Below are 115343 nucleotides of genomic sequence, written 5' to 3' on the forward strand. Positions count from 1 at the left end.
TCCTTTAGCAAATTACACAAATCAATTTAAAACAGTGCAAGATTATACTGGGGTTTCTGTTAATAGTTTTAAAGGATTTCAGGATGTATTAAAAGGTTTCGGTCAAGTGTTAGATGAAGGGAATAAATCTAACAATACTTACTTAGAAGGGTTTAATAACTTCCAAAAAATGCAATCTGATAATAATCTGTTAGCGAATAATTTTACGAGTCAATTTAATCAATACATGAGTGAAATGAATACAGGCGATGTTTTAAAGCAGTTAAGTGCTTTGGAATCTGCCAATAAAGTGATTACAAATCAATTTACGCTTTCAGAGAAAGAACCTAATATTTTAGCTGATGCTTCAGCAATTCAAAAACATTTAACAGATGTAAAAAAACAAGTGTCAGAATATGATACAGAACTTGCAGGAAAGCTAGAAAGTGATATTCAAGAGACGGTAATTAAAAAGTTAAAGCAATCTATGTCGAACGATGGAAAAAAAGAAATCTTTATAAATACGTTAATGAAACAACCAGACGATCGAATAAAGAAACAAATCGAAAATTTAATTGTGAAATTACCTAGTTTAAACATGGAAGAAATCGTTCAAAGTGATTTGCCAGATGCAACGAAATTACAAATGCAAAATGTAATTCAATTTACAAAAAAATATAATAAAGAAAATAATTTTTATTATGATCCTGTAAATAAAATATCTTTAGGAAACGCCATTAAAGAAGTGAAGGATAGTCTTTATAAGGATGGAACTACATTTAGTGATACTGCTAAAGGAATTAAAATGGAATCTCCGCAAATTTTGAAGATAAAGATTCCAGAAGAATTTGAACTAGATGGAAGTACAGGATTCTTACATATTGATGGTGAGGATCGTACAAGTGATTTTCTTCAAAGCGAAGCAGGAGAAATTACAATAGCTCCTCGTAATGAAGGGGATATAAAGATTAGCTTGCATGTGAAGTTAAAAGATCCAAACATCAATATAGATGTTTTCTCTCCTGTAATGTGGCAGTGGGAATTGAGTGGGACTCATAAAAAAGAAACTAGTCCTGAAAAAGAAGATAAAGGAACACAAACTGAAAACAGCAAGGTGGAAAATGTGGTTCATAAATCACAGTATGGCATAATGCCGTTAGTACACAATGCTAAAAAGCCTATTATCAAAAAAATGGAAAACACAACAGGGAATAATGGAGGAAACCCAGGAGGCGGAACAGGGAAAGATAACGGAACAGGGAAAGATAACGGAACCGGGAAAGATAACGGAACCGGAGGAAGCCCAGGAGACGGAACGGGAACAGGTAACGGAACTGGAGGAAACCCAGGAGGCGGAACGGGAACAGATAACGGAACTGGAGGAAACCCAGGAGGCGGAACGGGAACAGACAACGGAACCGGAGGAAACCCAGGAGGCGGAACGGGAACAGATAACGGAACTGGAGGAAACCCAGGAGGCGGAACGGGAACAGATAACGGAACTGGAGGAAACCCAGGAGGCGGAACGGGGACAGACAACGGAACCGGAGGAAACCCAGGAGGCGGAACGGGGACAGATAACGGAACCGGAGGAAATCCAGGAGGCGAACCGGGAACAGATAACGGAACCGGAGGAAACCCAGGAGGCGGAACGGGGACAGATAACGGAACCGGAGGAAATCCAGGAGGCGAACCGGGAACAGATAACGGTAAAGTTATTGAAAGTACAACGAATCAAGTTGTACATCAAAAATCAGAAGAATTAACAAAAAATATATCTAGTGTATTAATAAAAGAAGCAGTAGATACAGTTGAAAGTTATCAAAGTTTAATTAGTTTATACGAAATGTATTATGGGATTGATTTAAGAACGCAAGATGTAGGTCCTAAGCTAGAAGAGGGAAGTTTAGATGCAATTGCAACTGAACAATCTTTGTACTACGTATTAAATAAACAAAGCTTAATTGATTTAATTTCAAACCTAGTTTCATCAGGTATTACGGCAGAAGTTAAGCAAGATATGACAGGTTTAAAGCAAAAAATAGACTCTTATCAACAATTCATTACTAGTGCGGATCAAAATTCAATGTTACTAGCAGAGAAATTAAATGTAACGACGCAACAAGCAACTAGTATGAATGAAAATTTAGGGGAATATTTAAAAGGTTTAGCGAAATGGCGTGAGAGTAGCTTAAAGCTAGTTGAAGAACAGCAAGTGCTAACAACAAATAATACTGGTGAGCAAACAGCCGTTTTATCGTTAGATTCTGGTATTAAATCATTAATGTCACAAAGTCAGTCATTGGTCGAGAGTTCGAAGCATAGTTTAGCAACTTCAGACGATGTTTATAAAACATTTGATCAAATTAATGGACAAGCAAAAGAAATTCAAGACAGCGGAACGACAATTGTTTCAAAAGCTGATTCATTATTAAATGACTTTACAAAGAAAATGGAAGATGATAAAACATTCTCCAAAAACTTTACTAAAATTTTGGCGAATAGCCGAATTGGTGATCGCCAAAATGAAATGTTATATCAATTTTTATCTAGCCCAGTTCAAAAACAAAATGATGGAGTCATTGTAGCTGGTAATGCTTTTACACCATATTTAATCGTATTAACTTGTTTTATTGTTGCGTTATTTACAGCATACGCAATTGCGAATCAAGAAAAGAAACGAACGCAATCAGATCATTTTGAAGAGAAATTCTCATTAATTGATATGAATGTACCAACTACAGTAGTAGCATTCGGTATATCAATTGTGGAAGGAATTAGTATAGGTATCATTTCTGGACGTCTTTTACAGTTTGGTCAGGATCAAAGTTTACTATGGATTGCGTTTATCACAATCATTATGATGGCGTTTGTATTGGTTTCAACATACTTATTGCGACAAATAAAAATGGTAGGGATGTTTATCCTATTAGTATTTTTAAGTATGTACCTATTTTTAACTGAAGCAGTTGGAAGTAAAGTAGATCAAATGTCGTCAGTTGGAAAGGTACGTCAATTTTCACCGCTTCAGTATATAGAAAGTTTTCTAAATGATTTTATTAGCGGTAAAGATACGGGGAAAGTTATTTTTATCGTATTGTTTGTAATTGCCATTATAGGGTTAGTTAGTAATCTATTTGTATGGCATAAGAAATGGGAGGAAAAAGAAGTAAATGATCAAACAATGGAGCATAGTGGCTAAGTTATCATTTCTCTCTATCCTTTTACTGTTTGTCGCGCTACCGATAAGGAGCGCGGCGGACAGTTATCTTGGTGATGATGGGAAGATTAAGTTTAAAGTGGATCGAATTGAAGAAAGCGACCAAGAAAAAAATAAAGAAGAACATAAGGAAACAGAATTAGATAAAGCATCAATTGAGTTATTTAGCAAAGACATAGAAGAAGAAATTCAGAAAAAGAAAAAGAAAGAACAAAAAGATATGGAAGCTTTACGAGATTCTCTTTTTATAAAACAAAAAGAAAATAATAGTGTGAAAGATATGAAAAATAGTTTGTTTAGCAGTGAATACGTTGTGAGAAAAAGTGCAGATGAAGTAGCGAGTAATGAAACAATGAACGAAAAGCCAATTGGTACAACAATCATATTATTATTTGGTGGTGGCATTGTACTTATTTGCATCGGTATTTATACGGTTCTTCGCAAAAGTTGGAGGTAAAGTAATGGCGATACAAACACATATTAATGTAACGGTAGATTTTAGTAAATGGAATGGAAATACATATGATTTACGTATTCCGAATCATCAATCTATTAAATATTTATTGAAAAATTTATTAGATACGCTAAATGTGGATAATCATGAAGGTTCACATTTTGTAATGAAAGTGAAAAATAAGTCAATTGTTTTAACAGATAATGATCGTTTAATCGATCACCAAATAACAAATGGAGATATTTTACAAGTTTTATAAAGAATACTTTTTGCTTATAGTTATTTGAAAATAAGTTATTACGGGTTATAAAGAAAAGGAGAAGAGGATAAAAATGACGGAAAAAACAATTCAAATTGATGCAATGAACTATCAATTTCAAATAGAAAAGGAAAATTGGAAATTGGAGATGACAAAATCTCAAACACGTATAAAAGACTTCCGTCAATTCGATATAATTACGGGCGCATCATCTGAGTTTGTACCATTAACGATAGAAGAAACGGATGATATGTTTACTTTTATATTTCAAGTGGATAAAAAGTTATATAAGTGGGACGATCTTAGCCGTTTGGGAAGAAATGAGAAATTAAGACTGCTTCGAAATGTTGCGCAGTTTCGTAAATATTTAAATAAAAGAATCACGTTCTTTTTACATCCAGACAATATAGTTTTTAATGCTAATTTAATGCCAAGTATTATACATAGAGGAATTCGAGATATTGTTCCACCAACCCCGTTGTTAGAAGAGCAATTTTTAACACAATATAAGTGTCTAATTATCGCTTTATTCTCCCAAAAGCACAATTTTGATGATTTGTATGCTGGGTTACTAAAAGATGCAAAAGAAACAACATTTGAACAGACAGTTTCTCAAATGGAAAGCATAGATGCATTACTGCAATTTCTTGATGACAGCTTTGAGAAGGAACAAACAAAAACAGAAAACAATATGCAGTTAGTACATAAAAAGAGCTACAAATCATTTAAATATTTAGCTTTTTCCTTCATAGCGGCGACAGTTGTTTTAGCTGCTCCTTTAATATATTTCACTTTTATAAAATTTCCTTATCAAAATAAATTATTAGAAGCAAATGCGAATTTCATAGCAACTGATTATGACAAAGTAATTACGCAATTAAATGAAGAAGAATTTGAATCATTACCAATTGCATCTAAATATGAGTTAGCATTTGCATACATTACAGCTGAAAAAATGCCTGAAAATCAAAAGAAGGCGGTTATGAAAAACATTAGTTTGAAAAGTGATGAAAAGTATTTGCTTTATTGGATGTATAACGGAAAAGGTGATTTTGATAAATCATTAGATTTAGCTAAAACCCTTGATGATCCGCAGCTTATTATGTACGGCCTTCTTCAACAAATGGATGCGTTGAAAAATAATCCGGACTTGTCAGGAGAAGAGCGTGATCAAAAGAAAAAAACATATGAACAACAATTAGATGAATATAAAAAGAAATATGGCAATACATCTAGCGATAAAAATTTGTCGGACACAGAGAAAAAAGAGTAAGAAAGCACTTGATGAGACAGTTAAAAAGGAGCAGTGAACACGCATGGAGCAACTATTAGTATTGACTTATGGAGACAAAATATATAAGTGCACATTACATCCAACTGAGCAATCAATAGTGTCGATTGGAAAAGAGTGGACAAATGATATTACGAATCCAAGTTTAGAACAAGAAGTAGAGTTAAAGTGGAATAATGAAGTAAACGCTTGGATGATACAGGATCAATTAATAGAATTCAATAAGGAATTTGAGATTGGAAAAACGAAAGATGTGAGCTTGAAAATCTTTATATCTATTATTGGCACAACTAAAGTGTTTGATATCGGAACAAAGCATTCTCTTACATTCAGTCAAAACAGTTATGATGATATTTCTATTACCGGTAGTAGTGTAGATATAATGCTATCTCGTGAAACGCTGTACGATTCATTTAAAGTGAACGTATACGACGGGGAAGTATTTCATAATTATACAAGGCTAAAAGATAGCGCTATGTTAGAAGCAGGAGACCAATTATATTTTGATGGCGTTTTAGTGGAGATAGGCAGTGAAGATATTCAAGTATTGTCTTCAGAAGATAAAGTGAAATCTACGTTACCTATTTTAGTAGAATCAGAAACGAATTATCAAAGTGGTTATCCAGACTATCATCGTTCACCACGTATTATTTACCGTGAACCAGAAGAGAAAATGACAATTGCAAAACCTTCAAGCATGCCGTCAAAACCGACTGAGCATTTGGCGAGAATTATTGCACCTGCTCTTGTCATGATTGTCGTAACAGTATTACTTGCTATCTTTATGAAATATGGAATGTTTATTATCGCATCCATTGCAATGACATTAGTAACGATCATTGTTTCTGTCACATCTTATATAAAAAATTTAAAGCAATATAAAATTGACATTGTTGAACGTGATAAAAGTTATAGAGCGTATATAAAACAAAAAACGAAAGATTTACATGCAGAAAGTGAAAAACAGCGTCATGCATTACATTATCATAATCCAAATGTTGAGGTTATACGTAATATGGCTGTTCAAGTAAATCCACGTATTTATGAAAAAACAATGCAACATCATGATTTCTTAACATTTAGCGTTGGTACAGGGCAAGCTAATACGAGTTTTGAAATTCAGTTTAATGAAGAAGAATTTAGTCAAACGAAAGATGAATTAATTGATATAGCACGTGAACTAAGACAACGTTATCTTTCATTGGAAGATGTACCAGTTGTAACAGATTTAATGAATGGACCAGTCGGTTATATTGGCCAACGCTCTTTAGTGTTAGAGCAATTACAATTATTAGTTGCACAAACGGCGCTATTCCATAGTTATTATGACTTGCAGTTTATTACTATTTTTCCTGAAGAAGAAAAAGAAAAATGGGATTGGATGCGCTGGTTACCTCATGGAAGTGTTCGCGATATAAATGTACGTGGATTTGTATATCATGATCGTAGTCGTGATCAAGTGTTAAATAGTTTATATCAAATATTGAAAGAACGAAAATTAAAACTAGACGAAAAGAGTTCAACTAATGAAAAAATGTATTTTGCACCGCACTATGTCGTTCTCATTACAGATGAAAAACTAATACTAGACCATGTTGTTATGGAATTCTTTAATGATGATCCGAGTCAATTAGGTGTATCACTTGTTTTCGTACAAGATGTTATGCAAAGTTTACCGGAACACGTGAAAACGGTAATAGATATAAGAGATGCAAAGCAAGGAAACATCATATTAGAACAAGGAGAGCTTGTTAACCGTCAATTTAAACTAAATCACGTACCGAAAGGTTTCAATTTAGAAGATGTTTCACGAGCATTAGCACCGTTAAATCATTTGCAAAACTTAAAAAATAGTATTCCAGAAAGCGTAACATTTTTAGAAATGTACGGCGTTGAAAAAGTAAAAGAACTGAATATCACAAGTCGTTGGGAGAAAAATGCAGCGCATAAATCTTTAGCTGTACCACTTGGATTACGTGGTAAAGAAGATATCGTAAACTTAAACTTACACGAAAAAGCACACGGACCACACGGATTAATAGCAGGTACAACAGGTTCAGGTAAATCGGAAATTATACAATCGTATATTTTATCTCTAGCAGTCAATTTCCACCCGTACGAAGTAGCCTTTTTACTAATTGACTATAAAGGCGGCGGAATGGCGAATTTATTCAAAAACTTACCGCATTTATTAGGAACAATTACGAACTTAGATGGAGCACAAAGTATGAGAGCGCTCGCATCAATTAAAGCTGAATTGCAAAAAAGACAACGCTTATTTGGGGAAAATGATGTAAACCATATTAATCAGTATCAAAAACTGTATAAAGAAGGCTTAGTAAGTGAACCGATGCCGCATCTATTTTTAATTAGTGATGAATTCGCGGAACTGAAGTCAGAACAACCAGAATTTATGAAAGAGTTAGTTTCAACAGCGCGTATCGGTCGTTCACTCGGAATCCATTTAATATTAGCTACGCAAAAACCGAGTGGTGTTGTAGATGATCAAATTTGGAGTAACTCGAAATTCAAACTAGCACTAAAAGTTCAAAATACGTCAGATAGTAATGAAATTTTAAAAACGCCGGATGCTGCTGAAATTACATTACCAGGGCGTGCTTACTTACAAGTTGGGAATAATGAAATTTATGAACTATTCCAATCAGCTTGGAGTGGGGCAGACTATGTAGAAAATAAAGAGGATAAAGAGCATTTAGACGCAACAATATATGCAATAAATGATCTAGGACAATATGAAATATTAAGTGAAGACTTAAGTGGACTTGGTAGTAGTAAAGAAGTAATAAGCGTACCATCTGAACTTGATGCTGTTATTGGCTACATTCACGATTACGCAGAAATAAATGAAATTGAAGCGTTAGCTAGACCGTGGTTACCACCACTTCCAGAAAGCGTATATTTACAAGACTTACACGCTATTCAGTTCAAAGAAGCATGGACGAAAGAAAAGAAACCATTAAAAGCAACAGTTGGTCTACTAGATCAGCCTGAATTACAATCACAAACACCATTAACACTAGATATTAGTAAAGACGGACACGTAGCGTTCTTTTCAAGCCCAGGCTACGGAAAATCAACATTCTTACAATCAGTCATTATGGATGTAGCTCGTCAGCATAGTCCGGAGCATTTGCATGTGTATTTATTAGACTTCGGAACAAATGGCTTAATGCCATTAAAATCTTTACCGCATGTGGCGGACATCATTACATTAGACCAAGTTGAAAAATGCGAGAAGTTTCTTCGCCGCATAGAAGATCTATTAAAAGATAGAAAGCAATTGCTAAGTAAATATGGCGTTGCGAGTCTTGAAATGTATGAGAGAGCTAGTAAGGAAGTATTACCAACAGTATTAATTACGTTAGATAACTATGATGCTGTTAGAGAAGCTGGATTTGTCGAAGACTTTGAACGCATTGTTGCACAAATTGTACGTGAAGGGGCAGCAGTAGGAATTCATTTAATGCTTACGGCTACACGTCAAAATGCATTGAGAGTACAAGTAAATACAAATATTAAACTACAAATTGCTCTATATATGATAGATGAGGCAGAATCTAGAGCTATTGTAGGAAGAACAGAGTTAAAAATTGAAGAATTAGCAGGCCGTGGTTTAGTTAAAATTGACGAACCAACAATCTTCCAAACAGCTTTACCGACAAATGGAGAAGATGTCCTTACTCGAATTGAAAATATACAAGCTGAAGGAAAAGAGATGGATTCCTTCTGGGATGGAGAAAGACCGAAAGCAATTCCTATGGTACCTGAAGTTCTGGAATACAAAGAATTCATTGCATGGCCAGAAACAAGAAAAATTATTGAAGCAGGCAAACTAACATTTGGTGTAGAAACAGAAAGCGTTACGCCTCTCGAATTAGATTTAACGGAAGCGGCTAATATTGTTGTAGGGGGAATCAAGAAAGATGAAGTTGAAAATGTAGTTCATCAATTCCTTCAACAGTTAGCAGACAGTGGTCACTTTGACCTAGGTTTAATTGATACAAGAACACGCAATTTCTCAAACTATAGAGAGAGCTCTGCTTTATATGTAGCTGAAAAAACAGGAATTGAGAAAACGATTAAACAAGTTACAAATGCTTATAAATCGAGAGAAGCGGCGTTTAAAGAGGAGCAGGAAGCATCAAGTGAAACAGTGAACCCGGCAGAATTTATTAAGAAATTTAAGCCGATTGTAATCGTAATCGCAGATGTAAATGATATTTTAAGTAATTTAGAAGATAGCGATATATATAGTTTGGCGGAATTAATAACAAATGGTGCATTTATGGGCATCCACTTCGTAATTGGCTGTGATGTTGATTCAATTGACAGTCGATACGACTTAGTTTCAAAAACAATAAAAACGCAATCTCATGTTATTTTACTTAGAAAATCATCAGGCCAAATGGTCTTCGATGTATCTAATAAAGATTTAAGTAGTACAAAATTAAATCCATTTGAAGGGTATTTTGTTGAAAATCGTTTTGCTACTAGAATTAAAGTGCCAACTATTTAAGGGGGGATTTGCATGGGGATAGAGGAATTAAATAGTCAAAAATCTGGTTTATTAAGTAGTATAAGTCATCAACAAGGGCAATTGGCTGAATTACAAATGAAATTACGAAGGCTAATAACTGCTAAGGGGAAATTTGTAAATAATCTTGAAGCAATTAAACAAAATCAAGAGCAGTTTAAGTCTTTAGAAATAAACGAGAGTAGTTGGAAAGGGCAAAGAGCAACTACTTTTAAAGAAACGTATGAACAACAAGTCATTTCTAATTTAGGGAAGTTTATCGGAGAACTAGGGAGAGTGCAAGAAGACATCGATCAAGCCATACGGCGGCTTGAAAGAGAAATCGCTACATGTGAGTCTAGTATTCTTTCTTTAAGTAGAAGTGTTTCAATGGTTGATGCTAGTATTCAAGTAGAAGTACAGAAGGCGGGGAAATGATAAATGGGGGAAATTAAATTAAATAAAGGGGTATTTGATGCGAAAGTAAGTGAATTGAAAAGTGGTGCGAGTGATTTAGGTAAGACTAAATTTAATGGTATGCAGTTACATCGTACGAATTTAAGTAAACTGAAAAAATATTGTGAAGCGATTGAAAAACTTTCACAGAAAGTTCAGCGATATGAGAAATTGTTAGAAAATGATATAAGTAGAGTACAAGAAATTGGAGCAAAAATGGTAGAGAAAGATGCAAAACTTGGGCAAGAACTAAAAGTTGGTATACAGCAGCACTAGAAAAACATTCTACGTAAAAATGAAATAAGGGGAGAGAAACGTGGATAAAAATATTGAATTACAAGAAGTAAACGAATTACAAAAAAGATTTCAAACAAGTGCTGACGAACTAAATCAATATTTTGAAACTTTATTAGGGAAAATAGATGATTTGAACCAACTTAATTCTTTTCAAGGGAAAGCAGCAGATGAAATAAAGAGGTATTTTTCTAGAGTACATGGTACTACGATTGCTGGATTTCAAATTGCAGCGGAAGAGCTGAAAAATGAATTTCAAAAAGCAATAGAGATTTTTAATAGTACAGTTGATAGTGATAGTGACACAAAGATTTATGGGAACTATTTAGATAATGTAAAGAAAAAAATTAATGGATACAGCAATGAATTTGATCGATCTAATGAAGAAGCAAAACAAACTATATCGACTATAGCAGACATTGTCCCAACTCAGTATCCATCATCTTCAGGCATATCTGAAGGAATCCAAAAAAGTCAAAAGGAAGTTAGTGAGACGTTAGAAAAATTAGAAACGTATAATAGTCAGCAAAATGAACTTCAACATTTTAATGAAATGTTAAGTTCATTAGACAAGGGAATGAAAGAAATACAAGCAGCCAATGGAGATTTTTCTAGTAAGATAGTCGAAAAAATTATGGCTGGTGGATGGAATGGAAACTTAATAAATGGTATTTCTGAGAGCATGACGACGTTTGATATTCGACAAAAGGGTGGTAAATTTTTGGTGGCCGCTTTTGCTCGTATGTATTATGCCAAAAAGAACTATGATTTAAGTGTTTTATTTGATTCTAATGGTCGAAAAGGAAAAGGAAAGTTTACACTATCAACACGTCAAAAAGAAGATTTAGTGGAAGTGTATAAATTACTTAAGATGGATAGCAGTGATGATAGTATATTTCGTTATATAAAAAATGGACTTAAATTGGATGGTGTAGAAAATTCGAGAATTACGAATGAACAAGTAAGAAAAGCAAGAAAAGGAATTTATAAATTACCGGAATTTCAAGATTTTCAAAAGTTCCAACAGGATTGGAGTAAAAAAGGGCTACCTACAGCAATTAAAGAAAGAGGATGGAGTTCGTTTAAAACTGAGTATGTAAAAGGATTAAAAGATTTACATCCTGGGAAATGGAAAGAAGCATTTAAAGAACTTGGAAATACCGGGAAGTTTTTGAAAGGGACGGCTATATTTGGTGCAGTTGTGTCAGTTGGAAATAACATTGCTGAAGCTCAAAAAGATGGATGGCAATTACATGATGTAGCAGATATAGCAACAGATTCAGCAGTAGATGTTGGAGCGACTGCCGGGGCGGCTGCAGCTGGTGCTGTAGCGGGATCGTTTTTCCTTCCGCCTATTGGAACTGTTGTAGGAGCTGGCGTTGGGGTAGTTATTACGGTAGGATTAAATACGAAAACGAGTATATTTGGGGGAGACAGTGCAATTGATGCTACTAAAAAAGGAGTAAAAAAAATAACAACAAAACTTAGGGATCTATTTTGGTAATTCGGCTACAAGAAAGGTGCAGATAGAGTATGTGGAACATAAAAGAAGAAGAGTTAGAGGAATTTAGAAAAACATGCAGAAGGCGTTTAAGTCCTGAAGGTGCGACGGGATTTATGCTAGGAACAATAATTATCGATTCATTAATGATGCTATTTATTATAGGGGCATTGGTGAAGTTTGGTTGGGGTTTTTATACTACTATGTTTGAAAAAACACTGGTTAGTATTGAACTTGTGTTGTATGGCTTGCAGATAATTTTTCTAATACTATATTCCTTTCCAAAAGCACGTTATAAATTTCAAAAGTTACAAACGCTCGTTGTAATATTATATGCATTTCAATTAGGAACAATTACATTTACAATGTTAGTTCTTCCTGGAATGACTGACTATTCAATTGATAGAATGACTTTGAATTGTGTAGGGTTATTATTTATAGGAGCAGTGATATTTCATATTGTGACAACAATTGATACGTTTAAACAAGCAAGTGAAGGTGCGTTTAGCATGGATGAGAGGTCTCGTTCATTTTTTAGTGAAACAAAAGGAAGAATGATAAAAGGTAGCATGATATATATATCAGTTCTTCTTATAATCATTTATTTTCATAATGATTATAACTTTAATACATTAATTTTATATGTAGTAGGGACAATTTTAATGTATGCGGTGGCCATAGGTGCAGCTGAATTCCAACTTCTAGTGTACTGTAGATTTAAATTTAAATCATTTAATATGACATGGGAAGAGAATGAGAGAGAACGACAGAAATTTAGAAAATATAATAAAAAAAACAAGTCGAAAAGTAGATAATAAAAGAAATGAATTTTTGCTATAGCATAAGTTGTTAATTTATGTGTATGAAATGAGAAATTGCACGTTTCTATTCGAATTAGAAAGAAATAAAGATAAGGGGAGTAGATGTTGTGAAAGTTCAATATAAAGCATTATCACTATTAAATTTAATTAGTATTACTCAAGTCGTCAAAAAAGAAGATTGGTTACTACCTGCTATTGCGCTGAGAAATCAAGTTATCCGTAATGGGATTTATGCAGTAGGACCGGTTCTTTTTAAATATAAACCACTTGAAAATGAACCAGCATATGGTGAATATACATATTGTGTTCCGGTAAATGAACGTGTGGAACTGGGGGGAGATTCTGCATATGAATACATTGATGGTTTAATAATTGAAGATGCTTTAAGTGTGCGTTTTACGGATGAAGATGGTGATATTGAAGATGTGTATAATTTAATACACGAGGTGGCAAATCAAAACCATATTAAATTAGATAGTAGTTTTTATCATGTATGTTTAGATGTATACGGTGATACTTGGTTAGATATTTACGCCCCTATTATAGAAGTAGGTGAAACCGTAAAATGATTATAGAAGGTCAAAGTATTGCATATACAAATGTTGTTTCAAAAGAATACTATATTCATTATACCTATATGAAAGATTCGATTGACGATTTTATGATAGAAATAGAAAAAGCGAACTTAACAGCAAAAGGTCCACTATTTTATGCATTGAAAAATGTTCCTTCAGATGAAAATATGTATATTGAATTATTTATGCCGATATATGAGGATAAAGTTCCACCATTAGAAACAATGAAATTTAGAAGCTATTACTATGTAGATGACATGCTTGTGAAACGATTGACAGGAGATTATGAAACATTAACCGAGTATGCATATGCTGAGATGCTTCAGTATATGGAAGATAATGAACTTGATATGATTTCACCTATTTATCATATTTTTAGCGGTGATGAAGAGCTACAGTATGTTGAAATAAAAATTGCAGTGGATACACAATAATAATTTAGTGTACTTTTAGTTCTGGAAATATGAAAAGTAAAAACCAGATTTTAGTTTCGTTTTATAGAAGAATAATATAAAGGTATTCTTGAATTAAGAGTTCTAATTGTTGTTTTTAGTAGGAAGGAGTCTACATATGTGGCTATTTTCAAAAGAAAAAACTGTGTATTTTCAACAAGAGTGTGAGGATAAAACTGGGGAATTAATTAAGCAGCAAATATTGGAGAAAGTATCAGTAGATGATTGCATAATAGCTGCTGAAATGATTGATGTATTGTTTATATATCCTGAACTTGCAGAAGAACTTGCAAGGGTTTTATATATGAGTAATAAAGAATTATTCCGAACGGTTGCTATGTTTGTTGGCACATTTGAAATTTTTGTACAAGTCTCAAACACAACGAAAGTTATTATCCAATGTATTCCGGTAGATGAAGAAATGGAAGAAGAAGTGTTTTCGGATATGAAAGTGATTGGTTTTAAATATAAGAAAAAGTCCACTGATGAAGAGATAGAAGAAATAGCAGAGTGGATGCTGGAATATAAAAAGATGTGTAAAAAAATAGCAGAGCACTATGAAATAGCTCAAAAAGAATCATTATTATAATGTAAGAATATCTGAGATTAATAAAACCTTCTCTTCTGGTTAGAATGAGGAGGTTTTTTATTCTAAGATCTATATGTAATTGATTGAATAATTCGACATGAGATTTTTCAGTTGGATCAATCTGAATGGGTAGTAGTTACGTTCTGCAGTTCGCTCTGTTCTTATTTTGAAAGGGAAAATTTATTCGAAAGTCAATTTGTAAAGAGGGGAAGGTGTTATTTTGAATAAGGATCGAAATGTTTTGGAAACAGAGAAAAGTTTTTTTGAAAGGACAATGGTATCTATCTATAAAGCGTTAGAATTTATAATGAAATATACAATGATTCTAATAATAATAATGTCCATATTTGTAATAATCGCTGCTATTTACTTTAAAATATATGAGGGTATAGGAGCGGGTATATTTCTCTTAATCTCGTCATTATTTGCATATTTGGTGTTTTTTAAGAAAAGTAAAAATGCCTAAATTAATAGTGAAAATAAAACTTAAAAGATTAACTATAATACGTTATTTCAAGAGGGAAAGTTTTGAATATAGCATGAATGTATAACAGCAAGAAAACCTTCTCTTTTCGTTAAAATGAGAAGGTTTTTATATTTAATCTACATGATTAAGTGAATGTAGTTAAAGGTGGAACAATTGGATGTGGAATATAAAAGAAGAGGATTTAGATCAATTTAGGGTGACATGTAAACGTCGATTAAGTCCAGAAGGTGCTTTAGGTTTTATGATAGGAACAATAGTGTATGTTTCAGTTATGATGTTTTTTCTTATTGGTACTTTAGTAACGTTTGGTTGGGATTACTATACTACTTTATTCGAAAAAACAATTGTTAAAATTGAACTTGTGCTATATAGCTTACAAATAATTTTTTTAATTCTATATTCATTTCCAAAAGCTCGATTTAAATTTCAAAAATTACAAACGATTGTCGTGTTATTATATGCATTTCAATTAGGTACAATATTATTCACAGCTCTGATTCTTCCTGGAATGTCTGATTATACAATCGACGGAATTACATTAGTATATGTAGGCTTCTTATTTATAGGAGCAGTGATTGTTCATATTGTGACAACGATTGATACGTTTAAACAGGCAAGTGAAGGTGCATTTAGTATGAATGAAAGATCCGCTTCCTTTTTTAGTAAAACAAAAGGAACTATGATGAAAGTAACTTCAATATACGCATTAATCCTACTTATTTTGATTTATTTTCATAATGATTATGCGATTGATACTTTTATTGGATATGTAATAGGTACTGTTTTACTGTACACAGTAGCCGTTGGTGCAGTGGAATTCCAGTTATTGGTGTACTGTAGATTCAAATTTAAATCATTTAATATTACCTGGGAAGAGAATGAGAGAATGCGTGGGAGAATTCGAAAGCAAAATACAAAATCCAAAACGAAAAGTAAATAAGGGTGAAATGTATTACTTTTCAAAAAGGAACATAATGAACTTAAAAAAATGCTTAGGGAAATCAACGGGGTGTCAGTATGAAGTTAAAGAAGAAATCTAAGATGATGATAGTTCTGTCAATAGTAGCAAGTTTATTAAGTGGATGTGGTTTTGGGGAGACGAAGATAGAGTATGAGAGATTAGTAAAGGCATTGGATGAAGGGGATATGAAAACGGTTATGTCTGCGAGTGATGATGGATATGCATATGTGAAAGAAGAGACTAGCGAAAGTACTTATGAAGAAAAAGAAGATGGTGAACATAGCAGGATAATATATCAAACAACCCATGGAATATATAATGTGAAAGAAAACGACTTATATGGGAAAACAACTCAAAAGATTGCTACTGATATAAAAAATGATAAAAACGTTGGTAGTAATCAAAATTACAAAAAAGAAACTGTCTATAGTACAAATTTGAAAAATGAAAAATCTCGTTCAATAGCCCAGAATCAAGGCATAGATGTTTCATATGTAAAAATAATGTTTAGAGGATTAAATGAACTTAGTAAATTGAAACCGAGTGAAGATACAAAAAGATTTAGTGAACCGAGCATAATAAGCTATGATTTAACTGAATTACAGTTTAAAAGCATAATAAATGACAAGTTAAATTTAAAATATGATAAATTTGATTCTGCAATATTGATGATTGAATTTAATACGCCTAATGATACAAAAGAAAATCAAATGAGAATAATACAAATAACAATATCGGTAAATTATGAAGAAAGAAAAGAAGATAAGCTTATAAAACGCAATCAAGAAATTTTAACATATTATCATACCAGAGAAGATAATAATCAAAGTGCCAAAAAAGAATATGTAAATTATGAAAAAGAGTATATAAATTAAAAATAATATATTTTGATTGAATTTTGAGAATGATAAATGTTGTGAGGATATGAGTAAAGGGGTAGTGAAAAATAGTTACTGTGATAACAGTTATGTTTTGCTGAGAGCGTGTAGTTTTAGGAAATCAAAATAAAGTATGAGAGCCTAATAAAAGCAATGGATGAAGGTGACAAGAAGACGGTTATACTTAAGTGAAAGAGAGAAGAGTATTTGGAACTTTTGAGGAGAAAGGATACTATTTGAACTATCAAAAAGCAATCTGATTATATGATTAGCGTAATTAATGTGGTAATGGTATACCTAAAAAATTATCTAAATTTAGTTGTACAAAGATCTATGTACTTAAAAATATTAAGAATGTAATAGAATTTTAGTGCATGAGAATTATTTAAACTGTATAGAAGGTGGAATGTCAGGGTGTGGAATATAAAAGAAGAAGATTTAGATAAGTTTCGAATGACATGTCAAGGGCGTTTAAGTCCTGAAGGTGCTGCGGGTTTTATGCTCGGAACGATATTTTATACTTCATTATTTATGGTTATTATTTTTGTGGGAGGAATGGATTATTATACTACCTTGTTTGATAAGGTAATTGTTAGGATTGAATTAGTGTTATATGGTTTGCAAGTAATGTTTTTAATACTATATTTATTCCCTAAAGCTCGTTATAAATTTCAAAAATTACAAACGCTCGTGATATTATTATATGCATTTCAATTAGGGACTATAGGGTTCACTGTTTTTATTGTTTTTGAAATAGCTAATTCTTCAATTGACCAGATTGCATTAATATATGCAGGGTTATTATTTATAGGAGCAGTTATTGTCCATATTATGGCAACAATCGATACATTTAAACAAGCGAGTAAAGGTGCATTTAGTACGGATGAGAGATCCACTTCATTTTTTAGTAATACAAAAGGAACTATGATGAAGGTGGCCACAATATACGTACTAATTCTACTTATTTTGAGTTATTTTCGTAATGATTTTGCCTTAGACGATTTTATAATGGGGGGGTAGTAGGGAATATTTTAATGTATGCAGTGGCTATTGGTGCAGCGGAATTTCAATTATTAGCTTATTGTAGATTTAAATTTCCGTCACTTAACATATCATGGGAGCAACATAAAAGAGAAACTCCAAGATATCAAAAGAAAAATAAAAAAGGTAAATCAAAACGTAAGGCATATAGAAAGTGAGTATTGTAAGCTTTGATGATAGAAAAGTAATAATTTACAGGAGAGTATTTTAACTTCTAAAATAAAATTTAATTATGTAAGTTGATTAAATTGATTAGTGGGTTATCTGATCGAAAATGTAGAGTGGGTAGTGTGATGATGAAATGAACAAAAAAAGGGTTTCTAAAATGATTACTACCATAATAGCGACATAAGTGTGGTGACTGTCTCATAAATATTTCTATTTGTAGTGGAAAGAATTTTAGAATAAACGCCTAATTGCTGGAGTAGATGTAACAATTGGGCGTTTATCTGTCTAAATTTAGCTTGAATACATAACATGTTTTAGATAGGGGCATGGCTTTACAAGTAGTTTCTCCATCTTCATAATAACGGTGTGAATTTTTTTGTAATTTGCTTGTATTGCTAAGTTACAACTAATTCAGCTTATAAAGTACCCCTTATTATCGATACATTGTCCACATTCCAATATCTTTAAACCCTAGTCGTTTATAAATACGTCCAGCTGCTGGATTGTTATAAAACAAACAAAGTGTTCGGCCTTCTTTCGTAAAGTCTTGAATCATTTTTTGCAATATAAGCGAAGCATATCCATTGCCGCGGTAGGTCGGATGCGTACATACGCCAACAACCATGGCAGATAATGAATTTTCAGCGGAAGTTGAGGCGGATGCGATGATTGCACCGTCTTTTTCAATATAATATGTACGTCCTGTATTTGTTTCGATAGCTTGCCTTAACATTTTTTCAGATTCATTTGCAGTCGGGAATTCAGCGATGTCACTTCGTAATTTCATAATTCGTTCTATATCATCGAGTGAGGCAAGTTTAATTGTTTTATGAATTGGTGTGCTAGGTAAGTTGTTGTCATCTTGGCATTCGCAAAAATACATTTCATTTTTGGCGCCTAGTTGTACACTTGGAGCAGTTTCAAATCTTTCTACAATAGTTGACTTGCCAGAGAGTTTAAGCGGCTTATATGCGGAAAGAAGTGCCTCATAGTCAGTAACCACAAACTCTTCTTTACTATACGGTATAAATGTATCGTGAAAGCGAAGTAAAATCGATTTTAATGTTCCGTTCTCTTCAAATACTCCCCATAATTCTTGAAAATCTGTATCATAACCGAAAGCTTCAATATCTCCAATAATAAATAAGTTAATGGATGCTTCTTCTTTTAGGTAAGCGAATACTTGTTCATGATCTTTCTTTGTTAATTTTCGCATCATAACGAATCGACCTCTTTTTTTATTTTTCTAAATATTACAACTTAAGTTTTTTGAAATCAATATAAAATTTTATGTTTAGTTCACAAACTTTCGGAAAAACTAGGAAAGATATGACAAAGGAGGTTATGAACGGTGGATCATCCAATTCAAGGGTTAATGAAAGCAGCAATGGAAAATTTAAAAGAAATGGTCGATGTGAATACGATTGTTGGAGAGCCTGTTCAAACGGCTGACGGTGGTGTGGTGTTAACGGTTTCTAAAGTAGCGTTCGGTTTTGGAGCAGGAGGTTCTGATTTCCAAACGAATGATGGACAAAGAGCGAACGGTAACCCTGCATTTGGTGGCGGTAGCGCGGGTGGTGTTTCTATTACACCAGTAGCATTTCTTGTGGTGAATAAAGATGGAGTAAATATTCTTCATTTACAAAATGCGACACATTTAGCAGAAAAAATGATTGAATTAGCTCCACAAACAATTGATAAAATTCAATCGATGTTCCAAAAAGATGAAAAGAAAGAGGGAAATCATCATCCTCAAAACCCGGATGAAATCCTTTAAAAACGCCTGCTTATGAGCAGGCGTTTTTTCTTGTAATCACTATGTAATAAAACACATGAAATTGTAAATAGTTTTTGAAGTTTTTTCTATGTTTCTAAAATTTTTCATGTTAAAATATGCTATAGAATTGAAACATATAAAACGAAGGTGGCTAGGTGCTTTGTCTGGAGGATCTGACCAAGTAAAGAATATGATATATATTAATGGTAATCGTCGAGGTCATTGTTTTATTACATCAGGAATTACGTTTAAAGAGTTTGCAAGTAACATCCCTTCACCGCTTCATCAAGTTTTGCTTTTGAAGCATAACTTTGAATGGACGGATTTTCATTATCATACTTTATTTGAATATGTTGAGGAAGAAAATATACATAAGCTAATTCAAGCAGAGATTGATGAATTTGATGAATTTTGTTGGGTAGATTTTGATGATGCAAGCGATTTAGATGAATTAGAGCCAAAAGAAATTGCAGAACTGTTATATTTGGCTCACAAAAAAGAACCACTTGCAAGAACATTCTTTCCGTTGTTGAAAAATAGATTTGTTTATTTTTCACATGATGACGGTTGGTACAACAAAGTATATTACCGTAGAATTGCTGATTTTGTTGGAATGTTAAGTAAAGTCATTCCTTATAAACTCGGTGCTTTCGGTAAGAAACGTTTTTCTTTCTTCCAAAAATCAAAAATTTTCCCAGCAATTTCAAAAGAAGTGATTATGGGGCTTATTCCATTAATGGAAGATGGTCTTTATATTGATTTAGCAGGGAAAATTGAGTCAAGAAGAGGTCTTGAAATTCCGGTATATGTAGTTGGTTCGTATGAAAGTACGGATGAGGTACTAGATAATATCGATGAATTGAAAGAGGAAGCAACAGAAACAGGTTGGCTCATTTTTGATAAGAAAGAACAAGAGTGGCAATGGGTTGTTGACTAAGAAAACTTGGCGCATGAAGTCAAGTTTTCTTGTCATTTGAAAGGAGAACAAATGAAGAAATATTATACAATTGTGGGTATTGTAAGTATTATTCTCGTGGCGATATTGCTTATTACGTGTCCGAAAGAATCAGATTTTAATTCGTATGTAGAGGATAAGTATGCGTTGAAATGTGATGAGAGTAGTTTTGAATGCACACAAAATGTAGATGGTAAAAAAGAAAAGCTACAATTTGAAAGTACAGATGCACGAAATGGTGTATTCTTTATGACTGTAAAGCAAACGTTTAAAACAGAAGCTGGTGTTACGAAAGAATATAGCGGAGTAGGGATGTTTGGTACATTTCTTTTTGTTTCAGAAAAGACTTTCTAGTAATAGAAGGTCTTTTTTTTATGCTTGTGTTCATATAGATGAAGTAAGACAAGCATAGGAGGGGTAGTGATGAAGAATACATGCATCGTTTGCGGTGGTGAGGAGTTTTTTTCCTCAACGTTGTACGCTCGTACGAAACAAGATTGGGCATATGCGCCAAACATGTATCGATTTGAAAAAGTATTTATTGAACATAGGGATGAAGAGAATTATCCGGTCTTTCAAGAAATTACAGCAAAGCACTGTTGTGGATGCGGTCATATTATGTTGTATCATGAATGAACACACCAAGTATAACTTGGTGTGTTTTTTTAAAACGCTGACAAAGCAAGCGGATAAAGTAAAGTAAATAAAACAGAAAAACTACCAAAACCAATTGCTGTATATCCAAGTGTTCTTGCTCCGAAATTAACAGCTAATAAACCAACTAAAATCGCAAGAGAACCAAGTGTAACTGGATAAAAAGCAATTGAGAATAACGAAAGAAATAATGCGACATAGCCTATCATTGCTCCGGTATTTGTACCTTCTATTTCATTTGCAATTTCTTTGCGCTCATGTCTAATTGGAATGCCGGCTGGAGATATTTCAGCTGCATACTCTTCGTGTTTTTCACCACTTTTAAAATGATGATTTCTCTTTCTTCGCATGTACATCCCTCTCTTTCAATTGGGTGTATCTATAGTATCTTTCAAAATGAGAAGAGCATGAGTATGAGTTAAACCCAAGTAAAGCAAAAAATGGAGAAAATAGATTTCGTTGTTATCTTACTTATCCCGCTATTTGCGGGCAGTAAAACTTCTATTTCAAAATTCGGCTAGAGTAAAGAAGTTATGTAGGAGCCGGGTTGCCTGTAAAAGCTCGATTGGTGTGGGCTAATAATCAGTGGGAACGAATAAAACCGCCACTAATTAAAGTTTCACTCTATCTCCTTATGAAGATAAACAGGGATTTTGGAAAATGATGTAGAATGAATTGAATGATAATACGTGAAGGTAGGGGAATGTATGAAGAAATTCAATTGGCATGAATCAGCAGAGAAGAAGTGGGATAGTAGTGCGGAATATTGGAATAAAAATAGTCAGGAAATGTGGGATAGCGGGAGCAGGAGTACAATTATTCCATTTTTTGAACAGTACGTGGAGAAAGAAGCTCAAGTGTTAGATGTTGGCTGTGGTGATGGATACGGTACATATAAATTAAGTTGCGTTGGCTATAAAGCAGTTGGAGTAGATTTATCGGAAATTATGATTCAAAAAGGTAAAGAACGTGGGGAAGATTCAAATTTATCTTTTGTGAAAGGAGATCTTTCCGCTTTACCATTTGAAAATGAACAATTTAAAGCGATTATGGCCATTAACTCTTTAGAATGGACTGAGAATCCATTACAAGCATTAAATGAAATAAAACGTGTTTTAAAGAAAGATGGATACGCATGTATTGCAATTTTAGGACCGACAGCAAAACCTCGAGAGAACAGTTATCCTCGTTTATACGGCAAAGACGTTGTTTGTAATACGATGATGCCTTGGGAATTTGAACAGTTAGCGAAAGAACAAGGTTTTGAAGCTGTAGATGGCATTGGTGTATATAAGCGCGGAGTAAATGAGAAGATGCTAGGTCAACTACCTACAGAGTTACAACAATCCTTAACATTCTTATGGGTATTTATGTTAAAAAACGTATAAAGAAATGAAAGAATTTTTAGGAGGTAAATAAGTGCAGAAAATACAAAAAACTGATACAATATCATCAGAACCAATTAAAGGGGGACTAGGGTATATGACAACTACTACAACAGTTAAATCCGATATTGAAATCGCACAAGAAGCGAGTATGAAGAAGATTCAAGAAATTGCAGCCGATTTAAATATTTTAGAAGATGAATTAGAGCCATACGGGCATTATAAAGGTAAGTTATCTCTTGATATTTTTAAGCGCTTACAGGATGAGAAAGACGGTAAAGTTGTTTTAGTAACAGCGATTAACCCAACTCCAGCTGGAGAAGGTAAATCAACAGTAACAGTTGGTTTAGGTCAAGCTTTTAATAAAATTGGTAAGAAAACAGTAATTGCACTTCGCGAACCATCTCTTGGACCAACGATGGGACTAAAAGGCGGAGCAGCAGGTGGTGGTTTTTCACAGGTTGTACCAATGGAAGACATTAACCTTCACTTTACTGGAGATATTCACGCAATTACAACTGCGAATAACGCGTTAGCGGCGTTTATTGATAATCATATCCAACAAGGAAACACACTTGGAATTGATACGCGTAAAATCGTTTGGAAACGCTGTGTTGACTTAAATGATCGTGCCCTTCGTAACGTCGTAATTGGTCTTGGTGGACCAGTTCAAGGTGTACCACGTGAAGACGGTTTTGATATTACAGTAGCATCTGAAATTATGGCCGTATTCTGTCTTGCAACGGATATTCAAGATTTAAAAGCACGTTTATCTCGCATCGTAGTTGCTTATAACTTTGCAAATCAACCTGTAACGGTTAAAGATTTAGGTGTAGAAGGTGCGTTAACATTACTACTAAAAGACGCATTAAAACCAAACTTAGTACAAACGTTAGAAAATACACCAGCTATCATTCATGGCGGACCATTTGCGAATATCGCTCACGGTTGTAACAGTGTTATCGCTACAACAATGGCAGCAAAATTAGGTGATTATGTTATTACAGAAGCTGGATTCGGCGCAGATTTAGGCGCAGAGAAGTTTTTAGATATTAAAGCTCGTGCAGCTGGCATTAAACCAGAAGCAGTTGTTATTGTTGCGACTATTCGTGCGCTTAAAATGCATGGCGGCATAGCAAAAGATCGATTAAAAGAAGAAAATGTAGATGCATTAGCAAAAGGTATGGAGAACTTACAGAAGCATGTTGAAACAATTCAAAGCTTCGGTGTACCTTTCGTAATTGCAATTAATAAATTCATTACAGATACAGATGCAGAAGTTACATACTTACAAGAATGGTGCAATGAGCGTGGCTATGCAGTATCCTTAACAGAAGTTTGGGAGAAGGGTGGCCAAGGTGGAGTTGACCTTGCTGAAAAAGTACTAAAAGAGATCGAAAAAGGTGAAAATAACTACGCGCCACTTTATGAATTAGAATTACCATTAGAAGAAAAAATTCGTACAATTGCTCAAAAAGTATATGGCGCAAAAGATATTGATTTTGCTCCGAAAGCACGTAAGCAATTAGCTCAATACGAAGGAGAAGGTTGGAGTAACCTACCAATTTGTATGGCGAAAACACAATACTCTCTTTCTGACGATGCAACAAAGTTAGGTCGTCCATCTGACTTTATCGTAACAATTCGTGAATTAAAACCATCTATCGGTGCAGGGTTTATCGTTGCATTAACAGGAACAATGTTAACTATGCCAGGTCTTCCAAAACAACCAGCGGCACTGCAAATGGATGTAAATGAAGATGGAAAAGCAGTAGGTTTATTCTAAAAGGTTGTAATTCATCTCGTTTATCTGTAAACTATATATACATCAAGTGGCGCCTTTCCATCGAAAGGCGCCTGTTTTTTGGAGGAAATTATGTTTGATCCAACTGCTTTTGACAATTTAAAAGTAATCGTAGAAGGTGCTGTTTATGATTTTGACTTACATGGTGATATTCTTGTAACAGATCGAAAAGATATGATGGACCTTGCTTCATTAAGTCGTATATATCATATCTCGTTTCAGTTAACAGAACCGTTCGAACCATTAGTAGAAGCGACATTTTCATTATCTGTGGATGCAAAGAACTTGTCTGGTGAAATACTAGAAGTGCCTCAGTTTACACCAGGATGTGAAATGAAGTTAGCATTTTCATTCCCGATAGAACAGCCAGAAGGAGTATGCGAAGAAATTGAAACTTTCATGTGTTCTATATGGGGAAAAGAAAGAATGATTATGCAAAAAGTTTCATACGAATATAATAAGCAAGCGATTTCATATCATAATAAGGTAGAGGTTCTATTTCAAAAAGCGATTACAGAAGACCATGTTGATGATTTAATAGCTGTTATTTCACACATGATAGAAACGGTGCGAACAATACAGCATTTTCTTCAAAAATAGAGATAAAGGAGAAAAACAAATGATAAAAGATATGCAACCATTTTTACAACAAGCTTGGGAGAAGGCTGGTTTTAAAGAATTAACTGAAATTCAAAAACAAGCGATTCCAACTATTTTAGAAGGACAAGACGTTATAGCTGAATCTCCAACTGGAACAGGAAAAACATTAGCGTACTTATTACCACTTTTACATAAAATTAATCCTGAAGTAAAACAGCCACAAGTTGTTATTTTAGCTCCAACGCGTGAACTTGTCATGCAAATTCATGAAGAGGTTCAAAAATTTACAGCAGGAACTGATATTTCAGGTGCATCTTTAATTGGTGGTGCAGATATTAAGCGCCAAGTGGAAAAATTGAAGAAACACCCGAAAGTAATTGTTGGTTCACCAGGACGTATTTTAGAATTAATTCGTATGAAAAAGCTAAAGATGCATGAAGTGAAAACGATTGTATTTGATGAGTTCGATCAAATAGTGAAGCAAAAGATGATGGGTGCTGCACAGGATGTAATTAAATCAACGATGCGCGATCGTCAATTAGTATTCTTCTCAGCGACAATGACAAAAGCAGCAGAAGATGCAGCACGTGATTTAGCAGTTGAACCACAATTAGTACGTGTAACACGTGCAGAGTCAAAAAGCTTAGTTGAGCATACGTATATCATTTGTGAGCGACGCGAAAAAAATGATTACGTAAGAAGAATTATGCATATGGGCGATGTAAAAGCAGTTGCTTTCTTAAATGACCCATTCCGTTTAGATGAAATTACTCAGAAATTGAAATTCCGTAAAATGAAAGCAGCAGCTCTTCATGCAGAGGCAAGTAAGCAAGAACGTGAAGCGACGATGCGTGCTTTCCGCGGCGGAAAATTAGAAATTCTACTTGCTACTGATATTGCAGCACGTGGAATAGATATTGATGATTTAACACATGTAATTCATTTAGAGTTACCTGACACTGTAGACCAATACATTCACCGCTCAGGACGTACTGGACGTATGGGCAAAGAAGGAACGGTCGTGTCTCTTGTAACAGAACAAGAAGAGCGTAAATTACTTCAATTTGCGAAAAAATTAGGTATTGTGTTTACGAAGCAAGAAATGTTCAACGGATCATTTGTAGAAACGAAACCGAAAGCACCGAAGAAAAAGAAACCAGCATTTACTGGGAAGAAAAAGCCTAGATAAATAATGGGAAAGACGTAACTATTTGTAGTTACGTCTTATTTTGTTCATTGGTAAAGTAGTGAACGAGTAAGTCGATAAATTTTGTAAAGAAGTACATATCAACTCAAAAGGAATAACAATAGCACTTGTAGAAACCTACATAGAATATAAAAACCATTAGGAGGAATACAAATGATTCATAAAGTCGGACAAATTATGTTATATGTAAATAATCAAGATGAGGCAGTAAATTTTTGGACGGAAAAGGTAGGGTTTCATGTAGTAGCAGAGGAAGATAACAAGCAAGGGATGAGATGGATTGAAATCGCTCCAACTCAAGATGCAGAAACGAGTATCATACTACATAATAAAGAAGTTATTTCGAAAATGAGCCCAGAATTGAATCTTGGTACACCATCCTTAATGTTCTTCTCAGAAAATCTTGATCAATTATATACAGATTTAACAAATAAAAATGTTACAGTTGGCGAAATGGTAACTATGCCTTCTGGTAAAGTGTTTAACTTTGCTGATAGTGAAGGGAATTATTTTGCGGTTATGGAAAAGAACAAATAATGATGTTATGGAAAAATCCCCCTCGTATAAAATGAGGGGGATTAAATATTTGAAGTGGACTTTTTATTCGACAGTTGTTCGATATAAAAAGCGCCTTTCTCAATAGTGGTTTCAATATAACCGACAATTTGATTAAACGTGAACACCTGTAATTCTTCATGCAAATGTTGCTCTGGATACAACATATCTTCAAAAAGGTATGTTCGAAAAGCTAAAACATTTCCTTTAGAAACTTCTGCGATATCCACAATGTGAGCCTCTTGATTAAGAAGAGAGAATAGCTGTTGTTCTTTTTCGTAATGATGAAGCAACTTTGCATTTAACAATTTAAAATCGTTATAGTACATAGGTGCGATAGTTTCGTCATTTTCTATTCTATTTTTTAGCCAAGGTAGAAAAAAGCCTTGTAGCCAATTATCGTCGGCAATGAGGTGGGTGTAATAGCCTAAAATAAATGGGGAATCTATATGTGCTTCATATTTATGAATAAATGAATCATAATCTATTCTTCTCGTATAGTTCTTCGTTGTACCGGCATAAAAATGTGAGGTGCCTTTTTCTTTTTTTGAATGAACAGCATCAGGGGCTACAGCTCCAAGTAAGAAAGAAGTTTTATCTTGAATACATAATTTCTCAGCAATACCGTTAGCGATAATCACATGCATAATTCTTGATCCCATGAATGCCACCTCTGTTTCAAGTATTCATTTCAGGAAGGGGACTGAATGTTTAGTATTACTTTCCCTGTACTTTTTCTACTTTCGACCCATTCATGTGCTTTCCCTGCATCTATAAAGGGAAAAGATTTTGTAGCCTTAATTTGCAAACTTCCATCACGTAAATAACGGAAAACTTCATTTGCAGTTTCTTGGAGTAATTCAGGACGTTTTTTCCGTGTAGTGCCGAAGCTGAATCCGAGTATAGAACGGCAACTTGCGTGTAAGTCTTTCGTTTTGAAATTGCCAATTTCACCGCTCGCATTGCCGAAATGAACGAGGCGTCCGTAATAAGCAAGACATTTTAAACTACTTTCCGAAGCCGTTCCAGAAATAGAATCTAAAATTACATCAACCCCTTGGCCATTTGTCAGCTCATTGACCTTCTCTACAAAATCTTCATCTTGATGACATATAACATAATCAGCTCCAGCGTCTAAAGCAATTTCTTTTTTTGCTTCACTTCCGACAGTACCGATAACTTTTTCAGCCCCTAATAGTTTTGCAAGTTGAATAGCAGTAGTGCCAATTCCGCCAGCAGCTGCATGAATGAGTACAGATTCACCTTGTTGAAGCCTTGCAACATTTGCGAGTAAATTATAGCTTGTAAAAGATATGATAGGGCAAGCGGCTGCAGTTTGGAAATTAACTTCATCAGGTAAAACGAAAGTAAGATTTTCATTTGCAACAATATATTCTGCGTAAGATCCATTTTGAGGAAAAGCAATGACACGCTGTCCAGGATGAATATTTTTAACTTGAGAACCGACTCGTTCTACAATACCGGTGGCATCTATCCCTGGAATAAAAGGGAATGTCTTATTTCCTTTTTTGCCATAACGTGATTTAATATCGGCAAAATTAACACTAGTAGCAACAACACGAATTAACACCTGATTGTCTGAAATAGTCGGCATATCAACATCAGTATATTTCATCACTTCCGGACCACCGAACGACGTTACAACGATAGCTTTCATCATATATCCTCCTAAATTTGACTATATAAATCATTTTAAAGCGTCATTAGAAATTGGAAAATTATATAATAGTTATGCAAGGTTATAAGTGAAGCTTATGAACTCAGGGAATCATTATATTAATTTATATAAAAAACTTTAAAAAATCGAACGAAATATGAATTACTTGCCAATATAAAGTGTAAGACAAAGGGGGGATGGTATATGAAAGGTGAAACAGTGTGTACAGATTTAATTCAATTAACTTTATCAGGAAATAAAGAAGCGTATAGCGAGTTGTATGATGTAACGATTCAAGAAGTATATAAGACAGCACATTTTTTACTAGACGATAAAACAGATGTAGATGATGTCGTTCAAGAAGTATACATACAACTATATGAATCGCTTCGTAAGTATGATAGCGAGAAGCCATTTCGTCCTTGGCTAATTGGACTCGCGATTAAACAAATTCACTCTTATAGAAGAAAGAGGTGGATGCGACTACGAATTGTAAAAAAAGCAGAAGAGCAAAGAAAACCAGTACAAATTGATTTTTCTAACGATCTGGTAAGTAAAATATCAAACCAAGAACTAATCGAACTTATTCATAAATTACCGTATAAATTGAAACAAGTTATTATCTTAAGATATTTACACGATTATTCACAAGAAGAAGTAGCACAAATATTACATATTCCAATTGGTACTGTGAAATCTAGAATTCACGCGGCATTAAAAAAACTACGTCAAAAAGAGCAAGTAGAAGAAATCTTTTTAGGAGAGGTAGGGAATATGAAATGAGTTTAGATTGTAAAGTCCGAGAATCTATACAAGAAGAAGCCAAGAGGATTGTTGCCTCGCCGGAGTTGAAAGAAAAAGTAATCGTTCAAATAAAAATGAAGCGTGGTGGAAGTAAGAGAAAAAAACGCCTTATCGCAGGAGTACTTGCAGCAGCTCTTTTAATCCCGACGACTGGTTTTGCGTATCAATCTATTATGGCGGATGGTATATACGGATCTTTTGAGAATTTAAAAAAACATGCCGGAGCGATGACGTTAGAAGCGTATATACGTTTTAATGCAAAATTATCAGAAGCGAAAGATGAAATGGGTGCGAAAGAATATGAAGAGTTTACAAAAGAACTAAAGAAACTAACAAATGCAAAGCTTGCGTACGGAGATTCGAACGGTAATATTGATTATGATCAATTATCACCAGCTAAAAAAGAGGAATTGAAAAAGGTAGTAATGGAGCTTCATCCGTATTTTGATAAATTAAATGGCCATAAATCTAGTAAAGAAGTACTAACTCCTGAAGAATATGAACAATATATGGAGGCATTAATGTCACATCAAACTGTGTTAGTAAAAACGAAATCGAGTGGCGGGATAACAGTAGAAGAAGTTCCTGAGGCGTACAAAGAAAGATTTATTAAAGCCGAGCAGTTTATGGAGTATGTAGATGAAAAGGTGAGATAAGTAAAAAAGCTCAGAGTCTAAGCTCTGAGCTTTTCTTATTGAAACGTAAATTTATTAACCACCTATGCCTTTTGCTAGCAATAGGAAGTATACAACTAATAATATTACGCCATTTAATGCAGTACCAATTATTCCGAATAACCAATTTTTTGATGCGATTGCAAAAATAATACCGAGTAATGAAAGTATACTTAGAGTCACAATAATTAACGTTAAATTCGCATTAGGTCCTCTAAGGATAAAGAAAGAAAATATACTTGCGATAACCGTTAGAAAAGAGAAAGCCCCTAATTTATACATAATAAATCTCCTTGGTTAAAATGCATTTTGACATAATATACGAACAACTTTATTTTAACAGAATTCCCCTTTTCATTTATGGCGATTTTTACAAATAATAGCGCACTTATAAAAAAATGTCCTAATCAGCAACACTTAAAAATTGGTCATCAATTATATTTTTTCATATTTGCAGTATCTTTTTGTATAAAACAATCTAATAGTGAATAACCAGCTATTAAACTAATAATCGTAACAAAAGTTGTATTTATAAGAATTATATTAGCTAAATAAGGTAAGTATTCGCCAAGTGGTGAAAAGAGTAATGCAGGGGAAAAGGAAATGAATAGTGTAGGCACTGTAATAGCAATAAATTTATCCGGCTGAAAGCTCCAGTTTTGTTTACTCGTTGCGTAATTAATAGATTGAAGGAACCGTAATAAAATACCAACTATAAGAGGGAAGAGTGTAAAGTAGAATAATCTTGGATAAACGTTAAAGTTCACCTGCGCGTCTGTATCTAAATAAAATTGAATTTTTACTCCAACAAATAATAATAAGACGATAAATAATGTAAAGCAGAGGTATAGCATTACTTTTTGCATTCCATTCCACCATCCTTTACTAAAAATATATTCAAAGAAGAGATATACAATAACTACTGTTGTATATCTCTTCTTTTACTGTTATTAAATAGTGGAATTTGTTTTTTCTTGCTTCGTGAAATAATCAATAATACCCATCGCACTAATTTCTATATCTAGATGTAAAATGTTATAAACGGAATGATCGGATGGGACGTTTAATTTTGTAAGGTGAGAAGAGATTTTATCCATTAATAAAGTTTGTAATGCTTTAGTAGCCTCATCGAAATCATTATACTTTTCAAAGACCTCTTTACCAGTATGAACGAAAATAGGTAACCAATGTTCTAGTTGGTTATATACTTCTGTAACATTGGATGAAACGCCGTAATGACCGAAATAAATAGTATCTACATTCATACTTTGAATATGATTTTTAGAGGCAATCATCGCATCGGGCTGAAATTGCGAAGGGGACGTTGATGGTAAATATAACTCTACATCAAGGTCTGCAAGCTCTCTATAATAAATTCCAATTGTATCACCAGTAAAAATGCCGTTTGTTAATGAATCATGAATGCTAATATGGTGTTTTGCATGTCCAGGTGTATCATAAAATGTAAGGATGCGGTCTTCTGCAATTTTTAACGTACCATCATGTTGTACAATATGAACGCGTTCTTCTTCTATAGGAAGAATTGGATCGAAAAGTTTATCGAAATCATCCTTGTATACAGCTTTTGCGCCTAAAATTAGTTTTGTTGGATCAATCATATGACGAGCACCGCGAGAATGCACATATAAAGTAGCATTTGGGCACTTTTCCATCATTAAACCAGCTGCCCCAGCGTGATCTAAATGAACGTGTGTTACGATAATGTTTTTTACATCGTTTAAATCAATATGTAATTGTTGTAAGCCGTCTAAAATATACGGAAGAGAAGGGGCTGCACAAGTTTCAATTAAAGTAATATCGTCACCTAATAAAACATACGTACCAGTTCGTTCATTATGTTGTAAATCAAAATCATCAATAAGATATAGGTGTGAAGATAACTGCTCTACTTTTTTCATCGTTACCACTCCTTAGTTACTGTATGTTTCTATTATACGCTAAAATAGAAAAAGGCAGAAAACGAAAGCTCGTCTTCTGCCTTTTTAAAGTGTTGTTATTTCGTTTGTTCTTTATTGATAGACATAACGAACAGTCCAACAATGCCACCAACGATCGGAAGCGTAATCTCTCCTGCTAAATTAAAGTAGGAGCTTAAGAATAAACCATTTACATCGATTACCCAACCAGTAACATACAATAACATCATATATAGTACGAAATAAAACTCGCGATTTGAAATCGTTTCAGGTTGTGCAGTTTTCATAATGAACACCATCCTTTTCTATTATAATAGAATATAAACTGTCACATTTTGTTCACAATTCAATTGTAAAACTTTCCATTCTAAAAGTCTAGTAGTTTGTGTCGAATTTTCGAACATAAATAAAGCGCTATCATTTCGGTGTGTAAGTATGTAATAGAAGCTGTATATTCACGAATGTAGTATAGTATAAACATAGAATAATAGTATAGAGAGGGGTAGGAACAATGACAGTTTATGATTTTTCAGCTAAAACAATAACAGGTGAAGATAAATCGTTAAAAGATTACGAAGGAAAAGCACTTCTTATTGTAAATGTAGCTAGTAAATGTGGATTTACACCACAGTATAAAGGATTACAAGAAGTATATGATAAATATAAAGACCAAGGACTAGAAATACTCGGTTTCCCTTGTAACCAATTTGGAGGACAAGAACCAGGTACAGAAGCGGACATTACTAGTTTTTGTGAATTAAACTACGGTGTAAACTTCCCGATGTTTGCAAAGGTTGATGTGAAAGGTGATAAGGCTCATCCTCTGTATACATACATGACAGAACAAGCGCCAGGTTTACTCGGTATGAAAGCAGTGAAATGGAATTTTACGAAGTTTTTAATTGGAAAAGATGGGAAAGTAGTAGGGCGTTTTGCGCCGCAAACGAAGCCAGTTGATTTAGAGGTTGAGATTGAGAAGGTACTTGGGGAATAATTAGGAGTTTGTTATCTTTTATTATAGTTATTAAAAAATACCTCAAAGAACAAAGTTGCTCTTTGAGGTATTTTCTTTAAACTCACATGATCAAGATTAAATCATTGTATCGAATTCATTTGATTTAGGTAGAGAAGCTGCTTTTTTCATAAGCACTTCCCATAAGTGTACGGATTTCTTCCATTCGGCTGCGGTCTGTCCGTTTTGATACATAGCGTTCTCATAACTGAAAGTAAGTTGTTGCATATCGGCCGAGTTGTAAAGTGTATCGATGCGGAGAGCGTATTCTCGGAATGTTTGACTTTCCCCCCGTGGTATGCCGATTCTCGCAAATTGTTTTAAAAGTGCGCCGTAAGCTTTTTGATAAACAACATCATCTTTTCGGTATTTATAGAAAAGAATAATAAAAAATGTAATCCATTTCATTCTAGTAGTGAAGAGAATGTATCCGATGATACTAATTGGTATCGTAGAGAGGAATACGTACCACCAAGAAAAACTAGTTTTAGAATTTGTGACCTTTTTAGTAGAAGTTTCTTCTGTATTTTCTATTAAACTTTTAAGTTTTGTTTCATTATTTCGTTGATGTATTTGCTGGTTATTAGAATTATTTGCTTCGCTATTTTGTGAAATAGGAGCAGGAGTATTATTTGTAAAAGTATAGGGATTAGTAAATCCTTTTGTTGGTTCGAATGGAATCCAGCCGTATCCTGGGAAATATACTTCGACCCAAGAGTGTGCGTTATCGTTCGTGATTTTATAAATATCCTGACCTTCTGCAGAGGCAAGTGTATTGTCAAGAGTTCCTTCTGTATAGCCTTTTACCCAGCGAGCAGGAATCCCGGCAGAACGAAGTAGTACAATCATAGACGTCGAAAAATTATTACAGTAGCCGCTTTTTGTATCGAAAAGGAATTGATCTACATAATCTTGGCTTTTGGCAGGGAATGAAACATTCATTGTTTCGTATACAAAAGAGTTGTCTGTGAAGTAATTTTCGATAGCTAATACTTTATCATACCGGTTGTCTTTATCATTTGTAAGATTGACAGCCAAGTCTTTTACTCGCTGTGGTAATGATTCGGGAAGTTGTGTGTACTTTGTCATGAAATAAGGATTTGTTTCTTGACCTTCATTCGTGTTTACAGCTTTCAAGTTTTCTATGGGAAATTCCGGGATCTCATACGTTACTTTATATGAATGTAAAGTAGTAGAGGAGTCTCCGTGCATCGTATAGATTTTTTCAGAAAATGGGTCAACGCTGTATGATACATCTGAGGAAGCCTCAACTGATACTAATCCTGCTGGGTAGGTAAGGTGAAAATCACTTTTTTGCATGGTGATGGTTGCTTCGGTTGTTTCCGTTTTTGTATTTTGTTCGTACCAGCTCACGACGTCGTTTTTACTTTTAAAAGAAATCTTTTTTTGATTTTCAGAAACTTCCCAGCCTTTTCCTGTATAAAAATCTTTCGTTTCTACTCTCCAATATTGTTTGTTTTGCGTTTGTGCTGTGAAAACAATTGTAGGATCAGCCTGAAAAGGACCACCTAATCTCGAGTCATCTAAACCATACCCAATTGTAGAAACTTCTTGTTTTTTACTCGCTTCGGATGTGTTGAATTTTAAAAAATTCATTGGGTTTGGCCATTGAGGGCCGAATTTTGGAGCAAAGTATGCGATGGTTGCTGACAATACAATAAATATTGTAAGAGGTCTAAGTAATTTTGAGATTTCTCTATCATAATTTTGTAAGTGTTCCATCTCTTTTATTCGTTCTATTCGAAGAAGACTAAGCATAAAAAATCCGATGACAACAGTACGAATAATAGCGTAGTTTGCATTGTATAAATGTAAGTTATGAAAAGTTGTGATATAAATAATAGTCAATACAAGAAATAACAACCCACGTTTTTTATGAATCATCCAAAAAGAGATGAAAGAACTCAAAAACCAAAATGATAGAAAAAATAAAACTGTTGGAAAAACTGGAGAAATATCTAGCAAATTCCCCTGGAATAACAGGGAGGAATTTTGAGAAATATCAGTAAAAAATTTCGTTAGCCAAGATGGATTTATAAAAGCATTTTTATAATATAGGAAATGAATGATGAATAAAATCGTGATGATCTTTATAGCAATTTGCCACCTCGTTTGAAAAAAAGAGAGAGTGAAGCAAATTCCTATAAATATTACAAAAATATCTAATCTACCTACGTTTGTAATACCTATAAGGGGTCTTAGCCATTCTAGTAAAAGTAGAAATGCGCATGCATGCATGTAAAAACTGTTCATATCCAATTGTTTTTTTGTATGTAATGTTATCATTTGCTCACCTCAAAAAACACGTTTGCATACCGGTTTTCATAAACCGCGTTTACAAATATTTTTCTTTTTTGTAGAGTTTCTAGTATACTTAGTTCACGATGTGAGAGTTGATTCGCTTTTTCTTTCACGACAAACACCATTAATTTTCTATTTTTTATAGCAGCACAGTCAGCCGCCTTTTGAATATCGGGAGAAAGACCGCTTGTCACGAGTATAATCGTGACGGGCTGATACATTTTTCTTAATTCCATTTCTACACTCTGGGAGAGCGGGAATACACTGTCTGCTTGTACTTTCGCTAAATGGCAAAAGATTTGTTGCAACTGAGTATCTCCATTGTCTAATGGGAAAATAGTTCGTTCTTTTCCGACAGACACGAATGACGCTGGTGAATTTTGCTTCAAGACAGCCCTTACAATAGAGGCAGTAAACGTTACGACTGATTCGAATAGAGGGGATTCAGTTCTGTCCATGAATATCATGATATTATGGCTACTCTGTTGTTCAAACTCTTTCGTCATAATATTGTTTGTTCGTGCAGTTGCTTTCCAATCAATCCATGAAAAGCGATCACCAGGTTTATAGTCTCTGACGCCGACAGAGACTGTAGAGTCTTTTGCTGAATGTATATTTGCTGAAAGCGCCCCTTGTTCGAAATGATTTTCCAATTGTCGATACGCTATATCTACATACTGGGGATAGACTAAAAATGTATCTGGAACTGAAAAAGTTACTTCTTTTTCTATCATACCGAATAGATCGCCAGTTTTGACACGTACGCTTGAAAAAGTGTGCTCTCCTCTAGGGATTGTATCAATAACATATTGAAACGAAATATTTCGTTTCAATCCCGGAAAGAGTATGACCTTATTCATCTTTGCTTGTCTACAACTTGTAAATGGTGGTGGCAGTTCATCTTCTATAACTAAATAAAGTAAGGGAAAAGGAAATTTTCTTTTTATTGTAATCGTGCTTACAAATTGTTCTCCTGCTGCATATTTGTTTTGGTTTGTTATTCGTTTTACTTCAGCGTCCCGTAAAGCGTAGAAGGGGAGTAGTAGTGAATAAAGGCCAATAGGAATCGTACTGTAAAACAAAAACCAACTTACAAATCCTCCTTGAAGCATAGCATACACAAATGTTAAGACTACGCATAAAGGGATTAGCGATAACTTCGTAACGTGATATAGTGCTCGTAGTAGTCGCTTCATCAAAGGTTCTTCGTCCTTTGAGTCGGCACAGTAGTTCGTGCAACGATTTTGGCGATAACTTGTTCTCCTGTTATTCCTTCAAATCTTGCTTCCATTTTTAGAATGAGTCTGTGAGCTAAAACGTAAGGAGCTAAAAATTTAACATCGTCTGGAATAACATAATTTCTACCATAGATGAATGCATAAGCTTGTGAAGCTTTCATTAAAGCAATTGAGCCACGTGGACTTGCACCTAGCTGTATAGAACTATAAGAACGAGTCTGATTAACAAGCTTTACAATGTAATGCTTGATTGCTTTGTCCATACTTACTTCCCGTACACTTTGTTGTAAATAAAGTAATTCTTCTATTGTTGTAATAGCTTGTAAATGGGAGAGTGGGTTTGTTTTTTCCATCCGGTTTAAAATTTCAAATTCTTCTTCTGGTGTAGGATATCCCATTGTTAGCTTCAACAAGAAACGATCGAGTTGAGCTTCTGGTAAAGGATATGTTCCTTCATATTCGACCGGGTTTTGTGTAGCCATGACAAAGAAAGGTTTTGGTAACGATCTTGTAATGCCATCTATTGTGATAGTGCCTTCTTCCATACTTTCAAGTAAGGCAGATTGTGTCTTTGGGGATGTACGATTAATTTCATCAGCAAGTACAAAATTCCCCATGATTGGTCCAGGCTTGAACTCAAATTGGAGCTCTTTCGGATTATAAATAGAAACACCTGTTACATCTGACGGCAGTAAATCAGGTGTGAATTGAATCCGCTTGTAATCGGCGTCAATGGATTTAGAAAGAGTGCGTACTAGCATTGTTTTCCCAACGCCAGGAACATCTTCTAATAGTACATGACCTTCAGCTAAAAGAGCTGTCATGGTTAAAATCGTTTCTTTTCGTTTTCCGACCATTAATTTTTCAATATTGTTGATTATTTTTTCTACAATGGGATGTAATGAATCAAGACGGGCCATCGTAATCCTCCTAATTTTATTATCTTTTCTAATTCATTTTTATGTTAAAGAAAAGGAGTCCCTTCATTTTAATGCAGTATAATAGTAATCTAAGAGGCAAGTAGGAATGGTGTATATAAGTTCATAGTGAGAACTTATATAAATAGGAAAAAACGTAAATGTTAAAAAATCATGGTGAGATACTTTATAATTTCTATGTCCAAAAAGGAAATCCTACTCGTAATTTTATGAATATTCAGATTATATGTGTGGATAACATTTAGTATAATTGTTTCCGTAAATAAGAGCAATACCGTAAATAATGATTTATAGTTATATCTCGCTATTTGTGGGCTGATAATCAGTGGGGGACGAACAAAACCTCCACTGATTAAAGTTTCACTTTATATAAAAACGTAGGAATCTCTCCTGCGTTTTTTCTTATGCAAAAAAAGGTGAATCCTCAAAATGCTATTTTCCTAATAAGCTCACGGCTGACCGAAATCTTCACAACAAAAAAAAGTAATCTTTATTTATAAATGTTTCCCCGTAAACCGGTTTCCAAATGAATTTATGACAATCTCTTGAACTGTGCGAAATGTCACATCTGTATTTTACAACCTCTTTTATAGTAAGGGTATGTAAGAGAGACGTATTAAAGGAGTGAACAGTATGAAGAAGAAACCTTCAGCACTAATGAGACGTTTAAAATATTTTTCACCAATAGATCGTTATAACGATAATCATACACAAGAAACATATGAAGATCGTGAATGGGAAAATGTGTACAGAAAGCGATGGCAACATGATAAAGTAATCCGTTCTACACATGGCGTGAACTGTACTGGTTCATGTAGTTGGAACATTTATGTGAAAGATGGAATTGTAACTTGGGAAGGGCAGGAGCTTAACTATCCAACAACAGGTCCAGATATGCCTGACTTTGAACCACGAGGATGTCCACGTGGAGCGAGTTTTTCCTGGTACATTTATAGTCCACTTCGTGTGAAATATCCGTATGTACGTGGTGTTCTTTGGAGTATGTGGCAAGAGGAATTACAAAATAACAAGTCACCACTAGATGCTTGGAAAAGCATTGTGGAAAACCCTGAAAAAGCACGTAAGTATAAGCAGGCGCGTGGTAAAGGGGGATTCATTCGTGCGAATTGGGATGAAGTATTACAACTCGTTTCAGCTTCTTTACTTTACACAGTAATGAAATACGGTCCAGACCGAAATGTTGGTTTTTCACCAATTCCAGCTATGTCGATGTTAAGTCATGCTGCAGGTAGCCGCTTTATGCAACTTATGGGTGGGCCGATGCTTAGCTTCTATGATTGGTACGCTGATTTACCACCAGCTTCTCCGCAAATTTGGGGTGATCAAACAGATGTACCAGAAAGTAGTGACTGGTATAACTCTGGTTACATTATGACATGGGGTTCAAATGTACCGATGACAAGAACACCAGATGCACACTTTTTAGCGGAGGTTCGATATAAAGGAACGAAAGTTGTTTCAGTAAGTCCTGATTTCGCTGAGTCAACAAAGTTTGCGGATGATTGGATTAGTGTGAAACAAGGTACAGATGGTGCACTTGCGATGGCAATGGGGCATGTGATCTTACAAGAATTTTACGTAGATAATCAAGTGGAATACTTCACAAAGTATGCGAAGCAATATACTGATTTTCCTTTCTTTGTCACATTGAAACAAAAAGGAGATCAATTCGTCGCTGATCGTTTCTTAAATGCTACTGATATTGGACGAGAAACAAAGTTAGGAGAATGGAAGCCTGTTCTTTGGAACGAGAACACGAAAGATTTTGCAACACCTCACGGCACAATGGGGTCACGTTGGGATAATGAAAAGAAATGGAATTTACGTTTAGAAGATGAACAAACAGGTGAAAAGATTGATCCACGTCTTTCTTTACTTGGAATGGAAGACGCTGTGGGAACGGTACAAATTCCGTACTTCTCAGATGAGGGAAATAAAGTATTGGAACGTACAATTCCAGTGAAAAAAATTATGACAGAAGAAGGCGAAGTGTTCGTTACAACTGTATACGACTTAACGTTGGCAAATTACGGTGTGAACCGAGGGCTCGGCGGACAAGAGCCGAAAGACTTCAATGATGATGTACCATTTACACCTGCATGGCAAGAGAAAATGACAGGAGTGAAACGAGAGCTTATTATTCAAATTGCTCGTGAGTTTGCACAAAACGCAGTTGATACGGATGGGCGCTCGATGATTATTGTAGGGGCCGGTATTAACCATTGGTTTAATTCTGATACGATTTATCGCGCAGTTTTAAACCTTGTTCTTCTCGTTGGAGCACAAGGCGTAAACGGTGGCGGTTGGGCGCATTATGTCGGTCAAGAAAAATTACGACCAGCAGAAGGATGGCAAACAATCGCGATGGCAAAAGATTGGCAAGGGCCACCGAAATTACAAAATGGTACATCTTTCTTCTATTTCGTAACAGATCAATGGCGCTATGAAGATACACCGGTTGGACATTTAGCATCACCAATTGAGGGCAACTCTCGTTATCAACATCACGGTGATTACAACGTATTAGCGGCACGACTTGGCTGGTTACCTTCTTATCCGACATTCGAGAAAAATGGAATTGAATTATATAAAGAAGCTGTTGCTGCTGGTGCAACAACGCAAGAAGAAATCGGAAAATACGTTGCACAAAAACTAAAAGAAAAAGAACTAAAATTTGCGATTGAAGATCCAGATAATAAAAACAACTTCCCGCGCAACTTATTCGTATGGCGTGCCAACTTAATTTCAAGTTCTGGTAAAGGCCACGAATATTTCTTAAAACATTTATTAGGCACAACAAATGGATTAATGAATGACGATAGTGATTCGTTGCGACCAGAAGAAATTAAGTGGCATGAAGAAGCGCCAGAAGGGAAGCTTGATCTACTCATTAATTTAGATTTCCGTATGGCTGGAACAGCGCTCTATTCTGACATCGTCTTACCTGCTTCAACTTGGTATGAAAAGCATGATTTAAGCAGTACGGATATGCATCCATTTGTACATCCATTTAATCCAGCAATCGGTTCACCGTGGGAAGCACGCTCTGATTGGGATATTTTCACCGCTCTTTCTAAAGCTGTGTCAGATTTAGCGAAGAAAATCGACCTTGAACCAATGAAAGAAGTCGTTGCAACACCACTTCTTCACGATACACCGCAAGAATTAGCGCAACCACTTGGCAAGATTAAAGACTGGAGTAAAGGTGAGTGTGAACCAATACCGGGTAAAACGATGCCACAAATTCATGTTGTCGAAAGGGATTATAAAACAATTTATGACAAGATGACTGCACTAGGACCAAATGCTGGAAAACAACCAATTGGTACGAAAGGTATTTCTTGGTCAGCAGAAAAAGAGTATGAGCAATTAAAGAGCAAATTAGGAGTTGTTCGAACGGATTCTATTGCGAAAGGTTGCCCAGACATAAAAGAAGCAATCAATGCTGCTGAGGCGGTATTAACGCTTTCTTCGACAACAAACGGTCATATGGCTGTAAAAGCATGGGAAGCACTTGAAAAACAAACGGATTTAAAACTGCGTGATTTAGCAGAAGAACGTGAAGAAGAATGCTTCACATTCGAACAAATTACAGCACAGCCGAAAACAGTAATTACTTCTCCAGCCTTTACAGGTTCTGAAAAAGGTGGACGCCGTTATTCACCATTTACAACAAATGTGGAACGTCTTATTCCTTGGAGAACGATAACGGGTCGACAATCTTTCTACTTAGATCATGACATGATGAAAGAATTCGGTGAAACGATGGCAACATTTAAACCAATTCTGCAACATAAACCGTTCCGAAAATCACGTCCCGAAGTAGAAGGAAAAGAAATTACACTAAACTATTTAACACCGCATAATAAGTGGTCGATTCATAGTATGTACTTCGATTCATTACCGATGTTAACGCTATTTAGAGGTGGTCCAACTGTTTGGATGAATAAAGATGATGCGAATGAAGCTGGCGTCGCAGATAATGATTGGATCGAGTGTTTTAACCGTAACGGTGTTGTTGTAGCACGTGCTGTCGTAACGCACCGTATACCGAGAGGGATGGCATTTATGCACCATGCACAAGATCGCCACATTAACGTGCCTGGTACGAAATTAACAAGCACCCGCGGGGGAACACATAATAGTCCAACCCGTATTCATGTTAAACCAACACATATGATTGGTGGATATGGCCAATTAAGCTATGGATTTAACTACTATGGTCCGACTGGGAATCAGCGGGACTTAAATGTTGTAATCCGTAAACTGAAGGAGGTAGATTGGCTTGAAGATTAAAGCACAAGTCGGAATGGTAATGAACCTAGATAAATGCATCGGCTGCCATACTTGTAGCGTAACATGCAAAAACACCTGGACAAATCGTCCAGGTGCTGAATATATGTACTTCAATAACGTAGAAACGAAACCTGGAATTGGTTATCCGAAACAATGGGAAGATCAAGAGAAATATAAAGGCGGCTGGGAATTGAGAAATGGTGAAATTCAGCTGAAATCAGGTTCGAAAATGAAACGCCTTATGAATATTTTCCACAATCCAGATCAACCAACCATCGACGATTACTTTGAACCTTGGAACTATGATTATGAAACATTAACAAATAGCCCGCAGCGTAAGCATCAACCAGTTGCTCGTCCGAAATCAGCAATTACAGGCGAATTTATCGACAAAATTGAATGGGGTCCAAACTGGGAAGATGATTTAGCTGGTGGACATATAACAGGATTGCAAGATCCGAACGTAAAGAAAATGGAAGAAGAAATTAAAACAGATTTTGAAAATGTCTTTATGATGTATTTACCACGCATATGCGAACATTGTATGAATCCATCTTGCGTATCTTCTTGTCCATCTGGTGCGATGTATAAACGTGAAGAAGATGGGATTGTTCTTGTGGATCAAAATGCATGTCGTGCTTGGAGGTTCTGCGTATCTTCTTGTCCATATAAAAAAGTGTATTTTAACTGGCAAACGAATAAAGCAGAAAAATGTACAATGTGTTTCCCGCGTATTGAAGCTGGTATGCCAACGATTTGTTCGGAAACATGTGTAGGACGTATCAGGTATATTGGGGTAATGCTATATGACGCTGACAAAGTGAAAGAAGCAGCTTCTGTTGAAGATGAAAAAGATTTATATGAATCTCAGCTTACTGTTTTCCTAGATCCAAATGATCCAGAAGTAGCAGCTGAAGCGAAAAAACAAGGCATTCCTGAAGAATGGATTAAAGCAGCACAAGAGTCACCGATCTATAAAATGATTATCGATTGGAAAATTGCTCTGCCTCTTCATCCAGAGTACCGTACAATGCCAATGGTTTGGTATATCCCCCCGCTTAGCCCGATTATGAATATGGTGGAAGGGAAAGGAAGTAACTGGCAAGCAGAAGAGATTTTCCCTGCTATCGATAATATGCGTATCCCAATTCAATATTTAGCGAACCTACTCACTGCAGGAGATGAATCCCACATTCGTCTTACGTTGAAAAAAATGGCTGTCATGCGGACGCATATGAGAGCATTGCAAATTAATAAAGAACCAAATGAAGCAGTATTAAAAGAAATTGGTTTAACGAAACAGGATGTAGAAGATATGTATCGTCTTCTTGCTATCGCGAAATATAAAGATCGCTTCGTCATTCCGGGCACTCACCGTGAACAAGTTGCTGATTTATATAGTGAACAAGGAAGCTGTGGTTTATCCTTCGCAGGTGGGCCAGGGTCTTGCATGACAATTTCTTAAATAAAGGGGGCGGAAAATGATGAAACAAAGTTTACAAACTGCTTTTTCTTGTTCTTCTTTTCTTCTCTCCTATCCGGAACTTGGGTGGGGAGAAGCTTTAACTGAAGTACAAGAAGAGATTGAAGCAATTGAACAAGAAGACGTTAAAGCAGCACTTACAGCGTTTATAAAACAAGCACTAGATAAAACGAACGATCAATTAATTGATCCTTACGTATATACATTTGATTTTGGTAAAAAGACAAATATGTATTTAACTTATATGAACACAGGTGAACAAAGAGAAAGAGGTATTGAATTATTAGAGTTAAAACAGCATTATAAAAAATCTGGTTTTGAAGTAACAGATAAAGAACTACCGGATTATTTACCGCTTTTGCTTGAGTTTTTTGCAAATGCAAATGAGCAAGATAGTGAGCCGATTATGAGTAAATACAAGGAAAATATACAAGCATTGCACGTTCAATTAAAAGAAGCTGATAGTATGTATGAACCAATTCTTGCAGCTATTCTCCTCGCTATCGATACATGGGGTGTACAGACAAATTAGAAAGGAGAGTTGTCAAAATGATGGATCAATTTCTATGGGTGTTGTTTCCCTATATCATTTTTGCAATCTTTATCGGTGGACATATTTTCAGATACAACTATGATCAATTTGGATGGACATCAAAATCTAGTGAACTATTAGAGAAAAAAATGCTCCGGGCCGGAAGTCTATTATTCCACTTTGGGATCATGTTCGTAATTGGCGGTCATGTTATGGGGATTTTAATTCCAGAGTCCGTATACCGTTCAATAGGTATTTCTGAACATATGTATCATGTAGTAGCAATTAGTTTCGGACTTCCGGCAGGTGTTGCTTCTATCATCGGTTTAATTATATTAACGTATCGCCGTGTAACCGTAAAACGCATCATTGCAACGAGTACAACGGGAGATTATATTGCGCTTATTTTATTACTTATCGTTATGCTGGCAGGACTTTCCTCAACATTTTTAAATATCGACTCAAAAGGGTTTGATTATCGTACAACGATCGGTCCTTGGTTCCGAAGTCTCTTTATTTTCCAACCGAAAGTTGAATATATGATGGAAGTGCCTGTATGGTTTAAAATTCATATTATTGCAGCGATGGGTCTATTCGCAGTATGGCCGTTCACTAGACTTGTACATGTATTTAGTGCTCCAATTAAATACTTAAGCCGTAGTTATGTAATTTACAGAAGACGTATTCCTAATGAATTGAAAAAATAATAACGCTTTGAACAAATAGCAGCTAAAACGAAACGAGGTCTAATATGGAAGGCCTCGTTTTTATTAATATAGGGGAATAACCGTGTACGTTATAATGAAAAAGTAACGTAATATGAAAAAAGATTAGCATCTAAATAAGATGCTAATCAATGCTACAAACAGAGGTAGAACAATCTTCACAAGCAATTTCACATTTTAAAAATTGTAAATCATGAATTGTAATCTTTCCTTTAGTAATAGAAATCGTACCCTTTTTTTTCAAATCATTTAACATTCGATTTACGCTTTCACGGGAAGTTGCACAGAAGTTCGCAAGTTCTTGATTCGTTAATGGTAAATCGATGAGAATACCATTTTCCTTTAACACACCATAACTATTTGTCATTCGTATGAGAGTAGAATACAGGGCACCTTTTTTGCCGTGTAATACTAAATCGCGGAACTTCGTTTGCATTCTTCTTAAATGTTCACTAATCCATTTCATAAATTCAAATACAAGTGCGGGTTTTTGGAGTAATGCTTTTTCTAAGGTTTCACGCTTTATTACTCCTACTTCAACATCTTCAAGGCATTTTGAATTTAATAAATACTTCGCATTGTCCGTGAATAATGTTAATTCGCCAATAATGTCGTATGCCGAACAAATACGGAGTGTTAATTCTTGTCCGTCAGCACTTAGTTTACTAATTTGTACTTTTCCTGAGTGGATGATATAGAGTTCTGTTGCTTCCATACCTTCTTGAAAAATAAAACTTCCTTTTTTTATCTGCATTTTATATTCAACAGATGCAAGTAATTCCTTTAAATCTTGAGATAATGTCATACTGTTTGCCACAGCGATCACCTTTCTTCTTATAAGCAATACATTTCCTATTTTGAGTGTAAGTATGATGAAAATGCAAGAGCTATTTAAAAAAAAGTGAAATTTCAATGACCGTACGGGAAAATAAATTAATATGTTTTAAGAGTTAATGGAAGTAAAGGGGTAAATGAGTATAAGTTTTTAGTTGAAAAGATAACCAAAAAAAATTCAATATGTAAAGTAGATGAGACTAAAGATGTGAACAAAATTCGAACGGATTTGTGAAGAATTTTTGAATGGGGAAAGTAATGTGAGAAAAGTCACATTGAATATGTAGCTTCTTTTTTATAATAAAGGCAAATAAAAAATATGAAACCTACTAAGGATTGCAGTAGAAAAGAAGGGATATAGATGCACGAGAAGATGAGGGATTCGTTAGAGCGGCCACTTCAAGATTTACGTATTTCAGTTATTGATCGTTGTAATTTTAGGTGTACATACTGTATGCCAGCCGAAGTGTTCGGATCTAATTATGCTTTTTTACAGGAAGAGTTTTTATTAACATTCGATGAAATAGAAAGATTAGCTAGATTATTTATAAGTATGGGAGTCAATAAAATTAGACTTACTGGCGGTGAACCTTTATTGCGTAAAGATTTACCAAAGTTAATTGCAAGGCTTGCAAAGCTAGAAGGCTTAACAGATATTGGACTCACAACAAACGGTATTCATTTAGCAAAACAAGCTAAGGCGCTAAAAGTTGCGGGATTAAAACGTGTAAATATTAGTTTAGATGCGATAGAGGATCACGTTTTCAAAAAAATAAATGGCCGAAATGTAAGCACAAAACCTGTATTGAAAGGGATTGAAGCAGCGAAGGCAGCTGGATTAGAAGTGAAAGTAAATATGGTCGTAAAAAAAGGGATGAATGATAGTCAAATTCTTCCTATGGCTCAGTATTTTAAAGAACAAGAAATTCAGCTACGTTTTATCGAGTTTATGGATGTGGGCAGTACGAACGGCTGGAACTTTGAACAAGTCATTACGAAGGAACAATTAATAGAAAAAATTAATCGTGTATATCCGATTGAGCCCGCCCAGCCTCGTTACTTTGGAGAAGTAGCTAAAGTGTATCGATATGTAGGGAGCGATGCAGAAGTTGGCTTTATTACTTCTGTTTCTGAGTCATTTTGTTCTTCTTGTACGAGAGCTCGTATTTCGGCAGACGGAAAGTTTTTTACATGCCTATTTGGAACGAAAGGAACGGATTTGCGAACGCTTCTTCGAGAAAATATTTCTAATGCATCACTATTAAAAATTCTACAACATACATGGGAGTTTAGAAAAGATCGGTATTCAGATGAAAGAACAGCTGAAAGTGCAAATAGACGTCCAAAAGTAGAAATGTCTTACATTGGTGGATAACGAAAGGAGGGTTCCCTATGCAAGAGCGTTATTCAAGGCAAGTATTGTTTTCTGGAATTGGTGAAATGGGACAAAGAAAAATAAAAGAAAAGCATGTGCTCCTAATAGGAGCGGGTGCACTAGGAGCTGCGAATGCAGAAGCGCTCGTTAGGATGGGAATTGGGAAATTGACAATTGCTGACCGTGACTACGTTGAATGGAGTAATTTACAAAGACAACAGTTATATACAGAAGAAGATGCACAGCAGTGTAAACCGAAAGCAATTGCAGCGGCAGAGCATTTAAGAAAAATTAATTCTGAAGTAGAAATTGTACCTGTTGTAACGGATGTTACAATGCAAGAAATGGAAGAGTTAACAAAAGAAGCAGATCTTATAGTAGATGCGACTGATAATTTCGATACGCGCCTACTTATAAATGATATTTCACAAAAAGAAAATATACCTTGGATATACGGTGGATGCATTGGAAGTTACGGTGTAACGTATACGATTCTTCCTGGAGAAACACCATGTTTTCGCTGCTTAATGGATCATCCTATGGGCGGTGCAACATGCGATACAGCCGGAATCATTCAGCCAGCGGTACAAATGGTTGTTGCTCACCAAGTAACAGAAGCGATGAAAATATTGGTGGATGATTTTGAGGCGTTAAGAGGAACAATGTTATCATTTGATATTTGGAACAATCAATATCTCTCATTAAAAGTAAATAGGCAGAAAAAAAGTACATGTCCATCTTGTGGGAATGTACGCACGTATCCAAGTTTAACATTTGAAGCACAGATGAAAACGGAAGTGCTATGCGGGCGGAATACAGTTCAAATCCGTCCAGGAATAAAAAAAATTCTTAATTTAGAAGAAATTCAAAAGCGCTTACAAAAAAGTGTGAATGTCAAAAAAACTCCATATTTACTATCCTTTCTAGTAGATGAATATCGTTTTGTGTTATTTACAGACGGCAGAGCGTTTATTCATGGGAGTAATGATATGAAAATGGCAAAACGGTTATACGCAAAATATATAGGATGAACAGAAAGAGAGTTTCTTCTTATCAAAACGAGGTGAAAAAGAATGTTAGAAAAACGTACACCAATCTCAGTGGCAGAAGCAGTTGCACGTGTAATGGAATATGCCTATCAAGGTGAAATGGAAAAGGTTTCTCTTACCGAAAGTTACGGAAGAGTCCTCGGAGAAGATGTTGTTGCAGATCATGATGTTCCGCATTTTGATCGCTCTCCGTACGACGGATTTGCGATTCGAACAGAAGATACAAAAGAAGCAAGTAGCAGTAACCCAATTCAGTTTGAAGTGATAGGTGAAATTGGAGCAGGTTTTGTTTTTAAAGAGGAAGTAAAAGCATTTCAAGCTGTACGTATTATGACAGGAGCCGCAATTCCAGCGGGATGTAATGCTGTTGTTATGTTAGAACTAACGGAAGGGTTTGAAGAAAACAAAAAGACTTATATGAAATTAAAACGCTCTTTCACTTCTGGTGATAACATTTCTTTTCAAGGAGAAGATGTAAAACAAAATGCCATACTTGTGAAAAAAGGGACTTCTATTAACCCTGGAGTAGCGGCACTGCTTGCTACGTTTGGTTATAGTTCCGTGCATGTTGTAAGACAGCCGGTTATTGGAATTGTAACGACAGGGAGTGAACTACTCGAAGTACATGAACAACTGAAAGAAGGGAAGATTCGAAATAGTAACTCCTATATGATCGCTGCTCAAATTGAACGAGCGGGCGGAGTTGTACAGTATTATGGACAATTCGCTGACGATTTTGAGACGTGTTATAACACTGTAAAAAAAGCGATAAAAGAAGTTGATATATTAATTACAACTGGTGGCGTTTCAGTAGGAGACTATGACTATTTACCTGCTATTTATGAGAGATTACAAGCAAATGTACTTTTCAATAAAATAGCGATGCGACCAGGAAGCGTGACAACTGTCGCTGAGCTAGAAGGAAAACTATTATTTGGTCTATCTGGTAATCCTTCTGCTTGTTATGTCGGATGTGAATTATATGTTCGACCAGTCATTGGAACATACTTGCACAGGAAAGATCCGCACTTATTTCGAGCAGAAGCAATTTTACAGAAAGACTTTCCGAAAGCAAATCCGTTTACTCGTTTTGTAAGAGGGAATGTAGAACTTGTAGATGGCCAATTACAAGTTACACCAGTCGGTTTAGATAAATCTAGCGCAATTTCTTCACTTGCAGAAGCGAATGCATGTATCGTTCTGCCGGGAGGAACGAGAGGATTTGAAGCAGGAATAACCGTTTCGGTACTGTTATTAGAATCAAGCGCCGGAAGTGAGTGGCCGTGGGAAGAGCCGCTTCGATCATACAAGTAACAGAAAAATAGATTGCTAATTTATACAAAGATAAGAGGTGCAAGATGACACATACGTATTATGAAGTAATTGATACTCCTATTTTAATTGAAGGTGTTACAAGTAAAGTAATTCGCCGTGAGTGCGGTGCAGTTACTACTTTTATTGGTACTGTCAGAGAATTTACGAAAGGACGTCGCACGCTTTATTTAGAGTATGTAGCTTATAAGACAATGGCGGAAAAACAGCTTGAGAAAATTGGTGCTGAAGTAGAAGCGAAGTGGCCTGGGACATATGTGGCAATTACACATCGCATTGGTACATTACAAATTTCTGATCTTGCTGTTGTTGTTGCTGTTTCTACACCACACCGGAAAGCGGCCTATGAGGCGAATGAATATATTATGGAGCGTATAAAACAAATTGTTCCGATTTGGAAGAAAGAGTTTTGGGAAGATGGTGAGTCATGGATAGGGGATCAGTTAGAGAAAATAGCATATGGTAATGGCGAACCTGAAAAGGAGATGAGAACATGATTGAAGTACTATTATTTGCACATTTGCAAGAAGAAGCAAGTAAGTCGGTCTTGCAAATAGATTGTGAAAATATTTCAGTTTCTGAACTAAAGGAAGTTCTGATTAAGAAATACAATGTAGCAATTTCAAACGAGATAATGGTCGCCGTAAATGAAGAATACGCAAATGAGGATGACATCATTCAAACTGGCGACGTCGTAGCAATGATTCCGCCAGTAAGTGGTGGTTGATTCTTTTCAGCCTAATCATGTTAGGACGTGATTAGGCTGGAGAGAATGAATATAACTATGCATACATAGGAGGGAACAAGATGAAAAGTCCTAATTTTCAATTAAGTTTACAAACTTCTAATCTAGTTATCGGTTTTATGGTATGGGTCATTTTATCATCATTAATGCCTTATATTAAAGCAGATATTCCATTAACTGCGGGACAAATTTCTATGGTAACAGCAGTACCGGTTATTTTAGGTTCTATTCTTCGCATTCCAATTGGTTATTGGACGAATCGTTACGGAGCAAGAAAATTATTCTTTATTAGTTTTATTCTTTTATTATTCCCTGTCTTTTACATTAGTGTTGCCAATTCTATGATGGATTTAATTATTGGTGGCTTATTTGTAGGGATTGGTGGTGCTGTATTCTCTGTAGGAGTAACTTCTTTACCAAAGTACTTTCCAAAAGAGAGCCACGGTTTTGTAAATGGTATTTACGGAGTGGGTAACGCTGGAACAGCAATTACTTCATTTTTAGCACCTGTTATTGCAACTTCAGTTGGCTGGAGAACGACAGTACAGTGTTATTTAATTTTACTTGCAGCATTTGCACTTATGAACTTTTTATTAGGAGATCGTAAAGAAAAAAAGGTGAATACACCATTAATGGAACAAATAAAAGGTGTATATAAAAATGAAAAACTTTGGTTTTTATGTATCTTTTACTTTTTATCTTTCGGATCATTCGTCGCATTTACAGTATACTTACCAAACTTTTTAGTATCTCACTTCGGATTAGAGAAAGTAGATGCAGGTATGCGGACAGCTGGCTTCATCGTATTAGCAACAATTATGCGCCCGATTGGTGGTTGGCTCGGTGATAAATTTAATCCATTTAAAATATTAATCTTCGTATTTATCGGTTTAACACTTTCAGGTATTATCCTATCATTTATGCCAAGCATGAACGTATACACATTTGGTTGCTTACTAGTCGCATTTTGTGCAGGTATTGGCAATGGTACAATCTTCAAGCTTGTGCCAATGTACTTCTCTGAGCAAGCAGGGATTGTAAATGGTGTTGTGTCAGCTTTAGGTGGACTAGGAGGGTTTTTCCCGCCATTAATTTTAACATTACTATTCCAACTAACAGGTCATTATGCAATCGGATTTATGGCGTTATCAGAAGTAGCGCTTGCTTGTTTAATTATTACAGTGTGGATGTATAGTCAAGAGAAGCTGTTAGTGATGTTAAAGAATCATTAATAGAAAAAAGGGTGCCTAGTAGAGGCATCCTTTTTTCTACTTAAACAAACAAGAATGAATTGTCTTATGTATAACAAGGGCCTTTTCGTAAATAATGTTGTTTTATTACTTAAGAATTTTATCTTTATTGATTTTATAAGAATTTCCCGCATAATTGTAACAAAGGGAGATGATTCCAAGTTGAGTAAACAGAATATCAGCACAACAGTTTCAGGAGATTTGATTGTTACCCATCTAATTGGTCAGATTAAAACAGAGGATGTGTATGAATGGTTTAATGATTTTGAGCAGGTTTGTCAGCAATTTATTTCTGAAGGGCGGAAATACAAATTATTGGTAGATAGAAAAGGATACACGCCAAATCATTTTTCTGTTCAAAAAGTATGGAAAGATAAGTTCTTCAATGAAACCATTTTGAATCATAGTAAGGCAATTGCATTTCTTCTTGAAGAAGGGGAGATACTGAATTATTTACAACAATCCAATACGAAAGAATCTGTGGAATTTTTCGATGATTATGAACAATCGCTAATTTGGTTGAATGAATATCCAATGTAAAAAATGAATTGAAAGAGTTGCTCGTAATGTTGCAGTTATCATAACATTTACTTGTTTACAAGTTGCCGACACCATTCATTTTCTTCGCAGATTGCTTGTGCAGTTTCAAAAAAGAAACCAAAACAAAAAGAACAAACGCTTCTAAAAAACGTTTGTCCAAAGGTAATTACTATTTTGGCTAAGAAATAGATTATTATTTGTGAGTACGAGAAAGCTTTTTTATAAGTTTAGGAAGTATAGATGTTAATTCTTGCTTCATACGCTTTGTAGACGATGGATCTTTACCAGAAGTTGAAATAGTGACAATATATTCATTATTTCTTATAACGCCAGGTGTGTGAAACGATGATTCTGTACCATCGCTTACAACGTTAACCCACTGGAAATCGTGGGCGGCCTGTTTGACCATCATATTAACAGTATGTTGATTTGTAGCTGCATAAATAAGATGAGCATCTTTAATGTCATCATTACTAAAAGTTTTTTGCTTCCAAGTAATATAGGGAAGTTCGGTCATTTCCTCGCAAATCTCGGGGCTAATAACGGTGACGAAAGCGCCTGTATTTTTTAATCCAGACGCTTTTCGATATGCAATTTTACCTCCACCAATGATAACGACCACTTTATTATGTAGATTAAACATAAGAGGGTACATGCTATACATACACACATTCCTCCATTCGCTCTAATAATGCCAACTTCATATATGTATCAAACTTCAGGCAGTTACAAGTCGTAACGTGATCGTATTTTTTTGTATGCAATTTGATTTTTTGAAGCAATAATCCGGTAAAGAGAAGGTACGGCATGACATATACATGGGATGCGGCCGATGTTATAGTCTTGAGCTCAGCAGTAAAAGAGGGAGTTCCTTTCATTAAAAAGGAGCACGATACTGGCATACTGAGTTTTCGTTCGACAGCTGCTCCGATTTGTTGTAACTCATGTATCGGCTGGGGGTCACTACTGCCTCTTCCTACGAGTAAAATACTACTACCTTGCATTGGAATAGTTTCACGTATTCTTTTCGCTACAAGTTCAACCATATGTGGATGCGTACTAAAAGGTGGTACAACTGAAAATGTTATATGTGGGTATTTCTTTTGTATTTGTTCTATTTCAAGAGGAATATCACGTTTATAGTGAGCTGCTGCAAATAATAAAACAGGTACAATCATTATTTCAGTTGCTCCCTCTAGTATTGTTTCTGTAACTGCATCCGAAATGGTAGGTGTTGTTAGTTCTAGAAAAGCTATTTTTTGAATTCTTTCGTTACATTCTTTCATGACAGATTGAATAAAGCGAATAAATTGTTCATTGCCTTCTTGCAGGCGACTACCGTGTCCAACATATACAATTCCTTTCATCGTAGCACCAAATCTTTCTTCATAATAATGTCTTGTAATTGCTCATCTACATTATGTAATCCGACTTTATTCGCATAGTGTAAAGTTGGAACGTCGGTATACGAGAAGGGAAGAGTAAGAATATCAATAAAACCAAGTCGTTTTATTTCTGATAAAAAAGTATCAATTGAGGCACGCCCTTCAAACACAATGCTATCCCATGAGAATTCAGAAAGTATACGAGAATGAACTTCATCGAAACGATGATCAATTGTATACTCATGAGTCATCATATAGGAGCCAGCACCAATTTTCTCTTGAATAAAAGCAATTCGGTTAATATTTCTGCCTAAATAAACAGTTGTATGGGAAGAGAACTTTGCTTGTTTACTTAGTAGCCCATATTGCATAAGTTTTTCTTGAGTGGCAACATTCATGTGCTGCAGCTCTGCCTGTAAGGAACGAATATCTTTATGGTATTTACTACATGCTTGCATCAAGATTTCTACACTTTCAGCTGAACAAAAAACAAGGCGATCAACGTTAAAAATTTCATTGATTTGTTCAAGTGTTAATGTATATTCTTCCTTTTTGAAAGTTGGAATTTGATATATTTCTGCACCGGTTTCTTGTAACCTTTGCTTCATTACACTTGTTTTATTTGTTGCAGATGCAAATAAAACTTTTTTACCATGTAATGGTTTACGTTCTTTCCAAGCGATTTGATTACGTAAGGAAACGACATCACCAACAATCGTCATGGAAGGGTTAGAAATATTTTCGGTTTTGACGTTATGAACAATGGTTGCTAGAGTCCCTGTGACAACGCGCTGTTTCCCAGTTGTACCCCATTCAATGACTGCTACGGGTGTATCTTCTTTTTTTCCTGCTTGTAGTAAGTTTTCACAAATGGTAGGTAAGTTTTTTATACCCATGTAGTAGGCGATTGTGTCGCTATTGTGGGATGAATTATATTTTCCATAATCGGCCAAAGGACCTTTTGCATGTCCAGTTAGTAAAGTGACGCTATTACTGTAGTTACGGTGGGTGAGGGGGATACCTGCATAGCTACTAGCGGCGATGCTAGATGTAATACCTGGTACAATTTCATACGGAATGTTCGCAGATGCTAAAGTTTCTGCTTCTTCACCAACACGACCAAAAATAGAGGGATCTCCACCTTTTAAGCGTACAACGGTTTTTCCTTCTTTCGCAAATTGAAGGAGGTGGGCGTTAATCATTTCTTGTCGCATAGTATGATTTTTCGGCATTTTTCCGCAATAAATAAGTTCGCATGTTTCTTTTGTATAATGAAGAAATCTAGGATTTAATAAACGGTCATATAAAACGATATCTGCACGCTTTAAACAATCTATCGCTTTCTTTGTAATAAGCCCTTCATCACCTGGTCCTGCACCAACTAAATATACATATCCGTTCATAATCGCACCTCTTCTATTTTTATGTAAAAGGAAGCCAGAGGAGGCTTCCTTTCGTAAATTACATGTTTATATAAATGTCACCATCAATAACTTCTACTTCGTATGTTTGGATACAGCCGTCATCAGGTTTTTGCACTTCACCTGTTAGTAATGAAATTTTCCAATCATGCAGTGGACAAAAGACGAATTCTCCAGATACAATTCCTTCTGCTAACGGTCCGTTTTTATGAGGACAACGATTTTCTACAGCTCGAATATCTCCATTTGAAAGGCGGAATAGGGCGATAGACATACCATTCATTTGCACCTCTTTACCGATTTGAATAGGAAGGTCTTCCGCACGCATAACTTTTATTTTTTCTTTCGTTTGTATCATATAGATCACAGCTCCTTATTTCACAGTTTCTACTTCATACATCGCTTTTAATGATTTCGTTTCTAGTGCTTGTCCCCATGCTTCTTTATATGTGCCACGAGCTTTTTGGAAACGTTCATTTAACTTAGTGACCATATTTGCATCTTGCAGTATTTCTTTTATGTGATCGAAGCCTAAACGTTCTGTCCAGTAGGCAGTACGCTCTCCATAAATACCAGTTTCACGATAATATTGCATATAAGCTGTAGCGATGCGAAGGACATCATCTTCAGTAGGGACAATCATTACAAAATCAGCTTCGCGTACTTCCGTACCACCATTTCCGCCAATATAAAGTTGGTATCCATTTTCGACACAAACAACGCCAAAATCTTTCGTCAGTACTTCCGCACAGTTACGCGGACAGCCCGTTACACCCATCTTCATTTTATGAGGTGTATCTACCATTTCTAATGATTGTTCAAGCAACATACCAAGTCCTAATGAATCTTTCGTACCGAAACGGCAGAAGCGAGAACCAACACATGATTTTACATTACGAAGCGATTTTGAATATGCATATCCCGAAGTCATATGTAAGTCAGCCCATACGTTAGGTAAATCTTGCTTCTTAACACCATATAAGCCGATTCGGCTTGCACCTGTAATTTTCACAAGAGGAACATCGTACTTTTTCGCAACTTCAGCAATTTTCATTAAATCATCAGCTGTTGTAACGCCTCCGTACATGCGTGGAATAACAGAGAATGTACCATCGTGCTGGATGTTACCATTCATTCTTTCATTAACGAAACGGGACGATTTATCATCTTCATATTCTTCTGGAATTGCCATACGTAAATAGTAGTTTAAAGCAGGACGACATTTTGAACAGCCTTCTTCATGTATAAAACCAAGAACATTTCGTACTTCTTTTGGAGATTTTAAGCCTTTCTCGTGAATGGCCGCTACGACTTCATCACGGGATAAAGTTGTACATCCACACATACCGGCAGATTGCGCTGAGGCATCAAAAGCATCTCCAAGTGTATGAGATAAAACTTGTTCCACAAGCGGACGGCATTTACCACAAGAACCTGCGGCTTTCGTACAGCCCTTAACTTCTTCAAAAGTCGTTAACTCTTGTTCTAAAATGGCGTGAACGATTGTACCTTTCGTAACACCATTACATCCGCAAATCGTGTCATCCGCACTCATTGTAGCAACGTCAAGTGCACTTTCTTCACCAGCTTTGTGGAGAAGGGAAGCGGCTGTATATTCTTGTATATCCTCTTCTTTCTTTAACATGCTAAAGAGGCGTGTACCGTCAGCTGTGTCACCATATAAAACGATACCGACGACTTTATTGTCACGAATTAATACTTTTTTATAGGAACGTTTACATTCATCAAAGATGGATATTGCTTTCGTTTGGTCATCTTCATAAATTTGGCCAGCAGAGAATAAATCACAACCTGCAACTTTTAATTGTGTACCGACGATACTGCCCGTATATCCATCAGTTTGTAAATTCGTTATATGTTTTGCTAATATCGCACCTTGTTCATAAAGAGGAGCAACAAGTCCATATGCGATACCGTCATGTTCTGCACATTCACCAACGGCATAAATGGATTCATCATTTGTTAGCATATAGTCGTTGACTACAATACCGCGATTTACAATTAAACTAGCATCTTTTGCTATTTGCGTATTCGGGCGTATCCCGACTGCCATTACAATTAAATCACAATCTACAACTTCACCATCTTCAAATTGAATGCCCTCAACATGGTCTGTACCAAGAATTTTTACCGTTTTCTTTTCCATGAGAAATTTCATGCCTTGTGCTTCTAAATCTTCACGAAGGAGAGAAGCTGCTTTTGTATCTAGTTGTTGCTCCATTAAGCTCGGCATTAAATGAACAACATGTACGTTCATTCCTAAATCAATAAGACCTCTTGCGGCTTCTAAGCCAAGTAACCCACCGCCGATGACAACGGCTTTTTTCTTATCTTTAGCAGTATCAATCATAAATTGTGTATCTTCAATTGTTCGAAATCCTGTCACACCAGGAAGGGTAGAACCTTCAACAGGTAAAATAAAAGCACTAGAACCTGTTGCGATAATGAGTTTGTCATATGTAAGAGTACGATTCTTTTCTGTGATAATGATTTTTTCTTCTCGGTTAATACTTTGAACTCTTTCGTTTGTATACAAGGTTATTTCATTTTCTTCGTACCAACTGTAGTCATTCATAATGATATCTTGCATATTTGTTTTGCCTTGTAAAACATGAGAGAGCATAATGCGATTATAGTTTGGATGTGGTTCATCTCCAAAAATAGTAATCTCATATGAATCACTATCATGTTTTAATATTTCTTCCATACAGCGTATGCCAGCCATACCATTTCCGATCATAACTAAACGTTTTTTCATATTCATTTCCCCTTTTTATGTGAAATGTTGAACAAAGTATATTATGTTTCTATTATAGAAAATAAAAAAAGAGGGAGATGTGATATTTATCACATCTTAATAATGATTCACAAATTGTTAAAATTCGGATTTATGTGGAGAGATAAGTGAAAGGGAATTTTTTATATGGGTAGGTGGGGGAGTGAAGAGACCCGCACCTAATTAAATAATAGTAAGCTGCCCAATGAAATGATAGGGGAAGTGTGACTATTTCTTACACAATGAAAAAGCAGGACATGAGCATGTATACTCATGTCCTGTGCTTTATCTATGCTTTCGTAATTGCACGTGGAAATAAAATGTTATTCTCTAAATGTATATGCTCAAATAAATCAGATTCTAGAGCTTCAAGACGTTGGTAAACAAGTCGATAAGTGCCACAAGCTCCTTCTGGAGGAGTAAAGTCATTTGTCACTTTACGAAGTTCTTTAATAATATTGCCAGCGTGGTTATGTTCATTCTCTAACTCATCCACTACTTTACGTAATTTTGCATAGTTTTCATCAGTTGGATGTTGTTCGAATTCTAAAATTAATGGGAAATCTTCTGTTTCTTCTTTAATTAAATGCTGTTCTAATTCCATCTTAAGTTCATGAAATAGCTTATGAATTTGAGCTAAATGAGGCTGACTAGCTCCATGGACGCGTAATACTTTCGTTACATACGGACTTAATTGTGGCAACTCTTCATTTAAATAGCGATGGTGCTTATTTATAACATAATCAATCAATTCGCGATAAGATGCATTTTTCCAATCAATTTCAGACTCGTTTAATAGTTTTGTTTTATCATAAAGCGTATTTAACTCTGTAAGTACTTCTGTTGCTGATAAATTTCTTTCATTAATTGCATCAATAAGTGGTTTATTACCACCACAACAAAAATCTATTCTATATGATTTAAAAAGATCACTAGCTTTCGGAAATTGTGTAACAATCTCACCGACAATAGAAGTTTCAGTAAATGTATGTTCCATATGAATGCCTCCATAAAGTTTAATGTGATAACTAAACCAAGAATAGCAATATATTAAAATCAATGTGGTGATATAAATCACTTATTATGTGTCAGTTTTGAAAATAAACGGAATATATGTTGTTAAAAATGGTCAGGTCCAACTAATAGAACCACCTCAAGGTGGATTTGGTGAACAATCATTTGTATATTCAAAATGGAAAAGTAATTCGTATGGAAGAGCGAAAAATTCGGTTAATATAATCAAATTTGAATTTTGTTAAGAAATGGGACTACAAGCATCAATAATTATATGGGAAAAAGAGCGTTATCACTGAAATAAAAAAGCCCTGCACACAGGGCATCTAAAAAGATACCTTAGCAATAATAACGATTTTGGGGACGTATTAGCTAAGGTATCTGGATGGATGGTTGCATACTAAGTATGCAGTCAAGAGCATTGTTGAATGTATTGGGTTATTCAACAAATTAAGAATAACACGAAGTTTCTGTTAATTCATCTGGTAAATTTGTCTAAAAAAATGCCTTTATAAAAGTTTTTCACCTAAGAAATGGATGCGTGGATCTTAACAAAAGCGTTATTTTAGCTAAAAGAGCATCTAACATAAGTTAAATACTCTTTGACTTAAAATAAATCTTCAGATGTATCTCTAATTGAATAGTTCTCACTAAAATTTACAATAGCAGAAATCTTTTGTTTTTTATCGTCAGCAACATGTCCGAATAGGTAAATCTCATGTGTTCTATATTCTTCCGGAGGCTCAACTTTTTTTATTACAATATCAAGAGTCTTCTCTTTTTTAAAGTAACCAATTGTAACTAGTTCAGCAGTTTTTTTTACTGTGGGCCATTCTTCACTGTATTCTTTTGGAATGGATTGAGCCGATACAAAATGTATAAATATAATCGGAATAGTTAGAAAAAACATACTTACAATTACGTAGCGTAATAATTTTCTTGCCATCAAGTGTCACACCTACCAATAATGTTTTATTTAATCAATCTAACAGTCTGTTATATTAAACCAGAATTAACCAATTAACTATCTATTTAGGTGACAATAGTATTACGAATTTGTAAGGTTTATTAAAAAAGAGCTTAATAGAAAGTCGAACAAAATAGTTATTTTGGAGGGGGACTCAATAGAAATCTTTTGAAAATTGAAATTCATTAAAAAGAGCACTATTAGAATAGTGCCCAACTTCAATTTGCAGGAGTATTATGAGGAAACTTAAGTAGGTGGCTTAAGTTTCTCTGTAATAATTATGAATTTATGATAAGGAAAATGTTTATATTTTAAAGTAATGTTGAGGGATATTTGTAAGTAGTGAAATCTTCTTTGAAGATATCTTCAACTAATTGAATCGTTTCTTCATCATAAAAACTATCATAGGTCGGATGCCTTGGGAATAAGGGATCTGTAATATCACCATCTGCATAGTTACCTTTGTAATTTGCTAGATTACTTTGGTGATGCCACGAGTTTATTAATCCGTTTAATGGAGATTTTTTTAAACAATGTTTGTCTTCTAAGATAGACAGATGGGTAGAGAATTTTTCAAGGTAAATGTAATTTGTAACGAACTCTTCTTCTCCTTGTATATATTGAGGTGTGAAGTGTGGGTTTACACCTTCAAAATTTGGTGCATGCGCTTTTAAATAATATAAATACAGTTTAAAGGAAATCTTTTTATTGCAAGATTCATCACCATAAAGATAACGACGGATTGGCTTCCACTCAGTGGATTCGTAATATGGCGCTGGTATAAGAGAAATAAAGGAACTTACAGCTCTTTTGAAAGGGTTTCTTACCAATTTATACGTGTCTTTTTCTTTTGCTTGTAATGCGTTGGCTAAATCAGTGAAATATGGTATGGAATTTTTATAAATTTCAAATTCATAGTTATGAACAAATGGGCTATATTTTACAACTTCTTTAAACAAATTAATGTGATAAAAGAACCAATATGCGAGTGAAGTGCAGCCGCTTTTTTGGCTCCAAAATAAGATTAAAGGGAAATCTTTGTGAAAGTGAGGGGGACGCCCATACTTGGCTATAAAATCATAAATATTTGTGATAAGCATATTTAACCTCCATTCACTTTGTATACTTTTCTTAGTGTATTGAGGGAATACTGAATATATGAAAATAAGCCATGAAAATGTCTGAATAATTTAAGAGAAATAACTTTTCATAAAAGCGTTATTTGAATAATTATGGATTGTGTTGATTTATAGATACAATAATTAATTTGGAAAACATAAATCTGGAAATAACAATTGATATTCTGGCATTAATCGAAGATCGCTAGTTAAGTTTGCATAGTGTAGATAATTTTCTTCTAATTTAGCTAGTGTTACAAGATGATGAGTACCCAAACCATTCTGGGCGCTATGTTTAGAAAGAGTAGGACCAATCTGTAGTTTCCGGTCCTTCATAGCGTTGTTCCATGGACTGTAAAAGAACTTTAAAATGAAAGCAGGATACTTGTAAATAGTAAACGAATAGAACGAGTTATGTCTTCCTACTGAATAGTTACCATGCGAATAATTATGAATTAATCTACCGCCGTTATAAATGGTAAGAGGACTAGGCTGAATTACTATTCCATGAAAACGTTGTTTGACAAGTGGAATTCCATATCTCGGTTTAGTGTAGGCATGCATAGGGTCATCTACCATTAAAATAGTTCTAATGGAATACATCTTTCTTTTTAATTTAGTAAGTGATGAAAAAAACTCTTCTTTATTAGAACAGCAAAGAAATTCAGTGGTATTCAACACCATTTTCCAGCCCGTAATTTCTTTTTCTATGTTCATTACTTCTTGATCAACTAATACGGCATCAAACTCTAATACTTTTGAATCACGGATTTCCCAATGAGGTGCAAATAATTTACATATTTCAACCGAGCGATCAGTAGACCCACGATTAATAAGAATACCATGATCAAATAATTTTGTGTGGTGCATTAACCACCATGGGAGTAGATACTCTTCATTGTAGAAATGGGAAATTAAAGTTGTATTCATAAAGAGTCCTCCTTTCAAAATTTTGTGGAATATATCCTTATCTAGTATAATATGCTACTTGATCTAAAAAGTTTTCTTTAAAAATTATAATGGATGTTGAGATTTAAAAACACTCAATGAAAGAATATAGCCCACCATGTTCTGAATAATGCAATCCAACCAATCTAAGTAATATGTATTCCAAAATTTTCATAATTACTCCTTTTAGATATAAAGTGCTCAATGAAGATGGATTTTATAAATTTGTTACAAAATAATCTTTTTCTAATAAGAAAATCACTAAAATATGAGAAAATGATATAACAATATATATAAATATAGTCCTACTGGAAGAATCAGCGGACATCGAACTATAAGAGCATTAGTAATATTGCTCTATAGTTTGGTTTCCGCTTTTTTATTAACAAAATGTATAAGGGGTGTTTTTATATATGGCGCAATTAACTTTCTTACCTAAAATTGATCGCAAAGCAACGCAGGTTCGTTTAGAAGAGATTCTTGAAAATGTTCGTATTTATAGACAATTTGGGATGATTAGAAATGAGATGAAGGTTACAGCATCTAGCGAGGTAAGATATCATGGTCCAACAAATATGGTAGGGAAGCCAGCAGAAGATATTGCTTTAGCAAATGTTGGTATGAGTGAGCGTACGTATAGACGAAATAGATCTAGTGCTTTTTATAAATTAGCTGTTGCTCTTAGATTAGAAGTATATGAGACTGAAGAAACTGGAGGTAATGAATTTTGTTCAGCAGATACGTGATCCAGAAGAAATACAGCAGCTAAAAGAGTATTTTAAGGAGAAGTGTGCACGAAATTAAATTTTATTCATTATGGGAATCAATACAGGCTTGAGAATCTCTGACATTTTAAAATTGAAGGTAGAAGATGTAAAAACGAGTCATATCTCTATGAGGGAAAAGAAAACAGGAAAACAAAAACGTATTCAAAATACTGCAGCATTAAAAAGAGAACTGAAATGGTTTATAGAAGAAAGAGAAGATCATGAATACCTATTACAAAGTAGACAATGAAAGAATCGTCCTATCGGTCGTAGTATGGAATATAAGATATTAAGTATAGCCGCAGCAGAGTTTAGTTTAGATGAAATAGAACGCATACGCTAAGAAAGACCTACGGGTACCATATGTACATGCAAACGAAAAACATAGCACATTAATCATGGAGATATTCAGTCACTCTTCAGAGAAGGTCATGTTACGTTATATAGGTGTAAATCAAGATGCAATAGATAAAGCAATGACTAGGTTTGAAATCGAATCATTGCTTTTTTCTTTTTAAATCTAGGGGTACCGTCACCGTTTTTGAAAACCCCCATGCTAAGAGCATACAAAAATTTATACAGTTTTTGGATAATTCAGTAACAAAAGAGAACCCGAAAACCTGCGTCAGGATAGGAATGTATAAAATAATGCATAAATCTGTAGAACAAAAAAAGGAAATTCCTTTGTCAGAGGATGGGCCCACCTTTCCTTGTTATCGATAATGAGACGTCATGTTAGCTTAACATGAATATAATATAAAAAAGGAATTTATAAGATTTGACGAGAATAAAATTGTATTAAAAGGATATCGGAGGTTTTTTATGAAAATCGTAGGACAGCAAATATATCTTCGACTTTACAAAATTTCTGACGCGAGCGAGTTAGCTAACTTACACACTAGAAATCGCGAATTTTTTCAACGAGTTTGTCCATTACTCCCAGAAGTCTTTTATACAGAAGAACATCAAAAAATGCGCATTGAACGAGCATTAAAAAAGAAAGCTGAAGATCAAGTTTACGCTTTTGGAATCTTTTTAAAAGCAACTGATAAACTTATCGGAGACATTTCATTAACTCAAATTGCTAGGGATCCCGCCCAAAGCTGTTATACGGGATTTACCTTAGATAGGGAGCATAATTCAAGGGGCTATACAACAGAGGCTCTTCGACTTGTTGTAGACTTTGCATTTAGAGAATTAAAACTACATAGAATTGAAGCAGGAGCTATGCCTAGCAATATAGCATCTATTCGTGTATTAGAAAAAGTAGGATTTAAAAAAGAAGGTATAGCTAAAGAAAATGTAAAGATTAATGGCAAATGGACAGATCATCAAATATTAGCTATCATCAACAGCCTGGATGTATAAGCACATTTCACTTCCGATAATGAGACGTTATGTCAACCTAACATGTATAGGATATACACTGTTCCTTATTCAACTAAATGGCAGGTTAGTTGAAGTGTATTTTGGTTAATATAGGAGTTTTTGGATGCCTCCTAGAATATAAAAAATATAGATTGTATTATAGGAGGTATATAATGAAACAAAACATTTATGATAATCCGTTTTTCTTTAAAAATTATAAGTCATTACGTGAAAATGGATTTACCTTTAATGATTTTGTTGAACAGCCAGCAATTAAATCTATAATTGCTAATCTTACAGATAAGTCTGTATTAGATTTGGGATGTGGAACTGGTCATTTTTCTATGTACTGTGTAGAAAATGGTGCCTCGAAAGTTATAGGAGTGGACATCTCAAGAAATATGATTGAACAAGCTGAAATGTATAACAAAAACGAAAAAATAGATTATATGTGTGTACCAATAGAAGAACTTAATTTGCCAAATCAAAAATTCGACTTAATAACAAGTTCTTTAGTTATACATTACATAGAAGATTACTCACATCTAATTAAGAAAATAAGAGATCTGTTAAAAAATGATGGTGAATTTATCTTTTCAACAGAACATCCAATAGTAACAGCTCGAAAGGAAATGAATAATTGGTTTAAGGATAATAATGGAAACAGATTGCATTGGGCATTAGATAATTATCAAGAAGAAGGAAAAAGAGAGGAACATTGGTGGATAGATGGTGTTGTTAAATATCACAGAACAATTTCAACATTAATTAATACTCTTATAGACAACGGTTTTGTAATTGAGAAAATTATTGAGCCAGAGTCAACTCCAACAGGATTAGAAAAAATGCCAGAATTAATAAATGAAAAACGGAGACCATCTTCTATTATCATTAAATCAAGAAAATATTGAGATTAAACCCTCGTTGATTAACTTCCACTTTCGAGAATTATGTAAATAAGCTGTCCATATGGGCAGCTTTATTTTATGTTCCCGCATAGCGTAGGTTATTTTGAAAAATGCTGGTGGTATCCCTCCCTATACAGCTACTCATAATTTTTGTACTGTGTAACTCAAAAGAGAAAGTTAAATAAAATTAATGATAGCAAGGGATTCAGTGATAGGATCAGTTACACACAATATAAGATAAGGGGAAGTCAATTATTTATATGTTAATATTATGCTATAAACAAGAAAGTGGTGGTCGTGATGAGGGAAAGATGTCCGGTTTGTCAAAACTCTATTGAGGAACCCCAATTAGTAGGAGTGGGAGGGGGACGTGCAGAGCAATATAAATGTGAGAATTGTGGCACATTTTCCATGATTGAAGAAGCGAGAATCGAATTAAATGTAGAGCAGAAGAGAAAACTTTCTGCAATTTTAAGAAAGAGAAACATTAGAGGGATGGGAAAAATAATGATTTTTCTTAATCGACCAGATGAAAATTTTTCAGAATTTCCGTATCCTATTTATCTTTTAGCGGATCTATTAAGTGAATATCCAGATAGTGCTTCTGATAGATTGGATGAGTCATTAATAAACTTAGCTAAATTGTCAAAATTTCCAGGTGACCCATTATATATTCGTGAATCAGATAAATCTCTATTTTTTGTACAGAGTGTTCATTTGTTGGAAATGAAATATATAGCGAACCAATTATTTCAGGACGAATTAATTGAGATATCTAAGCTATCTGCAGCAGATTTTCCTGCACATATTACAGTTACAGCAAAAGGGTGGAATCGTATTGCAGAATTAGAAAAGGGAAGAGAAGCGGATACTAAGCAGGTGTTTGTCGCTATGTCATTTAGTCCAAAAATGGATAGTCTATATCAGAATGCAATTGCAACGGCTGTAAAAGAAGCAGGTTATGAGCCTATTCGAATTGATAAAGTGGAACACAATAACAAAATTGATGATGAGATTATAGTTAAAATAAGACAAAGTAAATTTATAATTGCAGATTTTACTGAACATAGAGGTGACGTCTATTTTGAAGCCGGCTATGCAATGGGACTTGGTAAACCTGTAATATGGACTTGCAGGGAAAATGACTTAGCAAATCTGCATTTTGATACTAGACAATATAGCCATATTGTTTGGAAAGATGAGAGGGAATTAAAAGATTCATTACTTAATAGAATAAGAGCTACAATCAATTAAAGAAAGGTGGCAGATTCGTGATCGCTTTTTTGCAGTAAATGTGCCGGTCGTTTTGGAGTTAACGTGATATATTTGTATTGTGAGAAGTGGACGAAAACATTGCTCATAAAATTCCTCTGAAAATGGATCTTCATAACTGGTGGTGATGGTTGCAGGCTGGATGAATGGTTGTTCTTCATTTCACATTCAATTGCAATTTACGTTGTATAAACGGAGAAGGGGTTTTGCTCTTCTTTTAGTTACTTAATATTGCTGAAACAGATAAATGTAAATAAGATTAGGTGATTGGAAGAAGAATAAAACTTCATTTACCATAATTGAAATGCAAATGTAATACTTAATGAAAAAGCATCCATTCGGGTGCTTTTTATTTTGGAGGGATGAAGGATGGATAAAGCCAAATTAACTAAACCAGCACAAGCGGTTATAATTGGTACATTCATTTCAATGTTGGGACGGGATCTTGTAAATGAACGTATCGATAAAAAGAAATTAGAAAGTGTTATTCCAATCTTTAATGAGTTGGAAGATATACAACGCCAAAGTAAAAAATTCGATAACTGGGTGTTCAGATTTTGTTGTACCGGTCATTATTAATACAATAGAAATAATAAAAAAGATAACGGTAGGACGACCATATTGTTTTGCTTTTCCATTTTTCTTAAAGAATGAAAAGGATACATAAGATTAAAAGATTAAAAGCAAATAGAAATAATACGCCACCAATATTACTCAAAATAGCCATTTTCATACTTCCATTTGCAAGATTTTCTCTATTGATTATATAGGAACTTATTGGATAATACACGTTTTATATTCATTTCGAAAATTAATATTTTTAATAGATATATATATAAACAATTAATGTGTATATAAAGAAAAATAGATATATTTCCTATTACTTTTTTAAAGAAATTTCATAAATTAAAGTATATCGATTGAAAGGAGGAGATTTGAATGGAATTTCAATTGTTAGTGAATTGTATATTACAAGAAGGTAATGCGTACTTTTTAGTAACGAAGGTAGACGATGTAATTACGTTAAAAGTACCGATTACAGCAGGAGTAGCAGCATTATTTTTAGCTTTTGGTGTACCAAGATGTTCTTAATTTAAATCTCTATAGTAGAAAGAGGAGGACAAGCCTCCTCTTTCTACTATTACATAATTATTTTATGTAAACTATAATGGTGTTTTATATTAGCACGTTTAAAATGGACATGCATATACTATAATGTTTCATTGGCGTTTGTGATGAACGATAGTTTTGATAAGTGATATTCTTTTAAGTTATGAAAATAAAAGAGGTGCTATTATATATGAAAAGAAGAACATTAGATATTCCAGTTTCATTGCGAAGAGAGTGGTTTTTAATAGAGTTAGCTCATTTAACGAAAAAATATGGAATTGAAATTGCAACTAGCAAAATGGAAGCCGCACCGTTTTTAAGGGATCAAGTTACGGAATCAAAAATAGGAGCAGGGCTACAATACGATAAATATGATGATGAGTATATAATTGAAATGTAAGTAATACATGGCACAAAAAGAAATGCTTAATAATACTAGTCTTTTAAAAGAGTAACACTGATAAGGAATTACGCTATAAAAAATTATAAAATAAAGCAGATTCTATATATAGAATCTGCTTTATTATGAAATATTTTTAATCAACTAGCCTCTTTCTAATATTTTTCCTACATATTTCTCTTGAGTGATTCCAAAAGATTCACGAAGAATGCGAGCATATTCTTTAGAACCTATTGGTCGTTTATTTTTTGTGCCTTTAAAGGTTTCTGTATAATTTTTTTTCGTTAATGATATGTGACCATAATCAGTTAATTTACAAGTGATAGCCCCTTTATTAAAAGGCGATTCGTTATGCTCTACAATTACTTTTTGAATGTTATTCACTTTTTTCTCATCTATTGGATCTATAGTGAAAGCATAGCCTATTTTCCATTCGGTTGAAGGTTCAGATTGTAAGAAACTTGTAGATTCGCCGTTTGCGCCTTTTCGCATTTCTAAAATATGTGTACCTTTTCGGGTATTTCGTTTGTAAATTCGATATTCTCCCGTTTGAGAAGATATGATTTCGCCATTAAAAGGGACTGGATGTAAAGGGAGATGAGATGCAAAACCTGCATCCACAATATAATCTGTATGATCATGACTTAAAATGATAATGACATGACCATCATCAGGTTTCCATTTATTATCGTAAAGATCGTATACAGTACCAGCTACTTTGTATACTTGAAACCCACAATCAATTAAAAAGTAATACAATAAGGAATTTAATTCATAACAAAGACCGCCTCTTTTTTGAATAAGTAACTTTTCTACTAAGTTATTTTTTGAAATGTTTTTAATAGTACCAGCCATAATATCAAGATTCTCATAGGGGAAAATCATTCCCATTTTTAAGAGGACTTCATCTAAATCATCAAATGTTAGTTCTTTTGCGGGAATTTTTAATCGTTTAAAAAACTCCTTTTGTAAATTGGTCATCATAAAGCATTCTCCTTTCTTTTTACAGAATTTTCTTCTGCTTACCGATAGGTTAGTACTTCTAAAAACTTAATTCAAGTCTGCGGAAATTATCATAATATATGTTTCTGGAAATATGATTTTATATTTTGAAATTTCAGTTAAATATTTAGTCATAAGAAAGTCTTACAATACAAGCTCCTTTTAAATTCGTTTGTATGTAATGAAAGGAAAATACATATCTTCATTATGTTTTTAAATAACTAATTAGTAATAAAATGTTTTTTTAATAAAATTTTTTCAAGATTTGTATGCTTTATATAAACAATCATGATTTGAAAAACATCTTGATGTAGTGAAGTTAACAATTATTGAGAAATTTTTTTGTCGTGTTTACTCAAAAGGAAGAGATGGAAACGAAGAGAATAACGTGAGTTAAGGAAGAGGGTGTACGAGTAATCACCTGAATATAGGGCTAACATCTTTTTCAAATAAAAAGATTAGCTATTATTAAGGGAGAAAATATAAATTATTACAAAGAGCACCTTCTTTCAAAAAAAGTGGGGGGAGTAACATGCGATTAATGAGAAGATGTGTTGCCTTACTAATTATATTTTTTATCATGGCTCCATCGATTAGCACAAATGTAAGGGCAGAAGTTGTAAAAGAGCTTGGAAAGGGGTTTCCTGATACAGAAGTATTTACACCTGGCGATTGGTTTTTAGGACAAAAACCAACTAATTATGATGAGAATAAGCCTCCAATTCTCTTTGTACAAGGCAGAAATGGTAATGCGGATAGTTGGTATGGAAAGACTGTATATCACGATATAAATGATATGTATGACTATGCTTTGAAAGCGGGATATCAAACGGTATTTATTCAATTATATGATGCGGCAGGGAAAGGATCGGCTAGTCAGTGGGACAACGGAAAATTGTTAGCACAAAAACTGGAAGAAATATATAATCATTTCGGTAAAAAGGTTACTATTGTAGCGCATAGTAAAGGTGGTATAGATACACAAGCGGCATTAGTTGGATATGGTGCGAATCGATTTGTTGGGAATGTTATTACACTTGCGACACCACATCACGGCTCAAATTTAGCGGATTTATCATATAGTTGGTGGGCAGGTTGGCTTGCTTCTATATTAGGTCAAAAAGATGATGGTACGTACGCGTTACAGATAGGGGAAATGGCAAAATTTCGCTCAACGATAGATAATAATCCAGCAGTTAAATTAAACCGTTACTATACGGCTACTGGGACTAGCTGGGGACCAGTATTTTCTGCGTTATCTATGGGCGGATTATATTTGTCATCGTACGGCTCGAATGATGGATTAGTAAATGAATGGAGTGCTAAGCTACCATATGGCACACATTTATTTACAGATTCCAAATTTGATCATGACAATATACGAAAAGGATCAGCTGTTTTCGCACGAATTGAACCATATTTACGTACTGCAAATGTAGGCGTGCCACCTTTAGTAGCACCAAGTAATAGTTCAGAAGAAAATATAGAGCAATTAAATACAACTTCTAATCAAAATATTTTAGGGGGAGAATTGCCACAAAGTCAGTGGATAGAGCAAGCTGTGGCGGTTGATAAAAAGGCAGAAGGAATGGTTTCTGTATTAACAGCTGCTTCTGATGTAGAAATACAACTAATATCTCCAAAAGGAAAAGTGTATACAAATAAAGATAGTACGATAACTACTGGTGAAGGTGAATCTTTCTTTAATGGGGCAACAATTAGTACATTTAAATTTGACAAAATGGACGTAGGAGAATGGAGAGTTAAAATGATGGCGAAGCAGTCGAAAGATGCATACTTAATTGTAAGCGATCACAAAAGTGGCGCGCCATTCGTTCTTCAAATGCCAACAAAAGTCAAAATTAACAAATCAGAGTATAAACTGAAAAAATCACCTGCGGCACCTGAAATGAAAGGAAATCTTTCCATAACAGTAAGAGTTGTTAATAAAGAAGGGAAGCTAGTCTCTGAATTTAATGAATTACAAAATGTTAATACAAATACATTTACAGGTGCTTTGAAGGACATAAAGCAACCAGGGGTATATAACGTTACGATGGATATAAAAGGGATAAATAAAGAAGGAAAACCTTATAATCGTACGATTGTTAAGTCGGTTTATGTGGAGAAGTAAGAGTGAATAGATTTTGATATGAAAATTGCCGAAACCTTGTGTTAGAAGGGGACGGCAATTTTTTATGTTTATTAGGTTAACAGAATAATGAAATAGGGGGTTACGTTCTATAATGGGAAAGAACCACCAAAAGGAACAGTTATAAACTCAGTTTTCCAGAAAGTACCGTAAGCTGGCTTTGATGGTTTATGTGAATCGTGGCAGGAACATCTTTTATACGAGTTTGAAGAACGATAGTATGAACCCAATATATTACCTCCTGATGATTAATAAATGTAAGATACATAGTAGTATATGTAAATGAACTACTATTGGCATGTATGCCTATCCTGTATAAGGTGGTAGATTTGGAATATAAAGCACTCAAATGGTGAAATATAGTTTATTAGAATAATATGTATAACGATTTTTGAAGACGAAAAAATTAATAATTTGGTAGAAAAATGAACTGAAGTTCTAAATAAATTGAATTATTGATGAAACGCTTATTATACGAATTGCACCTGAAAAAGTAGCATTGTTATTTTTTGGTGCGATAATGTTGTCGTTTAGCGAATTGCTCCTATTTAAACGTTTGTATATTAGAGTCTTTATTCGTTACTTTTTATTTGTGCAGTTGGGCAGGAAGAAGACGAAAGGTATCGAATTCATTTACATAGGAAGCATTGTTTGCTTTTGGTGTGAATAATAGTTAAAGATACGTTGAAATATTTAAAACTGTAACGAAAGAGCTATTAAATAATAGAGGGAGCAACTTACATGGAAAATATATTAAAGGTATCTTCAAAATCAAGTCCAAATTCAGTTGCAGGTGCAATAGCAGGTGTACTAAGAGCAAATGGCAATGTGGAAATCCAAGTAATTGGGGCAGGTTCTTTAAATCAAGCAATTAAAGCAATTGCGATTGCAAGAGGATTTGTTGCTCCAAGTGGTGTTGATTTGGCTTTTGTTCCAGCATTTCAAGAGATTTCTATCAATAATCAAGAAAGAACAGCAATTAAATTAATTGTAGGTCCTAGAAAGAGAAGATCCTAATAGAGTGCCTTTATAGGATGTGATTTGAAAAGTGCGATAGAAATCGTCCTTTTCTTTTTTTATTTATATTTTAAAGTTGAATTTTTAGTAATAAGCATTAGTGTAGTTAATAAAAAGTGTCGCAAATGCTTGTATGACAGGCACTTGTGACACTTTTGTAGTTTTATATAATATAAAATGAACAATTCTAAAACTGCTCATTCTTCTCCCAAGATTCAACGATATAATGAGCAATTGTGGGGTTATATCCTTTTCCAACTAAAAACATAATCGCAGCGACTTCTGTTAAAGCGTGTTTATGTGAAGTATGTTTCGCTTCATTTAAACCATAATCTACCCAAGGTTTTACGAAATCTAATACAGGTTTCTTTAAAGGTAAAAATTGTGTACCGACAACTTGTTGAATTTGTTGTTGAGTCGGTTCTGTAATAGGCCCAGGTGGTAAAATTTGTGGTTGTGTAATATCTAAAGTCGGACCTGGTGGTAAAATTTGTGGTTGCGTTGGATCAATTGTTGGTGGTTTAGGTGGTGAGACACGTGCGTCGTAGTTGGGTTGATACATTTGTTGTTGGTATTGTGGTTGTTGTGGCTGAGTTACATACGGATTTTGTTGTTCTTGAGTTTGCGGTGCTGCATATGGATTTTGAGGATATTCATAATTTGGACGTGTGTCATATGGATTTTGTTGTTCTTGAGTTTGCGGTGCTGCATATGGATTTTGAGGATATTCATAATTTGGACGTGTGTCGTATGGATTTTGTTGTTCTTGAGCTTGCGGTGTAGCGTATGGATTTTGTTCGTATTGTTGTTCTGGCTGTTGTAATTCTTGTTCCTCATATTGTTCTGTATATCTTTGTTCCGGTTGCTGAGGGTAAAATGGTTGTTGTGGATAAGGTGGTTGATTATTATAGAACATGTTTATTCCTCCTTCATGATGATGCCTACCACCTAGTGTATGGGCGGACAAGAAAATATGTGATGAAAAAAGGCGGGCGTGTTACAATAAGAAACTGGGTGAAGATAAAATGACAAAACAAGAAAAGATTAAAAAAACAATTACTTTTGTAAAAAATATTTTAGAAAAAGATGCGAGTGGGCATGATTGGTATCATATTGAGCGCGTACATAAACTGGCGATTTCTTTATCCGAGCAAGAAGGAGGAAATCGTTTTATAATTGAAATGGCAGCATTACTTCACGATGTGGCAGATGAAAAGTTAAATGAAAGTGAAGAAGCAGGAATGAAAAAAGTTTCTGATTGGTTAGAAGAGTTACATGTAGATGAGGAAGAAAGTAAACATATTCTTCATATCATCGCCAATATGTCTTATAAGGGTGGGCATGGCGGCGCAGTTGAGTCAGTTGAAGGGAAAATTGTTCAAGATGCAGACCGTTTAGATGCCCTTGGAGCAATTGGGATTGCACGTACTTTTGCATATGGCGGAGCGAAAGGGAGATTAATGTATGATCCAACAATTCCGCCGCGTGAAGTAATGACGAAAGAAGAGTATAGAAAAAATAACGATCCATCTTTAAATCATTTTTATGAAAAACTTTTAAAATTAAAAGACTTAATGAATACGAACGCAGCAAAACAAGAAGCTGAAGTTCGTCATTGTTATATGGAACAGTTTATAGAACAATTTATGAAAGAGTGGAATGCACAAATATGAAAATGTTAACTGTGGAGAACTTATCGAAATCATACGGAGAAAAACCGTTATTTGATGGATTATCATGTAGTATTACAGAAGGACAACGTGTCGGAATTATTGGTGTAAATGGTACTGGTAAATCAACATTATTAAAAATTATTGCAGGGTTAGAAACTCCTGATACAGGTGAAATGACGCATTCACGTGGATATACAATTAGTTATTTATCACAGCAACCAGAGTTTGATGAAAAACTAACAGTATTAGAGCAAGTGTTTCATGGTGATACACCTTTAATTCGTCTTCTTCGTGATTATGAAAAAGCACTATTAAATATTGAAAAAGATCCAAGTAATGAAAAAGTACAGGAACAATTATTTGCAGTGCAGCAACGTATGGATGCAATGAGTGCATGGGAAGCAAATGCAAATGCGAAATCTCTTCTAACGAAATTAGGAATTACAGATTTCACTGCAACTGTTGGGAATTTATCTGGTGGACAGAAAAAACGTATCGCAATGGCACAATGTTTTATTGAAACACCTGATTTATTAATTTTAGACGAGCCTACGAACCATCTTGACCATGAGACAGTTGAATGGTTAGAAGAATATTTAGCAAGATATACAGGGGCGGTATTACTTGTAACCCATGATCGTTATTTCTTAGATCGTGTGACGAATCGTATTTTTGAATTAGATAATGGTAAACTATATAGCTACGAAGGAAACTATAGTACATTTTTAGAAGCGAAAGCACTTCGTGAAGAGCAAGAATTGGCACAAGAATCCAAACGCCAAAATTTATATCGTCGTGAACTTGCTTGGATTCGCCGTGGTGCAAAAGCCCGTTCTACGAAACAAAAGGCGCGTATTCAGCGTTTTGATGAGTTAAAGGAACAAGAAGGGCCAGCTGCAAAACAGTCAGTTGATATTGCACTAAGTGGAAGTCGTTTAGGAAAGAAAGTACTTGAGTTAAAAGATGTAACGAAAAAATTTGGCGATAAGACGGTATTACATAATTTTAATCATATTGTGAAACCAGGCGATCGTATCGGAATTATTGGGGCGAATGGAAGCGGGAAATCTTCTCTATTAAATATGCTTGCAGGCAAGTTATCTCCTGATAGTGGTGAAGTTGAAGTAGGACAAACTGTAAAAGTTGCTTATTATACGCAAGAAAATGAAGAGATGAATTTAAATCAGCGTATGATTGAATACATTAAAGAGATTGCAGAAGTTATTCATACAACAGATGGAAAAGTAATTGGTGCATCTCAAATGTTAGAACGTTTCTTATTCCCGACGCATTCACATGGTACACCGCTTGGTAAACTATCTGGTGGTGAAAGAAGACGTTTATATTTATTACGTATTTTAATGGGGGAACCAAACGTACTATTACTTGATGAACCTACGAATGATCTAGATACACAAACATTAACAGTACTAGAAGATTATTTAGAAGATTTCCCAGGTGTCGTTTTAACTGTATCGCATGACCGTTACTTCTTAGATAAAGTAGTAGATGAACTGTTCATCTTTACTGGCGGAGGAGAAGTGCGTGAGTTCCTAGGTAGTTATACAGATTATTTAGAAATGGAAAAAACGAAAGAACTTATTGAGAAAGCGGAAGTTCAAAAAGAGAAAAAAGTAGTAGAAGCAGCTCCAAAACAACAACGTAAACGTAAACTTTCATACAATGAGCAGCGTGAATGGGAAACAATTGAAGATACAATTGCCGAACTAGAAGAGAAAATTGAGTCAATTGGAGAAGAACTTGCGAAAGTTGGATCTGACTTCACAAAGGCACAAGAATTATCTGAAGCACAGCAGAAAACAGAAGAAGAGCTAGAAAAAACGATGGAAAGATGGAGTGAACTATCAGATATCGTTGAAGGATTAAAATAAAAACAAGCTGCATATATTGAAAAGTAAAGAGAAAAACTTTACACTATTGGTAGAACCTATTTTAGGAGGGAAAAAATGAGAACATCTAATCCAATGTTGAAAAAAGAGGCATTTCGTAAAGAGGGAGCAAGCGCTTCTGCGATGACTATTGGCGGAACAGTAGGCAAAACGTTTATCATGCTTATCTTGCTACTTGCAACGTCTGTCTATTCATACATACAGATGATGCAGGGTACGATGAAAATGCCAGTGTTAATTGGTGCATTAGTAATTGCGGCAATCATCGCATTTGCATCTATCTTCTTCCCGCGAATGGCACCAATTGGGGCGCCAATTTATGCGGCGGTAGAAGGAGTTGTATTAGGAAGTATTTCAGCAGTTTATACAATGAAATTTGGCGATTCTATCGTTTTAAACGCTGTATTACTTACAATTTCAATTCTATTTGCAATGTTAGTTTTATATGCAACACGCGTTGTAAAGGTAACTGATAAATTCCGTACGGGTGTAATTGCAGCGACAATGGGAATTATGGTTATGTATTTAATCGTATTCTTATTAAATATGTTCGGTGTAACTGTTCCATATATTCACCAGGGCGGTACAATCGGTATTATCATTAGTGCGGTTGTTATTGTAGTTGCTGCATTAAATTTATTACTAGATTTCGATTTAATCGAAAGCGGTGCACGTAGCCAAGCTCCAAAATATATGGAATGGTACAGTGCAATGGGTCTAATGATGACTCTAGTATGGTTATACTTAGAAATTCTTCGTTTCGTTTCTTACTTTACGAAAAATGACTAATGAAAAAATCCTGCATGAAATGTGCAGGATTTTTTTATTTTCAAAGATAAATTGAATGAATGGTATAATGTGGATGTTAGAAGTTTGAATGGAAGGGGATGGAATATGATGAAAGAGAAGAAAGGGATTATGAAAAAACTATTTTCTAAAAGTTTTTTCATAGAACTAGATGATGCTTTAACATATCCGTCAGCAGAATGCATTATTTCAGCCATTGAAGGGTATGCAGCTGAATGTAATGAACTACTAAAATTTGAGGGTAAAGTTAAACCGATTACATTCTACTTAGACGATGCATTGTTTAGCGCTGAAATAAAGATGGCTCGCGGAGGGTATTACATCTCTTGCAGTGAAATATAATATATCTTGAAACCTTACATGTTCATAATATGTAGGGTTTCTTTTTTGCTTTTTTATATGCAAAGTAATCCTTTTTACTTTAGAAATATATAATTTTATCCTTTTTACCCTTCACACATTTTTCTTTACAATGAAGAAAAACATGCGAGGTGGTATAACTTATGATGAATCGAGTTGTATTAATCGGTAGATTGACAAAGGATCCAGAATTATACTACACAAAACAAGGCGTCGCTTATGCACGAATATGTGTTGCAGTGAATAGAGGATTTCGAAATAGTTTAGGTGAACAACAAGCAGATTTTATAAATTGTGTCGTTTGGCGAAGAGCAGCTGAAAATGTAACAGAATATTGTACGAAGGGATCACTTGTTGGAATTACAGGGCGTATTCATACGAATAATTACGATGATGTAAAAGGAAAGAAAATATATAGAACTGAAGTTGTGATTGAGAGTATTACCTTTTTGGAGAGAAGGAGGAAGGGGGCATCGTAATAAAAGGGGATTTTAAGTAATAGCTTCGGAAAAAATTGTGGAAAGTATTTTAATAAATTTAAAGAAGGGGTACTGTCAGCAATTTTGAAGAAAAATACGCTAACGAAAATTATAAATTTAAAATTTTTTATACTGAATATTGAAAGATTCCTCTGGAAATGGTTACTCATTGAAGTGGGATTATTAGATTGGTTCTATTCCACATTTTTCACGGTACTTGTTAATCTTTTGAATCATTGATTTATTAATATTGAAGATAATTATGTGCATATTAATCACATAATTTGTCCCTATCAAAATGAACTTTTCTTGCATCTACTATATTGTTAAGAATATTTTATTTTGAAAGGATGTGATTATATGGCTCATAAATCTACTGGGGTTTTTCGAGTTCCGGTTTCTGAGAATGGTATTATTCCAACTGCTCTCAATATTATGTTAAACAATGATTCACGCTGCCATACTAGTAATGTAACGGTAATTGTTAAGAGAAGTCCAAACACTTTTTTCCCAACGCAAAATGAATTAGTTGAAATCTCTCGTACTATTGTTTCTTTAGGACCAAACAGAACATCTAAGATTGTGTTGTTTACTCCAGAATTCCATATAGAAGATTTTCTTGACGTTATCATTAGAGGAAATAAAGATGATGTTGAGGATGTTCTTGTGTATTCTTTCTTAGCGGACTCAGAAGGTCACAATCTTCCATCTACTGTTTTCAGAAATGAAGAATATACTTTTGCTTGCTAACACCATGATGATGTATATCATACACAAATATATTTGACATAATATGGAATTACCGTAACAAAAAAGGCGAACCTCTTAATTTCATAAAGGGTTCGCCTTTTTTCTTTCTATCACTCTAAGCAATTCCATTAATTCATCTTTCGGAATATCCACAATCAAAATGTCTTCAGAAATCAATTCTCCACCAACAAGTCCCTCAGAGCGCATTCGTATGAACGTTTTTATATATAAATCGTTCTTCTTTCTTAGTAGTATCCTCCAGAGCTTTATTTATTAACTGCACTTCACTTTAAAATGAATGATCTAACTAGGATATAGATACCTCTTTTTATGTAGGGCAAAGAGAACAAATTCCCTCCTTAAAATAAAACCTATCGGAAGCGAACGGTTTTAAAATTTCGTTCCTAATTTGAAATGTAAAAAATGAAATAGTATGGTAGCGGGAAGAAAGTAGTAAAATTAAGCATCCGAGTAGGAGTATAGAGTGATAACATGTTACAATACAGCTAAGAACACGCAATAAAGGAGAGTTTTTTACGTGAAGATTAAAGCAATTGAACCGACGCCAAGTCCAAATACAATGAAAGTTATTTTGAATGAAGTATTACCATCAGGAGCGCGTAATAATTATACAAATGAAAATAAAGAACAAGCACCAGTACAAGTGCAAGAAATTTTGAAAATTGAAGGCATTAAAGGTGTGTATCATGTAGCAGACTTTTTAGCAGTCGAGCGTAATGCGAAGTATGATTGGAAAGTTTTATTACAACAAGTTCGTGCCGTTTTCGGTGAAGAAGTAGTAGAAGAAAGCGAAGAACAGCAACTTTCTCACTTTGGAGAAGTGAAAGTATTTATTCAAATGTTCTTTACAATTCCGATGCAAGTGAAGTTAACAGATGGAACGACGGAAGAGCGTGTTGGTTTACCTGATCGTTTTAAAGAATCAATCATGAAAGTGCAAATGTCTGCACCTAACGTTGTGAAAGAGCGTAAATGGGTAGAGCAAAGTACACGTTACGGTAATTTTGAAGAAATAGGGAAAGAAGTAGTAGAAGAAATTGTTGCTGCTTATTCAGAAGAACGTGTAAATGAAACAGTTAAAGAATTATTAGATCAGGCTGGGGCAGTTGAAGTAACGATTCAAAAGCGTGAGCCATATAAAGTAACAGAAGAGATGATGAAAGATTCTGACTGGAAAAATCGTTTTGCAGCTTTAGAGCAAATGGATCCTACTGAAGAGGATATTCTAGTGTTGAAAATGGCGTTAGACGATGAAAAAGTATCTATCCGCCGCATAGCAACAGCTTATTTAGGTATGGTAAAAGGTGATGAAGTATTACCGTTATTATATAAAGCGTTATTAGATCGTTCAGTAAGTGTTCGTCGTACTGCAGGGGATTGCTTATCAGACGTAGGTGACCCAGCAGCGATGTTCGTTATGATTAAATCGCTGAAAGACCCAAGTAAATTAGTACGCTGGCGTGCAGCTATGTTCTTATTTGAACTTGGAGATGAAAGTGCGATTCCGGCATTAAAAGCAGCGCAAGATGATCCAGAGTTTGAAGTAGCGATGCAAGCTCGTCTTGCATTAGAGCGTATTGAAGGCGGCGAAGAAGCGAAAGGTTCTGTATGGAAACAAATGACGGAATCTCGTAAAGGGGAATAATATATGATTGTTTTCTATGATAGTTGGTGTCCGATGTGTACTGCAGTGGCAGAGCGTACGAAGAAATTAGATAAAAAGGGTAAAATGACATTTGTTTCATTTCGAGATGATGATGTAGTTAAGAAGTATGATCTTTCTCAAGAACTACAAAGTAAGATGGAGCAAAGGATGTATATTTTTAAAAATAATAAATGGTATGACGGAATTCATAGCATAAACGTATTAGCGAAGGCTGTTCCATCTTATTGGTTTGCAGTGCCTTTTATAAAATTATCTATCGTACTTGGATTTGGAAGCAAAGTATACGATTATATCGCTAACAATAGAAAACTTGTCCCAGTTGGACATTGCCGCGGTGGGGTTTGTGAAATCCCTTCAAAAAAATGAAAACGTCACTATCTTTCTTTTGCACCTATTAATAGAGCGTGATATGATGAATTTGGAATGAAAGTTGAAGGAGAGATACAAGATGTCAAATGCTTATGAAGAATACATGCGTCAAATGGTAATTCCAATGCGCCAAGAATTAGTGCGTTCTGGATTTGAAGAGTTAACTACAGAAGAAGCTGTTACAGAATTTATGGAGAATGCATCAGGTACAACATTAGTAGTTGTAAACTCAGTTTGTGGATGTGCAGCTGGTTTAGCGCGTCCATCAGCAGGTCAAGCAGTTGTTCGTGCTGAAAAACAACCTGATCATCTTGTAACTGTATTTGCAGGTCAAGATAAAGATGCTACTGCAAAAATGCGTGAATACTTCGGAGAAATCCCTCCATCTTCACCATCTATGGCATTATTAAAAGGAAAAGAAGTTGTTCACTTCATTCACCGTCATGAAATTGAAGGTGCAACTATGGACGAAATTATTACGAACTTAGAACAAGCTTTCGAAAAGAATTGCTAAAGAAGGGGGAGAGTAAATCTCCCTCTTTTCTTTATATAGAGGTGAAATAATGCTAGTAACAACAGCAGGACGAACAAATAAAGAAATGACATCTTATGCAAAAAAAATAGCGACAGAATTAAATAGTTCTTTCGTTATACGTAATGATATACCTGTGCACAAACTGCATGAGAAATATGAACAAGATGTGCTTGTCGTAGGGAAGAACCGATTAGCTATTTACCCTGAAGGTACGGAAGAGTCGTTTTTCTTTCATCCAAACTCAGCAATGTTTCGTGTGAAAAGGTTAATGCGCGGAGAGCACGATCCGTTTGTACAAGCTGCTAAATTAGAGAGCGGAATGACGGTGTTAGATTGTACGCTCGGCATGGCATCAGATAGTATTGTAGCTAGCTATATTGTTGGTGAAAGTGGAAAGGTAACAGGACTTGAAGGTAACGAATATATGGCTTACATAATGGAAAAAGGTTTGCAAACATGGTCTTCATCAGTTGCTGAAATCGATAAGGCAATGCAAAGAATCCATGTAAAGCAAACAGAGCATTTCGCTTTTTTAACGCAATGTGAGGATAATAGTTATGACGTTGTTTACCTTGATCCGATGTTTGAAGAAACTGTCATAGAATCAGATGGAATTAAAGGATTAAAACACTTCGCTTTGTATCATGATATTACTGATGAAACAATTGCGGAAGCGAAGCGTGTGGCGAGAAAGCGTATTGTTCTGAAAGACCATTTCCGTAGTACTAGATTTGAAAAACACAATTTTCACGTATACAAAAGAAAAAGTGCAAAGTTTCATTTTGGCGTAATTGACCCTTGCTAATTGTTTGAAAAGATGTATAATAAGCAATAATTAATTAAATATACTGTCTGTGATGAAGAGAGTAGTCTTTTTCAGAAGGAAAGCGAGCTAGGGATGGTGTGAGCCTAGTGCGGAAGAAAAAGATGAAGCGCACTTCGGAGACGCTTCTTGAACGAATAGTAGAGTAAGCCGAGGTCCCCTGTCCTCGTTATAAACGGGAAAGTGGTTCGTAATGAACAACAAGGGTGGTACCACGGGTTAAAACTCGTCTCTTATATAGAGACGAGTTTTTTGTGTTTAAAAAAATAAGGAGGTTGTAGTATGGAATATAAAACACAGTTTGCGAAAAGTTTATCAAATATTTTTGTAAATGAATTAACGCAAAATCAAATTTTAGATTTAATCGAAACACCGAAACAAGATGAATTCGGAGATGCAGCGTTCCCATGTTTTTCACTAGCGAAGCAATATAAAAAATCACCAGCTATTATCGCAAAGGAAATTGCGGAGAAAGTAAATGATCCGTTCTTTACGAAAGTAGAGGCTGTTGGTCCTTATGTAAATGTATTTTTCAATCGTGAAACTGTAAGTGATGCTGTATTAAAAACGATTTTAGCTAAGAAAGAAGAATACGGTCAAAATTACTTTGGATGTGAAAAAACAGTAGTTATTGATTACTCATCTCCAAATATTGCAAAACCTTTTTCGATGGGGCATTTACGTTCTACAATGATTGGAAATTCACTGAAACATATCGCTGAAAAATGTGGCTATGAAGTTGTAGGAATTAATTATATTGGGGATTGGGGAACACAGTTTGGAAAGTTAATTACTGCTTATAAAAAATGGGGAAATGAAGCAGTAGTTAAAGAGGATCCAATCCGTGAATTATTTAAGTTATACGTTCAATTCCATGAAGAGGTAAAAGACGACGAAGAACTAGAAGAAGAAGGGCGTGCTTGGTTTAAGAAATTAGAAGAAGGTGATGAAGAAGCTGTTGAGCTTTGGAATTGGTTCCGTCACGAATCCTTAAAAGAATTTTCTCGAATTTATGAACTTCTCGGTGTAGAATTTACTAATTTTCAAGGAGAAGCTTTTTATAATAACTTAATGGAAGATTTCATTGGGATTTTAGAGGAGCATGAGTTGCTTGAAGAGTCAGAAGGCGCATTAGTCGTTAATTTAGAAGAAGAGGGAATGCCGCCTTGCTTAATTAGAAAATCAGATGGTGCGACTATTTACGCAACACGTGACTTAACGGCAGCGTTATATCGTCAAAACACTTATGCATTTGATAAAGCCCTATATGTAGTTGGCCTGGAACAAAGTTTACACTTCAATCAATTTTTCACTGTATTAAAAAAGCTTGGCTACAATTGGGTTGACGGCATGGAACATGTACCGTTTGGGTTCATTTTAAAAGACGGTAAGAAAATGTCGACACGTAAAGGAAGAGTTGTTTTACTTGAAGAAGTACTTGAGGAAGTAATAGACCTTGCAAAACAAAATATTGAAGAGAAAAACCCAAACTTAAAACAGAAAGAAGAAGTAGCAAAGCAAGTCGGTGTAGGAGCAGTCATCTTCCACGATTTGAAAAATGAGCGTATGCATAATATCGAATTCTCATTAGAAAATATGCTGAAATTCGAAGGAGAAACAGGACCATATGTACAGTACACACATGCGCGTGCTTGCTCTATTTTAAGAAAAGAAAGTGTAGAATTTGAAACGTGTACGTTTGCATTAAAAGATGATCATAGCTGGAGCGTCGTAAAATTACTGAATAAGTTCCGACAAGTAATTGAAGCAGCCTTCAACAAAAATGAGCCATCAATCATTTCGAAATACGTATTAGATGTAGCACAATCGTTCAATAAATATTATGGAAATGTGCGTATATTGGAAGAGAGTAAAGAGAAAGACAGCAGACTGGCATTAGTTTATGCTGTGACGGTTGTATTAAAAGAGGGATTACGTTTGCTTGGGGTGGAGGCACCTGAGGAGATGTAACATAAAAAGGTGTACGTATCATAGTAGATATGTATACCTTTTTTATATTTATAGGAAAGGTATAAGCAAAAGTTTCATTTTTTTAAAACTAAACTTAACTTTTCTTTAAAGTATAGGAATGTCTTTATTAAATGGAGAATTGTAATGTTATATAAGGAGGCGTTAGGTTTGGAAACATACGACTGGAACAGTAAACTAACATATTTAAAAAATACAAGAGATTTATATTACAACGACGATTATGTAAGTTTTTTAGTAAATTCAGTTTGGAAGATTAATAAGCCCGTACATATCGTTGATTTCGGTTGTGGATATGGTTATTTAGGCTTAGTATTAATGCCGTTACTTCCAGAAGGTTCAAAGTATACAGGCATTGATAGTGGAGAAACATTACTTGCTGAAGCGAGAGAGTTGTTTCATCTACTTCCATATGAATCAGAATTTATTGAGGGGGATGCTACAGAAATTGAATTGAACGATAAATACGATATAGCAATCTGTCATGCTTTCCTATTACATATGAATACTCTAAAAATGATACATGCAATTAAAAAAGGTGGTAAAATAATCTGTTTTGAACCACATTGGATTTCAAATATGTCTTCATATGTCTTAGATGGAGAGAATCAATCGGAAATTATTAAACTAGGTGCTTTGCAGAAGTTATTTGAAAAAGACGCGCAGAGAAACGGTAAAGATGGAAATATTGGCATGAAAATACCGATGTATTTAAGTAAATTAGGTGTGAAAAATATTGAGTGTAGAGTGAGCGATAAAGTGAACTTTTTAGACTCTAGTATGCATCACAATGATAAACACAGTTTGTATCATTCATTAAGAGAAGAGGGGATTGCGGACAACCCGGGTGATAAACAGCAATTTATAGAACGTTTAATGATAAGAAGATTAACATATGATGAAGCATTAGCTCAATATGAAGCAGAACTACGATTTTTTAAAGCGCTCCATATACATTCATCTTTAGTATATGCTCCGAATATGAAAATTACATTTGGTGACATAGAATGTTAAAAGGTAGCAATTTATTGAGGATTGACATTTTTTATCGATAAGTCGATATTCACCGTATAATCGCTGATATATTTGAATTATCGCCGATATAATTTCATGTACTGATTTTGGCCTTGAAAAGATAAGATCCTCAATTCACGCTATTCCATATAATTAAACAAAATACGAAGAAAAACAATCATTTTTACTATATTTTGTTATAAATTCGAATAATATTAAATAATACTATCCATTATAGGAGATTTTAGTTGAATACCTACAATATGATGTGTAAAATCTAAGCAAGTAGCAGTTTAAATAAATATTCGAGGTGAATGCATGCTAGATTTTAAGCAGTTAGAAGCTTGTTTAAAAGACAAGAGATTTGTAGATGGATTACAGGAAATAAATAATGAAATTTCATATATAAAAGAAACGAATACTTTATCCTATGTGAAGACTTGGCTTGCTAATATTCCTTCACATAAGGAGTTTGATATATTAATTCGCCTTACTGATGAAGGGCTTATGCACCAATACAGTTCATTCCTCATTCGCTACGCTTATAAAAAATTCCCAAATATGAGAACGCTCTCTTTATATTGTGATGAGTTAATTGATGAGCGAAAAATCCTTGAAGCAGAACAGTTGTTAAAAGACTCTTTAGAAGAGGCAGATAAAGAAGAAATAGATGACGATTTTTTAGCGAAAACATATTTTACTTTAGTACGATGTTTATTAGAAATGAAACGAAATGAAGAAGCGCTCATTTATATGCAAAAAGCAGAGGAGTACAGTACAAGTGCGGTCTTTGATAAATGGGGCTACGTCTATATGCATACAGGTGAATGGGAGAAAGCAGAAGAACAATTTTTAGCTGGAAAGCAGCATAAAGATTGTGAAGAACTATCTACCTACTTATTATCACAGTTATATGCGAATAAAGGGGAACAAAAACATGCATTACAGTTAATTGATGATGCGATTGTAAAGTTTCCACAAGTACCATATTTTCATTTTGAAAAGGTAAAGTATTTATTAGATTTAGCGAAATATGAAGAGATGTTAGAGGTAATAGATAATATTAATAGTACGCTTCCTTATCATGCTTATGAAACTTACTTTGTACATTTACGTGCAGAAGCGTTGTACAAAATGAATAAACTTGTAGATTTACAACAGTTATTAAAAGAAGAAAAAAGTTTAAAAGGCTCTTTATATCATAATTTAGAAAAAAATCCAGATGGAAAAAAGGTTCACCTGCCGATAGTTCCAATTGTACAAAAGGATAATTATTGTGTTCCGACAAGTTTAGAAATGATGTTGCAGCTATGGGGAGAAAAACGTACACAAGATGAAATAGCAGAGTTTATTTTTGATATGACAGGCTCAAAGTTTTCCGATACGGTCTCTTATATTGAAGAGTTAGGCTATGAATATCGTTATTTTAAAGGGAATGAGGAAATTTATAAGATATTACTCGACCGAAAGATCCCCGTTTTATTAAGTATAGACATCGAACATGCTTCACATGTGCAAGTGCTATCAGGATATGATGATACGTTACAAGCTTTTTATGTTCAAGATCCAAACTTTATAGAACCAGTTCTTGTGGAATATAGTAAATTGCAAGAGAAATATCGTTATACAGGTTGTTTGGCGATCACGTTTGTTCCGAAAGAAAAGAAGGAAAAACTAGCATTTTTAAGTGAAGAAGAGAATCATTATTTTAAATCCATTTTCTCTCTTACAGATCATTTAGATGAACAAGATAAAGAGGGAATTAATAACTTAGTACAATTTTTAAAAGAGACGAGTGATAATCGGAATACGTGGTTATATACGATGAAACATTTAGATGTTGAAGTAGATAAAGAATTTATTTTATATTGTATAGAAAAGTTAATGGAAAAGTTTCCGAACTCGGATTTTGTTAAATTGCATGGTGCACAGTGCTTTATTCGTCTTCAAGAAATGGAGAAAGCTGAGCAAATGCTGGCAAATGTTGAGAAGAAAAATAATCGTGCTTTATATCATTTGATAAATGGAAGATATGCATTTGAACAGGAAAGTTATATAGAAGCGATTACAAGTTTTCGTTCCTCATTACAATTGGACGCAGATCAGCCGATCGCCTGGAGTTTCCTTGCGTTATCTTATATGTATATCGATCAATCTGAAAATGCGTTGCAGTTTTCTCAAGTAGCTGTAGAACGTAGTCCAGAAAGGTTCACTTTAACGAATCACGGTTTAATATTAATAGATTTAGAAAGATATGAAGAAGCATATGAAATCTTTAATAATTTGTTAAGAGAATATAAAAATGAGGCGCATGTATGGTATGAACGAGCGAGATGTGCGCATCAATTAGGGAAATTACATTTAGCGATAAAAGGACTTAAAGTGGCGATTCAGTTAGATAGTAATGCGCCTTACATTTATACGAAACTTTCAGAGATCTATGAATCTGATTTGAAGGATGAGAAAAGCACAAAAGAAATTTTATTAAAAGGTATTGAGAATTGTGATGATAAGGCGTCTCTATATGTAAGATTAGGTGATTATCATTTTCAAAATGATAGTCTGGAAGAAGCAGAAACATTATATAAGCGTGCTTTAGAAGAAGATAATGAAGATGTTTATTCTCATTTCGGACTTACGCAAGTTTATATGGCAAAAGAGCGATATGATGAAGCGAAAGAATATATTCTTGGTCTCGAAACACAAATTGAAAAGAGCCAAGATTTCCTTATGAATGCAGGAATGGTTTTATGGGATGCAGAGGTTGAACTTGGTGGAAATGAAGATGGGTTTAAAGTAGCATTGTCTAAGTTAGAGAGTGGTATAAAGCAGAGTGAATATAATGTAGCAAGTGCGTTAGATGAATATGTGAATCGAATTAAAGGAACTGTATTTGTACAACGAGGTATAGCATTCTTAAGAACGTTACAAAAAGAAAGAAATGAAGTAAGTGAATACAGTTGTTATGCAGGTATTTTACATGAATCTATTGGACAGTATGGCCAAGCGATGAAAAGATATAATAAAGCAATAGAACAAAAGAAAACGGCATTGCCATATTACCGAATTGGTGAAACACTTATGGCATTAGGACAATTGACAGAAGCAAAACAAGCGTATGAAACATGTTTAGAGCTTGATGAAAACTTTTTAGGTGTACATTTACAACTAGCAGAAATATACGAAAAAGAAGAAGAGCGTTTCAAAGAACAAATTCATATGGTTCAGGCGATGAAAGAAGAGCCTTTGTATATAAATATGGAATATTTGGCACAGCTTTCAGTAGAAATAAATCTTCAAGAAGAGTTGCTAAAGGAATTAGAACATCTAGCAGGCGAAGTACCCGAAATATGGCGCTTAGATGCGATTGCGTATGTGTATGGAGCGATGGATGAAATAGATAAAGAACAAGCACAGATTGAAGAAGCGCTACAATTAGATAGTGAGCATGCAGAAGTTCTATATCATTATGTAAAAGTATTAGTGAAAAAAAGAGATGCAAAAGCGATTGAAGTTGCAATGAAAGTAATACAAAAAGATGTAAATAATGAACGTATATTTGATGTTTATGTAAAAGCGGTAGAACAACATAAGAAATTGTCTAACATCCGGGATTTTCTTCATACATTAAAAGTGAAAAAAGCAGAAAGAAGTACAGCATTCATGTGTGCAGCAGCTGCGGTTACGGAAAGATGGATTGAACGTCAACAAAATGAACAACCGAAAAAATCTATATTTACGAGAGCTTTTTATCGTATGAAAAACCGGGCAAAAGAAATTTCAATGGTTACAACAATTATTGAGTTATATGAAATCTCATTAAAGTTAAATCCAAAAAATAGTATGGCAGCACAACGATTTGGATTATTTTACGAAAATGTATCGATGAATAAAGAAGCGATAGATGTTCTGCAAACATCGTTAGAAAATAAATGGGATTATGAGGTAGCGAAGCAACTTGTAAATCTTTTCATTGAGTGTGAGGACGAAGATTTGTTACAAGATGCTGTAGAGTTAATGAAGCAATTAGTTCGAGAGCTACCGGATGATTATGATACGCTTCTTATACAAGCGCAAGTATTCTTGAAAGTTGGGGAAGAAGGAAAAGCAGAAAAAATATGCTTACAATTAACGGAGAAAACACCGTTTGTAAGTAGAGGATTCCTTGCTTTAGGAGAAATATACCAAAGTCAAGAGAGATATGAAGAGGCAATTCAGTTATTAGAAGATGCTTCTATACATCATCCAAATGATACGGCAATTCTTCTCTCATTAGCATCTTCATATCATAGTGCCGGCCAAACGATAAAGGCAGAAAAAATAACAAGTGAAGTAGTAACAATGGATACGAGTGATCTGTTAGCAAGATATGATCATGCTTGTTATTTAGCGTTATTAAATAGAAATGCAGAGGCGAAAGAAGAGCTTGAACATGTACTTCGTGAGGATGAATCTGGATTTTTTGCTGAACTTATCGAAGAAGATGAAGATCTAGCAAGACTGAGAGAGTTTGAAAAGTAATTGTATATGTATATAAGTAGTGAAAAAAGGATATAAATAAAAATATATTTTGAATTAGTTGACAATTTATTGTTAAATGGCATAAAATAGCTTTTAACAAAGTATACAAATCTGAAGACGAGAAAGAGTAAAATAATGAACTGTTCCCCAGAGAGCCGGTAAAGTGCTGAAAGCCGGTGTTCAGACGTTATTTGAAAATCATCTCCGAGGAGCCGAGGCTGAAAGTAAGTAGGCCCGGACGGATGTCTACCGTTACAAAGAACGCGTATGTTAGTACGTTGCTAAGCGCTATTAGTGAAAAGCTAATAGAATTAGGGTGGTAACGCGGGTAAACCCGTCCCTACTTCATAGGGGCGGGTTTTTTGTGTGCTTTTAAAACATTCAAAGGAGTGATTGTAGATGAAGAAAGTAGATGTAAAAGAGTCAGCTGTAGGGAGAGAAACACGTATTCGTAAGCAGTGGAACGAACAGAGCATTTTTGAACAATCAATTCAGAATCGAGAAGGCGCGCAATCGTTTGTGTTTTATGAAGGACCACCAACGGCGAACGGTTTACCACACGTCGGCCATGCACTTGGTCGGGCAATTAAAGATTTAGTAGCAAGATATAAAACGATGGCCGGTTTTAAAGTAGTAAGAAAAGCAGGATGGGATACACACGGTTTACCTGTAGAATTAGGTGTTGAGAAGCAACTTGGTATTTCTGGTAAACATGAAATCGAAGAGTACGGAATTGAGCCATTTATTAAGAAGTGTAAAGAGAGTGTATTCACATATGAAAAGCAGTGGCGTGAGTTCACTGAAAGTATCGGTTATTGGGTAGATATGGATGATCCATACGTTACTTTAGAAAATCCATATATCGAAAGTGTATGGCATATTTTAGGGACGATTCATGAAAAAGGCTTGTTATATAAAGGGCATAGAGTTTCACCGTACTGCCCAAGCTGTCAAACCTCTCTCAGTTCACATGAAGTTGCACAAGGGTATAAAACAGTAAAAGATTTAAGTGCAACAGTTAAGTTTAAAGTGGAAAATAGTGAAAATGAGTATTTCTTAGGTTGGACGACAACACCATGGACACTTCCAGCAAATGTTGCACTTGCTGTACATTCAAATATGGAATACGTTAAAGCGAAACAAGAAGGTCATGTATACATTGTTGCGAAAGAACGTGTACAAGAAGTATTAAAAGAAAACTATGAAGTATTATCTGTTCATAAAGGTGAAGAATTAGTAAATACATTTTACACAGCACCATTTCCAATGAAAGAAGTGACAAATGGTTACCGTGTTATTGCAGCGGATTTTGTAACGGCAGATAGTGGTACTGGACTCGTTCATATTGCTCCAGCATATGGGGAAGATGATTATAGAGTTGTTCAAAGTGAAGGATTGTCGTTCCTACATGTTGTAGATGGAAAAGGTGAGTATACAGATGCAGTACCATTTTTGAAAGGTAAATTTGTAAAAGATTGTGACGTTGATATCGTTCGTTATTTGGCGAAGGAAGGTTTGCTATATCATAAAGAAAAATATGAACATAGTTATCCGCATTGCTGGCGTTGTGATTCACCACTTCTTTATTATGCAGGAGAAAGTTGGTTAATCCGAACAACTGCAATTAAAGATACATTTTTAAAAAATAATGATTCTGTTACTTGGTATCCGGATCATATGAAACATGGACGTTTTGGTAAGTTTTTAGAAAATATGGTTGACTGGAATATTAGCCGAAATAGATATTGGGGAACACCATTAAACGTATGGGAATGCGAAAGTTGCGATCATCAGTTCGCACCGAAAAGCATTGCTGAATTAAGAAAGCATAGTAAGAAAGAAACACCTGAAGATTTAGAATTGCATAAGCCGTATGTAGATGAAGTGCAAGTCTGCTGCGGGAAATGCGGAGGCACAATGAATCGCACACCAGAAGTAATCGATGTTTGGTTTGATAGTGGTTCTATGCCATTTGCACAATATCATTACCCATTTGAAAATAAAGATTTATTTGAAGAGCAGTTTCCAGCGGATGTTATTGCAGAAGGAATTGATCAAACACGCGGCTGGTTTTATAGTTTATTAGCAGTATCAGCACTATATACAGGCAAAGTGCCGTATAAACGAGTGTTATCACTAGGGCATGTTTTAGATGAAGAAGGACAAAAAATGTCTAAAAGTAAAGGCAATGCACTAGATCCAGTTGATTTAGTAGAGAAGTTTGGTGCAGATGCGCTAAGATGGGCTTTACTCGTTGATAGTGCCCCGTGGAATGCGAAGCGTTTTTCTGAAAGAACAGTACTGGAAGCGAAATCTAAATTTGTAGATACATTAGTCAATGTGTATAGCTTCTACGTTTTATATGCAAATTTAGATGAGTATAATCCGAAAGAAACGTATGACGTAAAGCTTACGAAATTAGACGAATGGGTATTATCAAGATTGCATAGTACAACGAAAAAAGTGAGAACAGCACTTGATGAGTATCAATTTACGAATGCAGCTCGTGAAATTGCAGCACTTGTAGATGAAGTGAGTAACTGGTATGTAAGACGCTCACGTAATCGTTTCTGGGAATCTGGTATGAACGCTGAAAAAGCATCTGCCTATGAGACACTTCATGAAGTGCTTGTAACAATTAGTAAATTAATTGCACCATTTACACCGTTTGTCGCGGAAGACATTCATCTGAATTTAGAAGGAAGTAGCGTTCATTTAGCGGATTATCCAGTTGTAAATGAATCACTACTTCAGCCGAAATTAGAAGCGGAAATGGATGCTGTTTTACAAGTTGTCGAACTTGGAAGAAGTAACCGTAATCAGCATTCTTTAAAAGTAAAACAGCCGTTAGCTGAGCTTGTATTACTTGAGCATAAAGAGAATGATATCGATTGGGAATCTTATCGCGATATTGTAATGGATGAGCTAAATGTGAAAGCATTCCATGTTGAACTGGATGAAACGAAATATACATCATATCAATTGAAGCTCAATTTTAAAACAGCAGGGCCGAAGTTCGGTAAAAATGTGAATGCAGTAAACGGCTGGTTAAAACAATTATCACAAGAAGAAGTACAAAAATTTGTATCAACAGAAAGAGCAGTTTACGAAGCAACATCAGGAGAAGAAGTGGTTGTAACCGCTGAAGATGTGTTAGTTGAGAAAGTTGCAAAATCAGGATTCTCTAATACGACTAACGGACAATATACGGTTATGTTAGATACGAATGTAACGGAAGAACTGTTACAAGAAGGAGTAGCTCGTGAATTCATTCGTGCGGTTCAAGAATATCGTAAGCAGTTGAATTTACCAGTTAACTTACGAGTTGATGTGATTCTTGATGCAGAGGAAGAACTACAGCAAACGTTAACGAATCATAAACATCTATTGGAAGAAAACTTACTCGTCAAGCAATTTACATTTGGCCACTTAACGAATGAAGACGACGAGCTTTCCTTAGGGGAGACAAAACTCCGAATTAAGTTAAGCGAGGCTAATTAATGAAAAAAGGAAGTTGGAATCATTCCAACTTCCTTTTTTGTATGAAGGGAGATTAACCGGATGATTTCCTCATAATCCACTCGATAGGGACTGGAACATTTCTTTCTTCATATTTTAAAAGTATAAGGTTGAAAGAATTGATAAAGAAATATATTTCTAAAGTATTGTTTTCGTTTTACACATAAATATTGAGAAAATTTCACTTACCCAAAATGTAAAGGTAATAGAATTGCTCGTATAGAATTACTCGTAGATTCACTTTATTTCGTTACTTGTCGACAGTAATAGCCTTATAGGAATGGGGTAAAGGTTTCACAATTTATTAGGGGGAGTGGTTTTATGTTAAACAAAAAAATGGTGGCAATGGCAATGACTGTACCATTAGTAATGGGGACGATTTCTACAGTTTCCGCATTGGAAAAGAAGCAAGTAAAGGTAGAAGCTTATTCACCACAGAAAAAAGCAGTTGAATATTTAAAAGGGAATGCCAATCAGTATGGATTAAAGCCCGATCTTTCAGACTTGCAATATATTTCTACAACAGAAACGTCAGTAGCTTCATATGTTAGGTTCCAACAAGTAGTAAATGGCGCGCCTGTATTTTCAAAACAAATTACGGTTACTCTTAACGGAGAGGGAAAAGGAGTACTTGCTGTTTCTGATTATCAACCTGTTACAGGTGTGAAAGAAGTAACGACAAAAATTAGTGAAAAAGATGCAATACAAAAATCAATGGCGTATGTTGGAGAAGCGAGTGAGCAAAACTTATGGGCTCCTACAGAAAAAGAATTCGGATATATTGTAGAAGAAGGTGTCGCTCTTCCAGTATATAAAGTGGTAGTCCATTCTAATAATCCATTCGGTGCATGGGAAACATTCATTGATGCAGAAAATGGAAAGTTAATTAAAAAGGTTGATATAAACCGAAAAGCTGAAGGGTCAGGAAAAGTATTTTTACCTAACCCGGTCGTATCTAGTGGTAGTAAAGTAGGATTAAAAGATAATAATGATGCAGATTCAACAGCTCTAACGAACCAATTGAAGACTGTTACGTTAAAAGGTTTAGATGGAACAGGATTTTTAATTGGAGAGTATGTAACGATTTCTTCAAAAGCGATGACGAAATCTACAAACTTACAATTTAACTATACACGTGCAAATGATAGCTTTGAAGATGTTATGTCGTATTATCATATCGATACATTGCAGCGCTATATTCAAGGACTAGGCTTTAAAAATATTAATAATCGTTCGATTAAAGTAAATGTTAATGGTACAACGGATGATAACTCATTCTATTCTCCATCAACGAAAGCTTTAACTTTCGGTACTGGCGGAGTTGATGATGCAGAAGATGCTGGTATTATCGCGCATGAATACGGCCATTCAATTCAAGACAATCAAGTGCCTGGATTCGGTAGCTCACCAGAAGGTGGAGCAATGGGAGAAGGATTTGGTGATTTCTTAGGTGCTACTTATGAAGATGCAGTGTCGACTACAGGGTACGGAAAAGCATGTGTTGGAGAATGGGATGCGACAGCTTATTCTAGTTCGGATCCAACATGCTTACGCCGATTAGATACGAATAAAGTATATCCGAAAGATATTACGAATGAAGTACATGATGATGGGGAAATTTGGGCTCAAGGACAATACGAAATGGCACAAGCTTTTGGCCGTGATGTAGCAACAAAAATTATTTTACAATCACATTGGTCATTAACGCCAAATGCTAAATTCCGTGATGGAGCAAAAGCAATTAAGCAAGCGGATGCTCTTCTATATGGCGGACAACATGCTGCTGATATCGATCGTATTTGGGCAGCAAGAGGAATTAGTACGAATTAATATAAAAAGTCGTGGCGTTTATAAGCCACGACTTTTTAATTTACATAAGAACTGGTACTAGTAAATAAATTAATATCAATGATAATGTGAATACATCCGCAGCCTCATTTACTTTTTAGATTCTTTAAAAACAAAATGCTCTTTAAATTTTCTAGACTCAACTTTTTGACCGTTTCGCATCGAGCGGAAAGGGTGTTCTTGCCACGTAATAATCACGTCAACCTCATCTGTTTTTGTAGAAATAGGTAAGTTAGCATGTTCAAATCCAGTTTTGTTGCTTGCTAAACGACTTTCCTTTAGGGAAAAGAGTTCATATTTCGTTTTTGTATTTGGCTCGTTGCGGAAGACTTCAACTTGTACGTTATACACTTCGCTTTTTCCGAGATTTTTTACAGAGAAATAATATGTTTGAAATACACCTTTTTTAGGTTGCAACAATTTTTTACTCGTTTTTTTCACTTCATCAATATTCACTTGCCATTGATTAGAATGTTGAGAGATTGGTAAAGATTTTGGTGAATATGCGTACGTTTCATTTACTACAATTAGGCATAACAAAAGGAGAAAGAAACTAATTGCTTTTTTCATATGTACACCTCCGCTACAATTTTGCTATTAATATGCGTGGGAAACATGTAAATTATGTAATAAAATGGAAATGTATATAGAGCGTGAAAAAGACTAGTGTAAATCTAAATGGGAAAATAATAATAGAACATGAAAAATACGCATATATAACGGTAGATGAAGAATCTTAAATAAAAAGGCTTGCGTTTTATAAAATAAAGAGATAGAATACTCTGTAAATATAAAAAGTGATGATCAGGAAAAGTACATGATGCAAAGGTCTACAGAGAGCAATCGGTTACTGGGAAGATTGCGATACCGCATGATGGAAAGACACCTGTGAGTGTTGTTTTGAACGTGATTATTAGTAAAAGCAAACGGTACCTACCGTTATCAGGGCTAAGATGGTCATTGTGACAATTTGGGTGGTACCGCGGAAAAAATCCGTCCCTATTTCTAGGGGCGGATTTTTGTATTTTTTGAAAGGAGGTGAGTGAACGTGGATGACGATGATGACAACAATAACGTAAATAAAATGAAAACTATTGGAGGGAAATATAATGGATCAAATAATGACGCGTTCACTCGCTCAAGCGTGTACGGAGCATGTTGGAAAAGTGGTACTCTTACAAGGGTGGGTAAAAAAGATTCGTCATCTAGGTAATGTGAGTTTTTTATTATTACGGGACCGAACGGCAGTTATTCAATGTGTATTAGAAAACGAGTTAGCTGGATACAAAGTTGATGTAGAAAGTGTCGTTCAAATAGTTGGTGAAATTGTAGAGACTTCGAAAACAGAATTAGGGGTTGAAGTACTTGCTCATGAAGTGAAAGTATTAAATGGTGCAGAACAACTTCCATTTGAATTAAATAAAAAGAAATTACAAGTTGGTTTAGATCAACTATTGAATGAACGAGTATTATCGTTAAGACATGAGCGAACCGCGGCGATATTTAAAGTGAAAGCTACACTCGCTCAAAGTTTTAGTGACTATTTAACAGAGAACGATTTCATACGTATATTTACGCCGAAAATTGTTTCGCAAGGGGCAGAAGGAGGAGCGAATGTTTTTAAGCTTCCATATTTCCAAAAAGAAGCTTATTTAGCTCAATCACCACAGTTTTATAAACAAATGATGGTAGCGGGAGGATTGGAACGTGTTTTTGAAATTGCACCTGTTTACAGAGCGGAACATCACAACTCTTCCCGTCATTTGAATGAATATATATCGTTAGACGTAGAGCTTGGATTTATCGATGATTTTCATGAAGTGATGCAATTAGAAACGGATGTTTTACGACATATGTTTCAGCAAGTAGGAGAAACATGTGAGAAAGAACTACAACAATTACAAATAGAAGTACCTGTCATTACTGAAATACCGAAAATTACATTATCAGAAGCACAAGAGATTTTGAAAAGTAAGTATCGAAAAGAATCACCGATTGGAGATTTAGATACAGAAGGTGAAAAGTTACTAGGGAAATATGTGAAAGAAACATATAATAGTGAATTTGTTTTCATTACACATTATCCGAAAGAAGCGAGACCGATGTATACGATGCCGAATAAAGAGAATCCAACTATTACTGATTCTTTTGACTTATTGTATAAAGGATTAGAGATTACGTCAGGTGCACAGCGTATTCATAATTATGATCTATTACTCGCATCTTTTAAAGAAAAAGGATTACACCTAGAGAAATTTCAATCTTATTTAAATACATTCCGATACGGTTGTCCACCGCATGGCGGTTTCGGCATTGGGCTAGAAAGGATTGTATATAAACTTTTAGAATTAACGAACGTACGAGAGGCGAGTGCTTTTCCGAGAGATTGTACACGTCTTACACCATAAAAAAGAACCTTCGCGATTATCGCGAAGGTTCTTTTTTAATGTTCTTTTATTTTTACATTGAAAGTTTATAAAAAACCTTTTCGACAAAAAAATTAATATATACCTTGACAGTTATAAATATAACCGATATACTTCATATTAATTTCAAAAGAAAATATATTCTAAATATTAAAATGTGTTGAATAGGAGTAGTAAGGTCATGTATTTGTGCAGAGAGCTATGGGTTGGTGCGACATAGTCAAATGACATCCTGAACTCGCCTAGGAGCAGTAAGGTGGAACGGAATCACATTCTTAGTAAATCTTAACGGTTAACCTTCGATATTAGGTTTGTAATCAAACGATTACTACTAAGGTGGATTCATAATGGAATCAATAAGGGTGGTACCGCGTTAAGTAAATGGCTTAGCGTCTCTTTATATAAAGAGATGCTGAGCCATTTTTTATTTTATAGAAAAAGAAATGGAGGGTTTATTCGGATAGGTATGTAAAATTTAATTATTTGTATAAAAAGATTTAATTAGGAGGAAAATAAGATGAAACAGACGGAGCAATGGACTTCGAAATTAGGATTTATAATGGCTGCAGCAGGATCAGCAATTGGATTAGGCGCAATATGGAAGTTTCCTTATATCGCTGGGAAGAGCGGGGGAGGAGCATTCTTTTTAATCTTTATATTATTTACTGTGTTAATTGGACTACCACTATTAATAGCTGAATTTATGATTGGACGCAGTACACAGAAACAAGCAGTTGGCGCATTTAAAAGTATTGCACCAAATACAGGGTGGCACTGGATTGGACGCCTTGGCGTTGGAACGTGTTTTATATTACTTTCGTTTTATAGTGTTGTAGGTGGATGGGTATTGATTTATTTATTTAGAGGAGTAACTGGACAACTTATTACTCCGGGACAAAATTACGGTGCATTATTTACTGAAACAATTGGAAATCCCGCTTGGGCTATTACTGGACATTTCGCTTTTATGTTCATTACGATATGGGTTGTATCAAAAGGTGTACAAAACGGAATTGAAAAAGCAAGTAAATATATGTTACCAGCATTGTTCGTTTTATTTGTCGCCCTTATTATTCGTTCATTAACATTGGATAATGCAATGCAAGGTGTGAAGTTTTTCTTACAACCAGATTTCTCAAAGATTACTTCAGAAAGTATTTTGTTCGCAATGGGCCAATCGTTCTTTGCGATTAGTATCGGAATATCAATCATGGTTACGTATAGTTCCTATTTAAATAAAAAAGAAAGTTTACCAAAATCAGCAATAACAATTGTTGGATTGAATTTATTTGTTTCTTTATTTGCAGGTCTTGCAATTTTTCCAGCAGTATTTTCATTAGGAATGGAGCCGACGGAAGGGCCTGGATTGCTATTTATCGTATTACCATCTGTATTTAGTCAAATTCCATTTGGCGGATTGTTCTTAACGGTATTTCTTGCGCTATTTACATTTGCCACATTAACATCGGCGTTTTCTCTACTAGAGACGGTTGTTTCAGCATTAGCAAATGGTGAACAAGAAAGAAGAACGAAACTATCATGGATCATTGGTTTCTGTATTTTCTTAGTAGGTATACCATCTGCGTTATCATTTGGAGTATGGAGTGATATTACGATTTTTGGTAAGAATATTTTTGATGCGGTAGACTTTTTATCTAGTAATATATTAATGCCACTAGGAGCGCTATTTATTAGTATTTTCGTATCATTCAAAATGGAAAAGAAGGTGCTAGAAGCAGAATTTTTTGTAGGTGGAAATTACGGAAAGAAAGTATTTACTTGTTGGGCATTTTTACTTCGGTTTGTAGCGCCACTTGCCATAATCATCGTCTTTTTAAATGTAATAGGAATTATTTAACATAAAATGTTATAATATTCAGTAAAAAAGAAGGTGATGATTATAAAGGCGAATTTGATAGAAGCAGGGAAATACATGGACATTAGAGGGAAGAAGTTATATGTTGAAGCACATGGAAACCCTAAAAGTAAGCCTGTATTATACTTGCACGGCGGTCCGGGAGAGAGCTGTTATGATTTTTCATTTCATCAAGCGGAACGTTTAAAAGATTCTTTATATGTAATTATGATAGATCAAAGAGGTGTTTGTCGCTCAGAAGAAATTCTTGAGGACGAAGCTTTTGGATTAAATGATTTGATTGAAGATTGTGAAGAACTAAAAAAAGTATTGCAAATTGAGAAGTGGTCTGTAATTGGACATTCTTTCGGTGGATATGTAGCATTGTTATATGCATCGATATATCCAAGTTCAATAGAGAAAATAATATTTGAAGGACCAACTTTCGATTTTGCATTAACAAGTAGAGCTTTGTTACAAAAGACAGGGGATTTATTAAAAAAGTATGGAAAAGAAGAAATAGCAGAAGAGTCCATCGCTTATTCATCTAGCAATGCTAGTTCCGAAGAGTTGCTTGAAGCTTATATAAGATTAAGCGATGAATTAGAAGAAAAAAGAATGGAGATTTACAATAATAAGGAAGATAGGACAGATGAGAGTTTATACAGTGATCAAGAGTGGGAAATATTTTCAAAACGCTCCAAGATTCATTTTGATAGATTAAAATTAGAAGGCGCATGTCATACATCATTATTATCCAAAATAAAAGATGTACAAAATCCAATGTTATTACTTGTAGGAAAACATGATGTAGTAACGTGTGAAAAACAAATTGAAATATTTAATAAAGATGCTCGAAACGGCAAGTATATTGCATTTGAAGAGAGCGGTCATTCACCTCATTATGAGGAAGCAGATAGATTCGCAGAAACAGTCATGTATTTTTTGAAATGAAGAAAAGGGTGCTTCTATTAATGAGAAGCACCCTTTCTAAATTTCTGGATATGTGATTGTTATGTTAGGCCATTTACTTTGCCAATTCTTTTTAATAACTCTGTTTTTGTACATATGTATACGTCCTTTTGATTCGAGAAAATGAGCTGTTGGTCTCACTTGTAATGAAAGAACATCTTCAATACCGCACGGGGCTGTTAATATAACATTGTTTTTTTCGTCTAATGTAACCCCTAAAGCCGTTGCTGTTTCAGGGAATTTAGAAATAGCATCAACAGAAGAAGAATATGGTGGCATGTTGTTCACCACATGCATACGAGCTTGATTTTTAACCGACCAAGGTATAGAAGCATCCATATTTGTTAGTGTTTTCTCTACGGATTGTTCATATGTCTCGTCTTTATGTAATGGATCAAAATAGATGACATCAACGTCCGGTGTAGCAGTTCTTACTTCGTAGTTATGCAAAGTATCCCAAAGTTTAGAACGAACAAAACCGGCGCAAATCCACCAATCAGGTAGCTCTAGTGATTTTGCTATGTGTAATACGTTCATCATCCATTTGTCGTTTTCTATTAAGCGAATTACATCTTGTTCTGTTTGTATCTTCATTGATAAATTCACCTTCCTAGTAAATTAATGCATCAGTTCAATAATCCATAAAATCCAGTAAGCACCTGGTACGAACAACAGTTGTGCGAGTAAAGTACCGAGAAGTCTAGATATCATTAACCAACCATACATTTTACTCATAGATTCAGCACCATTTTCTGATTGTAAAGCACGCTCTGTTAATAGAGCAATGCGTGGATCGAGCAATACTGTTAATAAAATAGTAGCAAAACCATTCACAAGGCCAGAAGCTGTACTTGCATTTGTTGCGTAATCTGGATTTAGAAAAGAAGCATAAAGGGCAGAAAGAACACCTGCTGTATAAATTGCAGTAGCAAACATGTTAATAAGCATAATACGCTTTGGAATACCACTGATACGCAATCTATGAATCATTTCAAATCTTGGAAAGCGCACATATTTTTTTGTGTACTTTAATTTTTGAATGTTATTTGTTTTCATCATTCGAATGAAAGAACCATCTGTTTCAAAGTTTTGAATGACATATCCAAATAGTTTTGTCAAAGTTGGATAAAGAATAATCGCAAGTAATGTACCTATGGAAGCAGATAATAGTACAAGTCGTATAGTATGCTCTAAATTAATAGAAGCATCTCGTTTTGCTTCATCGACAATCCCGCCAATTAAAAAGGCTTGTAGTAAATTTGAAGTTCTTGAAATAAGTAATACCATTCCTACGACAGATAAGGCAACGACAATCTTTTTTAAACGAACACCAGCTAATCGAATACTATAAGAACTAGTTTCGACTGCGTGGATGACAATTGTGAAAGCCATTATAAAAATTAACGTAATTGACATTTGTTTCACCAGTTTCTATTGAATTAATTGTAACTTTCTTACTTTATCATATCTATCCGTCTAATGTAACCGAAACTATGTAACATAGAAAAAGTGATTTTTTTGAAAAAACAAATAATGGTAGTATAGTAGAGGTAGAGTAGTAAAAAAACCTTTAGTATTACATGTAAAGTAGGATGAGTGGGGGATTAAATATGTATACAACATTTTTATTTGATTTAGATGGAACAGTAACGGATCCTAAAAAGGGGATTGTAAATTCAGTTTTGTACGCGTTAGAAAAGGTTGGAATTGAAGAATTACATGTAAGTGAGTTAGATTCATTTATTGGTCCTCCTATTCAGCAATCATTCGTAGAGAGATATAATATGAATGAAGGAGAAGTTGAACGAGCTGTTTTTTATTTCAGGGAATATTTAAAGCAACGTGGGTTGTTGGAGAATAGTGTATACGAGGGTATTCCAAATCTCCTAAAACAATTAAAAGATAACGGAAATCGTTTATTTATAGCTACTTCAAAGCCTACTATTTTTGCTAGACAAGTAATAGAGCATTTTCAACTAACGAATTATTTTGAAGATATCATTGGAAGTAATTTAAATGGAACAAGAATAAAAAAAGAAGAAATAATTGCACATATTTTACTTCAGAATGAAGGACTTAATAAAGAGGAAGTTGTTATGATTGGAGATAGAAAGCACGATATAATAGGTGCAAATCATAATGGAATTGCTTCAATTGGCGTTTTATATGGCTATGGTAGTGAAAATGAGTTGATTGAAGTTAGTTCGACCCATATAGCGAAGGATATAGAAGAACTACACCATTTTTGTATAGAAAATAGTTTAATAAAAAAATAAAAATAGAGACTAACAATCCCTTTATAACGTATGACGATGAAATCGTTTCTGTTTAAAGGGATTTTTCATATGTAATCGAATATGTATAATTAGACATTTTAGTATGAAAAATTTGTATGAATTAGAGGAGGGATGTCAGAAATGAAAGATTAGTAGAAGTTTATCAATAAAAGATTGAATTTTCAGTTTAAAGGAGGGGTATAATTGGAGCTAGTTATTATATTATTAGCACTTAGCTTACTTATGTTTGTAGCCTATAGAGGGTTTTCTGTTATTTTATTTGCACCAATTTTTGCATTATTTGCGGTATTTTTGACAGAACCTAGTTTTGTATTACCTTTCTTTTCTAATATTTTTATGGAGAAAATGGTAGGGTTTATTAAACTATATTTCCCGGTGTTTTTACTTGGAGCAATTTTTGGGAAAGTAGTAGAAATGTCAGGAATTGCTGACTCTATTGCAAAGACGATTGTAGAGTTGGTTGGAGAAAAACGTACAATTTTAGCGATTGTTTTAATGGGTGCTATTTTAACATATAGTGGTGTTAGTGTATATGTAGTGGTATTTGCTATATTTCCGTTTGCAGCTAAGCTTTTTCGACAAGCTAATATTCCAAAGCGCTTAATACCTGGAACAATTGTCCTTGGAGCAGTAACATTTACAATGGATGCGCTCCCTGGATCACCACAAATTCAAAATGTAATACCTACAACATTTTTTAAAACGGATATTTATGCTGCACCGATACTTGGTATTGTAGGGGCAATTTTTGTTCTCACGTTAGGTTTATTATATTTAGAGAGTAGGCGTAAGAAGGCAAAAGCGGCAGGTGAAGGGTATTTTGGTTTTAACGATGGGAATACTGAAATGGCAGCATCTTTGGAATTAGAGCAGAAAGAAATACCGCTGTTAAATAGTTTAGAAATTACGAAGGTACAACAACTTATTGCTTTTATACCACTTATTTTAGTAGGTGTAATGAATAAAGTGTTTACTATTATGATACCGAAGTGGTATCCGAACGGTTTTGACTTTTCAGCAATTGGTATGAAAGCATTTGGAAAAGTAGAATTGAGTGCGGTAGTTGGAATATGGTCTGTAGAATTGGCACTTATAATAGGAATTTTAACAACTCTTTTATTATACTGGAAACGGGTAGTAACAGGATTTCAAGCTGGATTGAATACAAGTATAGGTGGAGCACTACTTGCAACAATGAACACTGGAGCGGAATTTGGTTTCGGTGGTGTCATTGCAGCACTTCCAGGTTTTGCAATTATGAGAGATGGCATTTCTGCAACGTTCACAAATCCTTTAGTGAATGGAGCGGTAACGACGAATATTTTAGCCGGTATTACAGGTTCTGCATCAGGAGGAATGGGGATTGTTTTAAGTGCGATGGGGGATAAATTTATTGCAGCAGCCAATCAATTTGATATCCCATTAGAAGTTATGCACCGTATCGTATCAATGGCATCAGGAGGAATGGATACATTACCACATAACGGCGCTATTATTACTATTCTTACAGTAACAGGTTTAACACATAAACAGTCATATAAAGATATATTTGCTATTACAGTTTTGAAAACGCTTGCTGTGTTTTTAGTTATCGCATTCTATACTATTACAGGAATTTATTAAAAATAGATACTATATGAATTGTAAAGGTTTATTTAGTTGATATTTTATAAACTAAACATTAATAAGGGTAAGAAGGGGTGGAGTATTTGCAAGAAGTTGCTGAGTTTCGTATGCCGAAGTCTGTACTATATGGAAGAAATTCGATTGAAAAACTGGGGGAACAATCAAAGAAGTTTGGGAAAAGAGCTTTTATAGTTACTGATACAATTATGGAGAAATTAGGGTATGTTGAAAGGTGCATAAAACAGCTAAATAAGAAAGGGATTACTGTTATTACATATAATAAAGTGAATGCTGAGCCTACAAATTTACACGTATTAGAAGCGTTAACGATTTGTAAAGAAGGAAAGTGTGATTTTATTATCGGTATTGGTGGTGGAAGTTGTATTGATGCTGCGAAAGCAGTAGCGGTGTTATATACTAATGGTGGAGCAATTGAATATTACGTCCAAAAAGATGTTGAAATAGAAAATGATCCACTACCACTCATTGCAATTCCAACAACTTCAGGTACTGGGTCAGAAGTAACAAGTGTAGCAGTAATTACGAATAAAAAAACAGATGTAAAAATGATGATGAAGCATCCGAGTTTTACCCCGCAAGTAGCGATTATTGACCCGATATTAACAAGTTCGGTACCACCTCATATTACGGCAGCGACAGGTATAGATGCATTATGCCATGCAATTGAAGCATATATTTCTAAATTTTCTCAACCACTTACAGATGTACTTGCTCTTTCGGCTATTGAAAGTATTATGAAATATTTACGTATTGCATATGAAGATGGAGGTAATATGGAAGCAAGGGAAGCAATGATGATCGCTTCATTACAAGCTGGAATTGCATTCTCAAATGCATCAGTTACATTAGTTCATGGAATGTCAAGACCAGTAGGGGCGTTATTTCATGTACCACATGGTATATCAAATGCAATACTATTACCTACAGTTTTAGAATATACAAAAGTGAGTGCAACAAAAAGACTAGCGGAAATTGGATGTTGTTTAAATAAAGATATGTATTCCTATTGTGATGAAGAAGTAGCCGATTATACGCTGAGGGAAATAAAAAAACTTTGTTTTGATCTTCGTATTCCAAATTTAAAAGAATACGGAATCGGTGAGGTTGAATTTGAAAATGCTATTTCAAAAATGGCCTCGGATGCAATTGAAAGTGGTAGCCCAGGAAATAATCCGCGAGTTCCTTCTTATAATGAAATTACACAGTTGTATCGACAATGTTTTAATTATCAATATGAAGATTCTATAAAAACATTAGGGAATTAATTTCAGAATATTCACATAAAATTTCCTTGGAAATAGTTAAAACAAGACTTTATATTATAAACTTAAAGTCTTGTTTTATTGTGTATAATATACATAATAAAACATTGTTATTAGTTTAGAAAAAAGTTTAGGTAGGTGTGTTATATATGAAAACGATAGGGCTTATAGGTGGTATGAGTTGGGAATCGACTTCGGAATATTATCGAATTTTAAATGAAGAGATAAAAAGTAGATTAGGGGGATTACACTCAGCAAAATGTTTGATTAATAGTGTGGATTTTGAAGAGATTGAACGATTCCAGTCTAACGGGGATTGGGATGGAGCAGGAGAAGTATTAGGGAATGCGGCGTATTCATTGCAGAAGGGAGGAGCAGATTTTATAATCATTTGCACAAATACAATGCATAAAGTAGTGGAGAAAATAAAAGAGAATATTAACATCCCCGTATTACATATTGCTGATACTACTGCAAAAGAAATTAAAAGAAAAGGTATTCAAACGATTGGTCTACTTGGAACGAAATATACAATGGAGCAAGATTTCTATAAGTCACGTATAGAAGAGAATAATATAAAAGTAATAGTGCCAGTAGAAAAAAATAGAGAAAAATTAAATGAAATAATTTATACAGAATTATGTTTAGGAAAAATAACATCGCAATCTAGAGAATATTATAAAAGAGTCATAGAAGAGCTAGTGCAAAAAGGAGCACAGGGAATAATTTTAGGTTGTACAGAAATAGGATTATTAATAAAGCGGGAAGACGTATTAGTTCCGATATTTGATACAACTGTTATACATGCAATGGAAGCAGTAAATGTGTCTTTAGGAAATAGATTATAATTATATTATGTAAACTTAGTTCGTGTATGTGGAAAACATTCAGAAAATATTTTATAATGTAAGTGGTTACATTTAAGGGGGATGCGTATGTTTTCAGTTCAACCAATCGCATTTGTACATAATGAAAGAAAGGAAATAAAAGATGACGAATGGGGAGAAGTAAGATCCTGTATTACTTTAACTGAATTGTATACAGAGGAAAGTATACAAGGGATTGAAGAATTTTCTCATATTGAAGTTGTTTTTTATTTTCATAAAGTAACGGATGAACAAATTCAATATGTTGCTAGACATCCTAGAAATAATAATGATTATCCTAAAGTAGGCATTTTTGCACAGCGCGGGAAAAATCGCCCGAATCGCTTAGGTGTAACAATTGTAAAAGTGATAAAAAGAGACGGTAAATCAATTATTGTTGAGGGATTAGATGCTATTGATGGCACCCCTATATTGGATATAAAGCCGGTAATGAAAGAATTTATGCCGAAAGAAGAAATTCTACAGCCTAAATGGGTAACGGATATAATGAGACAGTATTGGAAGGGGAATGGAGTAAAATGAGAATATATGAGGCAACAATTGCAGATTTAGATGGACTAGCATCAGTTTTTAATAACTATCGTATGTTTTACCGACAAGATTCCGATTTAGATGGTGCAAAAGTATTTTTACAAAATCGTATCGAGAGAAAAGAATCCGTTATTTTCGTAGCAGTTGAAGACGGTGAATATATTGGATTCACGCAACTATATCCATCATTTTCTTCCATTTCAATGAAAGAATTATGGATTTTAAATGATCTGTTTGTACAAGCCGCGAAGCGCGGAACTGGAACAGGTAAAAAATTATTAGAAGCTGCTAAAAAATTCGCATTAGAAAATGGCGCAAAAGGTGTAAAATTACAAACAGAGATTGATAATTTATCAGCACAGCGATTATACGCTGAAAATGGTTATTTAAGAGATAATCGTTATTTCCATTATGAATTAACATTTTAAAAAATGTAAGATTAAAAGAGACGTTTTCAAAATGAAAACGTCTCTTTTAAATTGTATTATAGTTGATTTAATATCCAGTTTGTTGCATCTTCAAAGTTTTCTGCAATGTAGTTTGGCTCAATATGTGCCCACCTGTCTCGGTACGTATGTAAAGCATCGTATCCAGCGCCTGTTCGTACTAATATTGTTGTCGCATTCACTTTTTCACCTGCCACAATATCAGTCCAACGATCACCAACTACAGCACATTGTGTTAAATCAAGCCCATGTTTTTCCGCTGCTTTTAGAAGCATGCCTGTACTTGGTTTACGGCATTCACAACCATCACCATGTTTGTGAGGACAAACGTAAATATCATCAAAACCGAAATCTTTTAATTCTTGTACAAAATCAGCTACAGTCGCTATTCCATCCGCGATACCTGGTTGATTTGTGAAAGAGAAAATTTTTATATTTTGAGCTTTTATTTTTTGCAGAGCTGCTTTTGTAAAGGGGAATAATGTAAAAGAACCAGGGTAATGTATTGTAGTGTCGCCGCCAATTGTACCGTCACGATCAATGAAAATTGCTTTAATGTTTGTCATATTTATAGTCCCTTCAAGTAAAAAGTAGTTTAAAAATGTTTTACAAATCGATATCCATTTACTTCATAACCTAATTTTTTGTAAAAAGGATGTGCTTCTACTCTTTTTGTTCCACTAACTAGCCATGTTCCAATGCAATGATGCTTCTTTGCTAATTGTTCTGCATAATCCATTAACACTTGTCCAATGCCTTTCCGCCGTATTGTAGAATCGACGCTAATAATTGAAATTTCTCCATAACGAGTTACATCTTCTAAATTTTCGCGTATACGAAACCCGAGTAATCCAAATATAGTTTCTTCTTCCACATAAACATATAAAAAATCAAAAGGACTCATTTGTACGAATTGCAAGCGGTTGTTCATATCTTCATAGGAAATAGAGGAACCTTTTAATTCTTTCGTTAAAGAACAAAGTGCATCTATATCATCTATCGTCGCTTCACGAATTTGAAAAGACATATTATTCACTCCAATAAAATGTAATCAAACATTTAATATTCTGTTAAAAAATGTTTTTTCCTGCTATGAAAATAAATATTTTATAATGATATATAAATAGTTATACTTCTTCATTTTTATTTATTACCAGCTGTAATTGCCGGGATTATTTTTATAGTATGGATTGGTTGGATTGTATTTTTACCATAGAAAAAGAGCCGAAAATGGCTCTTTTTCTAATCTGTCACACATTGATAAATAAAATATACTAAAACGAGTATGCTTGCGGCGGAATACATGACATCTAAAGTCATTTGGTCGCCTCCTTATTGTTGTTGTATTTTATTGTATGAAATCTTACAATTTCATATTCAAGTGAAAAATATGTGAACGTTAACAAAATTGTAAAGTGCAAAAATTACAATCATTTTGTATAATAGAAGAAACAACCGTTATATAAAGTGAAACTTTAATCAGTGGGGGGGTTCTTCATCCCCCACTGATTATTAGCCTTCACCAATCGGGCTTATACGGGCAGTTGATCCCCTGCCTAACTTTTTTACCTTCACTGAATTTTGAGGTGGTGGGGGTCTTGCTTACCCGTTAATGCGGGATAAAATATAATGAGTGAAAGGGGAGGGAACATAAATGCCAAATTGGTTTAGAAAAACCTTAGTCGCATTAATTACCGTATTTACATTTGGTTTAGTGACGCCTCCTTCCATATTGCTTGATAATGCCAAAGCTGCGGACAAGCCTACGAGTACAGCTGGGCAACAAAATTTGGAGAGTACGTCCTATACATATGAAGAAACGAATGACAGGTTAACCACCGATACTTTTATTACTTATGCAATGCAAGAAGCAGAGAAGCAGTCGATGCAAAAGTTTGGAACTAAAATTGGTCCAGTAATTGAAGATGAGTTTAAAGATGTAATATTACCGAAAATTGAAGAGGCAATTGCTGAGCTTGCAAATGATGTTCCAGAGGAGTCGTTGCAATCATTATCGATTTCTCAGAAACCCGCTGGTGGAAATAATGAAAAGATTTTTCACGTTTACGATACGAAATCTGGAAATGACTTACTACGATTTCATGTAAGAAGAGATCATCCACCGCAAGATGGTTATTATTTCAATTTCCATTATCATCGTTTTGATGATGGATACTCTGGACATCATGAACTAGGAAATATTTATTGGAATACGAATGTACCGCCAAAATGGCTTTCTTAAAAAGAACAAGAGAAAATCTTGTTCTTTTTTTGTTGATAAAAGGGTAAGACAACTATGTTGTTGAATAACATATGTTTAGGAAAAAAGAAGAAAAGGGAGTATGGAAATGCAAAAATATATTGTTTTTGACTTTGATGGCACATTAGTAGATTCACAAAATATATTTGTACCGATCTATAATCAAATAGCTGAAAAGCATGGTTATAAAACAGTAAGGGAAGAAGAAATTGAGCATTTACGTAAATTAACGATGCCCGAGAGATGTAAAAAACTCGATGTACCACTGTATAAACTACCGATATTAGCGTTAGAGTTTTATAAATTATATCAACCAGCTATAAAAGATCTCGTTTTGTTCCATGGGATGAAGGATGTATTAGATGAATTACATAAAAAAGGCTACGGGATTGCCGTCATATCCTCTAACTCAGAAGAGCATATTCGAGCGTTTTTACATAATAATGGTATCGAAAATATTCAAGAAGTGTATTGTTCTAAAAATTTGTTCGGTAAAGACAAAATGATAAAAAGGTTTTTAAAATCAAAAAAAATAACAGAGCAAGAAATGTTATATGTCGGTGATGAACAGCGAGATGTAGCAGCGTGTAAAAAGGCTGGTGTGAACGTAATTTGGGTATCTTGGGGATATGATGTCATTGAAACAGTAGAAAAAGATGCACCAGATTATATGGTTCATACGCCTATGGAAATTGTACAAGTCGTACAAGGGGCACATTCTTAATATGAATACACTTCGAGCAGGTATTCATCATATTGAATTTTGGGTCGCGAATTTAGAGGAGTCTATTTCTTTTTATGATAAATTGTTTTCGATAATTGGATGGAGAAAGTTAAATGAAGTAGCATATAGTACGGGAGAAAGTGAAATATATTTTAAAGAGGTGGGCGGGGAAATTGTAAGGACTTTAGGGCCTAGACATATTTGTTATCAAGCTACTCGTAGAGAAATAGTTGATGAAGTAGCAGATTTTCTTGCTAGTACAAAAGTGAAGGTAATACGTGGTCCGATAGAAATGAATCATTATTCGGACGGATACTATACGGTTGATTTTTACGATCCGAATGGATTTATTATAGAAGTAGCGTATACACCAAATGTAGAAATGTAAGGGGAATAAACATGAAGACAATTGCAGCACGGCAAAACAATATACAAATAGTAAAGGATGCAGCAAATATTGAAGAAATTTCTAAAGGTTTCTCACCTGATAAAAAATATATCATTACGACTATTAAAGATGAAAAGTATTTGTTACGGACAGGCGATATAAAAGAGTTTGAAAGAAAGAAAATAGAGCTTCAAATTTTAAATGAAATGCAAAAACGTAGTGTGCAAGCACAAAGGCCAATTGAAATGGGTTTGTTGGAAGAAGAAGGTTTATGCTACGGTGTTTTTTCGTATATAGAAGGAGAAGATGCGAAAAAATTGTTGCCTACATATACACTAAAAGAACAATATGATATTGGTATAGAAGCAGGAAAAGATTTAGCAAAAATGCATACATATGAAGCTCCTAAGGGTATACTTCCATGGTATGAAAGAGCCATGAAAAAACATCGAAAATATTTAGAGGCATACAAAACATGCGGAATAAAAATAAAAAATGATGATAAAATCATTAAGTTTATAGATGAAAATGAAATGTATGTACAAAACCGCCCAAATCGATTTCAACAGGATGATTTTCATTTAGAAAATATAATTGTGCGGGATGGGAAATATGTAGGTGTTGTTGATTTTAATGGTTATGACTGGGGCGACCCACTTCATGATTTTGTAAAAATTGCACTATTTGCAAGAGACATTAGTATTCCGTATTCAATCGGACAAATAGAAGGATACTTTAATAGGAGAATACCAGAGGAGTTCTGGAAATTATATGCGGTGTACGTCGGCATGACAGTTTTCTCATCAGTTGTCTGGACATTACGAGCAGCACCGCATATGTTAGATGATATGTTAGAGCGTCTTACTATAGTTTTAGAGGATCATAATAACTTTGAGTTATCGAAGCCGATTTGGTTTCAATCAGATAAGATTGATATGAAATAGAAAAGATAGGTGTAATTCGCACCTATCTTTATTTTTTACCATCAAAATACTTATTTAATTTTCTTAAATATAAGCGACTGAGTACTTAACGTAGCTGGCACATGTAACTGAAGGGATGGAAATTCACCACTCACACTCATTTCATAAGCGAATAATAAACTCATTTTCATTCGGAATAAGTCAACTTTTGCAGAGAAGACGTCGTAATGATGATGTGTTAATTGAATGTCCATTTCCATGAATTGCACAAATAATGAATCATCTCGCTTGTATACTTGTAATGTTCCGTATGCAGGATGTTCGAAAGTACCAGTATAATCCTCTAATTTGTGAGAAGGTGTAGTCCCTTTAATTTGCTCAGGAAGGGATTCAGTTGCTTCTTTCATCATTTCCTTCATTTTTTCAGTATCTTCTACAGCACGTTTATGCCAATCGATGCCTTCTAATTCAAGTAGCTCGTCATAAATTTGGTTAGCAAGATAAGTAGGAAGTAATGTGCCTCCAGCATTCGTTAAAATGACAAGACCTACATTTTCTTTTGGCATGAATGAAACAAGTGCCGAAAATCCATCAATATTACCGCCATGATGAATCACTTTGTTACCACGATAAGCGCTAATAAACCAACCGAGGCCGTAACTATTTAATGGAGATTCAGGGAGTGATAGAACTGGTTGATCTGGAATTGAATTGTGTGGTGTATACATTTGTTGTAATAATTCAGAGGAGATTAATTCATGATCTCCAAACTTTCCTTTGTTTAAGTGAAGAAGTACCCAATTTACCATATCTTCAATTGTAGAATTAATACACCCAGCAGCGCCAACTGTATCGATGTTACGGAATGGAACTTCTTTTATTTCACCGTCTTTTTCAATGTAAGGTAAAGCATAATCCTCTGTAATTTGTGAATCTGTAACAGAGAAGTTTGTATGCCTCATATTTAAAGGTTCTAAAATATGTTCTGTAGCGTATTGCTCCCACGTTTGATTTGTAATGTTTTCAACAATGCAGCTAATTGTCGCATACATTAAGTTGTTATATAAAAATGCTGTTCGGAACGGTGCATCAAGTGGTAAATGTTTTATTTTTTCAACGAGATCTTTTCGAGATAAGGAAGAGCTGTACCAAAGAGCATCATGACGACTCACTCCAGTGCGGTGAGAGGCTAAATCCCGTCCTGTAACTTGTGAGGTAGCAAGTAGTTCACATAAAGAGAAGTTAGGTATATAAGACTGGACAGGAGTATCCCAATTAAACTTTTTTTGCTGTGCTAACAAGCTTAATGAAAGTGTGCCAAAAGCTTTCGTTGAGGAACCGATTGCGAACCGGGTGCTCGGTGTAACAGCCTCTTTTGTTTCTATATTTCGATAGCCGAAACCTTCTGAAAGAATAACTTCACCGTCTTTTATAACAGCTACAGCAGCACCAGGAACTTTTAAATCCTTCATCATTTTTTCAACCGTAGTTTGTAACGAAGTCATAACAGGAGTTTCAATTTTAGACATAATTCTAACCTCCAAATTTAAATTTTGTCCTACCGCACTATACTTTCGGTAATAGAAAATGAAAACCTTTTTAAATATGGAAAGTTAATAATTTTGTAAGAATTACTGAAAATAATTTTTATTTATCAAGATTATTAAATTTGTTGTTTTTCATGTTATGATAAATTTCATATAAGATTGAAAGAAGGTTTTTCTACATATGAAACATGCTGAATATGAATACTTAAATTTATGCCGCCATGTAATGGAGCACGGTACGAAGAAAGAAGATCGTACAGGGACAGGAACTGTATCTGTATTTGGATATCAAATGCGTTTTGATCTGAGTAAAGGATTTCCTTTATTAACCACAAAGAGAGTACCATTTCGCCTTGTAGCAAGTGAACTACTTTGGTTTATGAAAGGTGATACAAACATTCGCTATTTATTGCAGCATAATAATAACATTTGGAATGAATGGGCATTTAAGAGCTGGGTAGAAAGTGACGAGTATACTGGGCCTGATATGACAGATTTCGGTCTTCGCTCACAACAAGATGAGGAATTTAAAGTGCAATATGATGAGCAAATGGACCTATTTAAAAAGAATGTTTTAGAAGATGATGATTTTTCGAATAAATATGGCTACTTAGGAGACGTATATGGCAAGCAATGGCGTGCTTGGAAAACGACGGCTGGTGAAACACTGGATCAACTAAAAGATGTAATTGAAATGATTAAAAAAACGCCAGATTCACGTCGCTTAATCGTTTCTGCTTGGAATCCTGAAGACGTACCGAGTATGGCATTACCGCCTTGTCATACGCTATTCCAGTTTTATGTAGCGGACGGAAAACTTTCTTGTCAGCTATATCAAAGAAGTGGCGACATCTTCCTTGGAATTCCATTTAACATCGCAAGTTATTCACTACTAACACATTTAATTGCACATGAATGTGGTCTTGAAGTAGGAGAATTTGTTCATACAATTGGAGATGCGCATATTTATACGAATCATTTTGAACAAGTAGAAAAACAATTGGCACGTGAACCACGTCCGTTCCCGAAACTTACATTAAATCCAGATGTGAGATCTGTGTTTGATTTTGAGATGGAAGATTTAACGATTGAAGGATATGATCCACACCCAGCGATTAAAGCACCGGTTGCAGTGTAATTGTAGAGGAGATGACAAGATGATTGTTTCATTTATGGTCGCAATGGACGAGAATAGAGTAATTGGTAAAGATAATAACTTACCTTGGCGTTTACCGAGTGAATTACAGTATGTAAAGAAAACAACGATGGGTCATCCACTTATTATGGGGAGAAAGAACTATGAAGCAATTGGTAGACCATTGCCTGGAAGACGTAATATTATTGTAACTCGTAATGAAGGGTATCATGTAGAAGGCTGCGAAGTAGCTCATACTGTAGAAGAAGTGTTTGAACTATGTAAAAATGAAGAAGAGATTTTTATTTTTGGCGGAGCGCAAATTTATGATCTCTTTTTACCGTATGTAGACAAGTTATATATAACAAAAATCCACCACGCATTTGAAGGAGACACATTCTTCCCAGAAATGGATATGACAAATTGGAAAGAGATTTTTGTAGAAAAAGGTTTAACGGATGAAAAAAATCCGTATACGTATTATTACCATGTATACGAGAAACAACAATAATAATAAAAATTGATGTGAGTATTCGCATCAATTTTTTTTATTTGTATTTATAAATGTAAGTTTATAGATGGTATTCAATAGTGCTATAATGAAAGGTAGCATGTGAAAAATGCTAAAATTTTCAAAAGTATTAATATAGAAAGAGGAGGAGAATCAGTTGAGAAAAATATGGGGGATTCTTTTTCTTTGCTTAACATTCATGTTAGTTGGATGTGGTAAAGAAGAAAAACCACAAGAAGCGTTTGATACATATGTGAAATCATGGAATAAACAAAAATTTGCAGATATGTACGATCAATTATCAGAAAATGCAAAAAAAGATATTTCCAAGAAAGAGTTTACTGAGAAATATGAAAAAATTTATTCTGGTATTGAAGTGAAAGACTTAAAGGTAGAAACAGGGGAAGTAAAAGAAGATAAAAAAGATGAAGGCCCTGTTCCTTTTAAAGTAAGCATGGATACAGTTGGTGGTAAAATCACTTTTGGTCATGAAGCAAAAATGGTGAAAGAAAAAGATGGAGATAAAGAATCTTGGAAAATAGATTGGACACCTGATTTCATTTTCCCTGGCATGACAAAAGATAGTAAAGTGCGTATGCAAACGACGGAGCCAAAACGTGGTGAAATATACGATCGTAATGGAAAAGGTCTTGCGACGAATGGGAAAGCTTCTGAGATCGGAATCGTTCCAGAAAAATTAGATGAAACTGCTCCGCAAACGAAAGAAGCAGTAGCTAAGTTGTTAAATATGTCTGTAGAAGAAATTGATCAAAAACTAACTGCTAAATGGGTAAAACCAGGGTATCTTGTACCAATTGGAATTTTACCTGAAGGGGCAACGCAAAATACGTATATTGATTTACCTGGTGTTGCAACAAAACCTGTAAATGTTCGTACATATCCGTTAGGGGAAGCGGCAGCTCATCTAACTGGTTATATCGGAAAGATAAATGCTGAAGATTTAAAAACGCTACAAAAGAAAGGCTACCAAGCTGATGAGCCAGTTGGTAAAGCTGGATTAGAGCAAGTATTGGAAGAAAAGCTACGCGGTAAAAAAGGTGGCCGTGTCTTTGTAGAAGATGCACAAGGAAAAGAAATTAAAAATTTAGCAAAAACAGAAGCTGTTGATGGAGAAAATGTAACTTTAACTATCGATAGTGCTGTTCAAGAAAAAACGTATAATGAAATGAAGGGCGAAGCTGGTTCAAGTGCGGCAATTAATCCGAAAAGTGGAGAAACAATTGCACTCGTAAGTAGTCCAGCATATGATCCTAATTTAATTGCACGAGGAACATCGAAAGCACAACGTGAAGCTTGGAATAATGATCCGAAAAAACCGATGACGAACCGATTTACACAATTATCGGTACCAGGTTCTGTATTTAAGCCAATTACAGCTGCAATCGGTCTTGAAACGAAAACGATTGATCCAAAAGAAGAATTGAAAATTGAAGGATTGAAATGGACAAAAGATTCTTCTTGGGGCAATTATTACGTAACACGTGTGAAAGATGCAAATCCGATTGATTTGGATAAGGCAATGAAATATTCGGATAATATTTACTTCGCACAAGAAGCTTTGAAAATCGGAAAAGATAAATTTATGAGTGAAGCGAAAAAATTCGGATTCGATGAGAAATTACCAATTGAATATGGATTCCCAGCTTCTAAAATCGCAAATGATGGTATTAAAAATGATATTCAAATGGCAGATACAGGATATGGTCAAGGACAAGTGTTAATGACTCCTCTTCATCTAGCTTTAACATATGCGCCAATTGTAAATGATGGAACAATTCCGTCACCATATATCATTAAAACAGATAAACAACCAAAAGCTTGGAAAGAAAATGTCATTTCAAAAGGAAATCAGGATATATTAAAAACTGCTATGACTAAAGTAATTAATGATCCGGATGG

The 115343-nt window shown here is 34.7% G+C and carries 107 protein-coding genes, 5 pseudogenes and 4 other annotated features (2 of these 116 only partly in view); of the genes and pseudogenes, 81 read left to right on the forward strand and 31 right to left on the reverse strand.

What is annotated here, in order from left to right; genetic code table 11:
- The 16 genes and pseudogenes from esaA to MHB70_RS09350 form a co-directional block, all read left to right on the forward strand.
- On the forward strand, positions 1-3181 hold the 3' portion of the coding sequence (gene esaA, locus MHB70_RS09275) for a type VII secretion protein EsaA (RefSeq protein ID WP_341343684.1). Its footprint begins 575 nt before the window's first position; 3181 of the gene's 3756 nt are visible here — the last part of the coding sequence; the start codon falls outside the window, past its left edge; it ends in the stop codon at positions 3179-3181.
- Complete coding sequence (essA, locus tag MHB70_RS09280) at positions 3153-3656, forward strand: type VII secretion protein EssA (RefSeq protein ID WP_000595649.1); 504 nt, start codon at positions 3153-3155, stop codon at positions 3654-3656. The genes esaA and essA overlap by 29 nt, the downstream gene beginning before the upstream one ends.
- Before the next feature lie 4 nt (positions 3657-3660).
- Complete coding sequence (locus MHB70_RS09285; RefSeq protein ID WP_061529906.1) at positions 3661-3912, forward strand: EsaB/YukD family protein; 252 nt, start codon at positions 3661-3663, stop codon at positions 3910-3912.
- Between the two features lie 73 nt (positions 3913-3985).
- Positions 3986-5185, forward strand: a complete 1200-nt coding sequence (gene essB, locus MHB70_RS09290) for a type VII secretion protein EssB (RefSeq protein WP_053446436.1) — start codon at positions 3986-3988, stop codon at positions 5183-5185.
- 43 nt (positions 5186-5228) lie between these two features.
- A complete protein-coding gene (gene essC / locus MHB70_RS09295; protein WP_061529907.1) occupies positions 5229-9740 on the forward strand; it encodes a type VII secretion protein EssC in 4512 nt (1503 codons plus the stop codon).
- Positions 9741-9752: 12 nt separating this feature from the next.
- Positions 9753-10175 carry a YwqH-like family protein gene (locus tag MHB70_RS09300; protein ID WP_000510565.1) on the forward strand — a complete coding sequence of 141 codons (423 nt, stop codon included), beginning with the start codon at positions 9753-9755 and terminating at the stop codon, positions 10173-10175.
- A gap of 3 nt (positions 10176-10178) precedes the next feature.
- The gene (locus MHB70_RS09305; protein WP_000503892.1) at positions 10179-10469 is read left to right on the forward strand and encodes a TIGR04197 family type VII secretion effector; all 291 of its coding nucleotides are present in this window, start codon (positions 10179-10181) and stop codon (positions 10467-10469) included.
- 40 nt (positions 10470-10509) lie between these two features.
- Positions 10510-11991 (forward strand): T7SS effector LXG polymorphic toxin, encoded by a 1482-nt coding sequence (locus tag MHB70_RS09310; RefSeq protein WP_016091014.1) that lies wholly within the window; start codon positions 10510-10512, stop codon positions 11989-11991.
- Between the two features lie 29 nt (positions 11992-12020).
- The gene (locus MHB70_RS09315; protein WP_016091015.1) at positions 12021-12803 is read left to right on the forward strand and encodes a hypothetical protein; all 783 of its coding nucleotides are present in this window, start codon (positions 12021-12023) and stop codon (positions 12801-12803) included.
- A 113-nt stretch (positions 12804-12916) separates the two neighbouring features.
- Positions 12917-13378, forward strand: a complete 462-nt coding sequence (locus MHB70_RS09320) for a DUF5085 family protein (RefSeq protein ID WP_000868166.1) — start codon at positions 12917-12919, stop codon at positions 13376-13378.
- Positions 13375-13818 carry a DUF5085 family protein gene (locus MHB70_RS09325; RefSeq protein WP_016091016.1) on the forward strand — a complete coding sequence of 148 codons (444 nt, stop codon included), beginning with the start codon at positions 13375-13377 and terminating at the stop codon, positions 13816-13818. Before MHB70_RS09320 ends, MHB70_RS09325 begins: the two co-directional genes overlap by 4 nt.
- A 136-nt stretch (positions 13819-13954) precedes the next feature.
- Complete coding sequence (locus MHB70_RS09330) at positions 13955-14425, forward strand: hypothetical protein (RefSeq protein ID WP_000266198.1); 471 nt, start codon at positions 13955-13957, stop codon at positions 14423-14425.
- 220 nt (positions 14426-14645) lie between these two features.
- Positions 14646-14891, forward strand: a complete 246-nt coding sequence (locus MHB70_RS09335; protein WP_033659371.1) for a hypothetical protein — start codon at positions 14646-14648, stop codon at positions 14889-14891.
- Between the two features lie 178 nt (positions 14892-15069).
- A complete protein-coding gene (locus MHB70_RS09340; RefSeq protein ID WP_061529908.1) occupies positions 15070-15852 on the forward strand; it encodes a hypothetical protein in 783 nt (260 codons plus the stop codon).
- Positions 15853-15929: 77 nt separating this feature from the next.
- Positions 15930-16748, forward strand: coding sequence for a DUF3952 domain-containing protein (locus MHB70_RS09345; RefSeq protein WP_061529909.1), 819 nt, complete (start codon positions 15930-15932; stop codon positions 16746-16748).
- A gap of 417 nt (positions 16749-17165) precedes the next feature.
- Positions 17166-17950 (forward strand): annotated as a pseudogene (locus tag MHB70_RS09350) (hypothetical protein).
- A gap of 443 nt (positions 17951-18393) precedes the next feature.
- On the opposite strand, the gene MHB70_RS09355 reads toward MHB70_RS09350, so the two are convergent.
- Entirely contained in the window at positions 18394-19179 is a 786-nt protein-coding gene (locus tag MHB70_RS09355; RefSeq protein ID WP_061529910.1) for a GNAT family N-acetyltransferase, read from the reverse strand.
- Between the two features lie 132 nt (positions 19180-19311).
- Here MHB70_RS09355 and ytfJ point away from each other — a divergent pair, with 132 nt between their 5' ends.
- The 4 genes from ytfJ (at position 19312) to MHB70_RS09375 (ending at position 21328) form a co-directional block, all read left to right on the forward strand.
- Entirely contained in the window at positions 19312-19737 is a 426-nt protein-coding gene (gene ytfJ, locus MHB70_RS09360; RefSeq protein WP_000349987.1) for a GerW family sporulation protein, read from the forward strand.
- Between the two features lie 160 nt (positions 19738-19897).
- The gene (locus MHB70_RS09365; protein WP_000014090.1) at positions 19898-20674 is read left to right on the forward strand and encodes an oxalate:formate antiporter; all 777 of its coding nucleotides are present in this window, start codon (positions 19898-19900) and stop codon (positions 20672-20674) included.
- Positions 20675-20725: 51 nt separating this feature from the next.
- Complete coding sequence (locus MHB70_RS09370; protein WP_000761187.1) at positions 20726-21046, forward strand: hypothetical protein; 321 nt, start codon at positions 20726-20728, stop codon at positions 21044-21046.
- A 69-nt stretch (positions 21047-21115) separates the two neighbouring features.
- Positions 21116-21328, forward strand: a complete 213-nt coding sequence (locus tag MHB70_RS09375) for a hypothetical protein (protein ID WP_000798747.1) — start codon at positions 21116-21118, stop codon at positions 21326-21328.
- Positions 21329-21357: 29 nt separating this feature from the next.
- Here MHB70_RS09375 and MHB70_RS09380 read toward each other — a convergent pair whose 3' ends face one another.
- On the reverse strand, positions 21358-21696 hold the full coding sequence (locus MHB70_RS09380; protein WP_001253192.1) for a hypothetical protein: 339 nt from the start codon (positions 21694-21696) through the stop codon (positions 21358-21360).
- Between the two features lie 357 nt (positions 21697-22053).
- On the opposite strand from MHB70_RS09380, the gene MHB70_RS09385 reads away from it, so the two are divergent.
- The 5 genes from MHB70_RS09385 to MHB70_RS09405 all read left to right on the forward strand — a co-directional run bounded on the left by MHB70_RS09385 (position 22054) and on the right by MHB70_RS09405 (position 26879).
- Positions 22054-22734 carry a class I SAM-dependent methyltransferase gene (locus MHB70_RS09385; RefSeq protein WP_000714418.1) on the forward strand — a complete coding sequence of 227 codons (681 nt, stop codon included), beginning with the start codon at positions 22054-22056 and terminating at the stop codon, positions 22732-22734.
- A 94-nt stretch (positions 22735-22828) separates the two neighbouring features.
- Positions 22829-24517 (forward strand): formate--tetrahydrofolate ligase, encoded by a 1689-nt coding sequence (locus MHB70_RS09390; RefSeq protein ID WP_033661278.1) that lies wholly within the window; start codon positions 22829-22831, stop codon positions 24515-24517.
- A gap of 90 nt (positions 24518-24607) precedes the next feature.
- Entirely contained in the window at positions 24608-25135 is a 528-nt protein-coding gene (locus MHB70_RS09395; RefSeq protein ID WP_061529911.1) for a hypothetical protein, read from the forward strand.
- Positions 25136-25154: 19 nt separating this feature from the next.
- A complete protein-coding gene (locus tag MHB70_RS09400; protein ID WP_000588603.1) occupies positions 25155-26324 on the forward strand; it encodes a DEAD/DEAH box helicase in 1170 nt (389 codons plus the stop codon).
- A 171-nt stretch (positions 26325-26495) separates the two neighbouring features.
- Positions 26496-26879 carry a VOC family protein gene (locus MHB70_RS09405; protein ID WP_000581484.1) on the forward strand — a complete coding sequence of 128 codons (384 nt, stop codon included), beginning with the start codon at positions 26496-26498 and terminating at the stop codon, positions 26877-26879.
- 41 nt (positions 26880-26920) lie between these two features.
- Here MHB70_RS09405 and MHB70_RS09410 read toward each other — a convergent pair whose 3' ends face one another.
- Together MHB70_RS09410 and MHB70_RS09415 are read right to left on the reverse strand one after the other, a co-directional pair.
- Positions 26921-27559 carry a zinc dependent phospholipase C family protein gene (locus tag MHB70_RS09410; protein WP_061529912.1) on the reverse strand — a complete coding sequence of 213 codons (639 nt, stop codon included), beginning with the start codon at positions 27557-27559 and terminating at the stop codon, positions 26921-26923.
- A gap of 29 nt (positions 27560-27588) precedes the next feature.
- On the reverse strand, positions 27589-28575 hold the full coding sequence (locus tag MHB70_RS09415) for a quinone oxidoreductase family protein (protein ID WP_061529913.1): 987 nt from the start codon (positions 28573-28575) through the stop codon (positions 27589-27591).
- Positions 28576-28779: 204 nt separating this feature from the next.
- Here MHB70_RS09415 and MHB70_RS09420 point away from each other — a divergent pair, with 204 nt between their 5' ends.
- A complete protein-coding gene (locus tag MHB70_RS09420) occupies positions 28780-29358 on the forward strand; it encodes a sigma-70 family RNA polymerase sigma factor (RefSeq protein WP_061529914.1) in 579 nt (192 codons plus the stop codon).
- Positions 29355-30035, forward strand: coding sequence for a DUF3600 domain-containing protein (locus MHB70_RS09425; protein ID WP_061529915.1), 681 nt, complete (start codon positions 29355-29357; stop codon positions 30033-30035). The genes MHB70_RS09420 and MHB70_RS09425 overlap by 4 nt, the downstream gene beginning before the upstream one ends.
- Before the next feature lie 54 nt (positions 30036-30089).
- Here the strand turns inward: MHB70_RS09425 and MHB70_RS09430 are convergent, their stop codons facing one another.
- The 4 genes from MHB70_RS09430 to MHB70_RS09445 all read right to left on the reverse strand — a co-directional run bounded on the left by MHB70_RS09430 (position 30090) and on the right by MHB70_RS09445 (position 32277).
- A complete protein-coding gene (locus MHB70_RS09430) occupies positions 30090-30335 on the reverse strand; it encodes a hypothetical protein (RefSeq protein ID WP_000277249.1) in 246 nt (81 codons plus the stop codon).
- Positions 30336-30484: 149 nt separating this feature from the next.
- Complete coding sequence (locus MHB70_RS09435; RefSeq protein WP_001174537.1) at positions 30485-30919, reverse strand: hypothetical protein; 435 nt, start codon at positions 30917-30919, stop codon at positions 30485-30487.
- 84 nt (positions 30920-31003) lie between these two features.
- Positions 31004-31972 carry an MBL fold metallo-hydrolase gene (locus MHB70_RS09440; protein ID WP_061529916.1) on the reverse strand — a complete coding sequence of 323 codons (969 nt, stop codon included), beginning with the start codon at positions 31970-31972 and terminating at the stop codon, positions 31004-31006.
- A 95-nt stretch (positions 31973-32067) separates the two neighbouring features.
- Entirely contained in the window at positions 32068-32277 is a 210-nt protein-coding gene (locus MHB70_RS09445) for a DUF3925 family protein (RefSeq protein ID WP_000844989.1), read from the reverse strand.
- Positions 32278-32501: 224 nt separating this feature from the next.
- Here MHB70_RS09445 and bsaA point away from each other — a divergent pair, with 224 nt between their 5' ends.
- Positions 32502-32984 carry a glutathione peroxidase gene (gene bsaA, locus MHB70_RS09450; protein WP_000219426.1) on the forward strand — a complete coding sequence of 161 codons (483 nt, stop codon included), beginning with the start codon at positions 32502-32504 and terminating at the stop codon, positions 32982-32984.
- Positions 32985-33080: 96 nt separating this feature from the next.
- Here the strand turns inward: bsaA and MHB70_RS09455 are convergent, their stop codons facing one another.
- Genes MHB70_RS09455 through MHB70_RS09465 form a run of 3 tightly spaced genes read right to left on the reverse strand, consistent with a single transcriptional unit; the run spans position 33081 to position 37482 of the window.
- Positions 33081-35309, reverse strand: coding sequence for a transglutaminase TgpA family protein (locus MHB70_RS09455; protein WP_061529917.1), 2229 nt, complete (start codon positions 35307-35309; stop codon positions 33081-33083).
- Complete coding sequence (locus MHB70_RS09460) at positions 35306-36520, reverse strand: DUF58 domain-containing protein (RefSeq protein ID WP_061529918.1); 1215 nt, start codon at positions 36518-36520, stop codon at positions 35306-35308. The genes MHB70_RS09455 and MHB70_RS09460 overlap by 4 nt, the downstream gene beginning before the upstream one ends.
- Positions 36520-37482, reverse strand: coding sequence for an AAA family ATPase (locus tag MHB70_RS09465; protein ID WP_061529919.1), 963 nt, complete (start codon positions 37480-37482; stop codon positions 36520-36522). Before MHB70_RS09465 ends, MHB70_RS09460 begins: the two co-directional genes overlap by 1 nt.
- A 651-nt stretch (positions 37483-38133) precedes the next feature.
- On the opposite strand from MHB70_RS09465, the gene MHB70_RS09470 reads away from it, so the two are divergent.
- The 4 genes from MHB70_RS09470 to narI are packed head-to-tail and all read left to right on the forward strand — an operon-like array spanning position 38134 to position 44539.
- Positions 38134-41817: a nitrate reductase subunit alpha gene (locus MHB70_RS09470; RefSeq protein WP_000729102.1), complete on the forward strand. Its 3684-nt coding sequence runs from the start codon at positions 38134-38136 to the stop codon at positions 41815-41817.
- A complete protein-coding gene (gene narH, locus MHB70_RS09475) occupies positions 41807-43282 on the forward strand; it encodes a nitrate reductase subunit beta (RefSeq protein WP_000692707.1) in 1476 nt (491 codons plus the stop codon). The genes MHB70_RS09470 and narH overlap by 11 nt, the downstream gene beginning before the upstream one ends.
- Positions 43283-43301: 19 nt before the next feature.
- A complete protein-coding gene (gene narJ, locus MHB70_RS09480) occupies positions 43302-43832 on the forward strand; it encodes a nitrate reductase molybdenum cofactor assembly chaperone (RefSeq protein WP_002093771.1) in 531 nt (176 codons plus the stop codon).
- Between the two features lie 17 nt (positions 43833-43849).
- A complete protein-coding gene (gene narI / locus MHB70_RS09485; RefSeq protein ID WP_000969188.1) occupies positions 43850-44539 on the forward strand; it encodes a respiratory nitrate reductase subunit gamma in 690 nt (229 codons plus the stop codon).
- Between the two features lie 142 nt (positions 44540-44681).
- On the opposite strand, the gene MHB70_RS09490 is transcribed toward narI, so the two are convergent.
- Positions 44682-45374 (reverse strand): Crp/Fnr family transcriptional regulator, encoded by a 693-nt coding sequence (locus tag MHB70_RS09490; RefSeq protein WP_000013862.1) that lies wholly within the window; start codon positions 45372-45374, stop codon positions 44682-44684.
- Between the two features lie 378 nt (positions 45375-45752).
- Between MHB70_RS09490 and moaA the strand changes: the two genes are divergently transcribed.
- From moaA to MHB70_RS09525, 7 genes are all read left to right on the forward strand, one after another.
- Positions 45753-46766 (forward strand): GTP 3',8-cyclase MoaA, encoded by a 1014-nt coding sequence (gene moaA / locus MHB70_RS09495; RefSeq protein ID WP_061529920.1) that lies wholly within the window; start codon positions 45753-45755, stop codon positions 46764-46766.
- 17 nt (positions 46767-46783) lie between these two features.
- Positions 46784-47797 (forward strand): molybdopterin-synthase adenylyltransferase MoeB, encoded by a 1014-nt coding sequence (locus tag MHB70_RS09500; RefSeq protein WP_061529921.1) that lies wholly within the window; start codon positions 46784-46786, stop codon positions 47795-47797.
- Between the two features lie 42 nt (positions 47798-47839).
- A complete protein-coding gene (locus MHB70_RS09505; protein ID WP_000890811.1) occupies positions 47840-49129 on the forward strand; it encodes a molybdopterin molybdotransferase MoeA in 1290 nt (429 codons plus the stop codon).
- A gap of 44 nt (positions 49130-49173) precedes the next feature.
- Positions 49174-49644 (forward strand): molybdenum cofactor biosynthesis protein MoaE, encoded by a 471-nt coding sequence (locus tag MHB70_RS09510; RefSeq protein ID WP_061529922.1) that lies wholly within the window; start codon positions 49174-49176, stop codon positions 49642-49644.
- Entirely contained in the window at positions 49641-49874 is a 234-nt protein-coding gene (gene moaD, locus MHB70_RS09515) for a molybdopterin converting factor subunit 1 (protein ID WP_000573668.1), read from the forward strand. Before MHB70_RS09510 ends, moaD begins: the two co-directional genes overlap by 4 nt.
- 80 nt (positions 49875-49954) lie before the next feature.
- Positions 49955-51124 carry a nitrate transporter NarK gene (narK, locus tag MHB70_RS09520; protein WP_061529923.1) on the forward strand — a complete coding sequence of 390 codons (1170 nt, stop codon included), beginning with the start codon at positions 49955-49957 and terminating at the stop codon, positions 51122-51124.
- Between the two features lie 54 nt (positions 51125-51178).
- Complete coding sequence (locus tag MHB70_RS09525; protein ID WP_000995728.1) at positions 51179-51682, forward strand: hypothetical protein; 504 nt, start codon at positions 51179-51181, stop codon at positions 51680-51682.
- A gap of 193 nt (positions 51683-51875) precedes the next feature.
- Here the strand turns inward: MHB70_RS09525 and MHB70_RS09530 are convergent, their stop codons facing one another.
- The 6 genes from MHB70_RS09530 to ric all read right to left on the reverse strand — a co-directional run bounded on the left by MHB70_RS09530 (position 51876) and on the right by ric (position 58282).
- Entirely contained in the window at positions 51876-52346 is a 471-nt protein-coding gene (locus tag MHB70_RS09530; protein ID WP_000287169.1) for a precorrin-2 dehydrogenase, read from the reverse strand.
- Positions 52339-53049 carry a sirohydrochlorin chelatase gene (locus MHB70_RS09535; RefSeq protein WP_061529924.1) on the reverse strand — a complete coding sequence of 237 codons (711 nt, stop codon included), beginning with the start codon at positions 53047-53049 and terminating at the stop codon, positions 52339-52341. The genes MHB70_RS09530 and MHB70_RS09535 overlap by 8 nt, the downstream gene beginning before the upstream one ends.
- On the reverse strand, positions 53046-54470 hold the full coding sequence (locus MHB70_RS09540; protein ID WP_061529925.1) for a uroporphyrin-III C-methyltransferase: 1425 nt from the start codon (positions 54468-54470) through the stop codon (positions 53046-53048). Before MHB70_RS09540 ends, MHB70_RS09535 begins: the two co-directional genes overlap by 4 nt.
- A 58-nt stretch (positions 54471-54528) precedes the next feature.
- Positions 54529-54846 (reverse strand): nitrite reductase small subunit NirD, encoded by a 318-nt coding sequence (nirD, locus tag MHB70_RS09545; protein WP_000616697.1) that lies wholly within the window; start codon positions 54844-54846, stop codon positions 54529-54531.
- Positions 54847-54861: 15 nt separating this feature from the next.
- On the reverse strand, positions 54862-57267 hold the full coding sequence (gene nirB, locus MHB70_RS09550; RefSeq protein WP_061529926.1) for an NADPH-nitrite reductase large subunit: 2406 nt from the start codon (positions 57265-57267) through the stop codon (positions 54862-54864).
- Between the two features lie 307 nt (positions 57268-57574).
- Positions 57575-58282, reverse strand: a complete 708-nt coding sequence (gene ric / locus MHB70_RS09555; RefSeq protein WP_000401367.1) for an iron-sulfur cluster repair di-iron protein — start codon at positions 58280-58282, stop codon at positions 57575-57577.
- Positions 58283-58358: 76 nt separating this feature from the next.
- On the opposite strand from ric, the pseudogene MHB70_RS09560 reads away from it, so the two are divergent.
- Positions 58359-58524 (forward strand): annotated as a pseudogene (locus MHB70_RS09560) (DUF3954 domain-containing protein).
- A 382-nt stretch (positions 58525-58906) separates the two neighbouring features.
- Here MHB70_RS09560 and MHB70_RS09565 read toward each other — a convergent pair.
- The 3 genes from MHB70_RS09565 to MHB70_RS09575 all read right to left on the reverse strand — a co-directional run bounded on the left by MHB70_RS09565 (position 58907) and on the right by MHB70_RS09575 (position 61314).
- Positions 58907-59245 carry a hypothetical protein gene (locus tag MHB70_RS09565; protein WP_000101563.1) on the reverse strand — a complete coding sequence of 113 codons (339 nt, stop codon included), beginning with the start codon at positions 59243-59245 and terminating at the stop codon, positions 58907-58909.
- A 332-nt stretch (positions 59246-59577) separates the two neighbouring features.
- Entirely contained in the window at positions 59578-60366 is a 789-nt protein-coding gene (locus tag MHB70_RS09570; protein ID WP_000909242.1) for a sulfotransferase family 2 domain-containing protein, read from the reverse strand.
- A gap of 162 nt (positions 60367-60528) precedes the next feature.
- On the reverse strand, positions 60529-61314 hold the full coding sequence (locus MHB70_RS09575) for a glycosyltransferase family 2 protein (protein WP_001098389.1): 786 nt from the start codon (positions 61312-61314) through the stop codon (positions 60529-60531).
- Positions 61315-61745: 431 nt separating this feature from the next.
- Here MHB70_RS09575 and MHB70_RS09580 point away from each other — a divergent pair, with 431 nt between their 5' ends.
- From MHB70_RS09580 to MHB70_RS09605, 6 genes and pseudogenes are all read left to right on the forward strand, one after another.
- The gene (locus MHB70_RS09580) at positions 61746-62078 is read left to right on the forward strand and encodes a hypothetical protein (RefSeq protein ID WP_061529927.1); all 333 of its coding nucleotides are present in this window, start codon (positions 61746-61748) and stop codon (positions 62076-62078) included.
- Positions 62053-62617, forward strand: a pseudogene (locus tag MHB70_RS09585) (tyrosine-type recombinase/integrase). Before MHB70_RS09580 ends, MHB70_RS09585 begins: the two are co-directional and overlap by 26 nt.
- A 304-nt stretch (positions 62618-62921) precedes the next feature.
- Positions 62922-63467, forward strand: coding sequence for a GNAT family N-acetyltransferase (locus tag MHB70_RS09590; RefSeq protein ID WP_000706290.1), 546 nt, complete (start codon positions 62922-62924; stop codon positions 63465-63467).
- Between the two features lie 173 nt (positions 63468-63640).
- A complete protein-coding gene (locus MHB70_RS09595; protein ID WP_000812398.1) occupies positions 63641-64378 on the forward strand; it encodes a class I SAM-dependent methyltransferase in 738 nt (245 codons plus the stop codon).
- Between the two features lie 297 nt (positions 64379-64675).
- Complete coding sequence (locus MHB70_RS09600; protein ID WP_061529928.1) at positions 64676-65629, forward strand: hypothetical protein; 954 nt, start codon at positions 64676-64678, stop codon at positions 65627-65629.
- Between the two features lie 387 nt (positions 65630-66016).
- Positions 66017-66226 (forward strand): hypothetical protein, encoded by a 210-nt coding sequence (locus MHB70_RS09605; RefSeq protein WP_000356390.1) that lies wholly within the window; start codon positions 66017-66019, stop codon positions 66224-66226.
- Here MHB70_RS09605 and MHB70_RS09610 read toward each other — a convergent pair.
- Positions 66146-66374 (reverse strand): annotated as a pseudogene (locus tag MHB70_RS09610) (excalibur calcium-binding domain-containing protein); the annotation flags it as partial. The gene MHB70_RS09605 and the pseudogene MHB70_RS09610 overlap by 81 nt on opposite strands.
- A gap of 212 nt (positions 66375-66586) precedes the next feature.
- On the opposite strand from MHB70_RS09610, the gene exsG reads away from it, so the two are divergent.
- Positions 66587-66739 carry an exosporium protein ExsG gene (gene exsG / locus MHB70_RS09615; RefSeq protein ID WP_000395673.1) on the forward strand — a complete coding sequence of 51 codons (153 nt, stop codon included), beginning with the start codon at positions 66587-66589 and terminating at the stop codon, positions 66737-66739.
- A gap of 208 nt (positions 66740-66947) precedes the next feature.
- The gene (locus MHB70_RS09620; RefSeq protein ID WP_000830258.1) at positions 66948-67157 is read left to right on the forward strand and encodes a hypothetical protein; all 210 of its coding nucleotides are present in this window, start codon (positions 66948-66950) and stop codon (positions 67155-67157) included.
- Between the two features lie 144 nt (positions 67158-67301).
- Here the strand turns inward: MHB70_RS09620 and MHB70_RS09625 are convergent, their stop codons facing one another.
- Positions 67302-68141: an arylamine N-acetyltransferase family protein gene (locus tag MHB70_RS09625; protein ID WP_000988913.1), complete on the reverse strand. Its 840-nt coding sequence runs from the start codon at positions 68139-68141 to the stop codon at positions 67302-67304.
- A 550-nt stretch (positions 68142-68691) separates the two neighbouring features.
- On the opposite strand from MHB70_RS09625, the gene MHB70_RS09630 reads away from it, so the two are divergent.
- Positions 68692-70293, forward strand: coding sequence for an esterase/lipase family protein (locus MHB70_RS09630; RefSeq protein WP_001238674.1), 1602 nt, complete (start codon positions 68692-68694; stop codon positions 70291-70293).
- A 113-nt stretch (positions 70294-70406) separates the two neighbouring features.
- On the opposite strand, the pseudogene MHB70_RS31135 reads toward MHB70_RS09630, so the two are convergent.
- Positions 70407-70541, reverse strand: a pseudogene (locus MHB70_RS31135) (preprotein translocase); the annotation flags it as partial.
- Positions 70542-71052: 511 nt separating this feature from the next.
- Here MHB70_RS31135 and MHB70_RS09635 point away from each other — a divergent pair.
- Positions 71053-71328 carry a stage V sporulation protein S gene (locus MHB70_RS09635; protein WP_000427795.1) on the forward strand — a complete coding sequence of 92 codons (276 nt, stop codon included), beginning with the start codon at positions 71053-71055 and terminating at the stop codon, positions 71326-71328.
- 187 nt (positions 71329-71515) lie between these two features.
- Here MHB70_RS09635 and MHB70_RS09640 read toward each other — a convergent pair whose 3' ends face one another.
- The gene (locus tag MHB70_RS09640; protein ID WP_000499664.1) at positions 71516-72244 is read right to left on the reverse strand and encodes a hypothetical protein; all 729 of its coding nucleotides are present in this window, start codon (positions 72242-72244) and stop codon (positions 71516-71518) included.
- A gap of 109 nt (positions 72245-72353) precedes the next feature.
- Between MHB70_RS09640 and MHB70_RS09645 the strand changes: the two genes are divergently transcribed.
- The 15 genes from MHB70_RS09645 (at position 72354) to MHB70_RS09715 (ending at position 93594) form a co-directional block, all read left to right on the forward strand.
- Positions 72354-73001, forward strand: a complete 648-nt coding sequence (locus MHB70_RS09645; protein ID WP_000165951.1) for an HD domain-containing protein — start codon at positions 72354-72356, stop codon at positions 72999-73001.
- The gene (locus MHB70_RS09650; RefSeq protein ID WP_000783187.1) at positions 72998-74893 is read left to right on the forward strand and encodes an ABC-F family ATP-binding cassette domain-containing protein; all 1896 of its coding nucleotides are present in this window, start codon (positions 72998-73000) and stop codon (positions 74891-74893) included. Before MHB70_RS09645 ends, MHB70_RS09650 begins: the two co-directional genes overlap by 4 nt.
- A gap of 75 nt (positions 74894-74968) precedes the next feature.
- Positions 74969-75700: a Bax inhibitor-1/YccA family protein gene (locus MHB70_RS09655; protein WP_001260657.1), complete on the forward strand. Its 732-nt coding sequence runs from the start codon at positions 74969-74971 to the stop codon at positions 75698-75700.
- A gap of 105 nt (positions 75701-75805) precedes the next feature.
- Positions 75806-76060, forward strand: coding sequence for a DUF4318 domain-containing protein (locus MHB70_RS09660; protein WP_053446427.1), 255 nt, complete (start codon positions 75806-75808; stop codon positions 76058-76060).
- A gap of 161 nt (positions 76061-76221) precedes the next feature.
- On the forward strand, positions 76222-76557 hold the full coding sequence (locus tag MHB70_RS09665) for a single-stranded DNA-binding protein (protein ID WP_053446426.1): 336 nt from the start codon (positions 76222-76224) through the stop codon (positions 76555-76557).
- Between the two features lie 360 nt (positions 76558-76917).
- Complete coding sequence (locus MHB70_RS09670) at positions 76918-77307, forward strand: hypothetical protein (RefSeq protein WP_000940649.1); 390 nt, start codon at positions 76918-76920, stop codon at positions 77305-77307.
- Positions 77308-77845: 538 nt separating this feature from the next.
- On the forward strand, positions 77846-78973 hold the full coding sequence (locus MHB70_RS09675) for a conserved virulence factor C family protein (protein WP_000692595.1): 1128 nt from the start codon (positions 77846-77848) through the stop codon (positions 78971-78973).
- A gap of 3 nt (positions 78974-78976) precedes the next feature.
- The gene (locus tag MHB70_RS09680) at positions 78977-79360 is read left to right on the forward strand and encodes a thiol-disulfide oxidoreductase DCC family protein (RefSeq protein WP_000634894.1); all 384 of its coding nucleotides are present in this window, start codon (positions 78977-78979) and stop codon (positions 79358-79360) included.
- A gap of 82 nt (positions 79361-79442) precedes the next feature.
- On the forward strand, positions 79443-79877 hold the full coding sequence (locus MHB70_RS09685; protein WP_000063703.1) for a BrxA/BrxB family bacilliredoxin: 435 nt from the start codon (positions 79443-79445) through the stop codon (positions 79875-79877).
- A gap of 49 nt (positions 79878-79926) precedes the next feature.
- Entirely contained in the window at positions 79927-80703 is a 777-nt protein-coding gene (locus MHB70_RS09690; RefSeq protein ID WP_061529929.1) for a class I SAM-dependent methyltransferase, read from the forward strand.
- A 40-nt stretch (positions 80704-80743) separates the two neighbouring features.
- Positions 80744-80958 (forward strand) — a binding site (T-box leader).
- A 45-nt stretch (positions 80959-81003) separates the two neighbouring features.
- The gene (argS, locus tag MHB70_RS09695) at positions 81004-82692 is read left to right on the forward strand and encodes an arginine--tRNA ligase (RefSeq protein WP_053446425.1); all 1689 of its coding nucleotides are present in this window, start codon (positions 81004-81006) and stop codon (positions 82690-82692) included.
- Positions 82693-82836: 144 nt separating this feature from the next.
- Positions 82837-83724 (forward strand): class I SAM-dependent methyltransferase, encoded by an 888-nt coding sequence (locus MHB70_RS09700; protein WP_154698702.1) that lies wholly within the window; start codon positions 82837-82839, stop codon positions 83722-83724.
- Between the two features lie 318 nt (positions 83725-84042).
- On the forward strand, positions 84043-88245 hold the full coding sequence (locus MHB70_RS09705; RefSeq protein WP_000883822.1) for a bacteriocin-processing peptidase family protein: 4203 nt from the start codon (positions 84043-84045) through the stop codon (positions 88243-88245).
- A 105-nt stretch (positions 88246-88350) separates the two neighbouring features.
- Positions 88351-88590, forward strand: a binding site (T-box leader).
- Between the two features lie 54 nt (positions 88591-88644).
- On the forward strand, positions 88645-91746 hold the full coding sequence (gene ileS / locus MHB70_RS09710) for an isoleucine--tRNA ligase (protein WP_000754889.1): 3102 nt from the start codon (positions 88645-88647) through the stop codon (positions 91744-91746).
- A 339-nt stretch (positions 91747-92085) separates the two neighbouring features.
- Positions 92086-93594, forward strand: coding sequence for a M36 family metallopeptidase (locus tag MHB70_RS09715; RefSeq protein WP_000932729.1), 1509 nt, complete (start codon positions 92086-92088; stop codon positions 93592-93594).
- A 108-nt stretch (positions 93595-93702) separates the two neighbouring features.
- Here the strand turns inward: MHB70_RS09715 and MHB70_RS09720 are convergent, their stop codons facing one another.
- A complete protein-coding gene (locus tag MHB70_RS09720) occupies positions 93703-94182 on the reverse strand; it encodes a hypothetical protein (RefSeq protein WP_000709315.1) in 480 nt (159 codons plus the stop codon).
- A 221-nt stretch (positions 94183-94403) separates the two neighbouring features.
- Positions 94404-94616: a binding site (T-box leader), on the forward strand.
- A gap of 105 nt (positions 94617-94721) precedes the next feature.
- On the opposite strand from MHB70_RS09720, the gene aspS reads away from it, so the two are divergent.
- The 3 genes from aspS (at position 94722) to MHB70_RS09735 (ending at position 98847) form a co-directional block, all read left to right on the forward strand.
- Positions 94722-96020, forward strand: coding sequence for an aspartate--tRNA(Asn) ligase (aspS, locus tag MHB70_RS09725; protein WP_000372098.1), 1299 nt, complete (start codon positions 94722-94724; stop codon positions 96018-96020).
- 169 nt (positions 96021-96189) lie between these two features.
- Positions 96190-96438: a binding site (T-box leader), on the forward strand.
- 117 nt (positions 96439-96555) lie between these two features.
- Positions 96556-97896 (forward strand): sodium-dependent transporter, encoded by a 1341-nt coding sequence (locus MHB70_RS09730; protein ID WP_000814552.1) that lies wholly within the window; start codon positions 96556-96558, stop codon positions 97894-97896.
- Between the two features lie 36 nt (positions 97897-97932).
- A complete protein-coding gene (locus MHB70_RS09735) occupies positions 97933-98847 on the forward strand; it encodes an alpha/beta fold hydrolase (protein WP_000584213.1) in 915 nt (304 codons plus the stop codon).
- 36 nt (positions 98848-98883) lie between these two features.
- Here the strand turns inward: MHB70_RS09735 and MHB70_RS09740 are convergent, their stop codons facing one another.
- Together MHB70_RS09740 and MHB70_RS09745 are read right to left on the reverse strand one after the other, a co-directional pair.
- Positions 98884-99459, reverse strand: coding sequence for a nucleotidyltransferase family protein (locus MHB70_RS09740; protein ID WP_000701725.1), 576 nt, complete (start codon positions 99457-99459; stop codon positions 98884-98886).
- 24 nt (positions 99460-99483) lie between these two features.
- A complete protein-coding gene (locus MHB70_RS09745) occupies positions 99484-100281 on the reverse strand; it encodes a lipid II flippase family protein (RefSeq protein ID WP_061529931.1) in 798 nt (265 codons plus the stop codon).
- Positions 100282-100475: 194 nt separating this feature from the next.
- On the opposite strand from MHB70_RS09745, the gene MHB70_RS09750 reads away from it, so the two are divergent.
- From MHB70_RS09750 to MHB70_RS09775, 6 genes are all read left to right on the forward strand, one after another.
- Positions 100476-101141 carry an HAD family hydrolase gene (locus tag MHB70_RS09750; protein WP_000288768.1) on the forward strand — a complete coding sequence of 222 codons (666 nt, stop codon included), beginning with the start codon at positions 100476-100478 and terminating at the stop codon, positions 101139-101141.
- Positions 101142-101345: 204 nt separating this feature from the next.
- Positions 101346-102785 carry a GntP family permease gene (locus tag MHB70_RS09755; RefSeq protein ID WP_000424321.1) on the forward strand — a complete coding sequence of 480 codons (1440 nt, stop codon included), beginning with the start codon at positions 101346-101348 and terminating at the stop codon, positions 102783-102785.
- 86 nt (positions 102786-102871) lie between these two features.
- Positions 102872-104074, forward strand: coding sequence for an iron-containing alcohol dehydrogenase (locus MHB70_RS09760; protein WP_061529932.1), 1203 nt, complete (start codon positions 102872-102874; stop codon positions 104072-104074).
- Between the two features lie 146 nt (positions 104075-104220).
- Positions 104221-104919, forward strand: coding sequence for an aspartate/glutamate racemase family protein (locus MHB70_RS09765; RefSeq protein WP_061529933.1), 699 nt, complete (start codon positions 104221-104223; stop codon positions 104917-104919).
- Positions 104920-105006: 87 nt separating this feature from the next.
- Positions 105007-105480 (forward strand): SAM-dependent methyltransferase, encoded by a 474-nt coding sequence (locus MHB70_RS09770; RefSeq protein ID WP_000493241.1) that lies wholly within the window; start codon positions 105007-105009, stop codon positions 105478-105480.
- Positions 105477-105917: a GNAT family N-acetyltransferase gene (locus MHB70_RS09775; protein ID WP_001223858.1), complete on the forward strand. Its 441-nt coding sequence runs from the start codon at positions 105477-105479 to the stop codon at positions 105915-105917. Before MHB70_RS09770 ends, MHB70_RS09775 begins: the two co-directional genes overlap by 4 nt.
- Positions 105918-105973: 56 nt before the next feature.
- Here MHB70_RS09775 and MHB70_RS09780 read toward each other — a convergent pair whose 3' ends face one another.
- Both MHB70_RS09780 and MHB70_RS09785 read right to left on the reverse strand, forming a co-directional pair.
- Positions 105974-106501, reverse strand: coding sequence for an HAD-IIIA family hydrolase (locus MHB70_RS09780; RefSeq protein WP_000181774.1), 528 nt, complete (start codon positions 106499-106501; stop codon positions 105974-105976).
- A gap of 29 nt (positions 106502-106530) precedes the next feature.
- Positions 106531-106962, reverse strand: coding sequence for a GNAT family N-acetyltransferase (locus MHB70_RS09785; RefSeq protein ID WP_000009785.1), 432 nt, complete (start codon positions 106960-106962; stop codon positions 106531-106533).
- Positions 106963-107589: 627 nt separating this feature from the next.
- Between MHB70_RS09785 and MHB70_RS09790 the strand changes: the two genes are divergently transcribed.
- The 4 genes from MHB70_RS09790 (at position 107590) to MHB70_RS09805 (ending at position 110251) form a co-directional block, all read left to right on the forward strand.
- Positions 107590-108177, forward strand: a complete 588-nt coding sequence (locus MHB70_RS09790; RefSeq protein WP_001134417.1) for a YpjP family protein — start codon at positions 107590-107592, stop codon at positions 108175-108177.
- Between the two features lie 106 nt (positions 108178-108283).
- Positions 108284-108919: an HAD family hydrolase gene (locus MHB70_RS09795; protein ID WP_001174982.1), complete on the forward strand. Its 636-nt coding sequence runs from the start codon at positions 108284-108286 to the stop codon at positions 108917-108919.
- A 1-nt stretch (position 108920) separates the two neighbouring features.
- On the forward strand, positions 108921-109307 hold the full coding sequence (locus tag MHB70_RS09800) for a VOC family protein (protein WP_001094654.1): 387 nt from the start codon (positions 108921-108923) through the stop codon (positions 109305-109307).
- An 11-nt stretch (positions 109308-109318) separates the two neighbouring features.
- Positions 109319-110251, forward strand: a complete 933-nt coding sequence (locus MHB70_RS09805; RefSeq protein ID WP_061529934.1) for an aminoglycoside phosphotransferase family protein — start codon at positions 109319-109321, stop codon at positions 110249-110251.
- Between the two features lie 50 nt (positions 110252-110301).
- On the opposite strand, the gene MHB70_RS09810 is transcribed toward MHB70_RS09805, so the two are convergent.
- Positions 110302-111759 (reverse strand): serine hydrolase, encoded by a 1458-nt coding sequence (locus tag MHB70_RS09810; protein ID WP_000034328.1) that lies wholly within the window; start codon positions 111757-111759, stop codon positions 110302-110304.
- A 199-nt stretch (positions 111760-111958) separates the two neighbouring features.
- Here MHB70_RS09810 and MHB70_RS09815 point away from each other — a divergent pair, with 199 nt between their 5' ends.
- From MHB70_RS09815 to pbpC, 3 genes are all read left to right on the forward strand, one after another.
- Positions 111959-112915, forward strand: a complete 957-nt coding sequence (locus MHB70_RS09815; protein WP_000679622.1) for a thymidylate synthase — start codon at positions 111959-111961, stop codon at positions 112913-112915.
- Between the two features lie 19 nt (positions 112916-112934).
- Complete coding sequence (locus MHB70_RS09820) at positions 112935-113423, forward strand: dihydrofolate reductase (protein ID WP_000637202.1); 489 nt, start codon at positions 112935-112937, stop codon at positions 113421-113423.
- A 157-nt stretch (positions 113424-113580) separates the two neighbouring features.
- Positions 113581-115343, forward strand: partial view of a penicillin-binding protein 3 gene (pbpC, locus tag MHB70_RS09825; protein ID WP_001227253.1) — the 5' portion only. 223 nt of this gene lie beyond the right edge of the window; the window shows 1763 of its 1986 coding nt (coding positions 1-1763); the start codon lies at positions 113581-113583; its stop codon lies off the right edge, out of view.

Origin of the sequence: Bacillus sp. FSL M7-1020 (genome assembly GCF_038050415.1) — a bacterium.
Classification (GTDB): Bacteria; Bacillota; Bacilli; order Bacillales; family Bacillaceae_G; genus Bacillus_A; species Bacillus_A toyonensis.

Excerpts from the sequence above, each read along its gene's own strand:
- essA (WP_000595649.1), top strand. The coding sequence starts at position 3,153 with ATGATCAAACAATGGAGCATAGTGGCTAAGTTATCATTTCTCTCTATC.
- MHB70_RS09285 (WP_061529906.1), top strand. The coding sequence starts at position 3,661 with ATGGCGATACAAACACATATTAATGTAACGGTAGATTTTAGTAAATGG.
- essB (WP_053446436.1), top strand. The coding sequence starts at position 3,986 with ATGACGGAAAAAACAATTCAAATTGATGCAATGAACTATCAATTTCAA.
- essC (WP_061529907.1), top strand. The coding sequence starts at position 5,229 with ATGGAGCAACTATTAGTATTGACTTATGGAGACAAAATATATAAGTGC.
- MHB70_RS09300 (WP_000510565.1), top strand. The coding sequence starts at position 9,753 with ATGGGGATAGAGGAATTAAATAGTCAAAAATCTGGTTTATTAAGTAGT.
- MHB70_RS09305 (WP_000503892.1), top strand. The coding sequence starts at position 10,179 with ATGGGGGAAATTAAATTAAATAAAGGGGTATTTGATGCGAAAGTAAGT.
- MHB70_RS09315 (WP_016091015.1), top strand. The coding sequence starts at position 12,021 with ATGTGGAACATAAAAGAAGAAGAGTTAGAGGAATTTAGAAAAACATGC.
- MHB70_RS09325 (WP_016091016.1), top strand. The coding sequence starts at position 13,375 with ATGATTATAGAAGGTCAAAGTATTGCATATACAAATGTTGTTTCAAAA.
- MHB70_RS09330 (WP_000266198.1), top strand. The coding sequence starts at position 13,955 with ATGTGGCTATTTTCAAAAGAAAAAACTGTGTATTTTCAACAAGAGTGT.
- MHB70_RS09340 (WP_061529908.1), top strand. The coding sequence starts at position 15,070 with ATGTGGAATATAAAAGAAGAGGATTTAGATCAATTTAGGGTGACATGT.
- MHB70_RS09345 (WP_061529909.1), top strand. The coding sequence starts at position 15,930 with ATGAAGTTAAAGAAGAAATCTAAGATGATGATAGTTCTGTCAATAGTA.
- MHB70_RS09355 (WP_061529910.1), bottom strand. The coding sequence starts at position 19,179 with ATGATGCGAAAATTAACAAAGAAAGATCATGAACAAGTATTCGCTTAC.
- MHB70_RS09370 (WP_000761187.1), top strand. The coding sequence starts at position 20,726 with ATGAAGAAATATTATACAATTGTGGGTATTGTAAGTATTATTCTCGTG.
- MHB70_RS09375 (WP_000798747.1), top strand. The coding sequence starts at position 21,116 with ATGAAGAATACATGCATCGTTTGCGGTGGTGAGGAGTTTTTTTCCTCA.
- MHB70_RS09380 (WP_001253192.1), bottom strand. The coding sequence starts at position 21,696 with ATGCGAAGAAAGAGAAATCATCATTTTAAAAGTGGTGAAAAACACGAA.
- MHB70_RS09385 (WP_000714418.1), top strand. The coding sequence starts at position 22,054 with ATGAAGAAATTCAATTGGCATGAATCAGCAGAGAAGAAGTGGGATAGT.
- MHB70_RS09390 (WP_033661278.1), top strand. The coding sequence starts at position 22,829 with ATGACAACTACTACAACAGTTAAATCCGATATTGAAATCGCACAAGAA.
- MHB70_RS09395 (WP_061529911.1), top strand. The coding sequence starts at position 24,608 with ATGTTTGATCCAACTGCTTTTGACAATTTAAAAGTAATCGTAGAAGGT.
- MHB70_RS09400 (WP_000588603.1), top strand. The coding sequence starts at position 25,155 with ATGATAAAAGATATGCAACCATTTTTACAACAAGCTTGGGAGAAGGCT.
- MHB70_RS09405 (WP_000581484.1), top strand. The coding sequence starts at position 26,496 with ATGATTCATAAAGTCGGACAAATTATGTTATATGTAAATAATCAAGAT.
- MHB70_RS09410 (WP_061529912.1), bottom strand. The coding sequence starts at position 27,559 with ATGGGATCAAGAATTATGCATGTGATTATCGCTAACGGTATTGCTGAG.
- MHB70_RS09415 (WP_061529913.1), bottom strand. The coding sequence starts at position 28,575 with ATGAAAGCTATCGTTGTAACGTCGTTCGGTGGTCCGGAAGTGATGAAA.
- MHB70_RS09420 (WP_061529914.1), top strand. The coding sequence starts at position 28,780 with ATGAAAGGTGAAACAGTGTGTACAGATTTAATTCAATTAACTTTATCA.
- MHB70_RS09425 (WP_061529915.1), top strand. The coding sequence starts at position 29,355 with ATGAGTTTAGATTGTAAAGTCCGAGAATCTATACAAGAAGAAGCCAAG.
- MHB70_RS09430 (WP_000277249.1), bottom strand. The coding sequence starts at position 30,335 with ATGTATAAATTAGGGGCTTTCTCTTTTCTAACGGTTATCGCAAGTATA.
- MHB70_RS09435 (WP_001174537.1), bottom strand. The coding sequence starts at position 30,919 with ATGCAAAAAGTAATGCTATACCTCTGCTTTACATTATTTATCGTCTTA.
- MHB70_RS09440 (WP_061529916.1), bottom strand. The coding sequence starts at position 31,972 with ATGAAAAAAGTAGAGCAGTTATCTTCACACCTATATCTTATTGATGAT.
- MHB70_RS09445 (WP_000844989.1), bottom strand. The coding sequence starts at position 32,277 with ATGAAAACTGCACAACCTGAAACGATTTCAAATCGCGAGTTTTATTTC.
- bsaA (WP_000219426.1), top strand. The coding sequence starts at position 32,502 with ATGACAGTTTATGATTTTTCAGCTAAAACAATAACAGGTGAAGATAAA.
- MHB70_RS09455 (WP_061529917.1), bottom strand. The coding sequence starts at position 35,309 with ATGATAACATTACATACAAAAAAACAATTGGATATGAACAGTTTTTAC.
- MHB70_RS09460 (WP_061529918.1), bottom strand. The coding sequence starts at position 36,520 with ATGAAGCGACTACTACGAGCACTATATCACGTTACGAAGTTATCGCTA.
- MHB70_RS09465 (WP_061529919.1), bottom strand. The coding sequence starts at position 37,482 with ATGGCCCGTCTTGATTCATTACATCCCATTGTAGAAAAAATAATCAAC.
- MHB70_RS09470 (WP_000729102.1), top strand. The coding sequence starts at position 38,134 with ATGAAGAAGAAACCTTCAGCACTAATGAGACGTTTAAAATATTTTTCA.
- narJ (WP_002093771.1), top strand. The coding sequence starts at position 43,302 with ATGAAACAAAGTTTACAAACTGCTTTTTCTTGTTCTTCTTTTCTTCTC.
- narI (WP_000969188.1), top strand. The coding sequence starts at position 43,850 with ATGATGGATCAATTTCTATGGGTGTTGTTTCCCTATATCATTTTTGCA.
- moaA (WP_061529920.1), top strand. The coding sequence starts at position 45,753 with ATGCACGAGAAGATGAGGGATTCGTTAGAGCGGCCACTTCAAGATTTA.
- MHB70_RS09500 (WP_061529921.1), top strand. The coding sequence starts at position 46,784 with ATGCAAGAGCGTTATTCAAGGCAAGTATTGTTTTCTGGAATTGGTGAA.
- MHB70_RS09505 (WP_000890811.1), top strand. The coding sequence starts at position 47,840 with ATGTTAGAAAAACGTACACCAATCTCAGTGGCAGAAGCAGTTGCACGT.
- MHB70_RS09510 (WP_061529922.1), top strand. The coding sequence starts at position 49,174 with ATGACACATACGTATTATGAAGTAATTGATACTCCTATTTTAATTGAA.
- moaD (WP_000573668.1), top strand. The coding sequence starts at position 49,641 with ATGATTGAAGTACTATTATTTGCACATTTGCAAGAAGAAGCAAGTAAG.
- narK (WP_061529923.1), top strand. The coding sequence starts at position 49,955 with ATGAAAAGTCCTAATTTTCAATTAAGTTTACAAACTTCTAATCTAGTT.
- MHB70_RS09525 (WP_000995728.1), top strand. The coding sequence starts at position 51,179 with ATGAATTGTCTTATGTATAACAAGGGCCTTTTCGTAAATAATGTTGTT.
- MHB70_RS09530 (WP_000287169.1), bottom strand. The coding sequence starts at position 52,346 with ATGTATAGCATGTACCCTCTTATGTTTAATCTACATAATAAAGTGGTC.
- MHB70_RS09535 (WP_061529924.1), bottom strand. The coding sequence starts at position 53,049 with ATGAAAGGAATTGTATATGTTGGACACGGTAGTCGCCTGCAAGAAGGC.
- MHB70_RS09540 (WP_061529925.1), bottom strand. The coding sequence starts at position 54,470 with ATGAACGGATATGTATATTTAGTTGGTGCAGGACCAGGTGATGAAGGG.
- nirD (WP_000616697.1), bottom strand. The coding sequence starts at position 54,846 with ATGATACAAACGAAAGAAAAAATAAAAGTTATGCGTGCGGAAGACCTT.
- nirB (WP_061529926.1), bottom strand. The coding sequence starts at position 57,267 with ATGAAAAAACGTTTAGTTATGATCGGAAATGGTATGGCTGGCATACGC.
- ric (WP_000401367.1), bottom strand. The coding sequence starts at position 58,282 with ATGGAACATACATTTACTGAAACTTCTATTGTCGGTGAGATTGTTACA.
- MHB70_RS09565 (WP_000101563.1), bottom strand. The coding sequence starts at position 59,245 with ATGGCAAGAAAATTATTACGCTACGTAATTGTAAGTATGTTTTTTCTA.
- MHB70_RS09570 (WP_000909242.1), bottom strand. The coding sequence starts at position 60,366 with ATGCTTATCACAAATATTTATGATTTTATAGCCAAGTATGGGCGTCCC.
- MHB70_RS09575 (WP_001098389.1), bottom strand. The coding sequence starts at position 61,314 with ATGAATACAACTTTAATTTCCCATTTCTACAATGAAGAGTATCTACTC.
- MHB70_RS09580 (WP_061529927.1), top strand. The coding sequence starts at position 61,746 with ATGGCGCAATTAACTTTCTTACCTAAAATTGATCGCAAAGCAACGCAG.
- MHB70_RS09590 (WP_000706290.1), top strand. The coding sequence starts at position 62,922 with ATGAAAATCGTAGGACAGCAAATATATCTTCGACTTTACAAAATTTCT.
- MHB70_RS09595 (WP_000812398.1), top strand. The coding sequence starts at position 63,641 with ATGAAACAAAACATTTATGATAATCCGTTTTTCTTTAAAAATTATAAG.
- MHB70_RS09600 (WP_061529928.1), top strand. The coding sequence starts at position 64,676 with ATGAGGGAAAGATGTCCGGTTTGTCAAAACTCTATTGAGGAACCCCAA.
- MHB70_RS09605 (WP_000356390.1), top strand. The coding sequence starts at position 66,017 with ATGGATAAAGCCAAATTAACTAAACCAGCACAAGCGGTTATAATTGGT.
- exsG (WP_000395673.1), top strand. The coding sequence starts at position 66,587 with ATGGAATTTCAATTGTTAGTGAATTGTATATTACAAGAAGGTAATGCG.
- MHB70_RS09620 (WP_000830258.1), top strand. The coding sequence starts at position 66,948 with ATGAAAAGAAGAACATTAGATATTCCAGTTTCATTGCGAAGAGAGTGG.
- MHB70_RS09625 (WP_000988913.1), bottom strand. The coding sequence starts at position 68,141 with ATGATGACCAATTTACAAAAGGAGTTTTTTAAACGATTAAAAATTCCC.
- MHB70_RS09630 (WP_001238674.1), top strand. The coding sequence starts at position 68,692 with ATGCGATTAATGAGAAGATGTGTTGCCTTACTAATTATATTTTTTATC.
- MHB70_RS09635 (WP_000427795.1), top strand. The coding sequence starts at position 71,053 with ATGGAAAATATATTAAAGGTATCTTCAAAATCAAGTCCAAATTCAGTT.
- MHB70_RS09640 (WP_000499664.1), bottom strand. The coding sequence starts at position 72,244 with ATGTTCTATAATAATCAACCACCTTATCCACAACAACCATTTTACCCT.
- MHB70_RS09645 (WP_000165951.1), top strand. The coding sequence starts at position 72,354 with ATGACAAAACAAGAAAAGATTAAAAAAACAATTACTTTTGTAAAAAAT.
- MHB70_RS09650 (WP_000783187.1), top strand. The coding sequence starts at position 72,998 with ATGAAAATGTTAACTGTGGAGAACTTATCGAAATCATACGGAGAAAAA.
- MHB70_RS09655 (WP_001260657.1), top strand. The coding sequence starts at position 74,969 with ATGAGAACATCTAATCCAATGTTGAAAAAAGAGGCATTTCGTAAAGAG.
- MHB70_RS09660 (WP_053446427.1), top strand. The coding sequence starts at position 75,806 with ATGATGAAAGAGAAGAAAGGGATTATGAAAAAACTATTTTCTAAAAGT.
- MHB70_RS09665 (WP_053446426.1), top strand. The coding sequence starts at position 76,222 with ATGATGAATCGAGTTGTATTAATCGGTAGATTGACAAAGGATCCAGAA.
- MHB70_RS09670 (WP_000940649.1), top strand. The coding sequence starts at position 76,918 with ATGGCTCATAAATCTACTGGGGTTTTTCGAGTTCCGGTTTCTGAGAAT.
- MHB70_RS09680 (WP_000634894.1), top strand. The coding sequence starts at position 78,977 with ATGATTGTTTTCTATGATAGTTGGTGTCCGATGTGTACTGCAGTGGCA.
- MHB70_RS09685 (WP_000063703.1), top strand. The coding sequence starts at position 79,443 with ATGTCAAATGCTTATGAAGAATACATGCGTCAAATGGTAATTCCAATG.
- MHB70_RS09690 (WP_061529929.1), top strand. The coding sequence starts at position 79,927 with ATGCTAGTAACAACAGCAGGACGAACAAATAAAGAAATGACATCTTAT.
- argS (WP_053446425.1), top strand. The coding sequence starts at position 81,004 with ATGGAATATAAAACACAGTTTGCGAAAAGTTTATCAAATATTTTTGTA.
- MHB70_RS09700 (WP_154698702.1), top strand. The coding sequence starts at position 82,837 with ATGTTATATAAGGAGGCGTTAGGTTTGGAAACATACGACTGGAACAGT.
- MHB70_RS09705 (WP_000883822.1), top strand. The coding sequence starts at position 84,043 with ATGCTAGATTTTAAGCAGTTAGAAGCTTGTTTAAAAGACAAGAGATTT.
- ileS (WP_000754889.1), top strand. The coding sequence starts at position 88,645 with ATGAAGAAAGTAGATGTAAAAGAGTCAGCTGTAGGGAGAGAAACACGT.
- MHB70_RS09715 (WP_000932729.1), top strand. The coding sequence starts at position 92,086 with ATGTTAAACAAAAAAATGGTGGCAATGGCAATGACTGTACCATTAGTA.
- MHB70_RS09720 (WP_000709315.1), bottom strand. The coding sequence starts at position 94,182 with ATGAAAAAAGCAATTAGTTTCTTTCTCCTTTTGTTATGCCTAATTGTA.
- aspS (WP_000372098.1), top strand. The coding sequence starts at position 94,722 with ATGGATCAAATAATGACGCGTTCACTCGCTCAAGCGTGTACGGAGCAT.
- MHB70_RS09730 (WP_000814552.1), top strand. The coding sequence starts at position 96,556 with ATGAAACAGACGGAGCAATGGACTTCGAAATTAGGATTTATAATGGCT.
- MHB70_RS09735 (WP_000584213.1), top strand. The coding sequence starts at position 97,933 with ATGATTATAAAGGCGAATTTGATAGAAGCAGGGAAATACATGGACATT.
- MHB70_RS09740 (WP_000701725.1), bottom strand. The coding sequence starts at position 99,459 with ATGAAGATACAAACAGAACAAGATGTAATTCGCTTAATAGAAAACGAC.
- MHB70_RS09745 (WP_061529931.1), bottom strand. The coding sequence starts at position 100,281 with ATGTCAATTACGTTAATTTTTATAATGGCTTTCACAATTGTCATCCAC.
- MHB70_RS09750 (WP_000288768.1), top strand. The coding sequence starts at position 100,476 with ATGTATACAACATTTTTATTTGATTTAGATGGAACAGTAACGGATCCT.
- MHB70_RS09765 (WP_061529933.1), top strand. The coding sequence starts at position 104,221 with ATGAAAACGATAGGGCTTATAGGTGGTATGAGTTGGGAATCGACTTCG.
- MHB70_RS09770 (WP_000493241.1), top strand. The coding sequence starts at position 105,007 with ATGTTTTCAGTTCAACCAATCGCATTTGTACATAATGAAAGAAAGGAA.
- MHB70_RS09775 (WP_001223858.1), top strand. The coding sequence starts at position 105,477 with ATGAGAATATATGAGGCAACAATTGCAGATTTAGATGGACTAGCATCA.
- MHB70_RS09780 (WP_000181774.1), bottom strand. The coding sequence starts at position 106,501 with ATGACAAACATTAAAGCAATTTTCATTGATCGTGACGGTACAATTGGC.
- MHB70_RS09785 (WP_000009785.1), bottom strand. The coding sequence starts at position 106,962 with ATGTCTTTTCAAATTCGTGAAGCGACGATAGATGATATAGATGCACTT.
- MHB70_RS09790 (WP_001134417.1), top strand. The coding sequence starts at position 107,590 with ATGCCAAATTGGTTTAGAAAAACCTTAGTCGCATTAATTACCGTATTT.
- MHB70_RS09795 (WP_001174982.1), top strand. The coding sequence starts at position 108,284 with ATGCAAAAATATATTGTTTTTGACTTTGATGGCACATTAGTAGATTCA.
- MHB70_RS09800 (WP_001094654.1), top strand. The coding sequence starts at position 108,921 with ATGAATACACTTCGAGCAGGTATTCATCATATTGAATTTTGGGTCGCG.
- MHB70_RS09805 (WP_061529934.1), top strand. The coding sequence starts at position 109,319 with ATGAAGACAATTGCAGCACGGCAAAACAATATACAAATAGTAAAGGAT.
- MHB70_RS09810 (WP_000034328.1), bottom strand. The coding sequence starts at position 111,759 with ATGTCTAAAATTGAAACTCCTGTTATGACTTCGTTACAAACTACGGTT.
- MHB70_RS09815 (WP_000679622.1), top strand. The coding sequence starts at position 111,959 with ATGAAACATGCTGAATATGAATACTTAAATTTATGCCGCCATGTAATG.
- MHB70_RS09820 (WP_000637202.1), top strand. The coding sequence starts at position 112,935 with ATGATTGTTTCATTTATGGTCGCAATGGACGAGAATAGAGTAATTGGT.